This is a genomic window from Acidovorax sp. LjRoot66 (assembly GCF_964253305.1).
Classification (GTDB): domain Bacteria; phylum Pseudomonadota; class Gammaproteobacteria; order Burkholderiales; family Burkholderiaceae_C; genus Acidovorax.
The window spans coordinates 6,251,684-6,363,718 of record NZ_CAXUQU020000001.1 but is presented as its reverse complement, the minus strand read 5'-3'; the positions used below and the strand labels follow the sequence as shown (position 1 = coordinate 6,363,718).

The following is a 112,035-nucleotide window of genomic DNA, read 5'->3' as shown; positions in this document are numbered from 1 at the left end:
CCTTGCAGCGTGCAGCCGAAGGCCGTGCCCACGCCGCCTTCGATCAGCGTGCGCGAGCCGGCGGCGTCGCGCGCGGCGCGGATGCGCGCCACCTCGGCCACCACCTCGTCGGGCGTCTTGCGCAGGTTGGCCAGGCTGTGGGCATGGCTGGCCGACAGCGGCACGATCATCAGGTCGGCACCGCCCGCGATGGCGCTTTCGGCACCGCGCAGGTTGGGCACCAGCACCGAGGCGAACAGCCCCGGCAGGGTCTTGGCGAAGGCCAGCAGCTCGGCCGTGTCGGCCAGCTGCGGCAGCAGCCGGGCGGGCACGAACGAGCCCACCTCGATCTCGCGCTGGCCGGCTGCGTGGGCAGCGCGTATCCATGCGCGCTTGTGCTCGGTGGGCAGGATGGTGGCAATGCTCTGCAAGCCATCGCGCAGGCCGACTTCGCGGATGACGGCAGTGCGCGGCAGGCGCTCGCTCGTGGGGGGCATGGGTGTCTCCAGGGTGGGGCGCACTGCAATGTGGGCTCTCGGATGGAACTGTAGGCATTCCCGATGCATTGATAAAGCGGTATTCTGGAAGCAATAGCGTTCCCGTTGGGAACGGCAGGAGCAACCCATCCCATGCGCGATCTGGATCTGACCACCCTGCGGCTTTTCGTGGCCGTCTGCGAGGCGCGCAACATCGCCCGCGCTGCCCAGCTGCACCACATCGTGCCCTCGGCCATCAGCAAGCGCCTGGCGCTGCTGGAGCAGACCGTGGGCAATACGCTGATCGAGCGGCGCCGCCGCGGCGTGGTGCCCACGGGGGCCGGCGAGATCCTGCTGGAGCATGCCCGGGCCATGCTGGCAGCCGCCGACCGCGTGGGGCGCGACATGGCGGCTTACGGCAACGGCATCACGGGGCAGGTGCGCATCCTGGCCACGGTGTCGTCGATCGCGGAGTTTTTGCCCGACGACATTGCCTCTTTCCTGCAGGTGCCCGCGCACCGCGACATCCGCATCGACATCGAGGAAGCGGTCAGCAGCGAACTGGTGCGCGGCCTGCGCGAAGGGGTGGTGCCCGTGGGCGTGTGCTGGGATGCGGCGGACCTGGCCGGCCTGCAGACGCGCAGCTACCGGCGCGACCACCTGGCCATCGTCACCCCGCTGTCGCACCCGCTGGCCCGGCGCAGGCGCTGCGCGTTCGAGGACACGCTGGGCTTCGACCAGGTGGGCCTGCCCGCATCGACGGCGGTGCACACCATGCTGGCGCGGGCCGCGGCCATCATCGGGCGGCCCATCAACTACCGGGCGGTGGTCAGCACCTTCGATGCCTCGATGCGCTGCGTGCGTGCCGGCCTGGGCATTGCCGTGGTGCCGCGCGAGGTGGCCGAACCGGTGGCCGCCAGCCTGGGCATCCGCGTGCTGCCGCTCACGGACGACTGGGCCCAGCGGCGCTTCGCCATCTGCTTCAACGATGAAAAGCGGCTCTCACCGGCCGCGCGCATGCTGGTGGAACACCTGCACCAGGTGGCCCATGACGAGGCTCAGGCCGCAGGATAGAGGCCGCGCACCCGGCCGAAGAGGCGCACCAGGCCCAGCAGGGCATCGATATTCGGCGAGGGTTCGGCCACCCGCTGGCCGATCTCCTGCACCGCCGCGACGATGGCGTCGATCTCCAGCGCACGGCCTGCCTCCACGTCCTGCAGCATCGAGGTCTTGAAGGCGCCGAGCTTGCGCGTTAGGGCATGGCGCTCTTCGGGGCTTTGCGCAATCGGGCAGCCGATGCGTGCGCCGATGCGGCCGGCCTCCTCCATGGCAGCCGTGCAGAAGCCGCTCACCAGGTCGTCGTCGAGCAGGCGGTCTACCGTGGCACCGGTGATGGCCGAGACCGGGTTCATGGTCATGTTGCCCCACAGCTTGTACCAGATGTCGTAGCGCACGTCGGCCGAGTGCGTGGCCTCGAAGCCTGCGTGGTTCAGCAGGTCGGCCAGGCGCTGCACGCGCTCGCTGCGCCCGCCTGCGGGCTCGCCGATGACCAGGCCCCGGCCCATCTTGTGCTGCACCAGCCCGGGCTCGGGTGTGGAGGTGGCGGCGTGCACGACGCAGCCCACCACATGGTGCAGGGGGATTGCGCTGGCAATGCGCCCGCCCGGGTCCACGCTGGCCAGCGGCTCGTCGCCCCAGCCCGCCACGCCCTGGCAGAACCACCAGGGCACGCCGTTCATGGCAGGCAGCACCAGGGTCTCGGGCCCCAGCAGCGGCGCAATGCCCTGTGCCACGCTGGCCAGCGCCGGGCCCTTGACGGCGATGACCACCAGGTCCTGCACGCCCAGGTCGGTCGGCCGGTCCGTGGCGTGCGCTGGCGCCTGCACCAGCCCGTCTGCGGTCTGCAGGCGCCAGCCGTGGTCCTTGAGCGCGGCCAGCGTGGCGCCGCGCGCCACGGCACTCACCTGGGCATCGCCGGCCGCTGCCAGCCGGGTGCCGATGAATCCGCCGATGGCGCCCGCGCCGATGATGCAGACCTTCATGGATGTTGCCTCTGGTAGTGGATGAGACGCGCGAGTCTGCCCGGCTATCGGGCGCCACACAATCAATGATTTCTGAGGGATTGATTAGCGCCGCTGAACAGTAGTCAACCCTGGGCCATGCGTTCCAGCATCAGGTCCAGGTTCTGCACGGCCGCGCCCGAGGCTCCCTTGCCCAGGTTGTCGAACACGGCAGCAAGCAGCACCTGCCCGTGCTGCGGGTTGGCAAACATGGACAGGCGCAGCTGGTTGCTGCCGTTCAGCGCCTCGGGGTCCAGGTGCTCGGTGGATTCGGCCTCGGCCAGCCCTGTCACCTCCACATGGCGCTGGCCGGCATAGTGCTGCGCCAGGGCGTGGTGGATCTTCTCGGCGGTAGTGCCTGCGGGCAAGCTGCGCAGATGCAGGGGGATGGTCAGCACGATACCCTGGCGGAAGGCGCCATAGGCCGGCAGAAAGAAGGGCCGCGCCGACAGGCCCGCATACCGTTCGATTTCTGGCGTGTGCTTGTGCGCCAGGCGCAGGCCATAGACCTGGAAAGCCGGCGCCTGCGCGCCCGGGGCCTCGTGCTCCTGCACGCGCGCCCGCCCACCGCCGGAGTAGCCCGACACGGCGTGGATCGCCAGGGGGTGGTCGGCAGGCACCAGGCCGGCCTGCACCAGCGGCCGAAGCAGCGCGATGGCACCCGTGGGGTAGCAGCCGGGGTTGGTCACGCGTGTTGCACTGGCGATGCGTTCGGCCTGGCCGGCATCCATCTCGGGAAAGCCGTAGACCCAGCCGGCATCGGTGCGGTGGGCCGAGCTCGCGTCGATCACGCGCACAGCCGGGTTGGTGACGGAAGCGGCCGCTTCGCGCGCGGGCCCGTCGGGCAGGCACAGCACGGCAATGTCGCAGGCGTTGATGGCCTCGGCGCGGCGCGCCGGGTCCTTGCGGTCCTGCTCGGGCAGGGTCAGCAAGCGGAGGTCGGTGCGGCCCTGCAGGCGCTCATGGATCTGCAGGCCGGTGGTGCCCTGGTCGCCATCGATGAAGACAAGCGGTGTGGTGTTGCTCATGCGGGGTGCTCCTGGTGTGTGCCAAATGGGGGATGCGTGATCTTCAGCCGCTGCGTAGAATTTGAAAAGTTGAATTTCACAACCATCAGCATCAGGATTTCTGAACGACATGCGTGAACTGAACCTGGACCGATTGCGCACCCTCGTCACCATTGCCGACCTGGGATCGTTTGCCGAAGCCGCGCGCGTGCTGCACCTGGCGGCGCCCACGGTGAGCCTGCACATGGCCGACCTGGAGGCGCAGGTGGGCGCGCCGCTGCTGCTGCGCAAGCGCGGCGAGGTGCGCGCCACCGGCGTGGGCGAGGCCCTGGTCGAGCGTGCCCGGCGCCTGCTGGCCGATGCCGATGACACCCTGGCCATGGTGCAGCGCCAGGTGCAGGGCCTGGCCGGCCGCGTGCGGCTGGGGGCATCCACCGGCGCCATCGCCCACCTGCTCCCGCAGGCGCTGGAGGTGCTGGGCCAGCAGCACCCCGACATCGACGTGCAGGTGGCGGTGCTGACCTCGCACGACACCATGGCCCGCCTGGCCGGCGGCACGCTCGACGTGGGCCTGGTGGCGCTGCCCCAGCCGCCAGTGCCCGGCGTGCAGGTCGAGCCCTGGCGGCGCGACCCGGTCATGGCCTTCGTGCCGGCGCAATGGCCGGCGCCCACGCGGGCCACGCCGCACTGGCTGGCGGGCCAGCCGCTGATCCTCAACGACGAGGGCACCAGCCTCTCGCGCCTGACCGGCGAGTGGTTCGCGTTGGCCGGCGAGCAGCCCCGGGCACGCATAGAGCTCAACTACAACGATGCGATCAAGAGCCTGGTGGCCGCCGGCTATGGCGCCACGCTGCTGCCGCACGAGGCTGCGGTTGCCGCGCCGCCCGACCCGCGCATCCGCATGCTGGCCCTGCGCCCGGCGCTGTGGCGGCCCCTGGGCCTGGCGCACCGCGCCGGCGCGATGGAGAAGGCCACGCAGCATGTGCTGGACGTGCTCTGGCAGCAGCGCCAGGCGTGATCGAAAGAGGCGGGAAAGTGAAATGAAAAAAGCCCAGGCGCTGCATCTGCATCGCCTGGGCTTCCGATCCGAAACCTGGAAAGACTGCTCCAGGAAGGGCCGATCAGGCCGTTGCGTCCTTGAGCTTCTTGAGCGCGCGGGTCTTGATCTTCACGGCAGCGGGCTTGGCGGGGAACCAGCGCTCGGCACCGGTGAAAGGGTCCTTGCCGAAGCGCTTCTTCTTGGCGGGCACTTGCTGCAGGCCGATCTTCAGCACGCCAGGCAGCGTGAATTCGCCGGAGCCCTTCTTGTGCACGGAGCCCAGGATGGCGGCTTCGAGCGCTGCCAGCACGGCCTTGGTGGCCTTGGGTTCCACGCCCGACTGCTCGGCCAGGTGGGCCACCAGGGTCGTCTTGTTGAAGGCGGTCTTGATGGGCTTGAGCGCTGCAGGCGTTGCTGCGGCGGCGGGGGCAGCCTTCTTCGCTGCGGGGGCTGCGGCCTTCTTGGCAGCGGGCGCTGCCTTCTTGGCGACAGGTGCTGCGACCTTCTTGGCCACGGGCGCTGCAGCCTTCTTCGCTGCGGGTGCTGCCTTCGCGACAGCGGTGGTTTTCTTTGCAGTTGCCATGATGTTTGTTCTTCGTTTCAAAGTTGCAAGGTGCCCCCCTGCATGTGCGGGGAGGTGCGCGATTTTAGAAGCACTGCGCGCACAAGCGCTATAGGACAAGACCGCAGAACCTCAGCGGCCTTTGGATAGCGTGATTTTTACAACGGCTGCAGCGCTCCGCTGCACGCCTTCAAGCGGGCAGGAACTCCGATGGCGGGCGCCCCAGTCGCTTGCGGAACATGGTGGAAAAGGCACCGGGCTCTCGTAGCCCAGGTCCAGCGCGACGGCGGTTACGGCATCGCCGCGCGACAGGCGTGACAGCGCCGCCAGCAGGCAGGCCTGCTGGCGCCACGCGCCGAACGACATGCCGGTCTGCAGTCGAAAGAAGCGCGTGAAGCTGCGCTCGCTCTTGTGCAACTGCCGTGCCCAGGCATCGGGCGCTGCGTGGACCTGCGGGTTGTGCAGAAAGGCTGCGCACAGCGCCGCCAGCGCAGGCTCGCGCGGCATGGGCGCGAAGAAGGGCAGGGTCGGTGCGCGCTGCAACTCGTGCAGCATCAGCTGCGCCAGGGCGCCATCGCGCCCGCTCAATTCATATTGCGCCGGCAGCTCGGCCGAATCCAGCAGCAGCTGGCGCAGCAGCGGCGAGACCTGCAGCACCTCGCATTGCGAGGTGGTTCGGGGAACGGCCTGCGGCTCGATGTAGAGGCTGCAGGTGCTCACGCCCACCATACGCACGCGGTGCGGCTTGCCCGCCGGTATCCACACGCCGCTGCTGGTCGGCACGACCCAGGCGCCATCGTCCGTGCCGACTTCCATGATGCCCGTGGCGCCGTAGAGGAACTGCGCACGCCGGTGGCTGTGCGTGTCGAGCAGGGTTCCTGCGGGGTAGTCGGTGGCAATGGCCAGGACCGTGCGGTCCACGGCGTCGACGGTGTGCAGGGGCGTGTTGCGCATGCTCCGGGTGCTTTGGCTGAAATGCAAACATTATTGACCTGCCGGCGAAAGCCGGCCAGGCCACTGCAGCCTAAGCTGGCATGGTGTTTTTTTTGCAATGGAATGCGCGCATGGAGTTCTACCTTGTCCTGGCCGTGTTCGGCACCCTGGCCGGAGTCACCACCGTGCTCTTCGGCTTCGGTGGCGGCTTCGTCGTCGTGCCCGTGCTGTACCGCACGCTGGTGCACATGCACGGTTCCGAAAGCCCACTGGGCCAATCGGCCATGCAGGTGGCGGTGGCCACCTCCACCTGCGTGATGATCGTCGGCGCGGGACTGGCCACGCGGCGCCACCAGCGGGCGGGCAATGTGGATTGGGCGCAGGTGCGGCCGCTGCTGGCTTTCATCGCCGTGGGCGCGGTGGCGGGGGCGGCTGCCGCCACGGTGCTGCGCAGCGACTGGGTGCGCTGGACCTTCGTGGCCTACCTGGCGCTCACCATCCTCGACGGGCTGCTGCGCCCGGGCTTCATCCGGCCGCGTGCCGCGGTGGCGACGCCGCAGGACGGGACGCGGCCCTCGGGCCCGGTCACGGCCTTGCTGGGGTTGGCCATCGGTGCGGTGGCGTCGTTCCTCGGTGTGGGCGGCAGCGTGATGACGGTGCCGCTCATGCGCCGGCGTGGCGCGCCGATGGTGCAGGCCACGGCGGCGGCCAACCCGCTGTCGCTGCCGGTGGCACTGGCGGGCACCGCCACCTACGTGCTGCTGGCCTGGGAGCAGGCCGCCCCGCTGGGTGCCTGGCATGCGGGCTTCGTGGACCTGCGGGCCTTCGCGGTGCTGGTGGCCGGCTCCTGGCTGGGCATCCGCCTGGGCGGGCGATTCGTGGGTCGCCTGCCCGACGGGCTGCACGCCAAGGTCTACCTGGCGCTGCTCGCGGTGGTGCTGCTGGCCATGCTCATGCGCTGACGACCACGTCTGCACGCGGCGGCGTCGCGTGCAGGGCATGCACGTCGTCCTCGCGCTGGGCCAGCACCGCGCCCTGGTTGATGTAGCCCTTGTCGGTGATCTCGCCGGCCTCTGCATCGGGCGGCGTGCGCAGCACCAGTGCCCGCGTGGGGCATTGCGACGAGCCCGCGCCCGCATCGCGCCGGGCCTGCATCACGGCGCGCAGGGCCTGCTCCAGCCGTGGGGAGTCGCTTGCGCCGGCGGCCGACGGGAAGACCAGCATGCCGACCTCGTCGCGGTCATGCCCGGTGAGCACGATGTCCTGCACCAGCGGCGCCAGCTGCGAGACCAGTTCCACGCGCAGCGTGCCCACCGAGACCCAGCTGCCGGTGGACAGCTTGAAGTCCTCGGCCACGCGGCCGTTGAAGACCACGCCGCGCTCGGGCCGCTCGGCGTCGGCCAGAAAGCCCGCATCGCCGATGCGGTAGAAGCCGTCGTCGTCGAAGGCTGCCGCCGTCTCGCGCGGCGCATTGCGGTAGCCCGGGAACACCGACACGCCCTTGACCCGCATCTCCAGCTTGCCGCCATTGGGCACCATCTTGAGCGTGAGACCGGGCAGCGGCGCGCCGATGCAGCCCGCGCCCTGCAGGCGCCAGTGCGCCGTGGTGATGGCCGGGGAAGTCTCGGTCGCACCCCACGAGGTGGTGAGCCACAGCGGCCGCGCGGGCCGGGCGCGCGCGGCCACGGTTTCGAGCCGCTGCCAGGTGGAGGGCGCGAGCGCCGCCGCCGCATAGAAGGCCAGGCGCAGGCGCGAGAGCACCTCGGCAGCCAGGGCCTCGTCGGCCTCCAGGTAGGGCAGCAGCATGTCGAAGCCGCGCGGCACGTTGAAGAGCAGCGTGGGCCGCACCTCGCGCAGGTTGCGCACGGTCTTCTCGATCAGGCCGGGTGCGGGCCGCCCTTCGTCGATGTAGAGCGCGCCGCCGTGGCACAGCACCATGTTCAGGTTGTGGTTGCCGCCGAAGGTGTGGCTCCAGGGCAGCCAGTCCACCAGCACGGGTTTCTCGTGGCCGAGAAAGCGCCAGGTCTGCGCCACCATCTGCTGGTTGGCGCAGAGCATGCGGTGGGTGTTGATCACCACCTTGGGCCGCCCGGTGGAGCCCGAGGTCAGCAGGTACTTGGCGTGGTCATCGGGCGCGATCGCCTCGAAGGCCTGCGCCACGGCCGGTGTTTCCCGGGCAGCGAGCAACTGCGCAAAATCGAGGGCGCCGGGGCATTCCTGCGCATGGCGGCTGAAGACCCGCACGGCGTTGCCGGAGTAGCCCGCCAGGGCCGGCGCATAGGCGCGGGCATCCGACGCATAGACCACGCACGGCCCCAGCGCCGCCAGCATGCTATGCAGCCGCTCCGGGTCGCGCGAGCGAGCGTACGCGCTCGACAGCGAGCAGGGCGTGCGGCCGATGTGCATGGTGGCCAGCATCAGCACGGCATGGTCCACCGCGTTGTCCGAGAGGATGGCGACCGGCTGCCCCGCGGGCAGGTCCATGTCCAGCAGCGACTGGGCCACGGCACCCACGGCCTGGCGCAACTGGGCATAGGTCAGGCGGCGCCAGTCGTCGCCGCTGTCGTCGCGCTCGGCAAGCGCCAGGGCGTCGGGTGTCTCGCGTGCCCAGCGCTCCAGCCACTCGCCCACGCAGCGCGCGTAAGGGCCCAGCGGCTCGGGCGATTGCAGGGTGAAGGCGCCGTCGGCCAGGTGCGTGAGCACGGTGCGGGGTGGTGCCAGTTCGGCGGGGTCATCGACGAAATCGGGGTGCATCGTGTTGTCTCTGGTGTCGTTCTTGTGTTCAGTCCAGGTGGCCAGACGACTGCTTGGCCCGGATCAGGTCCAGCAGCAGGGCATCGCGCGTGCGCGCCAGGTCCTCGGTGCTGCGCTCGCCCAGCTCCTCGGCCACGCCCTGCGCCACCTGCTGCTTCAAGGCCTCGGTCATCGCAGGCGTGCCCAGGTCCTGCCACCAGCTCTCGATGGGGCCGCCCAGGTGGTCCAGTACATGGGCCACGCCGCCTGCGCCGCCCGAGAGGTGCAGGTTCATGAACGGGCCCATCAGCGCCCAGCGCAGGCCGGGCCCCTGGGCGATGGCGGTGTCGATGTCGGCGACCGTGGCCACGCCTTCGTTCACCAGGTGGAAGGCTTCGCGCCACAGCGCGGCCTGCAGCCGGTTGGCAATGTGGCCCTTGATCTCGCGGCGCACGTGGATGGGGCGCTTGCCGATGGCGGTGTAGAAGGCCATGGCGCGTTCGATGGTCTCGGGCGAGGTCTTTTCACCACCCCCGACCTCCACCAGCGGAATCATGTGCGGCGGGTTGAACGGGTGGCCCAGCACCACGCGCTCGGGCCGCGCGCAGGATTGCTGCATGTCCGTGACCGACAGGCCCGATGAACTCGACGCCAGGATGGCATGCGCCGGTGCAGCGGCATCGATCTGACGGAACAGCTCGGCCTTGAAGTCGATGCGCTCCGGCCCGCTCTCCTGCACGAAGTCGGCCGTGGCCACCGCGTCCTCCAGCCGGGCGTGGAAGGCCAGGCGTGCCAGGCTGGCGCCTGGCGCCAGCCCCTGGCGCTCCAGCGTGGGCCAGTGCGCGGCCACGGTCTCGCGCAGCCGATCTTCAGCACCGGGCGAGGGGTCGGTGGCGTCCACGTCCAGCCCGCGCGCCAGGAAATAGGCGGCCCAACTGGCGCCGATCACGCCCGTGGCGACCACAGCAACGCGCTTTACGCTTGAATCCATGGGGTGCGTTCCTCTCAAGACTCTGCCGTGAAGCCGATCTTTTTCACGAGCGGTCCCCAGCGTTCGAACTCGGAATGCTGGGAGGCCGCCATTTCTGCTGCGGTGGAGCCCTGGGCGATGAGCCCGACCACGGCCAGGCTGTCGATGACCGACTTTTCCTTGATGGCTGCGTTGATGGCGGCATTGGCGGCGGCCACCGCAGCAGCCGGCGTCCTGGCCGGCGCGTAGAAGCCGAACCATTCCTCCGTGGTCAGTTCAGGAAAGCCCTGTTCGGCAAAGGTCGCGACCTCGGGCGAGAACGGCGAGCGCGCCTTGCCCGAGGTGGCGATCAGCCGCAGCTTGCCCGCCTTGTGGTTGGGGATGAAGTCGCCGCTCGGGGTCACCATCGAGGCGATCTGCCCGCCCACCACGTCCGTGACCCCGGGGATGGAACCGCGGTAGGGCACGTGCTTCAAGTCCACGCCGTTGTTCAGGCCCAGCAGCGCGCCGATGAAGTGCGGCGTCGAGCCTGCGGCGGGCGAGCCGTAGTTGGCCTGGCCGGGGTTGGCCTTGGCCCAGGCCAGGAAATCCTTCACGTTCTTCACCGACGCCGGCACCAGCGGCCCCACGGCCAGGCCATGGTGCATGATGGCCGCGATGGACACCGGCACGAAGTCCTTGACCGGGTCGTAGCTGAGCTTGCTGTAGATGTGCGGGTAGATCGAGGTGCACGAGAACGGCGACAGCGTGAGCACGCTGCCGTCGGCGGCGGCACCCTTGAGCGACTCCAGCGCGATGCGCCCGCCAGCGCCGGGCTTGTTTTCCACCACCGCCGCATTGCGCGTGTAGGCCGACCCTGCGAGCTTTTCGCCCACGCGGCGGGCTACGCTGTCGCCCGAGCTGCCGGCCGGAAAGCCGTAGAAGATTTTGACCTGTTCGATGGTCTGCGCCAGCGCTGCCAGGGGCGACAGCGTGCCCAGCGCGGCTGCGGCGCCCATGTGGCCCAGGAACTGGCGGCGGGTGTTCGTCATCGTCATCATGTTGCTCATCTCTGTCTCCTCGATGGGGTGGGAAAGTCGGGGTATGGTGGAGCGGGAATCGCTGCGGTCAAGCTGGGGCAAACGCGGGGCGCGGGCCGCCCACGCGCGGCAGGCCCATCAGCGCGCGCGCTTCGGCCGGCGTGGCGGGCTCCATGTCCAGCTCGCGGATGATGCGCACGATGCGTTCGGTGAGCTGCACGTTGGTGGCCAGCTCGCCGTGGCGAAAGTACAGGTTGTCCTCCAGCCCCACGCGCGCATGCCCGCCCAGCAGCAGGGCGGCGACGTTGGCTTCGAGCTGCGAGGGGCCGATGCCGCTCACGCAGAACAGGCTGTTCTTCGGCAGCGTGTCCACCATCATCTGCAGAAAGCGCGGCGAGTAGGGCATGGCGTTCTGGAAGGCGCGGTGCACGTTCATCACCAGGTTGATGAAGTGCGGGCCCTCGTCGTCGTGCCCCTCCTCGATGAGCGTGGTGGTGTCCTGCAGGATGTGCGTGGGGCTGAACACCTCCCATTCGGGCTTGATGCCGCGCGCCTTCATGCCTGCGGCCAGCTCGCGGCCCCGGCTCAGCGGCGTGTCCATCAGGATCTCGCGGCCATCGAAGCTCAGGTTCAGTGTGGTGGCATCCAGCGTGCACATCTCGGCGCCTGCGTCCATGCCCTTGATGCGCTCCTCCCACGCAATCTCCCAGCGGCCGCCGGGCAGGGGCTTGACCATGTCGCCGTGCACGCCGCCGCCGGTGGAGTTGTTGAGGACGATATCGCAGCCCTTGGCGCGGATGCGGCTGTTGATGTCGCGGTAAACGTCGGGGTTGCAGGTGGCGCCGTCGTCGGGCCGGCGCGCATGGATGGCGACCACGCTGGCCCCGGCGTTCCAGCAGCGCTCCACGTCATCGGCGATCTCGGCGGGCTGGGTGGGCAGGTGGGGGTTCTGCGACTTGTGGGCCATGCCGCCCGTGGGGGCGATGGTGACTATGACTTTGCGCTTGCTCATCGTGGTCCTGGTGGAGAATTGCGGGGTGCTCCGCATTATTTTTTTGGGCACCTTTCCACTCAGTCATCGCGATGACATTTGAGGGCAGGGTATACGCGGGGCCAGTGTCTTCTTCCGGGAGAACCCCACTTTGTCACCCCCTGCGACACGGCCGTCCACCACCAGCCTGCTGGCCGCGTCGGCCTGGTTCCCTCTGCTCGATGCCCCGGCGCAGCAGCGCGTGCTCGACGATGTGCGCGAGGTGAATGTGCCGGCAGGCGGAGCACTGTGCCGCCGCGGCGATGTGCCCCTGCACTGGTACGGCGCCATCGAGGGGTTGCTAAAGTGGTCCGTGACCTCGCCCGATGGCCGCGCCGTGACGCTGGGCGGCCTCTCGGCCGGCAGCTGGTTTGGCGAAGGCACGCTGCTGCGCGCCCTGCCGCGCACGGCCGACATCATCGCCCTGCGCCCCAGCCGCGTAGCGCTGCTGCCGGTGGAGACCTTTGCGTGGTTGCATGCCACAGAGCGCAGCTTCGACCACTTTTTGCTGCGCCAGATCAACGAGCGCATGCACTGGTTCCTGGGCAACTTCACGGCCCACCACCTGCTCGACACCGACAGCCAGGTGGCCCGCGCGCTGGCCGGCCTGTTCCACCCGTTCCTCTACCCCGGCATGGACCGGCACCTGCAGATCTCGCAGGAGGAGATCGCCAACCTCACGGGCGTCTCGCGCCAGCGCTGCAATGCGGCCTTGAAGCGCCTGCAGGAGTCGGGCATTTTGCAGATCGAGTATGGCGGTATCACCGTGCTCGACCTGCCGGGACTCAGGCGCTACGTGGAATAGCTGCTCGTCTGCGCGATGAAGTCCGTGGCTGCGGCGATCACTGCGTCGGGCCGGTCGCGGTGCGGCGAGTGTCCGCACGCGGGCAATTCGAGCAGCTCTGTGCCCGGCACCCGGCGCGCGATGCCGCGGATCTGCTCCAGCGTGCCGTACTCGTCGTCCACGCCCTGGATGGCCAGCACGGGCGCGCGGATGGTGCCGATCTCGGCCTCGATGTTCCACTGCCGAAAGGGCGGGTGCAGCCAGATGCGGTTCCAGCCCCAGAAGGCCGAGTCCGCGTCGTCGTGGTAGCGGCCGAGCCTGGCAGGCAGGTCGGTGCTGCGGTAGGCATCCCGGGCGATCTCGATGTTGGTGATGGTCACATCCTCGACGAAGATGTGCGGCGCCATCAGCACCAGGCCGCGCACTGCTTCGGGGAAGCGCGCCGCGTAGAGCAGGGCGATCGAGCCGCCATCGCTGTGGCCCAGCAGCCAGGGCGCTTCGGTGATCCCTAGTGCTTCGAAGAATGCGGGCAGCACCTCGTGCGCCTGGCGGTGCATGAAGTCCACGTCCCAGGTCTCATCGGCCTCGCGCGGGGTCGAGCGGCCATAGGCCGGGCGCGAGAACACCAGGCCGCGCACGCCGGCGGCGGCGCACAGGCGCTCGGGGAAATCCTTCCACATCGCCACCGAGCCCAGGCCCTCGTGCAGAAAGACGATCAGCAGGGCAGCGCTGCGCTCCACGCCAATCCACTGGTGCTCGATCTGCACGGTGCGGCCACGCCAGGTGATGCTGGCGAACTGGGCGGTGCTCGCTTGCGTCACGCGCGGGCCTCCTTCTCGCGCAGGCGAAAGCGCTGGATCTTGCCCGTGGCGGTCTTGGGCAGCTCGTCGATGAACTCGATGTAGCGCGGGTACTTGTAGGCCGCCAGGCGCTCCTTCACAAAGGCCTGCAGCGCCTGCGCGTCGACGTGCTGGCCCTGCTTGAGCACCACGTAGGCCTTGGTCTTGGTCAGGCCTTCGCCGTCCTGCACGCCGATCACGGCCGATTCGAGCACGGCGGGGTGCTGCATCAGCGTGGCCTCCACCTCGAAGGGCGAGACATAGATGCCGCTGACCTTGAGCATGTCGTCGCTGCGGCCGGCATAGGTGTAGTAGCCGTCGGTGTCGCGCGTGTACTTGTCGCCGCTCTTGGTCCAGCCGCCCTGGAAGGTCTCGCGCGACTTCTCGCGGTTGGCCCAGTACATCAGCGCCGCGCTCGGGCCGCGGATGTACAGGTCGCCCACCTCGCCGTCGGGCACGGGCCGGCCGTCCTCGCCGCGCAGCTCCACCTCGTAGCCCTCCACCGGTTTGCCTGTGGTGCCATAGCGCACATCGCCCGGGCGGTTGGAGATGAAGATGTGCAGCATCTCGGTGGAGCCGATGCCGTCGATGATCTCGCAGCCGAAATGTGCCTTGAAGCGCTGGGCGATCTCGCCGGGCAGCGCTTCGCCGGCCGACGAGCACATGCGCAGGGCCACCGCCTCGCGCGCTGGCAGCGCGGGCGAGGCCAGCATGCCGGCAAAGCCCGTGGGCGCGCCGAAGAACACCGTGGGTCGGTGCTGGGTCCAGCGGCGGAAAGTGGCATCGGGCGTGGGCCGCTCGGCCATCAGCACCACGGTGGCGCCCACCGAGAGCGGGAAGGTCAGCGCATTGCCCAGGCCATAGGCGAAGTACATCTTGGCGGCCGAGAAGCAGACGTCGTCCTCCGTCAGGCCGAGCACGGGTTTGCCGTAGAGCTCGGCCGTCCACCACAGGTTGGCGTGGGTGTGCACCGTGCCCTTGGGCTTGCCGGTGGAGCCCGAGGAATAGAGCCAGAAACCCGGGTCGTCCGCGGCGGTGTTCACCGGGGCTGCGAGCGGCTTGGCCTGCGCCAGGGTGTCCTCGAAGTCCCGGGCACCTTCTGGCAGCGGCCCGGTGGGCTGGGAGACGAGCAGCGTGCGCACCTCGTGCGGCGCGCGGCCCATGGCGTCCTGCAGCACCGCCAGCAGCGCGCCCGAGACAATGGCCGCCTGCGCGCGGCTGTGGTCCAGCATATAGGCGTAGTCGTCCGCCGTGAGCAGGGTGTTCACCGCCACCGGCACCACGCCCGCGTACAGGCAGCCCAGGAAGGCCACGGGCCAGTCGCTGCTGTCGTGCATGAGCAGCAGCACGCGCTCCTCGCGCCGCACGCCGGCGCTGGCGAGGGCCGATGCCAGGCGCCGGGCGCCGTCTTCGAGCGCGCCGTAAGCCAGGCTGCCGCGGTCGTCGATGTAGGCCGTGTGCTGCGCGCGGTCCCGGTTCAGCTCGAACAGGTGCTGGGCAAAATTGAATCGTGGGGGCAGGCTCATGGTGTTGTCTCCTTGGGGCCTCTCGGGTCGGATGCGCGTTGTGTGTCGCGTCTTGTGGGGATGTCAGAGTCCCAGTGCCGCCAGCACGCCGGGGCTGGCCTGCACGGCCGTGCGCTGGTGGTAGAAATCGAGCGCGCGCAGGCCGCCCAGCTCCGCGCCGCCGCCCGCGCGGCCCGGGCCGCCGTGCTGCGACATGGGCATCACGTTGCCGTGGCCGCTGTGCGCCTGTGCCACGTCGGGCGTGACCACGTGCACGCGGCCATGGCTGGCGGCCACGGCCAGCGCGGTCTGTGCCAGTGCGGTTTCGTCGCTGCCATAGAGCGAGGTGACCAGCGAACCCTGGCCCCGGTGCGCCAGCGCGAAGGCATGCGAGCTGTCGCGGTAGGGCAGCAGCGTGGCCACGGGGCCGAAGACCTCCACCTCGTGCACCGCCTGCGCCGCATCGGCATCGCGCGCGCCCAGCAGCACCGGGCCGATGCAGGCGGCCACGGCCGGGTCGGCATCCACCAGCGTCCGGTCGCGCCCGTCGTGCAGCACCGTGGCCTGCGCCTGCAGCGCGGCCAGGCCTTCGCGCACGGCAGACAGCTGGGCCCGGCTGACCAGCGAGCCCATGCGCACGCTGTCGTTGCGCGGGTTGCCCACGCTGATGCCGGCGAGCTTGGCGCCAATGGCCTCGGCTGCAGCGTCGTACACCTCGGCCGGCACCAGGATGCGGCGGATGGCCGTGCACTTCTGGCCCGACTTCATGGTCATCTCGCGCACCACCTCGCGCACCAGCAGGTTGAAGGCCTCGCTGCCCTGGGCCTCGCCCGGCAGCAGCATGGCGCTGTTGAGGCTGTCGGCCTCGATGTTGGCGCGCACCGAACGCTGGGCCACGGCCGGGTGCGAGCGGATCACGCCGGCCGTCTCTGCCGAGCCGGTGAACGACACCACGTCGAAGGGCTGCAGCTGGTCCATGAGCCCGGCCGAGCTGCCGGCGATGACCGACAGCGCGCCCGCAGGCAGCACGCCCGCGTCCACCACGTCCTTGACCATGCGCTGGGTGAGCCAGGCCGTGGCCGTGGCGGGCTTGACGATGACCGGAACGCCCGAGAGCAGGGCCGGCGCGGCTTTTTCCCACAGCCCCCAGGACGGGAAATTGAAGGCGTTGATGAACAGCGCCACCCCGTGCGTGGGCACTGAGAGGTGCTGCGACTGGAAGGCCGGGTCCTTGCCCAGCCGGGCCGCATCGCCGTCGCGCAGGGCGCGGGCATCGCCCAGGGCGTCGCCCCATTTGGCGTACTGGCCCAGGGTGAAGATGGCGCCGTCGATGTCCACGCCCGAATCGTTCTTCACCGTGCCGGCATTGGCAGTGGCGATCTCGTAGTACGCATCGCGGTTGGCGAGCAGCACCTTGACGATGGCGGCCAGCAACGCCGCGCGTTCGCGGTAGGTCAGGGCGCGCAGGGCCGCCCCGCCTTGCTGGCGGGCAAAGGCAAAGGCCTCGGGCAGGTCGAGCCCGGTGGCGTCCACGCGCACCAGCTCGTTGCCCAGCACAGGGTCGAACAGCGGCGTGCCGTTGCCGGTGCCTGCCTGCCAGCGGCCGGCAGCGTAGTTGGAGAGAAGTTCGGTCATGGACATATGGAAGAAGATGGGCGTGCGGATTTCAGGTGCGCGTGAACTGAATTTGGCCTTCGGGCAAGAGATAGAGCACCAGTGCGCGCCCCTCGGCTACGGTGGGGCGGTGGGCGGTGCCGGGACCATAGACGCACCAACCCGCAGGCCGGCCGTCGAAGGTGGCGGCACTGTCGTTGATGGGCATGATCAGGTCGATCTCGCCGTTCGGGTGCGTGTGGTGCGGGCCGGCCAGGTCCTGCATGTCGACCACGTCCACCGAGAAGCGGTGCAGCGCGTCCTCGGCCTTGAACACTCGGCCATACTTGATACCGCCGCCCTCGCGCTCGCACAGCCAGCCTTCGGCCACGCCGGTGATGCAGGCGCTGCGCAACTGCTCGTAGGCGGGGCTGCCGGCGCCGTGCGCGGTGTTGAGCCACTGGTCCAGCGCCGCGTCAAGCGGGCGGCCATCGATCTGCGCGGTCAGGTCGGCGAGCAGGGCATGGAAGGCGTCCTTGCTGGACGAGGGGGGCGTGGGCGTCATCATGGTGGCGGGCTTTCACGGGAAGGCTGGCTGGGCAGGGCGCCTAAGCACCACTTGCCAAGGAAAATGATTGCCTTGCAGGATTGCGTGACGTGCAGTATCTTGCTTGCATCGCAACGATAGTCTTTGAAATGATCTTCGTCAAGCAATATAGTGCATATTTTGAGGGCCTGAACCAGGGCGCACAATCCCATGGAGTGAACGAGGACGCGCATGAATGAGCAAGACGACGCAGTGCTGGCCACTGCGCCCACCGACGGCAATGGCGCCACCGCGCCCGGCGGCGAGGCCCGCAACCCTTTGCTGGCGGCGCTGGGCGAGCGTGTGCGCAACCTGCGCGCGCAGCGCGGGCTCACGCGCAAGGCCGTGGCCATTGCGGCCGACGTGTCCGAGCGCCACCTGGCCAACCTGGAATACGGCACCGGCAACGCCTCCATCCTGGTGCTGCAGCAGGTGGCGGGTGCACTGCACTGCTCGCTGGCCGAGCTGGTGGGCGATGTCACGACCAGCTCGCCCGAGTGGCTGCTGATCCGCGAACTGCTCGAAAACCGCAGCGAGACCGACCTGCGCCGCGTGCGCCTGGCGCTGGGCGAGCTGCTGGGCACGGCATCGGTCGACCCGGCCCGGCACAGCCGCATTGCGTTGGTGGGCCTGCGCGGCGCGGGCAAGTCCACGCTGGGCCAGATGCTGGCCGACGACCTGGAACTGCCCTTCGTGGAGCTGAGCCGCGAGATCGAGAAGCTGGCCGGCTGCAGCGTGCGCGAGATCCACGACCTCTACGGCACCAATGCCTACCGCCGCTACGAGCGCCGCGCGCTGGAGGAAACCATCCAGATCTACAGCGAGGTGGTCATCGCCACCCCGGGCGGCATCGTGTCGGACCCGGCCACCTTCAATGAGCTGCTGGCCCACTGCACCACGGTCTGGCTGCAGGCCGCGCCCGAAGAGCACATGGGTCGCGTGGCCGCGCAGGGCGACACCCGCCCCATGGCTGCCAGCAAGGAGGCCATGGACGACCTGCGCCGCATCCTGAGCGGGCGTGCGGCCTTCTATTCGAAGGCCGACCTGTCGGTGGATACCAGTGGCAAGAGCCTGGCCCAGGCCTTTCAGGGCCTGCGGTCCGCCGCCAGGCAGTCGATGAACGCTTCCTGAGCGTCTGACCCCGCCGCTCGCGGGGCGGAGTCGCCACATCTTTCGCAACGAAAAAAAGCATTCCAGGCATTGACGCGTCCGTAAACATGCAGCATGATGCATGTCATTGAAATCAAAAGCTGCATTATTTTTCTTGTTCTGAGGTTTGCAGCCGCTACTACCGGCCCCACAGGAGACATCCATGACTGCCACCACCACCAGCGCCCCGGCGCGCGTCGACTACCGTACCGAACCGGGCCAGTACCGCCACTGGTCGCTCAGCGTCGAAGGCGCCATCGCGCGCCTGTCGCTCAACATCGCCGAAGACGGTGGCATCCGCCCCGGCTACAAGCTCAAGCTCAACAGCTATGACCTGGGCGTGGACATCGAGCTCAACGATGCGGTCAACCGCGTGCGCTTCGAGCACCCCGAAGTGCGCACCGTGGTCGTCACCAGCGGCAAGGACCGCATCTTCTGCTCGGGCGCCAACATCTTCATGCTGGGCGTCTCCAGCCACGCCTGGAAGGTGAACTTCTGCAAGTTCACCAACGAGACGCGCAATGGCCTGGAAGATTCGTCGAAGCACTCCGGCCTGAAATTTCTGGCCGCCGTCAACGGCGCCTGCGCCGGCGGCGGCTACGAGCTGGCCCTGGCGTGCGACGAGATCCTGCTGGTGGATGACCGCTCGTCGGCCGTCTCGCTGCCCGAGGTGCCGCTCTTGGGCGTGCTGCCCGGCACCGGTGGCCTGACCCGCGTCACCGACAAGCGCCATGTCCGCCACGACCTGGCCGACATCTTCTGCACCAGCGTGGAAGGCGTGCGCGGCCAGCGCGCGGTGGAATGGCGCCTGGTGGATGCCGTGGCCAAGCCCGCCCAGTTCGCCGCCGCCGTGCAGGACCGTGCGGAGCAACTCGCTGCGGGCAGCGACCGCCCGGCCGGTACCAAGGGCGTGGCCCTGAACCGGCTGGAGCGCGAGGATGGTGCCGACAGCCTGGGCTACTCGCATGTGCAGGTGCAGATCGACCGCGCCAGGCGCACCGCCACGCTCACCGTGAAGGCGCCCTCCGGCGCGCAGCCCTCCGGCGCGCAGCCCGCCGACATCGCCGCCATCGAGGCGGCCGGCACGGCCTGGTGGCCGCTGGCCCTGGCGCGCGAGCTCGACGATGCCATCCTGAACCTGCGCACCAACGAACTTGATATCGGCACCTGGCTGCTCAAGACCGAAGGCGATGCGAAGGCTGTGCTAGCGTCCGATGCGGTGATGCTGGCCCACCAGGACCACTGGCTGGTGCGCGAAACCATCGGCGCGCTGCGCCGCGCGCTGGCGCGCCTGGACGTGTCCTCGCGCACCTTGTTCGCGGTGGTGCAGGAGGGCTCCTGCTTCGCCGGCACGCTGGCCGAGCTGGCCTTTGCCGCCGACCGCACCTATATGCTGGCGCTGCCCGACGATGCCGAGCGGGCACCTCGGCTCACGCTCAACGAATTCAACTTCGGCTTCTTCCCCATGGTCAACGACCAGAGCCGGCTGCAGCGCCGCTTCTATGAAGAAGCGGCACCGCTGGACGCCGCGCGCGCCGCAGCCGGCAAGTCGCTCGACGCCGACGAGGCTCTGGCCCTGGGCCTGGTCACCGCCGCGCCCGACGACATCGACTGGGACGACGAGCTGCGCATGGCCATCGAGGAGCGCGCCGCAATGTCGCCCGACGCCCTGACCGGCCTGGAAGCCAACCTGCGCTTTGCCAGCAAGGAGAACATGGCCACGCGCATCTTCGGCCGGCTCACCGCCTGGCAGAACTGGATCTTCAACCGCCCCAACGCCGTGGGCGACAAGGGTGCGCTCAAAGTCTACGGCACCGGCGAGAAGGCCGGCTTTGATCTCAACCGCGTCTGAACCGCAGTCCGAACCATCCAAGGAGCAACGATGAGCACGATCAACTACAGCGAGAAGATCCCCAACAACGTCAACCTCGGCGAGGACCGCACCCTGCAGCGTGCGCTCGAAGGCTGGCAACCCAACTTCATCAACTGGTGGGACGACGTGGGCCCCGATGGCTCGACCAACCACGAGGTCTATCTGCGCACGGCCGTGAGCGTGGACCCGCAGGGCTGGGCCCAGTTCGGCCATGTGAAGATGCGCGACTACCGCTGGGGCATCTTTTTGAACCCGGGCGATGCCAACCGCGAGATCCACTTCGGCGACCACAAGGGCGAAAAGGCCTGGCAGGACGTGCCCGGCGAGCACCGCGCCAACCTGCGCCGCATCATCGTCACCCAGGGCGACACCGAGCCGGCCTCGGTCGAGCAGCAGCGCCACCTGGGCCTCACGGCGCCCAGCATGTACGACCTGCGCAACCTGTTCCAGATCAACGTGGAAGAGGGCCGCCACCTGTGGGCCATGGTCTATTTGCTGCACAAGCACTTCGGCCGCGATGGCCGCGAAGAGGCCGACGCCCTGCTGCAGCGCACCTCGGGCGATGAGAACAACCCGCGCATTCTGGGGGCCTTCAACGAGGCGACGCCCGACTGGCTGGCGTTCTTCATGTTCACCTACTTCACGGACCGCGACGGCAAGTTCCAGCTCTCGGCCCTGGCGGAGAGCGCGTTCGACCCGCTGGCGCGCACCACCAAGTTCATGCTGACCGAAGAGGCGCACCACATGTTCGTGGGCGAGAGCGGTGTCTCGCGCGTGCTGGCCCGCACTGCCCAGGTGATGAACGAGCTCAAGACCGACGACCCGCAGAAGGTGCGCGCCGGCGGCGCCATCGACCTCGGTACCGTGCAGCGCTACCTGAACTTCCACTACAGCGTCACCATCGACCTGTTCGGTGCCGACCAGTCCAGCAACGCCGCCATCTTCTACAGCTCCGGCCTCAAGGGCCGCTACGAGGAAGGCAAGCGCACGGATGACCACGTGCTCAAGGGCCAGACCTACAAGGTGCTGGAGGTCAAGGACGGCCAACTGGTCGAGAAGGACGTGCCCATGCTCAACGCCCTGAACGAGGTGCTGCGCGACGACTTCATCAAGGACTCGGTGGCCGGTGTGGGCCGCTGGAACAAGGTGCTCGAAAAAGCCGGCATTCCCACCCGCCTGGTGGTGCCGCACAAGGCCTTCAACCGCCAGATCGGTGCGCTCGCGGGCATCAAGATGTCGCCCGAGGGCCGGGTGGTCAACGAGATGGAATGGGCCGCCAAGAAGGACGAATGGCTGCCCAGCCCAGAAGACTTCGCCTTCGTCGCCTCGCTCATGGGCCGCGTGGTCGAGCCAGGCCAGTTCGCCGGCTGGATCGCGCCACCGGTGATGGGCATCAACCGCCAGCCGGTCGATTTCGAGTACGTGCGTTTCGGCTGATGGACAACGAAGCGCCCTCGGCGTATGAACGAGGGCAGGGATGAGGGCAGGCCCCACGAAGACCACACGCCCCATCCCAACCCCCTGGTTGGGGGTGACAAAGGAGAACCAATATGGACATGGCCGTTGAAGCCGGGGTCATCAAGCAGCACCTGATCGACCCGGAAATCTGCATCCGCTGCAATACCTGCGAGGCCACGTGCCCCGTCAACGCGATCACGCACGATGACAACAACTACGTCGTGCGTGCCGACATCTGCAATGGCTGCATGGCCTGCATATCGCCGTGCCCCACGGGTTCCATCGACAACTGGCGCACCATGCCGTTGGTGCGCGCCTATTCGATCGAGGAGCAGCTGACCTGGGAGTCGCTGCCCGCCGAGCTCACGCCTGATGAACTGGCGGCCGCCGGAGTCGATGCCGAAGCGGCGGATGCTCCCATCGCGGCAGACACCCAGGCCGCGCTGGCCACGGCCGAGCCTGGCGTGCAGCCCCAGCCGCCCTTGCACCGTGGCGCCACGGTGCCGCCGTGGTCGGCCGCGCATGCCTACACCAACCTCTACCCGCCCAAGGCGCCGACCACGGCCACCGTGGTCGGCAACTTCAACTGCACCGAGGCGGGCTTCGAGAGCGAAACGCACCATGTGGTGCTGGACTTCGGCAGCCTGCCCTTTCCGGTGCTGGAGGGGCAGTCCATCGGCATCGTGCCGCCCGGCACCGATGCCCTGGGCAAGCGCCACCATGCGCGCCAGTACTCGATTGCCAGCGCGCGCAATGGCGAGCGGCCGGGCTACAACAACCTGGCGCTGACCGTGAAGCGCGTCACCTCCGACCACGACGGCACCCCCGTGCGCGGCGTGGCCTCGAACTACGTCTGCGATCTCCAGGTGGGCGATAAGGTGGAGGTGGTGGGCCCGTTCGGCCATTCCTTCCTGATGCCCAACCACCCTAAGTCGCACGTGGTTATGATCTGTACCGGCACCGGCAGCGCCCCCATGCGCGCCATGACCGAGTGGCGCCGCCGCCTGCGCAAGAGCGGCAAGTTCGAGGGCGGCAAGCTGATGCTGTTCTTCGGCGCACGCACGCAGCAGGAGCTGCCGTACTTCGGCCCGCTGCAAAGCCTGCCCAAGGACTTCATCGACATCAATTTGGCCTTCTCGCGCACCCCGGGCCAGCCCCGGCGCTATGTGCAGGACCTGATGCGCGAGCGCGCTGCCGACCTGGCAGAACTGCTCAAGGACGGCAACAGCCACTTCTACGTCTGCGGCTTGAAGAGCATGGAAGAGGGCGTGGTGCTGGCCCTGCGCGACGTGGCGGCTGACGCGGGTCTGGACTGGGAGGCCCTGGCAGCCACCCTGGCGCGCGAAGGGCGCCTGCATCTGGAGACCTATTGAGGCCTACGTGCCTGTCAAGCTGGCCAAGCCTTCCTGCCGCACCAGTTCCTCGTACCACTGCTGGTAGCCCGCGCTGCTCGGGTGCAGGCCGTCGGCGGCATTGAGTTCGTCGGCGCGCTGCACGAAGGGGTCCTGAGCGCGCGGCTTGAGCAGGCGGATGTAGCGCACACCGCTTTCCAGCGCCACCGCCTGCGCGGTGGCATGCAGGCGCTTGGAGCGGCTGTCCATGAACCACGAGACCGGTGGTATGAAGAGGGGCGCGTGGCCCACATTACCGCAAGGCATCAGCACCACCTGCTTGCCGCGCGCCTTCGCGGTGCGGATCACCTGCTCCATGTGGGCATGCAACTCCTGCTCCGAAGTCAGCCGGATCACGTCGTTGCCACCGGCCAGCACCAGCACCAGGTCGTAGCCCGTACTGGCACGCTCCAGTTGCGCCTGCACATCCTCGAACTTGGCGCCGTTGGCGGCCAGGTTGTCGATCTGCCAGCGCGGGTGCGCCGCGCCGATGCGCCCCGCCAGGCTGTCCTCGGGGCGGGCCGCACCAGTCCCCACCGCCGTGCTGTCGCCGACCACCAGGATGCGCCGCTCGGGCTGGGACGGCTGGGCGGTGTAGGAACGCGATGCCTTGGCCAGGTCCGACGCCGTCATCAGGCGCCAGGGCGCGCAGCCCGTGAGCAGCAGGGCGCCCGCCGCCACGGCGGCAAGGGTCCACCAGCGGGGCCGCAGGCCGTGACAGGGGGGCTGGTGCGCAGTGGTCGGCGAAGGTATGGGCATAAAGAGACTTTGCAGAAGACACGGGTCGATACTGTAGAGTACGTGCCGAAACCATTCCTGGATGTCGGCTGCCTGAAGGCTTGCGCGTAGGACGCGGGGCCACGCCCGGTTGTCCTTGCCCCGTCCGCTGGGCCTGAGGGTCTTATACGGATTTGCATTTGATCGTAGAACTAGGCGGGAGCCGCAGACAGTGCTGTAGCACGGCAAGGCGAACCAACGACGTTATACGGTTGAAGGCAAATCCGTATTACTTCTTGAACACCACGGCGTCCAGGCCCATGCCCCGGATGTTCTGCGCCGCTGCGTCGGCCTCGGCCTTGGTGTCGAAGGGGCCCACGCGCACGCGGATGCGAGAGCCTTTGGCGCTTTCCAGCGGCTGGCGAAAGGCCGGCAGGCCTTCGTTGAGCAGGCGGGACTGCGTCTTGCGCGCATTGGCCTCTTCGGCGAACAGGCCCACGTTGATGTAAAAGCCCGGCGCACTGCCCACCAGGGGCGGCTCTGCGCCACTGGCGGCCGAGGCTGGCTCCGATGCTGCTGCTGCTGCTGCCGGCCTGGCCTTCGCTGCCGGTACCGGTCTGGAGGCCTTGCTGGCAGCCGTTGCTGCCACGGGAGCAGCCTGCGGAGCGGGTGCCACCGGGGCACTGGCGCGGGCCTTGGCGGCCGAAGCGGCCACTGCCGGCGCGGGCTTGCTGGCCGTGGCCGCAGGGGCTATGGCCTTGGGGGGCAAAGGCGCCGCAGCAGGTGTGGCCGCCTTCGAAGCCGCCGGGGCTGGCGCTGCGGACGCCGTCGGAGCCTTGGCCGTGCTGCTGGCCGGGCTGGCTGCCGACACCGGTGCCGGTGTCTTCGTCGGGGCCGGCGTGGGGGGGGCGGCCGCAACGCGCGGGGCGGAAGGGGGCGTTGCTGCGGCGGGGGCCGTCACCACGGCCACTGGGGCGGTGGCTTCTTCTGCCGGGGTGGGCGCTGCAGCGCGGGGGGGCGATACCGTATCCGATGCCACCGCCGAGGCTGCGGTGGATGCCGCACGCGCTACCGAAACGGCTGCCAGCCCGGACGTTGGGTTGGATGCCGGGGCTGCAGGGGGCGAGGTATTCGCGGCCGCGGTGCTGCCCTGTTCCGGCGCTGTACCGGGAGGGAAAAGCATGTAGGCCAGCACGGCCGTGGCCACCAGGACCACGTGCGCAATGATCACCCCGCTCAGCCGCTGGCGCGAGCTGGCCTGCCGCTCCAGCAAGGCGGCGGCCTCCGGCACCGTGCGCGAGACCGAAAGGGCACGGGCGATGCGCTTGCGGATCTCGGTGTGCAGCACGGCGTTGGCGAACAGGCCTGGCAGCGCGCAGCTGAACAGCGCGATGGCGGCCAGGATGCCCCACTCGACCGGCTGGGGCCAGTTGAGGAACTGCCGGCCCAGTCCGAACACCAGCAGCGCCAGGCCCTCGGCCGCGGCCACGTAGACCAGGGCCGCGCCCCAGAGCTGGCGAAACACCAGCCAGCTCAGCGTGAACAGCGCCGCTGGCCAGTTCCAGGTGGTGGTGGTGCGCCCCGCGTCGTCGAAGCGCGCAAAGACCGGCAGGTAGTGCTCGGCATTCACCGGGCCCAGGGCCACCCGGTACAGCGCGGTCATGGCGTTGTCCGAAGGGGAGTCCAGCGACATGGGTGCGATGGCGTTGGCAGGGTCCAGTGTCAGGGGCATGCCCGATTCTGGCACGGGCTGCAGGCTGCGCAAAAGGGGGAAGTGGCTACCGGAATCACCTCACGGGTGGCGATCAGGCGCCTCCGCGCACCATGGACATGACCTTGGCGGCGTCCAGGGTCGCTGCCTTTTCGCGGATCTGCGGCAGGTACTGGGTCTGCAGGTCCTTGGCCGGGCCCAGCATGCTCTGGAAGCTCGCGCGCAGCATGGCCGTGCTCATCACCCGGCCGCCCGCGTAGTAGCGTTTGGCCACCTGGCCCAGGGCGTAGGTGGTGGCGAACGAAAAGGCCATGCCCGTGGCCGCCTGGCCGATGCCGCCGATGGTGCGGCCCGCCACTTTGCCCAGCAGGCCGCCGAGCAGCTTGCGGCCGAACTGCTCAATGTACTGCGAGGCCATGCCCACACCGGCCGCGGCGATGAAGTCCTTGATGTGGCCCTGGTCCAGCTCCACGCCATGGGCCTTGCCGACGGCGTAGACCATCTTCACCTGCATGGGGATGATGGCCATCGACGCCCAGGACTGCGGCAGCAGCTCCAGCGCGCCGCACAGCAGCGCGTAGTTCAGGATGCTCTTGTCCAGTTCGGCGCCAGAGACTTCCGCCACGTTGCGCACCGGCAGTGCCGCGGCCGCTGCGGCCGCCGCGCCTGCGGCCATCGGTGCCATGCCGCGCGCGATGGGCGCTGCGCGCTCGGCCACTTCCACCAGGGCATCGGCCTGCTGCTCGAAGGCGGCGGTGTCGCCCTCGCCCAGCTGCAACCAGCCCTTGAGCTGCGCCAGGAAGGTGCGCTCGGAATCGGTCTGGCGCCCGTCCACGTCGCAGACGCAGACCGCCATTTCGTAGGCCAGCTGGCGCAGGCCCGGCTCGGCCAGCGCGGTGGCAGCGGCCTGGGCGCTGGTGCGTTGCAGCAGCACGTCCTGGTACAGGCGCGGCAAGTCGATGGCCGGTGCATCCTGCGCCAGCGATTGGGCGATGCGCCGGATCTCCTCGCGCTCGCTGTCGCCCTTGTGGCCATCGGCGAAGGCGGCGAACAGGGCGATGGTGAGGATGGCTTGTTGCTGGTCGAGTTGCATGGTGGCGTGGCTCCTGAGGAAGCCATGGGTGGCGGGACAGGTGTGCAGTGTGGCAAACAAGGGCTTTTCCATCGCGCCGGTGGGGGCTTGCGGGGTGGCCAATGGCCGTACCGCTGCAAGGGCGCGCCAATCGTCCTAGGATGTCGGCCATCCCATTTGACGTTCCGGTGACCGCATGACCACAGCCCTCAAGATCGATTTCGTCTCCGACGTTTCCTGCCCCTGGTGCATCATCGGCCTCAAGTCGCTGGAGCAGGCGGCCGAGCGCCTGAAAGGCGAAGTCGCGCTCGACCTGCACTTCCAGCCCTTCGAGCTCAACCCCCAGATGGCGCCCGAGGGCCAGGACATCGCCGAGCACCTGCACGAAAAGTACGGCGCCACGCCCGAGCAGAGCCAGAAGAACCGCGACGCCATCGCCGCGCGCGGTGCAGCGCTGGGCTTCACCTTCAACATGGCGCAGCGCAGCCGCATCTACAACACCTTCGACGCCCACCGCCTGCTGCACTGGGCCGAGAAAGAGGGCGACAAGCAGCCCGCCCTGAAAAACGCCTTGTTCAAGGCCTACTTCACCGATGGCCAGAGCCCGGGCGACCACGAGGTGCTGGCCCGCGTGGCCGCCGGGGTGGGCCTGGACGAAGCCGAAGCCCGTGCCATCCTGGCGTCGGACCGGTTTGCCGACGAGGTGCGCGAGCGCGAGCAGTTCTACCTGCAGCAGGGCATCCACTCGGTGCCGGCCATCATCATCAACGACCGCCACCTGATCTCGGGCGGCCAGCCGCCCGAAGTCTTCGAGCAAGCGCTGCGGCAGATCGCATCTGGCAAAGCATGAATGACAAAGGGCGCCGCAGCGCCCTTTCTTTCTTATTTATTCACTTCAACGGGATCGGCATCGCCCGGTCCACCGGCACGGCCGTCACGCTGTTCTGCGGCGAGCCGTCCACCAGCTTTTCTGAGTAGGTCAGGTAGACCAGCGTGTTGCGCGCCGGGTCCACCATGCGCACCACGCGCAGGCGCTTGAACAGGATGGACAGGCGCTCGCTGAACACCTCTTCCTGCTTGCGCAACGGCGCGGGGAAGCTCACCGGCCCTGTCTGGCGGCAGGCGATCGAGGCTTCCGAGCGGTCCTCGGCCAGGCCCAGCGATCCCTTGATGCCGCCCGTGCGGGCGCGCGAAACGTAGCAGGTCACGCCCGCCACGGCCGGGTCGTCGTAGGCCTCGACGATGATGTCGTGGTCGCGGCCCAGCAGCTTGAAGGCCGTGTCCACTGTGCCGATCTTGTCGGGCGCCGCCATGGCGGCGCCTGCCAGCAGCGTGAGGGTGGCCAGGGCCGCCATGCGCAGGGTCGTGCGCATCATGCCGTGGCCCCGGCGTCGGCGCAGCGCTTGGCCAGGTGGGCCAGGGCTTCTTCGACCTGGTCGACCAGCACCAGGCACAGATCGCCGGGCTGCAGGCGCGAAAGGGCCGTGTCGATGGCGATGAACTCGCCGCGGATCTCTTCCACATGCGTGGTGCGTGCCGCGCCGGCCAGGCCCTCGCGCAACAGGGCCATCACTTCGCCATCGCCCCGGCCGCGCTGGGCGGCGTCCTGGTACAGGATCACGTCATCGAAGGCGGCGCCCAGGATCACGGTCTGCTCGCGGATGTCCTCGTCGCGCCGGTCGCCGGCACCGCTGATGACCACGCTGCGGCGCTTGCCGGGCAGGGCGTCCACGGCGGCCACCAGGGCGCGCATGGCGTCGGGGTTGTGGCCGTAGTCGGCGATCACCGTGGCGCCGTTGTGGTCCATGATGTTGAAGCGGCCCGGCGCGTTGTCGCTGTCGTTGACGAAGCCCGACAGGCCGCGGCGGATGGTCTGCCATGGCAGGCCGGCGCCCCAGGCGGCGGCCACCGAGGCCATCACGTTCTCCACCTGGAAGCCGATGCGGCCGTTGCGCGTGATGGGCACGTCGCGCAGGTGGATGGTTTCGCGCCACGAGCCTTCGGAGGCCACGATGGAGTCGCCGTCCACGTACACAGTGCGGTTGCCCTGGGCGCGGTGCGTGGCCATTACGGGGTGGTGGCGGTCGGCCGCGAAGAAGATGATCTTGCCCGGGCAGGCCGGTGCCATGGCCGCCACGATGGGGTCGGCGGCATTGAGCACGCCATAGCCGTCGGTGGCCACGTTCTGCACGATCACGCGCTTGAGCACGGCCAGGTCTTCCACCGTGGTGATGTAGTTCAGCCCCAGGTGGTCGCCCGCGCCGATGTTGGTAACCACGGCCACCTGGCAGCGGTCAAAGCCCAGGCCCTCGCGCAGGATGCCGCCGCGTGCGGTCTCGAACACGGCCGCATCCACCTCGGGGTGCAGCAGCACGTTGCGCGCGCTCTTGGGGCCGCTGCAGTCGCCGCTGTCGATCTGGCGGCCGTTGACGTACACGCCGTCGGTGTTGGTCATGCCCACGCGCAGGCCCTGGGCCGTGAACAGGTGGGAGATCAGGCGCGCCGTGGTGGTCTTGCCGTTGGTGCCCGTGACGGCCACTGTCGGGATGCGGCCATCGTCGCCATGGGCGTACAGGCGGTCCACCATGGCCTGGCCCACATTGCGCGGCTTGCCGTACGAGGGCGCCAGGTGCATGCGCAGGCCGGGCGCGGCGTTCACTTCCACGAAGCCGCCGCCTTGCTCTTCCAGCGGGCGCAGCACGGTCTCGGCGACCATGTCCACGCCGCAGATGTGCAGGCCGACCATCTGGGCGGCGGCAATCGCGCGCGCCGCCACCTCGGGGTGCACGTCGTCTGTCACGTCGGTGGCGGTGCCGCCGGTGGACAGGTTGGCGTTGTTGCGCAGGATCACGCGCTGGCCCTTGGGCGGCACGGAATCGGGCGTCAGGTCCTGGGCCGCCAGGCGCGCCACGGCGATCTCGTCCAGGCGGATCTTGGTCAGCGAGGTGGCATGGCCTTCGCCACGGCGCGGGTCGAGGTTGACCTGCTCGACCAGCTCACGCACGGTGTGCTGGCCATCGCCCAGTACCTGGGGCGGCTCGCGGCGCGCGGCAGCGACGAGCTGGTCGCCCACCACCAGCAGGCGAAAGTCGTGGCCCGGCAGAAAGCGCTCGACCATCACCGTGCCGTACTCGGCCGCATTGCGGTAGGCCGCGTCGAGCTGGGCACGGTCGGTGATGTTCACCGTCACACCCTTGCCCTGGTTGCCGTCCTGCGGCTTGACCACCACCGGCAGGCCCACCTTCAGGGCCACTTCCCAGGCCTCGTCCAGGCTTTCCACGGGCTTGCCCAGGGGCACGGGCACGCCGGCCGCATGCAGCAGGCGCTTGGTCAGGTCTTTGTCCTGGCCGATGGATTCGGCCACGGCGCTGGTGGAGTCGATCTCGGCGGCCTGGATGCGGCGCTGCTTGGAACCCCAGCCGAACTGCACCAGGCTGCCGCGTGTGAGACGCCGGTAGGGAATGCCGCGTGCGACGGCGGCGTCCACGATGGAGCCGGTACTCGGGCCCAGGCGCTCGTCTTCGTCGAGCTCGCGCAGGGCGGCCACGGTCTTGTCGGCATCGAACGTGCCCTGGCCCAGTGCGGCCTGGATCAGTTTCTGCGCGTCCTCGAAGGCCTGGCGGCCCACGGCCTCCTCGCTGTACTCCACCACCACCTGGTAGACACCGGCATCGGTGGTGGCCGTGGTGCGCGCAAAGGTCACGGGGCAGCCAGCCTGGGCCTGCAGGGCCAGCGCCGCGATCTGCAGCACGTGGGCCAACGAGATGTCGCCATCGCCGCCCTCGGGGTGCAATGCACCGATGGCGGGGAAGAGGGCGCGCAGTCGCGCTTCGAACCCGTCCATCCGGCGGATGGCGCGCTCGCTCTCGTCGCAGGCCACCACGGCCTCGATGGCCATATGGCGGCTCCAGAGGTTGGGGCCACGCAGGGCCCGGGTGCGGGATACATCCATGGAAATTCTCTTTCTCAGTGTCCGTCGGGGCGGGCGGGCCCCGGTGTCATCGCGGTGTTCGGTGGTGAAGTCAGCTGCGCAGACCGGGTGGCGGCGGCAGGTCTGGCTCGAAGGTCTTGATGCCGGCGCCGATCAGGTCGGGGGCGATGTCCAGGGCCCAGGCGGCGCCCACGGCAGCCAGCAGGGCTTCGGTATCGGGCACTACGCCGTTGCGGCCGAAGGTCAGCTCGGCCAGGGTGCCCAGCACATGCTCGGCGCTGCCGGTGGCCAGCACCACGCGGCCGTTCTTCACCACTACGGCGCGGCCGTTGTCCTTGGCGCGGTGCTCGGTGATCGCGGGCAGCGCGTGGTCCTGCGCATACAGCACTACGTCGCCGTCGCACAGACGGGCCATGTCCACCACCTGGGCCTCGGCGGCGTTGAGCACGGCGGCACCGTCGGCGAGCACCACGTCCACCTGGGTGCGCAGCACCTTGGTCATCTGGTCCTGCTCGTGCACGTCGAACTCGGCCAGGGTGGCCACGCCGTCCATGTCGGTGACCACGCCCACCTTGCAGCGGTCGTAGGCCAGGCCGTCGCGCAGGATGGTGCGCGCGTCGTTCTCGATCACGGCAGCCTGCACCATCTGGTTCATCAGCAGGCGGTGGGCGGCCTCCCAGTGGGCGCTGTCGGTGGTGTCCACGTGGCGGCGGTCCAGGAACAGGCCGTCGCGGCAGGCCACGCCGGTGTGGCGGCCGCCCAGGTGCAGCAGCCAGGCCACGAGGCGGGCGATGGTGGCGGTGTTGCGCGTACCGGCCACGCCCACCACGGGGATGCGGCCGGCCGTTCCTTCGGCATGGTCCTCGGCCGGGAACAGGTGCTCCACGATGGCCTGGCCCACGGGGCGGGGGGCGCCCACGGCGGGTTTGAGGTGCATCAGCAGGCCGGGGCCGGCGTTCACTTCGACGATGGCGCCACCCTGCGCGTGCAGCGGCTTGGAGATGTCGAGCGCCACCATGTCGATGCCCGCGATATCCAGGCCCACCACCTTGGCGGCGAGCTGGGCGATGTAGGCGACCTCGGGGTGTACGTCGTCGGTGCAGTCCACGGCCACGTTGCCATTGCGTTGCACCACGATGGTCCGGCCCGCAGCAGGCACGGAGCCCGCGTCCAGGTCCTGGCGCTTGAGTTCCAGCTGCACCTTGGTGTCGGTGGCCAGGTCGATGATCTCGAGCGGGTACTCCTCCTCGTAGCCGCGGCGCGGGTCGGAGTTGAGCTGGGTGTCGATCAGCTCCTTGACCGTGGAGCGGCCGTTGCCGGTGATGCTGACCACCTCGCCGCGCGCGGCGGCCACCACCTTGCCACCCACCACCAGCAGGCGGTGCTCGTCGCCGGGGATGAAGCTTTCGACCATCACGTCGCTGCCCTCGGGGTAGGCCACGTGGTAGGCCGCCTCGATGTCTGCCTGCTTGCTCAGGTCCAGCGTCACGCCGCGGCCATGGTTGCCGTCCGAGGGCTTGACCACGACGGGCAGGCCGATGTCCTGCGCCGCTTCCCAGGCTTCTGCGGGGCTGTTGACCACCTGGCCATCGGGGATGGGCACGCCGCAGGCCTTGAGCAGGCCCTTGGTCAGGTCCTTGTCGCTGGCGATGCCTTCGGCGATGGCGCTGGTGAATTCGGTCTCCGCCGTCCAGATGCGGCGCTGGCTGGCGCCGTAGCCCAGCTGCACCAGGTTGCCGTCGTTCAGGCGGATGTGAGGGATGCTGCGGTCGGTGGCGGCCGTGACGATGCAGGCCGTGCTGGGGCCCAGGTACTGGTCGTCCACCTCGGTGCGCACGCGCGCCACGGCGGCAGCCACGTCGAAGGGCTCGTCGTTGATGGCCGACATCAGCAGCCGGTGGCCCTGGGCCAGTGCGATGCGCGCCACCTGCTCGTCACGCGCCCGGAACACCATGCGGTACACGCCGCGCTGCGAGGTGCTGCGCGTCTGGCCAAAGCCCGTGGGCATGCCGGCCAGGTTGAGCAGCTCGATCACGATGTGTTCCAGCACGTGGCCGCACCAGGTGCCTTCCTGCAGGCGCTGCAGGAAGCCGCCGCGCTCGCCCACGCCGCAGTGGTGCTCGATGAGGGCCGGCAGCCAGGCCGTCAGGCGGTCGTTCAGGCCGGGCAGGGTGTGGGAGGGGTGGTCTTCCAGCACGTCCAGGTCCAGCCAGACCTCCAGCACGGGCCGGTAGGTCCAGATATTGGGTCCACGCAGGTAGTTGATGCGAAGCAGTTGGATGTCGTTGAATTTCGCCATGGATTGCAGCGGGTAGGGGGTTCCGGCCTTTCGGGGCTGTGCGGGGGAGGACAACGAGAATATGGGGGAACATTGTGCTCCACTCGGATGGCAGCAGCGGCTGTCAGCCAAGGGGCAGTCGCAGACGTTACAGGTGGATGCCTTGGCGTCCTTGCGTGCAGTATCGGGGAGAATTCGCGCTGTGGCGCAATCGGTGACCGCTGGCTGCCAGGGGCGCAAATACCAATCCAACATGCAACATCACCATTCTGTGGACGCCTCCGGTGTCTTTTCCGGCCCCCAGGGGGCCGATCTGCGGGCCATGCTCGCTTCCCAAGAGAACGTGCTGGCCACGTTACAGGTTGACCTGAGTGCCGAATTGCGCTTCGCCACGGGCTGGGTGGTGGTGACTTCCGAGCGCCTGCTGGCCTGCGATCCCGGGACCAGCGCCTGGCGGGCCTGGACGCGCGCCCCGGGCCTGGCGCTGCGCATGCACGACCACGGGGGCATCGGCGCCCTGGAATTGCACGATGCCGATGCGCGCCTGGCGCTGTGGCGCTTCACGCTGGGCCAGCATGCCCAGGCGCTGCGCCTGGTGCAGCGCTTCGAGCAGGCCGCAGGCTCCGGCGAAGCGGACGAGGCCAGTTGTCCCCAGTGCCACGCGCCACTGCCCCCGGATACCGAAGAGTGCCCCGCCTGCGCACGCGCCCAGCCGCCGCAGACCTCCACCTGGGTGCTGCTGCGCCTGTGGCGTTTTGCCCGGCCCTACCGCAAGCAACTGGCAGCGGGCTTTTGCCTGACACTGGCCTCCACGGCGGCCACACTGGTGCCGCCCTACCTCACCATTCCGCTGATGGACGACATCCTGATCCCGTTCCAGAACGGGCAGAAGATCGAGCCCAGCCTGGTGCTGCTGTACCTGAGCGGGCTTCTGGCGTCGGCCCTGGCCGCCTGGGGCCTCTCCTGGGCGCGCACCTACATCCTGGCGCTGGTGTCCGAGCGCATCGGCGCCGACTTGCGCACCACCACCTATGAGCACCTGCTGCGCCTGTCGCTCGACTATTTCGGCGGCAAGCGCACCGGCGACCTGATGGCGCGCATCGGCTCGGAGACGGACCGCATCAACGTGTTCCTTTCGTTGCACGCCCTGGATTTCGTGACCGACGTGCTCATGATCATGATGACGGCGGCCATCCTGTTCTCCATCAACCCCTGGCTGGCGCTGGTCACCCTGGTGCCGCTGCCCTTCATCGCCTGGATGATCCACACCGTGCGCGACCGCCTGCGCACCGGTTTCGAGAAGATCGACCGCGTCTGGTCCGAGGTGACCAACGTGCTGGCCGACACCATCCCCGGCATCCGCGTGGTCAAGGCCTTCGCCCAGGAAAAGCGCGAGGCCCAGCGCTTTCGCGATGCCAACCAGCACAACCTGGAGGTCAACGACAAGCTCAACAAGACCTGGTCGCTGTTCACTCCCACGGTGTCGCTGCTCACCGAGATCGGCCTGCTTGTGGTCTGGGGCTTCGGCATCTGGCTGGTCTCGCGCAACCAGATCACGGTGGGGGTGCTCACCGCCTTCATCGCCTACATCGGGCGCTTCTACAGCCGGCTCGACTCCATGAGTCGCATCGTCTCGGTCACGCAGAAGGCGGCAGCCGGTGCCAAGCGCATTTTCGACATCCTGGACCACGTGAGCAACGTGCCCGACCCGGCCCAGCCGGTCAAGGTGGACAAGGTGCAGGGCGCCATCGCCATGCGCAACGTGGGTTTCCGCTACGGCAGCCGCTCGGTCATCAAGGGGTTGGAGTTGGACATCCGCCCCGGCGAGATGATCGGCCTGGTGGGCCACAGCGGCTCGGGCAAGAGCACCCTGGTGAACCTGATCAGCCGCTTCTACGACGTGAGCGACGGCTCCATCCAGGTCGATGGCGTGGACATCCGCCGCTTTGCCGTGGCCGACTACCGTCGCCACATCGGCCTGGTGCTGCAGGAGCCCTTCCTGTTCTTCGGCACCATTGCCGAGAACATCGCCTACGGCAAGCCCGAGGCCACGCGCGAGGAGATCGTGGCGGCCGCCCGCGCAGCCCACGCGCACGAATTCATCCTGCGGCTGCCCCATGGCTACGACTCGCTGGTGGGCGAGCGCGGCCAGGGCCTGTCGGGCGGCGAGCGCCAGCGCATCAGCATTGCGCGCGCGCTGCTGATCGATCCGCGCATCCTGATCCTGGACGAAGCCACCTCGGCCGTGGACACCGAGACCGAGAAGGAAATCCAGAAAGCCCTGGACAACCTGGTGCAGGGCCGTACCACCATCGCCATCGCCCACCGCCTGTCCACCCTGCGCAAGGCCGACCGCCTGGTGGTGATGGACCGCGGCGAGGTGGTGGAAGTGGGGCCGCACGACGAACTCATGGAAAAACAGGGCGCCTACTGGCGGCTGTACGAGGCCCAGGCCCGCCGCGCCGAGGAGGACGCCCAGGCTGCCGGCGTGATCATCGACAGCAGCCTGCTGCACCCGGCCCACCCGGCGGGCAGTGCCTGAGCACGCCGCTCGGCCCCACCGATGGATGACATTGCCATGAACGACCTGATGACTACATTCCCGCCCGCCTCGCTGCAACTGCACCGCAACGCCCACGGGCGCCTGGTGCTCACCCTGCCCGACGGCACGCTGCACGAAGGCGTGGTGCCGGTGCGGGCCTTTCCCATCGCGGCCCCTGCCGAAGGCCTGTCGCTGGTGGGCAGCGATGGCCATGAACTGGTGTGGCTGGACCGCTTCGACCAGTTGCCTGCGGCAGTACGCACCCTGGTGGAGGAGGAGCTCGCGGTGCGTGAGTTTGTGCCCACTATCGAAAAAATAGTCGCCGTATCGAGTTTTTCGACCCCAAGCACCTGGGATGTGGAGACCGACCGGGGTTCTGCGCGCCTGGTGCTCAAGGCCGAGGAAGATATCCGCCGGCTCGGCGGGCGCACCCGCCTGCTCATCGCTGCAGGCGAGGGTGTGCAATTCAAGGTGCCCGACACTGCGCTGCTCGACCGCCAGTCTCGCCGCTTCCTCGAACGTTTCCTCTGAGCCCGCGCCGCACCAGCCCGCCGCCTGCGCCCTGCAGGCGGCGGGCTTTCTTTTGCCTTCAATCGACTTAAAATGTAGGGGTAAACCCTTGTTTTTGGGCTTAAAGGCAAAAAAGACCTCAATTTCCCCTTTTGTTTGCCGTTATGAATGTACGAAGAGCCCGGAAGTGCCTCTGTTCGTTCCTTTCACAACCTGGGGCCATGCCATGCAAATGCCACCTGTCGATCGATCGCCGACCTGGCGTCCTGCGGGCGCCGATTTGTATTCCACCGGCGCCTCGGGGGCGCCGCCGATACGTCCTGTCAATGCGCCGCTGCCCGTCGAGTCCATGGACCGGCTCGGGGAAGGGGCCATCGTGCGCGAGCCCGACAAGCCGTCGGCGCCCGAGGCGCCGAACCGCGACTGGACCGAAGTGAAGAAGAAGGACACGGTGGAAGAGCCGCCCGAACCGCCGCCGGAGCCCATCTACAAGCAACTGCTGGAATTCATCCAGTCCATGTGGCGTGCCAGCGGCAGCGCCGTGGAAATGGCGCAGGACATCAACAAGGTGACCCTGCAGGAGCGCCTGGCCCAGCAGGTCAAGAACGAACCGCTGACCTACTCGGACCCCAAGGTCAAGCGCACGGCAGGGCTGTGAACCGGGTGGCAGGCTGAGGCGTAGCGACTGCGCCAGGGGTCATTGGGTATTTTTGCTACCGAAACGGTAGCGGTTGGGTCAGGGAGCGCTGGCTGCAGGAGCGGGAGCAGCGGGTGCCTGTTGTTTGGCGCGGTCCCGTTCGGCGCGGTACTTGGCCGCAAAAGCGCGCACTTCCTCGTACGAAACAAAACCATCGCGGTCGGTATCGGCCTCATCGAAGGCATTGGACAGGCGCGGGAACAGTTTCACTTCGGTCCGGCTGAGCTTGCCGTCGCCGTTGAAATCCAGCATCTTGAACTCGCGGATGGCCTTGGCTTCGCCCTTGGACAGTCCTTCGGTGTCGGCAGGTGGCGGCGCCACCGGTGCCTGGGCCAGGGCCATACTGCTGCCCAGCAAGGCGGCTGCGCCCCATGCCAATAGGTTCATCTTCATGCGTTCTATTCTCTGTTCCTGTTGCGGGACCATGGTCGCACAGATGCGGGCGCACGGTGTTCATTGCAACCGGTCAGAGGCCTTCTTTCCCGGCAAGTTGCACACCATTGCACAACTTTGCATGCCGCTGGGGGCAGGCCCTTCAGTCCGCCAGCAGCGTGACGGGGTTGGACACCCCGCTGTTCACATGCCCCGCCGGCACATGCAGCGAGGCCGAGGTGACGTGACCGGTCTGGTCGTCGAAGAAGAAGTCCGGCTCGAACTCGCGCAAAAACTCCCCCTTGGGCAGGCCACCGAGGAACATGGCCTCGTCCACCGCGATGTCCCAGTCCATCAGCGTGCGGATGGCGCGCTCGTGCGCAGGGGCGCTGCGCGCAGTGACCAGTGCGGTGCGGATGCGCATGCCCGTGCCGCCCGCATGCTGCAGCCGGTGCAGGGCGGCCAGCAGGGGCTTGAACGGGCCATCGGGCAGGGGCTGCGCCGCCTTGTCGCTCTCGTGCCGCTGGAAGGCAGCCAGCCCTTCGGCCTGGTAGACGCGCTCGGCTTCGTCCGAGAACAGCACGGCATCGCCGTCGAAGGCGATGCGCACTTCGTTCGGGTTGGAGTCGCCGGCCCGCACGGATTCGGTCAGTACCCGCGCTGCCGGGTAGCCCAGGTGCAGCGCCTGGCGCACGTCCGCCTCGTTGGCCGAAAGGAACAGGTGCGCGCCCAGCGGGCGCAGGTAGCGAAACGGGTCGCGCCCCTGGGTGAACACCCCACGCTGCACCATGGGCAGCCCGTGGGCCAGGCAGGAGCGGAACACGCGCATGCCGCTCACCGGGTCATTGCGCGAGAGCAGCACGACCTCCACCCGCTGGTGCTCGGTGGTGTTGAAGGCCAGCAGCTTGCGCACCAGCGAAAAAGCCACCCCGGGCGCCGCCGGAATGTCGATGCGCTGGCGCTGCATCTCCACGTAGGCGTGGTCGTCCGTGTCGTCGAAGAGGCGGTTCTCTTCCTCGAAATTGAACAGCGCCCGCGAGGAGATCGCGACCACCAGCTTGTCGTCCAGGGTTACAGCCATCGCGTCTATCTCGGGTTCAGGTTTTGCCGCCGGGCCGCCCCAAGGCAAAACGCGGCACCCTCGGGGGGCTGGGAGCGACACGCAGTGCGCGACCGTGGGGGCCACATCATTTGACGAACTGGTTGAGCTGGATGATGGGCAGCATGACCGCCAGCACGATGGCCATCACCACCAGGCCCATGGCCACGATCAGCAGGGGTTCGAGGATGGTCGCCAGCTGCATGGCGCGGCGCTGCACCTCCACCGACAGCTGGGTGGCGGCGCGCTGCAGCATCAGCGGCAGCTGGCCCGTCTGTTCGCCCAGGCGCGCAAACATCGAAAGCAGGCCCGGAAAGCGCTTCTTCTGCGCCAGGGCCGATGCCAGCGGCGCACCCTCGCGCACCAGCACCAGGGCGTCGAGCGCGTCGGCGCGCAGGGCGCGGTTGTTGAGGGTTTCGGCTGCGGCCTGCAGGGCGCGCAGGATGGGCACGCCGGCACTGGCGAGCATGGCCAGCGTGCTGGCAAAGCGTGCCGCGTTGTAGCCGCGTGCCAGCTTGCCCACCAGGGGCAGGTTGAGCCAGGCGGCGTCGAAGCGCTCGCGCACGCTCTCCGATTTCAGCGACCAGCGCAGGCCCAGCGCGCCAACGACCAGCACGCCGAACAGGGCCAGCCCATAGTTGCGCACCAGGGCGCTGATGCCCAGCATGAGGGTGGTGATGAAGGGCAGGGCACGCTTGGAGCCCGCGAACACGCTGGCCACCTGGGGCACCACATAGCCCAGGAGGAACATCACGATGGCGATCGCCACCAGGGTGACGATGGCCGGGTACAGTGCGGCGCCTATCAGCTTGGCCTTGAGGGCCTGGCGGTCTTCGAGGTCGTCGGCCAGGCGTTCGAGCACCAGGCCCAGGTTGCCGCTGTGCTCGCCGGCACCGATCACGGCGCAGTAGATGTCCGAGAACTCGCGCCGGTGCTGGCCCAGCGCACGGGCAAAGGTGGAGCCGGCGTTCACCTCGGCGCGCAGGGCCGCCACCAGATGGCGCTGCCGTTCGTCGTCGGCCTCGTCCGAGAGGGCGCTCAGGGCGCGTTCCAGCGGCAAGCCCGAGCTCACCAGCCCGGCGATCTGGCGTGTCCAGATGGCCAGCCCGGTGGCGTTGAACACCGGGCGCGTGAACAGGCTGCGGTTCCAGCCGACGGCGGAGCCATCGAGCCGTTGCCCGGTCTGCACCAGTTCCACCGCGATCGGCACCAGGGCCTGGGCGCGCAGCTGCCCGCGGGCGGCTTTGGCGGTGTCGGCCTCCATCAGGCCTTTGCGGGTCTGGCCCTGGGCGTCCAGGGCTTCAAAGGAAAAAGCGGGCATGCAGGTGGGGGTGGGCGGTAGCGACGTGCACAAATGCACCGTCATCAGCCCACGATGGTAGCGGCAACGGACCGTCCTGGCCGTGACGCTACGCTCCCACCGGTTACAAGTCGGGTCTCAGGCGGGCACCGCCGTACCCAGTGACGCATGGGCTTGCGCCGCAATCTCCAGCGAACGCAGCCGCAGGGCCGGGTCGTACACGTCGCTCACCAGCATCAGCTCATTGGCACCGGTCTCGCGCACCAGGTCGGCCAGGCCGGCCTGCACCGTCTCGGGCCCGCCGATCACCGCCGCCGCCAGGAAGTCGCCGATGGCGGCGCGCTCCTGGGGCTGCAGGCGTGCCGCGAAGTGCTCCACGGGCGGCAGCAGCAGGCGCCGGTCGCCGGTGAGGATGCCCAGCACGCGCTGGTAGGTGCTGCTGGCCAGGAACTCAGCTTCTTCGTCGGTCGGCGCGGCGATCAGCGGCACGCCGATGGCCAGGTAGGGCTTGGGCCAAGCGGCCGAGGGGCGGTACAGATTGCGGTACAGGTCAATGGCCTGGTGCAGCAGGCGCGGCGCGAAGTGCGAGGCAAAGGCATAGGGCAGGCCGCGCTCGGCAGCCAGCTGCGCCGAGAACAGGCTCGATCCCAGCAGCCAGATGGGCACATTCGTGCCGGCCCCGGGCGTCGCCACCAGGCGCTGGCCGGGTTCGGCCGGGCCGAGCAGGCGCTGCAGCTCGGCCACGTCCTGCGGAAAGTCGTCGGCCGTTTCCACGCGGCTGCGGCGCAGGGCGCGCATGGTCGCCGGGTCGGTGCCGGGCGCGCGGCCCAGGCCCAGGTCGATGCGACCGGGGTAGAGCTCGGCCAGGGTGCCGAAGGCCTCGGCCACCACCAGTGGCGCATGGTTGGGCAGCATCACGCCGCCCGAACCCACGCGGATGCGCGAGGTGCCACCCGCGATATGCCCCACCAGCACGGCCGTGGCCGAGCTGGCGATACCGGCCATGTTGTGGTGCTCGGCCAGCCAGTAGCGGGCGAAACCGAGCTTTTCAGCATGCTGCGCGGTGCGCAGGGCGATCTGCAGGGCCTCGGCCACGGTGCCGCCGTCGCGAACGGCCACCAGGTCCAGCATGGACAGGGCGGTGCGGGGAAAAACAGGTTCAGTCATGCGCGCATTGTGGTCCGGTCCGGCCGGGGGCGCTTGTGCCCGGGCCAAGAGCCGAGGCTGGCAGCAGGGCCGCAGTGCACACGCCGGCAGGGATATGCCATTTTTTGGTAGCCAAAACACAAAACGCTACACAAAATGTTTCAAATGGGTGTGGCAGCTCTGGTACCAGAGGCCCCGCCTGCATACCAACACGGGGTTGCACATGGGTTTTTTCAGCCGACTGTTCAAGATGCGGGAGCAAGACCCGACCAGTCCCGACACGACCTGGGCCATGGAAGACAACGGCAGCGAACTCGTGCTGGATGCCGAGTACGCCACCATGCTCATGACCGAGATCGATATCGACGCGGCCATCGCCAGCCATGAAGGCTGGCGCCTGCAGCTGCAGGACATGGTCAATGGCCGCTCCAACGAGGTCATGCGCCCCGAGCGCATCTGCCAGGACGACCGCTGCGACCTGGGCCGCTGGCTCAACGGCACCGGCCGGGTGCGGCTGGGCCACTACCCGGCCTTCGGCATGCTGGTGGCGCGGCACAAGTATTTCCACCAGCAGGCGGCTGCCGTGGTCATGCTGTTCCAGGCGGGCGAGCAGCAGCAGTCGGTGCAATTGCTCAACAGCAGCTGCCGCCATGCGTCCAACCAGGTGCTGCTATTGCTCAAGGAGCTCAAGCGGGGTGTGGGGCGGTAAATGCCTCAGGCAGGTTGTCGCATAACGGACTTTCACTCCGTCGATTGCTGGTGGCGGCGTCCGAAATGGACGCACACGTAGACCAGCGCCACCGTGGAACTGGCTTTGCCAGGCCACTGGTGGCGTCCCCCTCAGGGGAAAGGCGCGAAGCGACTCAGGGGGGGTCAGTAACTCCTGCCGCCCTTGTACATGGCGTGCTGGCGCCGCTGCAGCGTGCCTGCTTCTCCCAGGCGGGCCATGGCGGCGCCTGCGTGGGCGTGGGTGATGGCCATGCCCAGGCCGTCGGCGGCGTCGGTGCCGGGCAGGCCGGGTAGGCTCAGCAGGCGGCGCACCATCTCCTGCACCTGGCTCTTGGCGGCGCGGCCATGGCCGACCACGGCTTTCTTCATCTGCAGCGCGGTGTACTCGGCCACGGGCAGGTTGCTGGCCACCAGGGCGGTGATGCAGGCGCCGCGCGCCTGGCCCAGCAGCAGGGTGGACTGGGGGTTCACATTGACGAATACGATTTCGACCGATGAGGTGTCCGGCTGGTAACGCGCCACCACCTCGGTGATGCCGTCGAACAGGATCTTCAGGCGCCCGGGCAGGTCGCCCAGGGCCAGCGTGGTGGTGCGGATGGTGCCGCTGGCCACGTAGCTCAGCTGGTGGCCATCCATGTCCACCACGCCGAAGCCGGTGGTCTGCAGGCCGGGGTCGATGCCCAGGATCCTCATAGCCCGAAGTACCAGCGCACCGAGTGGAAGAACACCGGGGCTGCAAAGCACAGCGCGTCCACCCGGTCGAGCAGCCCGCCTGCGCCAGTGACCGACATGCCCTGCATGCCCCAACTGGTGATGCCGCGGTCGCGCTTGAGCGCCTTCATCACCAGGTGCCCGAGGCTGCCGGCCACGCAGGCCAGCAGGGCCATGCCCAGTGCCTGGCCGGGCTTGAAGGGGGTGATGAAGGTGAGCAGGCCGCCCACCAGGCCACCCACGGCCACGCCGGCGAGCCAGCTCACCCACTGAAAGCTCTGGCTCACCTGCGGTGCCACGGGCTTGTGCGGAAAGCGCCGGCCCAGCAGGTGCTGCACCACCATGCAGGTCTGCACCACGAACACCAGGAAGAACACCAGGAAGGCACCCTTGTCCTTGTAGCCCGGAAAGTCGAGCAGCAACAACGCCGGCACATGGCTCATACCGTACACACATACCATGATGCCCCACTGCAGCTTGGCATTGCGCTCCAGGAAGCGCTGCGGGTCGTTGGCCAGTGCGCTCACCACGGGCAGCGCCAGGAACACGTAGACCGGGATGAACACCGTGAACAGGTCGAAGTGCCGGCTGCCCACGATCCAGAACTGCAGCGGCAGCACCACGAAGAAGGCCAGCACCAGGCTGCGGTGGTCGCCCCGGCGCGTGGGCGAGAGCGTAATGAACTCGCGCAGCGCAAAAAAGCCGACGATGGCGAACAGCACGGTGGCCACGGCATCGCCCAGCGCCCAGCCGATCCAGAACACGGTCGCCATGGCCCACGAGGTCTTGAGCAGGCCCCAAAAGCGCTTGGCTTCGAGCGCATCGGCTTCGGCCTGGGGGTCGTCGCTGGACTGCTCGCGCAGCATGCGCACGTAGGCCCAGATGGTGACGATGGACAGCAGGCCGAACACCACGAGGAACAAGGCACCGATCTGCTGGGTGGCCGTCAGGTTGCGAAGGAAGGCGTTCATCTCACACTTCCCTCAATGCGATAACCGCACGGCGTGCGCGGTCGAGAAAAGGGCGGCGTTCCTCGTCGGGCTCCAACTGGATCGGGGCCCCGAAGGTCACCGAGCACAGGATGGGCACGGGCACCACTTCACCCTTGGGCATCACGCGCTGCACGTTGTTGATCCAGGCCGGCACCAGTACCACCTGCGGGAACATCTGGGCCAGCTTGAACAGGCCCGACTTGAAGGGCTGGGGCTCTTCGCCATGGCCCCGCGTGCCCTCGGGAAAGATCACGATGGAGTCACCGCTCTCCAGCGCCTTCACCAGAGGCGCCAGCGGATCGCCCTCGGGCAATGCCGCGCGCAAGGCCTCAGGCGTGGGGGGCTTGGGCGGCGCCTCGGGCGCCGGGTCGGGCCCGCCGGCAGAGGCCGTTTCCGACTCGGGCAGGGCCACGCCGGCAACTACGGGCTCCACAGGGGCCGGGCGTGCCGGCGTGGCCTGCCGGTCCACGTACACGGCGTTGAACACGGCGGTGGTGATCCACTGGCGAAACGGCGTCTTGGTCCAGTAGTCCTTGGCGGCGATGGGGCGGGTGATGCTGCGCAGTTCCTCGGGCAGGGCCGCCCAGATCAGCACCATGTCGGCATGGCTCTGGTGGTTGGCGAAGTAGATGCGCTGCTCCGCCTTCGGGGGGCAACCATACCAGCGGGCCTGGGAGCCGGTCAGGAACCGCACTATTCCCAGAAGGAGGAGACTCATCAACTTGGCAAGCATGGCGCGGATGATACGGGCGAACCCGCGTGACCTTGCTGAGCAGCGCAGGAGGCACCTGCCCTGGGGTGCGGGGGGCTGCCGGCGGGCGCATGGGGGCGCGCGTTCCCGCGCATACTGTCTGGCTTTTGCGCCGCCCCATGAAAAAGCCCCAAGTCTTCACCGTTCACGACATCGCCCGCATGGCCGGTGTGTCCGCCATGACGGTGTCGCGTGCGCTGAACACCCCGGAGCGGGTTGCGCCCGCCACCTTGCTCAAGGTGCGCGAAGTGGTCAGCCAGACCGGCTTCGTCCCCAACGGCATGGCCGGTGGCCTGCGCTCCTCGCGCGCCCGGCTGGTGGCCGCGGTGCTGCCCACGCTGACGGGGCCGGTGTTCCAGGAAACCGTGCGCTCGCTGAACCAGGCGCTGGACGAACGCGGCTACCAATTGATGATCGGCCAGAGTGGCTACGACGCCTCGCGCGAGGACGCGCTGCTCGACGCCATCATCCGGCGCCGGCCCGATGGCATCGTGCTGACCGGCATCATGCATTCGGTGGAAGGCCGGCGCCAGTTGCTGGCCGCCGGCATCCCGGTGGTCGAAACCTGGGACCTGACACCCACCCCCATCGACATGCTGGTGGGTTTCTCCCACGAAGGCATTGGCGAGGCCGTCTGCCATTTCCTGCACCAGCGCGGCTACCGGCAGCCCTTGCTGCTCGGCGCCAACGATGACCGGGCGCGCCTGCGCATGGGCGGGTTTCGGCGCGCGGCCCGGGCACTGGGCCTGGCGGCCGAGGTGCCTGCGGTGCTGGTGCCAGCACCCACCACCCTGGGGTCGGGGCGCAGCGGGCTGGTGGCAGCGCTGGCCGACCACCCCGACACCGATGCGGTGTTCTGCAGCTCCGACATGCTGGCCCTGGGGGTGCTGATCGAAGCCCAGGCGCGCGGCCTGTCGGTACCGGGGCAACTGGCCGTCGTGGGCCTGGGCGACCTGGAGTTCGCCGCCAGCCTGCAGCCGGCCCTGACCACGGTGCGCATCGATGGCACGCGCATCGGCCGCACCGCCGCCCAGTTCATCGACGACCGCGCGGAGGGCCGCACGGTCGATCAGCCCATCGTCGACATCGGCTTCGAGATCGTCTCGCGCGCGAGCGCATGATGCCCTGGCGCATCCCTGCGCCACCCTGTGTGCACACGGCCAGAAGCGGTGCGGGAGGCGCACAGACAGCGCCTGGCTGTGGCAATAAAACACCAGAGTTGCGCGCTGTTCTTGAAAACACCGGCGCTCGCCCGTAGCATTCGCCCTCTTTCAAAAATCCTCACCTTCGAGACCGACATGCCCCGCATCCCCCGTTCCTGCTGAACGACACGCCACACGAAGCCCGCGGCCTCAAGCCCCGGGTCATGCCATTCGTGTGGGCATGCGGGCAAGCCAGCCAGTTCCCTGGTCGCACACCGTGCGCCCGGCCCCTGAACTGCCTGCCTTGAGCCAGCCACCCATGGTCACCTGCTGACCTTCTGCGTCGTCTTCGGCCCCTGTCCCAGGCCTTGCTTGCTGCCTGGTTCCCTGCCTGCCGGAGACTTCCATGACGCACACCTTTCTGCACAACCGCGAACTCGCAAAATACCCCCGTACGCCCCATCTGCAGGGCTCCCGCTACCAGCCAGGCGACAAGGGCGACCCCGTTCCCTATGCCGAGCTGCTGGGCAAGACCATCGTGGTGGAGGAAAAGCTCGACGCCGCCAACGCTGGCCTGAGCTTCGACGCCGCGGGCCAGTTGCTGCTGCAGTCGCGCGGCCACTACCTCGACGTGGACCGCCTGGGCGGCCGCGAGCGCCAATTCAACCTGTTCAAGCAATGGGCCCGGGCGCACGAGGGCCGGCTGCTCGACGTGCTGGAAGACCGTTACGTGCTGTACGGCGAGTTCATGCACGCCAAGCACTCGGTCTACTACGACGCGCTGCCGCACCTGTTCTGCGAGTTCGACATCCGGGACCGCCGCACCGGTGACTTTCTCGACACACCCGCCCGGCATGCCCTGCTGGCCGGCGTGCCCGTAGTCTCGGTGCCGGTGCTCTACGCCGGCCTTGCGCCGCCGCGCATGCAGGCGCTGCAGGCACTGCTGGCGCCATCGCTGGCGCGCACGGGGCAGTGGCGTGCCGCGTTCGAGGACGAGGTGGCGCGCCAGGGGCTCGACCTGGCCCTGTGCTGGCAGCAGACGGATCGGTCCGAGCTGGCCGAGGGCCTGTACATCAAGGTGGAGGAGGGCGGCCGGACCGTGGGGCGCTTCAAGCTCGTGCGGCCGGACTTCATCCAGACCATCCTGGATTCGCAGTCGCACCACAGCGAGCGCCCGGTCATCCCCAACCGCCTGCGTTCGGGCGTGGACCTGTTCGGTCCCGAGGTCGACAAGCGCTGGCCCTTGGCTGGCGACGGCCGCCTCTGAGCGCAACAACCCCCACGGCGAGCCCACCCGCCCAGGAGAATGCAATGACGATATTTCAATGGAAAGACGTGCAGGGCCTGGTCCCTGCCGCGGGCGGCGCGCCTGATCTGGGCGCCTGCCTGGAGGCCTTCCCGCAACTGCGGCTGGCCGCCACGACGCCGCAGGACCCCGTGTTCCACGCAGAAGGCGATGTATGGACCCACACCGCCATGGTGCTGCGCGCGCTGCTTGACAGTGCCAATTACGCCGCGCTGGAGCGTGCCGACCAGGAGGTCGTGTTCCTCGCCGCGCTGCTGCACGACGTGGCCAAGTGCAGCACCACGGTGGTGGACGAGGCCACGGGCCGCATATCGCAGCCCGGCCACTCGCGCAAAGGCGCCATCGACACGCGCATCGCGCTGTGGCACGCCGGTGCGCCGCTGGCCGTGCGCGAGGCCATCTGCCGGCTGATCGCCGTGCATCAGGTGCCGTTCTTCGCGCTGGAGACCTCGCGCAAGGGCACATCGCCAGAGTTCACCGTGCGCCAGCTGTCCTGGCAGGTGGACCTGCACCTGCTGGCCCTGCTGGCCGAGGCGGACATGCGCGGCCGCGTCTGCCCCGACCCGCAGCGCACGCTCGATGCCATTGAGCTGTTCCGCGAACTCGCGCGCGAGGAAGCCTGTTACGGCCAGCCGCGTGCCTTTGCCGATGCGCACACCGCGCTCAGCTACTTTCGCGGGGCGAACGTGCACCCGGACTATGCGCTGCACCAGGAGCCCGGCTCACGGGTGGTGGTGATGTCGGGCTTGCCCGCCTCGGGCAAGGACACCTGGGTTGCCACCCACCACCCCCGGCTGCCGGTGGTTTCGTTCGACGATGCGCGTGCTCAGCTGGGCCTGCGCCATGGCAAGAACGAGGGCATGGTGGCCCACCACGCGGTGGAACAGGCCAAGGCCCTGCTGCGGGCGCACGAACCCTTCGTTTGGAACGCCACCCACCTGTCGGACCAGATGCGCGCCAAGACCCTGGACCTGTGCCTGGCCTACCACGCCGAGGTGGAGATCATGTATCTGGAGCAGCCGCGTGCAGAGCTGCTGGCCCGCAACCAGCGGCGCGACACCTCGCTGTCCAACAAGCGGCTGCTGGAGATGCTGCTGCGCTGGGAGGTGCCGCTGCCTACCGAGGCGCACCGGGTGAGCTACGTCCAGAGGCGATAGACCCAGAAGGCCTCGTCGCGGCGGATGCCGTCGTACAGCGCCTGCGGCGCATAGCCGGTGATGCGCCGCGTGACGCGGCACAGGTGCGACTGGTCCGAAAAGCCGGCGCCCGCAGCCACCTCGGCCCAGCGCACCGGGGATTCGGCCGTGTCTGCGGCAATGGTGTCGAAGAATGCCTGCTCGGCCTTGCCGAAGCCGCGCAGCTCGCGCAGCGGCAGCCCGGCCCAGCGCTTGATGCGCCGCTCCAGCTGGCGCAGGCTGCGGCCGGGCGCCGAATGCGCCGCGCGCTGCGCCAGGTGCGTGGCCCAGTCGCCATAGCGCTGCGTGGCTGTGGCGGGGCCAGGCCTGCAGGCCTGCCAGCGCGGCAGCAGAAACTGCTCCAGGCATTCCATGCGGGCCGCGTCGTCGGGCTGGTGCTGCACCGCCTCGCACATGGCCAGCCAGTCGCGCGGCAGCAGCTTGGCGGCATCCACCGTGCGGTCGGTCAGGTGCTCGGGCGCCAGGCCGGTGAGCAGGTGCAGCGCATCGGGCATGAACATCACCATCATGGCGTGCGTGGGTTCGGCGCACCAGCTGGTCGAGGGCCGGGTCTGCGGGCCTGCCAGCACCCAGCGCCCTGCGAAGGGCTCGCGCGGGCTGTCCAGGCCCGGCATGCAGCCGGGCCGCTCGGGGATCAGGCATTCGCTGCGGCCCGTGAACCACCAGCTCAGGCTGCACAGCGGCGTCGCGGGAAAGCGGTTGATGCGTTCTTCATCGCTGAGCGCATGGCCCAGCGTGCTGCGCACGATGGTGCCGCGCACGCAGGCCGACAGGCCGGCATGCGGTAGCCACAGCTGGCCCGAGGGAATGAGCCCATCGGGGTGCCGGGCAGAAAGGGGTGCCTGAATGGCCATGGAGCCCGAGTGTAGGGGAGAGACGATGTCGCAATCGTTCAATACGCCGGTGGCGGGACGCACCACCATGCCGGCATGAACACAACCCTTTCCGACGACCTTGCGCATGCCGCAGCCCCACCCGCCCTGCAGGCATCAGGCCCATCGCCGCGTTGGTGGGGGTTGCCACTGCTGCGTGCCATGCGGGCCGACTACCTGGGCTTCGTCACCCGGCTGCAGCGCGAGCATGGCGATCTCACGCGCATGCGGCTGGTCAACGAGGATGCCTGGGATCTCATGTCCCCCGAACTCGTGCGCGAGGCCCTGGTCACCCATGCCGAGCACCTGGTGCGCTGGGAGCGCGGCATCGAGGTGTTCGAGCAGGTCTTCGGCCAGAGCGTGCTGGTGACCGAGCTCGCCACCTGGCAGCGCCAGCGGCGCATGCTGATGCCGGCCTTCGCGCCCAAGCGGGTGGCAGGCTATGCGCAGTTGATGACCGGTGCCGCGCAGGCCGCGCTGGACGCTGCCGTACCGGCAGGCCAGGCCGGGGCCCTGGTCAGCATGGAGGGGCTGTGGACCGGGGTGGCCATGGACGTGATCCTGCGCACCCTGTTCGGCGAGTCGGCCAAGGAAGACGCACGCGATGCTGCCTGGGCCACCCAGACGCTGTCGGCCGCTGCGTTCTCGGAGATGTTCATGCCCTTCACCCTGCCCGACTGGCTGCCCCTGCCCGGCAAGGCGGCCAAGCGTCGGGCGCTGCGCCTGCTGCGGGGGCTGGTGCAGCGCCACATCGACCAGCGGCACGCCCAGCAAGGGCTGGCGTCCACGGTGGACCGCAGCGACCTGCTGCAGATGCTGCTGGCCCTGCGCGACGAGTCCACGGGCGAGGCCCTTTCGCACCAGGAGGTGTTCGACCAGTGCATGGTCAGCTTCCAGGCCGGACACGAGACCAGCGCCACCGCCCTCTTGTGGTGGAGCCGGCTGATGGCCGAACATCCCGAGGCGGCACAACGCGCCCAGGCCGAAGTGGACGCGGTGCTGCAGGGCCATGTGCCAGGCCCGGAGCACATCGCGCAGTTGCCCTGGCTGGCAGCCACCCTGAAGGAGGCCATGCGCCTGTACCCGCCCGTCGCTGCGGTGATGAGCCGGCGCACCACGGCCCCCATCACTCTGGGCGGTGTGGCCGTGCCTCAGGGGGCGATCCTGCGCATCACGCCCTGGGTGCTGCACCGGGACGGGCGTTGGTTCGCGCAGCCCGAGCACTTCCTGCCCGAGCGCTTTCTGGAGGGCGCACCCGAGATACCCCGGGGGGCGTGGATTCCCTTCGGCCTGGGGCCGCGCGTTTGCATCGGCCAGCACTTCGCGATGCTGGAGATGGTGCTGCTGGCGGCGATGCTGCTGCAGCGCTATACCCTGCGGGTACCGGAGGCGGCGCCGCCCCTGCAGCCCCGGCTGCATGTGACCCTGCGGCCGCAGCACCCGGTGCAGCTGCTGCTCAGTCGGCGCGCCTGAGGTTGTATTGGATTCTCAGGGCAATTCGGCGCTGTTCATCCGCGCCAGGATGGTGCGCGTGCGCCCTGCCAAGTAGGCCGATCCCGGCGTCTTTTCGAAGCGCTTGGGGGCCGGCAGCATCACGGCCAGGCGGGCCGCCTCGCCGGGGGCGAGGCGGTTGGCGCTCTTGCGAAAGTAGTGCTGGGCGGCGGCCTCGGCGCCGAAGACGCCTTCGCCCCATTCCACGCTGTTGAGGTAGATCTCCAGGATGCGCTCCTTGCTCAGCAACTGCTCCAACAGCAGCGTGAGCACGAACTCCTGCACCTTGCGCAGCAGGGTGCGCTCGCCCGAGAGCAGCAGGTTTTTGGCCAGTTGCTGGGTGATGGTGGAGCCGCCGCGAATCTTGGGCGCGCGCTGGGGCTTTTCCGGGGCCCGGTTCTGGGCCTTGGCGGCCTGGGCTTCTGCCTTGGCATTGCGCTCCCAGGCTTTCTCGATGGCGGCCCAGTCCACGCCGTCGTGGTTGGCGAAGCCGTCGTCCTCCGAGGCGATCACGGCGCGCTTCAAGTGGTCCGATATCTCGCCGTAGGGCATCCATTGCTGGCGCCAGCGTACCTGGCCGCTGCTGGCCAGTTGTGTCCAGGCCTCGGAGCGCTGGAAGCTGGTGGATTCGGGGTTGACCACCACCATGGCGGCAATGCGCAGCACGAAGAACAGCTGCAGCGCCAGGCCGGCGAACACCACCAGGCCCAGCCAGCGCAGCACGGCTTTCATGTGCGGGTTCTTTTTCTTGCCAGGTTCAGTGCCGGGGCTGCAGCGCCAGTTGCGTCTGCAGCTCGGCCAGCACCTGGGCCGAGGGCGGGCGCACGCCGCGCCAGAACGCGAAGGCCTCGGCCGCCTGCTCCACCAGCATGCCCAGGCCGTCGCGCGGCACCGCCCCATGGGCGGCAGCCCAGTCCAGGAACTCCTGGGCCGCAGGGCCGTACATCATGTCGTAGGCCAGGCCGCCGGGGCGCAGCACGCTGGCCGACACGGGCACGGCGTCACCCGCCAGGCTGCTGGCTGTGGCGTTGATCACCACGTCGAAGTCGCCGGCCACGGCATCCAGCGTGCTGGCCGCCAGTTGTGCGCCGAGCTCTTTGGCCAGGGCCTGGTGCGACTGCACCAGCGCCTGGGCCTTGGCCAGGGTGCGGTTGGAAATGGCGATGTGGCGCGCACCGGCCTGCAGCAGCGGGCCGAGCACGCCGGCAGCCGCGCCACCGGCACCCACCAGCAGCACATCGCGGCCCTGCAGGGCCACGCCGGCATTGCGCGTGATGTCGGCCACCAGGCCCAGGCCATCGGTGTTGTCGGCGTGGATGCTGCCGTCTGGGCGAAACGCCAGGGTATTGGCCGCACCGGCCAGTTGCACGCGCTCGCTGCAATGCGTGGCCAGCAGCGGTGCTTCGATTTTGAACGGCACGGTGACGTTGCAGCCTCGCCCGCCCTGGGCTGCGAACGCGCGCACACCCTCGGCAAAGCCGTCCAGCGCCACCAGGCGGCGCTCATACGCCAAGTGCTCGCCGGTCAGTTCGGCAAAGCGGGCGTGGATGGCCGGCGAACGGCTGTGCGCCACCGGGTTGCCCATCACGCAATACAGGTCGACGGTGGCTTGGCTCATCTCGAAGGGGGTTCAGCGGACGGTGGTTTCCAGCGTCTGGTCGCGGGTGAAGCGAAAGCGCGCCACCATGGCGATCTGGTCGGCCTTGGCGCGCATTTCCTGGTTGAAGGTGCCGAACGGGCCTGCAGCGCGGGCGATGGCTTCGGCCCGGCGGTCCAGCGTGGCATTGCCCGAACCCTGCACGATCTCGGTCTCGAGCACCCGGCCGTCGTGGTTCACGGTGACGATCATCGTCAGCTCGCCATAGAGCTTCTTGCCGGCCTGCTCGGGGAAGTTCTCGGTGCCCTTGTCCTCGACCTTGCGGCGCAGCGCGTCGTAGTAGATCGCATAGGCCTCTTCGCGCGTGGCCGGGCTGATGTAGCGCTTCTTGGGGCGCGAGTTCTCTTCGTTGATGCGCTTTTCGATCTCGGCCAGCAGCTTGACCAACTGGCGGCGCTTTTCGTCCTGCGACGACTGCTCGGCGCTCTGGCTGGGCTTGCGCGGATCGGGGGGCGGCATGCTGGCCAGCTGCTTGCGCAGTTGCGTGAGCAACTGGGTCTGCTGCTCCTGCATCGCGTCCATCTTGCGCTGGGCTTCTTCGAAATCGTCGCCCATGGCCGTCAGGGCCGAGTACGGCAGGGGGCTGGTGGCCCGGCCTTTTTCCGCATCGCCGCCGCCTGCCAGGTTGGACTGGGCGATGGCCTGGGCCTTCTCGGGGCGCTCGTTGGACTTGGCATTGACCAGGATGACTTCGAGCGGTGTGTCCTGGAACACGCGGTTGAAGCCCTCCGGGTCGATGAAGCGCACGGTGATGAGCGCCGCATGCACGGCGATCGATACGCCGAGCGCAAGCTGCAGCGTGCTGAAGGTGCGGAAGAAGGCAGGCAATTTCACGGCGTCAGATTATCAGCGCTGGCGGGCGCTTCGGCTTCGTTCATGTCCACGGCAATGGCGATCGGGCCGGCCACGGTCTCGTCGTCCTCCTCCGCCGCCTCGTCGGCACCGGCTTCGGGTTCGTCGCTGTCCAGGCGCTCCAGCACCGTGCCATGGATGTCCAGCGTGATTTCGTCGATCTCGCCGAGCTTCACCAATAGGCGTGCGCCGCGCGGCAGGTTCTGGGCACCCAGCACCGGGAACACCAGCGGGATATCGTCGGCCCGCACCAGGAAGCTGCCGCCCGGGCCTTCCTTGAAGACGGTGGCGGTCAGCTCCGTCAGCCCGTTCTGCTGCACGTACTTGAGCGTCCAGAAGCGCTCCATGCCGGCCTGGTAGCCGTTGTAGGCGCTGTAGGCGCCGTCGAAGCTGCTGATGATGGAGAACAGGTCGGCGTCCTTGGGCTTGAACGGTGCGGCCAGCGCCGCCGTCTTGCCGTGGCGCGCGCAGGCAATGATCTGCCACTGGTTCACGAGGTCGGTGTAGCGGCGCAGCGGCGAGGTGGCCCAGGAATAGCTTTTCACGCCGATGCCCGCATGCGGCAAGGCCTTGGTGCCCATGCGCACCTTCACGCCCGGCGCCATGCTGGCTTGGCTGCGGTAGATGCCGGGCACACCCAGCTCGGCCATCCAGCTGCCCCAGGTGCTGTTGGCCACGATGGCGGCCTCGGCCACGATCAGGTCCAGCGGCGCCCCGCGCTGGCGCGTGGTGATCTGCACCGTCTCCGAGCCGTTGGGCTCGCCGCGGTCGTTGCCCACCAGGCGGAAGTTGTAGTCCGGCCGGTTGAAGTTCTCGGGTTTGCCGCGCACCACCTCGCGCTGCGCTTTGAGGCTCTTGGCCAGGCGGAACAGGAAGGACAGTTGCTCGCGCAGCTCCGATACGCGCGCTGGCGTGCCCTCGACCTGCACGGCGGGGTCGGTCAGCCAGGCCTCGGTCACGATGTGGTCGAGCTGGTCGTGGCGCAGGTTGGCCAGCACCGGCACCCGCTCCAGGCGGGTTTCGGTGGAGAGGATCTCCAGCGTGGTCTCGTTGACGGTGACGTACAGCGACACGGCGGGGTTGGCCCGGCCTTCGTCCAGCGTGTAGATCTGCACCACCTCGTCGGGCAGCATGGTGATCTTGTAGCCCGGCATGTACACGGTGGACAGGCGCGCGCGCCCCAATTGGTCGATGGCACTGCCCGGCTGCACGGCCAGGCCGGGCGCGGCGATGTGGATGCCCAGCACCACGGTGCCCGTGCCCAGGCCTTGTACTGACAGCGCATCGTCGATTTCCGTGGTCTGCGAATCGTCGATGGAATAGGCCTGCACGCTGGCCAGCGGCAGGTCGTCCGGCGGCTGGGGGGCGGTCAGTGCCGGGAAGCCCGTGCCCTTGGGGAAGTTCTCGAACAAAAAGCGCTTCCAGTGGAACTGGTAGGCCGAGTCGATGGCGCCGGCCTTTTGCAGCAGGTCCAGGGGCGCGGTGTGCGTGGCGCGGCTGGCGTCGACCACGGCCTTGTACTCAGGCGCGTTCTTGTCCGGCTTGAACAAGATCTTGTAGAGCTGGTCGCGGATGGGCTGCGGGCATTCGCCCCGGCCCAGGGCTGCGGCCCATTCGTCGATCTGCGCCAGCACGGCCTTTTTCTTCTCGATGGCGGCCAGCGCCTGCTGCAGGATCTCGGCCGGTGCCTTCTTGAAACGGCCCTTGCCCGCGCGGCGAAAGTAATGCGGTGCCTCGTACAGGCGGAACAGCGCGCCGGCCTGCTGGACCAGGGTGGCGTTCTCGGAGAAATAGTCGCGCGCCAGGTCGGCAAAGCCGAAATCGTCCTCGGGCGCGAACTCCCAGGCCAGGTCCAGCTCGATGGTCTCGGCCACGGCCTGCGCCTGGGCCACCAGCTCGGATGGGGCGGGTTTTTCGAACTTCAACAGAACGTTGGCGGCCTTGACCTTGACCCGCTTGCCCGAATCGAGCTCGACTTGGGCCGAGCTCTCGGCTTCGGACAGGATACGGCCGGCCATGAACTTGCCGGCTTCTTCAAACAATGCATGCATGGGCGGCATTCTCCCATGGGGCGCTCCCCGTCTCTGGCGAGACGGGTCAGGATCCTGCCGGGCCCATGCAATCCAGGGGGGTGGCAATGGCCGGGATGTTCGTGGCGTTCGTCCCCTGCGCGGTCATCTTGTTCGGCACCTTGGCCTTGCCGCAGACCCAGGCAATGGGCACCTGCGGGAAATCCGGCACGATGGCCGGCCGCAGGGTCAGGATCTTGCCTGCGATGGCCTTGTTGGCCTTGTTGCCGTAGACGATGTTCACCGCCCCGCCGGCCACGGTGACCTTGGCCACGTTGGTGCTGACGATGCGGTCCTCGGGCGGCAGGCCGGCGGCGGCATTGTCGGTCGGCATGGTTTTCTTGAGCGCGTAGTGCACGGCCACCGCCTGCTTGACGAACTCGACCATGGCCTGGCCCTCCTTCACCTGGGTGCGCAGCATCCGGTCCTGGTACGAGGGCAGGGCCATCAAGGCCAGTACGGCCACGACAGCGACGACCATCATCATCTCGATCATCGTGAAGCCCTGCGGGCGATACAGGGAACAGGAGTGCTGCGGGTGGTTCATGGCGGTGGTGCAAGACCCGGTCAGGGGACGATGGGCGGGATGGGTGCAAATATAAGGGCTTGTGGGCGCTGCCGGGGTGGGGAGGGCCGGTGCCGCCGGGAACGGCCTGGCCTGCATGGCCGGATCGCCGCAGCGCGGGGGCTCTATGATTCGCGGCTTCCCTTTCCCTGCGCAACCCGCTTCCCCCGTCTTCCTGATGCTGATCGATGCCATTGCCGCACCGCTGACTTTGCTGGCAGTGGCCCTGCCCTTCCTGTTTTCCGTCACCACCCCGCCGTCCACCAATGTCTGGCCGCTGCTGGCCTCGTGGTCCTGCGCCACGCTGCTGGCGGCGCTGGCATGGCAGCGGGCGCTGCGCTCGCGCCGCCATCCGGGCCTGTGCGACGGCGGCGCCACGGCGGCGAACCAACTGGCGCTGGGGCTGCTGCTGGCTGCGGTCGTGGGGGGCATGATCTGCCTGGTGCAGTATTTCGGGGGCGATGTGGGCATGGCGCCCTGGATCAACGCCTCCACCCCGGGCCAGGCGGTGGGCAACCTGCGCCAGCGCAACCAGCAGGCCTCTCTGGTGGCACTGGGCGTGTGGGCGCTGGTGTGGCTGGTGGCGCAGTGGCATGCGCGCAGCCAGGAAGGACGGGTGCGGGCCGCGCCAGACTGGCTGATGGGGGTGGGCATCGGCTGGGCCCTGCCCATCTTGGCACTGGCCAGCGCCGCCACGGTCTCGCGTACCGGGGCCGTGCAGTGGCTGATCATCGTGGCCCTGCTCCTGTGGTGGCGTCGCTCGACCGGCCGGCTGGCACTGGGGGTGGCACTGGGCGGGATGGCGCTGTATATCGCGGGGGCATGGCTGCTGCCCGTGCTGCTGCACGCCTGGAGCGGGGTGCAGGCCGAGGACCTGTTCAACCGCTTCTCGGGCAATAGCCACCAATGCACCAGCCGGCGTGTGCTCTGGTCCAACGTGCTCACCCTGATCGCGCAGAAGCCCTGGACAGGCTGGGGCTGGAACGAACTCGACTACGCGCACTACATCACCCTGTTCCCAGGCGAGCGCTTCTGTGTGCTGCTGGACAATGCCCACAACCTGCCCCTGCACCTGGCCGTTGAGCTGGGGCTGCCGGCCGCCGTGCTGCTGTGCGGCGCTGCGCTGGCCTTCATCGTGAAGGCACGGCCCTGGAGCGAGACGGATCCGCTGCGCCAACTGGCCTGGGGCATCCTGGCCATCATCGGCGCGCACAGCATGCTGGAGTTTCCGCTGTGGTACGGGCCCTTCCAGCTGGCGGCCTTGCTGGCGCTGGTGCTGCTGTGGCCGCGCCGCCGCCCGGCCGAGCCCCCTTCGCCGGCAGTGCTGGGCGCCACGGCCATGGTTCTGGTGGCGGGTGCCCTGCTGATCGCCTGGGTGGCGCACGACTACCATCGCATCAGCCAGCTCTACAAGGTGCCTGAGCGGCGCGACCCGGCCTACCGTGACATGACCCCGGCGACCACGGCCCCCACGCTGCTGTTCTCGGACCAGGTGGATTTCGCCCGGCTGCCGGCCATGGCCCTCACCCCGGCCACGGCCCAGGAGGTGTACGCGCTCTCGGGCGAACTGCTGCACTACTCGCCCGAGCCCCGCGTCATCGAGAAGCGCATCGAAAGCGCGCTCATGCTCGGCCGGGACGACGAGGCGGCCTACCACCTGCGCCGCTACCGCATCGCCTACCCCAAGGACCATGCGCGCTGGCTGAACAAGGAGACGCCGGCCTCGCGCGCGTCGAATTCAAAGCCGCAGGAATGAGTCCACCAGAGGCAGGTGCACCTCGAAACCGCTGAGCGCGTGGTCGCCGCCGTCGAGCAGTTGCAATTGCGCCGCCGGGTAGCGTGCCACCATTTCGCGCCAGTCCAGCACCTCGTCGCCCTTGGCGATGATGGCCAGCTCGGGGCCCGCGGGTGGTTTTCCGCGCACATCCAGCGCCTGCAGCTCGCCGATGTACCCGGGCAAAAAGAAGAAGCGCTCGGCCGGGTCGTGCCAACTGGTCTGCTCGCCGATGTAACGGGCAAGGTCGCGCGCCGGGTCCACGGCGGGGTTGAGCATCACGCTCGGGCAGGAGAGTTGTTGCGCCACCCAACTGGCATAGAAACCGCCCAGTGACGAGCCGACCACCGCACTGGAAGCCCGGGGCCAATGGGCCACTGTCTGCTCCACCAGGTCCATGGCCTGGCGGGGCGAGGGCGGCAGTTGCGGGCACCAGAAATGCACGCCGGGGTGCTGGGTCGCCACATGGGTGGCCATCTGCCGCGCCTTGGCCGATTGCGGGGAGGAGCGGAAACCGTGCAGATAGAGAAGGTGGGTGGTGCGGTTCATGGATGGAGGCAACCGAAACGTGTGTAACAAGCGCTCAGGGCAGGGGAATCACTGCGTTGGGACCCCTTGCACGGGCATAAGATGTTGCAAAGTGTATGCCGCAGCCTGCGATACCGCGCCCCGCCCTGATTCTCCCGACCATGACCGATTTTGCGCCGCTTTCCCCCGCCCGCCGTTCCGCCTGGGTGGTCGGCGACCGGGTGCCGCCGCCCCAGGGGCGGTTCGAGCTGCAGCAGGTGCTGGTGGCCAACGGGCAATTCACCCAGTGGCGGGCGCTGGACCGGCGCGGGCAGCGCCCGGTCACCATCCGGCAGTGGGCGGTGGCGCCGCCACAAGCGGCGGCCGCATTCGAGCGCTGGCTTGAGGCGGCCGAACGGGCCACCCACCTGAACCATGCCTTCATCGTGCCCGTGCTGGAGGCCGACGTCCTCGCGCGCCAGCCCCACATCGTGCACGAACAGATGCCGGGCCCTACGCTGGCCGAGCACCTGGCACGCCAGGGCCGCTGCACACCGCACGATGCCGTCGCGCTGGTGGTGGACCTGCTCGATGCGCTGGAGGCCGCACATGGGGCGGGTGTGGTGCACGGCCGGGTGGATCTGGACCATGTCGCCATGGACCCACAGCGCCACGCCCGGCTGCTGGGCCTTGGCTGGCATGCCCCGGCGTTGGCTGCCGGGGAGGCATCGGCCAGCGCGGCAGACGACGTGCGCTCGGCCGCCCGGGTGCTGGTGCATCTGCTCACCGGCAGCCCCTGGGTGGGCGCTGCCGAGGCAGGGCGCGCCCTGCCCGCGGTGCTGATCGACGCCCTGGACGAGGGCTTGCGCACCCTGCTGCAGCGCGCCCTGGGCCTGGATGGCGCCGCGCCGTTCGCGGGTGCCACAGAATTGCGCGATGCCCTGCGCGCCTGGGCGGCGCCCGCCAGCGCGCCCACGGCGGCCAGCAATGCCACGCTCGACTTTCTGCTGCGGCGCATGCGCCACAAGAGCGATTTTCCGGCCCTGTCCGATTCGGTGACGCGCATCCAGCGCGTGGCGCATTCCGAGGACGACAGCATCAGCGACCTCACGCACGAGATCCTCAAGGACGTGGCGCTGACCCACAAGCTGCTGCGCCTGGTCAACAGCGTGCACTACGCCCATGCGGGGCGGGGCACCATCAGCACGGTATCGCGCGCCGTGAGCCTGGTGGGCTTCAATGCCGTGCGCAACATGGCCATGAGCCTGGTGCTGCTCGACCACATGCAGGACAAGGCCCATGCCGAGCAGATGCGCGAGGAATTCCTGCGCTCCATGATGGCCGGCTCGGTGGCGGCCGAGCTGTGTGGCCCCGGGCAGGGGGCCGAGGAGGCCTTCATCGGCGCCATGTTCCAGAACCTGGGGCGCATGCTGTGCAGCTTCTACTTCCCGGAGGAGGCGCAGGAGGTGCGCCGCATCCTGGCCGGCGGCCGGCTCGACGGCGGGGAGGAAGCCGCCGCCGTGCAGGTGCTGGGCCTGGGTTTCGAGGACCTGGGCACCGGGGTGGCGCGCGTCTGGGGCCTGCCCGAGAGCCTGCAGCGCTGCATGCGCAAGCCCCTGGGCTCGCCCGCCCAGCGCCCGCCCGAGCAGGGCGTGGAGCGCCTGCGCTGGGTGGCGCTGGCGGCCAACGAGGTGGCCGACATCCTGCTGCACAGCGACCCCGCTCGGCTCGAAGAGCGCATGCAGGGTGTGGGCACGCGCTACAGCCGCACCCTGGCCCTGTCTCCTGCCGCGATTGCCGAGGCCACCTTGCGCGCGCGCCACAAGCTGGTGTCGCTGGCCGAAACCCTGGAGCTGCGCGTGCCACCGGGCACGCCCGCCGCCCGCCTGCTCCAGCTGCCGCCCCCGGCGGATGGCGACGCGGCCGTGCCGGAGGATGCCCTGGCGCCCCATGAACTCGGCGTCGGCGAGCTGCAGCCCCTTCCCGCCGTGCTGGCCTCGCAGGCCGGCGGGGCGGTGTCGGTGGCCCAGGTCAACGAACTGCTGTCCGCCGGCGTGCAGGACGTGACCAATGCCATGGTGGACACCTTTGCGCTCAACGACGTGTTGCGCATGATCCTGGAGACCATGTTCCGTGCGCTGGGTTTTCGGCGCATGGTGTTCTGCCTGCGCGACGCCCGTACCGAAGTGTTGGTGGGTCGGTTTGGCCTGGGCGAGGGCAGCGATGCCGCAGTGCGCGCGATGCGGGTGCCGCTCAAGGTGCCGGGCGACCTGTTCGCTGCCGTCTGCCTGCGCGCTGCGGACACGCTGATCAACGATGCCACCGACCCGCGCATCCACGCGCGCCTGCCCGAGTGGTACCGCACGGGGCTCAACGCGCCCTCCTTCCTGCTGCTGCCCCTGCAATTGAAGGGCCAGACCTTCGCGCTGATCTATGCCGACCAGTCGGTGGCGGGTGGCATCGTGGTGGACGACAAGGCCCTGGGGCTGCTGCGTACCCTGCGCAACCAGGCCGTGATGGCCTTTCGCCAGGCAGGTTGAGCTGCCATGGGCGGCCTGGCCCCTGGCCGGCACCCGATAATCGGGGGATGGCCGCCGTTTTTGAAAAGCCCTCCCTTGCCCAGCGCTTCACGCCCCTGTTCCGTGGGTTCGATCTGCCGTTGGTGCTGATCATCATGCTGCTCGCGGGTGCGGGCCTGCTGGCCATGTATTCCTCGGGCTACGACCATGGAACCCGGTTCATGGACCATGGGCGCAACATGCTCATCGCCAGCGCCATCCTGTTCATGGTGGCCCAGGTGCCGCCCCAGAAGATCATGGTGTTTGCCGTGCCGCTCTACGCGGCGGGGGTGGCGCTGCTGATCGCGGTGGCGCTGTTCGGCATCACCAAGAAGGGCGCGCAGCGCTGGGTGAATCTGGGCATCGTCATCCAGCCCAGCGAAATCCTCAAGATCGCCATGCCGCTGATGCTGGCCTGGTGGTTCCAGAAACGCGAAGGAACCTTGCGGCCGCTGGACTTTGCGGCAGCGGGGCTGCTGCTGGCCATTCCCGTGGGGCTGATCATGAAGCAGCCCGACCTGGGCACCTCGCTGCTGGTGCTGGCCGCAGGGCTGTCGGTGATCTTCTTTGCCGGCCTGCCCTGGAAACTGGTGCTGCCGCCGGTACTGATCGGCGGTGCAGGCATCGCCGTCCTGGTGCTGCTGGGCGACCAGCTGTGTGCCGACGGGGTGCGCTGGGTGGTGCTGCACGACTACCAGCAGCAGCGCATCTGCACCCTGCTGGACCCCACGCGAGACCCGCTGGGCAAGGGCTTTCACATCATCCAGGGCATGATCGCCATCGGCTCGGGCGGCGTATTCGGCAAGGGCTTCATGGCCGGCACGCAGACCCACCTGGAGTTCATTCCCGAGCGCACCACCGACTTCATCTTTGCCGCCTTCTCCGAGGAGTTTGGCCTGGCGGGCAACCTCTTCATCATCACCTGCTTCCTGCTGCTGGTCTGGCGCGGGCTGGCCATTGCCATGGGCGCCACCAGCCTGTTCGGGCGCCTGATGGCGGGGGCCGTGTCCATGATCTTCTTCACCTACGCCTTCGTGAACATGGGCATGGTCAGCGGCATCCTGCCGGTGGTGGGCGTGCCGCTGCCCTTCATCAGCTATGGCGGCACGGCCATGGTCACGCTGGGGCTGGCACTGGGCATTCTGATGTCGGTGGCGCGCTCGCAGCGCGCGGACCCCAAGGACGCACCGCCCGCCATGCAGGCATAGCGCGGGGACGGGAGCGGGGGCTTGCGCCATTGCCACGGCGGGCGCTTGGGGTTACAAGGGGCTCTACTGTTTCGACAACCCCACGGAGGTGCTCCCATGGCGTCCAAGTTCGAGCTCAAGAAGTCCAGGAACGACAAGTTCGTCTTCAACCTGCTGGCTTCCAATGGCCAAGTCATCCTCACGAGCGAGTTGTACGAATCCCGGGCCAGCGCTCTGAACGGCATCGAATCGGTGCGCAAGAATGCGGCCGACGATGGCCGCTACGGCCGCCTGTGCGCCAAGGACGGCTCGCCGTACTTCACCCTCAAGGCCGGCAACGGCCAGGTCATCGGCCAGAGCCAGCGCTACTCGGGCGAAAAAGCGCGCGAAGCGGGGATCGAATCGGTGAAGGCCCATGCCCCCGATGCCGTGGCCGACGACCAGAGCGCCTGACCCCACCCGCTGCCTTGCAGGGATGGTCGGTGCCCCTGCGCCGCACGGGGCCTGCCCACGCGCCTAAAATGGCTGCATGACCTTCAGCTCCTCTACTGCCGCGCCCCAGCGTGCGTCCACCACCCAGCGCATCGACGTTGCCCGGCAACTGCTTCTGGCACCCTTTGGCCTGGATGAAAGCCATCTGGCGCGCGCGCTGGCCGAGATCCGCACGCACCAGGTGGACGATGCGGACCTGTACTTCCAGTACACGCGCAGCGAAGGCTGGAGCCTGGAGGAAGGCATCGTCAAGACCGGTTCCTTCAGCATCGACCAGGGCGTGGGCGTGCGTGCCGTGAGCGGCGAGAAGACGGCGTTTGCCTATTCCGACGATATTTCCGAGGCCTCGCTGCTCGACGCCGCGCGCACCGTGCGCACCATCGGTGCGGCATCGCAGGCCGGCCGGGTGAAGGTGGCGTCGCAGAAGATCGCCACCAGCCGCAGCCTTTACCCTGGCGTGGACCCGATCGCCACGCTTGACAGCACGGCCAAGGTGGCCCTGCTTGAGCGCCTGGAAAAGCGCGCCCGAGCCAAGGACCCGCGCGTGGCCCAGGTCATGGCCGGCCTGGCCAGCGAATACGACGTGGTGCTGGTGGCGCGTGCCGACGGCACCCTGGCCGCCGACGTGCGCCCGCTGGTGCGCCTGTCGGTCACGGTGATCGCCGAGCAGAATGGCCGCCGCGAAATGGGCTCGGCCGGCGGCGGTGGCCGCTTCGGCCTGGCCTATTTCGACGACGAGCAGATGGGCCAGTATGTGGACGAGGCCGTGAACGCGGCCCTGGTCAACCTCGAATCGCGCCCGGCCCCGGCGGGTGAGATGACCGTGGTGCTGGGCTCGGGCTGGCCCGGCATCCTGCTGCACGAGGCCATCGGCCACGGGCTGGAGGGTGACTTCAACCGCAAGGGCTCCTCCGCCTTCAGCGGCCGGATCGGCCAGCGCGTGGCGGCCAAGGGCGTCACGGTGCTGGACGACGGCACCATTGCCGACCGCCGCGGTTCGCTCAACGTGGACGACGAGGGCAATGCCAGCCAGCGCAACGTGCTGATCGAGGACGGCATCCTCAAGGGCTACATCCAGGACTCGCTCAACGCGCGCCTGATGGGCGTGGCGCCCACCGGCAACGGCCGGCGCGAGAGCTATGCCCATATCCCCATGCCACGCATGACCAACACCTACATGCTGGGCGGCGACAAGGAGCCGGCCGAGGTCATCGCCAGCATCAAGAAGGGGCTGTATGCCTCCAACTTCGGCGGCGGCCAGGTGGACATCACCTCGGGCAAGTTCGTGTTCTCGGCCAGCGAAGCCTACTGGGTCGAGAACGGCAAGATCCAGTACCCCGTCAAGGGCGCGACCATCATCGGCAGCGGCCCAGAATCGCTCAAGAAGGTGACCATGATCGGCAACGACATGCGCCTCGATAGCGGCGTGGGCACCTGCGGCAAAGAGGGCCAGAGCGTGCCCGTGGGCGTGGGCCAGCCCACGCTGCGCATCGAAGGTCTGACGGTCGGCGGCACGGCCTGATCGGACCTGCCGCCCAGGGTGGCAGGTCCGGGCAGGGCATGCAGTGTTGCGTGCCCACGCCATCGGTGCCACCCATTGCCCGCAATTGGCCGGTCTTCACCCGCCAAATGGCATGCCTGGGGCTTGCACTTAGCCGCGCAGGGCCTGCGCGGCGCACAATCTCTCCATGCCTGCCACGCGCCCCAGTCTGCAGCACACACTCCAGTCGTTTGGCGACATCAGCCGGTTTCTGCGCGAGAGCGTGGCCGACGAGGATTCGCGCCAGTTGCGCGACAGCCTGAGTGGCCTGTCCAACCACATCGACGAGGCGGTGCGCACGCGCCGCACCAGCACCGATACGGCGGCCATCACGCGCCGGGTGGTGAGCCTGTCGCACTGTGCGCGCGAGCACCAGCTGTTTCTCACCGGCCTGGGCTCGGCCTGGCATGCGCTCTACGAGTTCGGCGCCTACCAGCGCGCCCTGCGCGAGCTGCGCAATGCCGTCACCGCCTGGCAGCAGGCGCTGGAGCAGCGCAATACCCGCGAAAGTGCCTGCTTCGACCAATTCGAGCTGCTCGCCTGGCGCACGCTGGGCGAGGCCTTGCTGCTGGTGGACATGTATGAGCACCAGAGCGAGCCGGTGAGCGAGCTGCCCGGCGACGAGCCGCCACCGCGCTCGGCATTGCAGCGTGCGGCCGCCTGGCTACGGCGCTGGAGAAGTTGATCTCCGGCTGGATATTTCAGCCCCTCTCGTCGTCCCGGATCGCCCGGCAGGCCGCTGTGGCGTTGCATCTTCGCAACGCACAGGGGTTGCTGCAATGCGGCAAGACTGTGCTACATTGAATCCCATGCAAGTTCGCAGCGCGTTTTATTTTTGGTTTTTTATCTCAGTCCCCGGCGGATGAGAGGCGAACGCGCAAGCACACACAACCTCCCCATACCAACCGCCGACGCTGCAAAGCCCGGCGGTTTTTGTTTTTCTGCCCTCCCCCATTTCCATCCATCCAGCCCACGAGGAAGACAACATGACGGCCCACACCAACCCCACCAGCGATTCCTGGTACCGCAGCGTCGAGAAAACCAGCCAGACCGACGACGAACGTATCAAGGACATCACCGTGTTGCCTCCTCCAGAGCATCTGATCCGCTTTTTCCCCATCAGCGGTACGCCGGTGGAAACGCTGATCACCCAGACCCGCAAGAACATCCAGAACATCATGGCCGGCGAGGACGACCGCCTGCTGGTGATCATCGGCCCCTGCTCCATCCACGACCCGGCCGCCGCGATCGAATACGCGCGCCGCCTCAAGGCGGTCCGCGAGCAGTACAAGGACACGCTGGAGATCGTGATGCGCGTGTACTTCGAAAAGCCCCGCACCACCGTGGGCTGGAAGGGGCTGATCAACGACCCCTACCTCGACGAGACCTACCGCATCGACGAAGGCCTGCGCATCGCACGCCAGTTGCTGATCGACATCAACCGCCTGGGCGTGCCGGCGGGCAGCGAGTTCCTGGACGTGATCTCGCCCCAGTACATCGGCGACCTGATCTCCTGGGGCGCCATTGGCGCACGCACCACCGAAAGCCAGGTGCACCGCGAGCTGGCCTCGGGCCTATCGGCGCCCATCGGCTTCAAGAACGGCACGGACGGCAACATCCGCATCGCCACCGACGCCATCCAGTCCGCCAGCCGCGGCCACCACTTCCTGTCGGTGCACAAGAACGGCCAGGTCGCCATCGTCAACACCAACGGCAACAAGGACTGCCACGTCATCCTGCGCGGCGGCAAGGCACCCAACTACGACGCCGAGAGCGTGGCCGCCGCCTGCAAGGACCTGGAAGCCGCCAAGCTGCCCGCCACCCTGATGGTGGACTGCAGCCATGCCAACAGCAGCAAGCAGCACCAAAAGCAGATGGACGTGGCACGCGACGTGGCCGGTCAGATCGCCGGCGGCTCGCGCAGCGTCTTCGGTCTGATGATCGAGAGCCATCTCACGGCCGGCGCCCAGAAGTTCACGCCCGGCAAGGACGACGCTGCTGCGCTGACCTACGGCCTGAGCATCACCGACGCCTGCCTGGGCTGGGATGATTCGCTGCAATCGCTGGCCGACCTTTCGGCCGCAGTGCAAGCCCGCCGCGCTGCCTGAGCAACTGCCTGCGTGTAAGCTTCTGACCATTGAGGGCCCTGTCCGCTGACCGAGTGCAGCGGTAGGGCCTGCCACCCCCGCTTACAGAAAGGCATCCCCATGCACAGCGAAGTCTCCGTCCGCCTGGCGGGCAACCAGGAATTCCGCTTCGACCTCGCCAACGCGGAACCCATGACCCATGAGGAAGGGCGTCGCTGGCTGGACGACCAGTTCACCAGCCTCGATTGCGAACCCCTGCGCGCCAGCGGCAAGGTGCTGCTGGCCGACAAGGTGCTCACGGTGGCGCAGGCCGCCGGCAGTCCGCTGATGGGCGACGTGCAGTGGTCGCGCGACTTTGCGCGTGCCGCCAGTGCGGCCCTCGCCAGGCCCGTGGTGCGGGTGGACGTGCCCGCCATGGCCGTGACCTTCTGATTCCTATTTCGCCAGCGCCAGCAGCAGGCGCGTGTGCACACCGCCAAAACCGCCATTGCTCATGCACACGATGTGGTCCCCGGGCCGCGCTGCGGCGCTGACCTGGGCCACCAGCGTGTCGATGTCGGGCGCGGTCTGCGCGCGCTGACCGGGGCCTACGCCCAGGGGTGACAGCGCTTCGGCGGCGTCCCAGTCCAGTCCCGCCGTGTGGCAGAAGGCCAGGTCGGCGGACGCCAGCGCCCAGGGCAGCTGGCTCTTCATGGCGCCGAGCTTCATGGTGTTGCTGCGCGGCTCGAACACCGCCAGGATGCGTGCCGTGGGGCCCAGGCTGCGGCGCAGGCCATCGAGCGTGGTGCGCAGCGCGGTCGGGTGGTGGGCGAAATCGTCGTACACCGCGATGCCGTTCACCGTGCCGCGCAATTCCATGCGGCGCTTGACGTTCTGGAACTGGCCTAGTGCGCGCGCCGCCTGTTCGGGCGCCACGCCTACATGGTGGGCTGCGGCGATGGCGGCCAGGGCATTGAGCTGGTTGTGTACGCCCGTGAGCGACCACTCCACCCGCGCCACGGTGCGGCCCTGCTGCACCACGTCGAAGGCCTGGGGCTCGCCCACGGCAGAGAAATCACCCACGGCCGTGCCGAAGCTGCTCACGCTGCTCCAGCAGCCGGCGTGCAGCACGCGCGCCAGGCTTTCTTCAAACCCGTTGACCACTACACGGCCCGAGGGCGGCACGGTGCGCACCAGATGGTGGAACTGGCGCTCGATGGCGGCCAGGTCGTCGAAGATATCGGCGTGGTCGAACTCCAGGTTGTTCAGCACGGCCGTGCGTGGGCGGTAGTGCACGAACTTGCTGCGCTTGTCGAAGAAGGCCGTGTCGTACTCGTCGGCCTCGATCACGAACAGGGGGCTCGCGCCCAGCGCCCCGTCACCGGCATGGGGCCGCGCGGCCGCGCCCAGCCGCGCCGACACGCCGAAGTTCAGCGGCACGCCGCCGATCAAAAAGCCGGGTTGCTGGCCCGCGCTTTCCAGGATCCACGCCAGCATCGAGGTGGTGGTGGTCTTGCCGTGCGTGCCGGCCACGGCCAGCACATGGCGACCCTGCAGCACATGCTCGGCCAGCCACTGGGGGCCGCTGGTGTAGGGCAGGCCGGCGTCCAGGATGGCTTCCATCAATGGGAATTTGGGTGTTCCATCGGCCAGCCGCACTCGGCTGACCACGTTGCCGACCACGAACATGTCGGGCTTCAGGGCCAGTTGCTCCGGTCCAAAGCCTTCGATCAGCTCGATCCCCAGGGCGCGCAACTGGTCGCTCATGGGCGGGTAGACACCCGCGTCGCAGCCTGTGACCCGGTGGCCCGCCTCGCGGGCCAGGGCCGCAAGGCCGCCCATGAAGGTGCCGCAGATGCCCAGTATGTGTATATGCATGGGCGACGATTCTACTTTTCAAACCCAGGGGCCCACGCCACAAGGTTGGCCTGCCTGGGGAGCTATGAAATTGATAGTCCTTCGCGCGCCATGGCCCTGTGGGCGGCTGTGTTGTGGGGGCATGCGGGCCGCCCCGACGGCGCGTTCGCGCCACAATGGAGCCTCCACTGCCTGGTTTGCGCCATGAACACACCTCTGAGTGCCGAAATCGCCAATACCACCGCCCGCATCGTCGTCGAGGAAGGGATGGAGTGGGGCCCCGCCAAGCGCCGTGCGCTGCGCGAAATGGGCCTGCCCGCCCGCACGGCGCTGCCCGGCAACGACCAGGTGGAGGAGGCCGTGCGCGAGTACATCGCCCTGTTCTGCGCCGACACCCAGCCGCGCGAACTGCGCGCACTGCGCCAACTGGCCCTGGTCTGGATGGAGCGCATGGCGGCCTTTCGTCCCCATCTGGGCGGTGCCGTTTGGCACGGCACGGCCACCCGCCTGTCCGACATTTACCTGCAGTTGTTCTGCGATGATTCCAAATCTGCCGAAATTGCACTCATCGACCACCATGTGGACTACGAGCCGCGCACGGTGTCCGGTTTCCATGGCGAGTCGGTCGAGGCCCTGAGCCTGGGCAGCAAATCGCCTGAACTGGGCGAGATGATCGGAGTCCATCTGCTGATCTACGACCTCGATGACCTGCGTGGTGCCCTGCGGCCCGATGCCAAGGGGCGCTCGCCCCGCGGTGACATCACGGCTGTGCGCCGCCTGCTCCAAGATACGGAAACCCCTGCTCCATGACGACCCCCGCTCCCGAGATTTTGCCTGCCACGTCCCCTGGCACCCTCTCCGATCCCGCCCGCCGCCGCTGGCTGTACGCGGGTGTCGCCGGCGCAGCCGCCGTGGGGGGGGCGGGGGTCGCGTGGTGGAAATTCCAGCCCCACGCCATGGAAAGCGGGGCGGAGAAGGCCTTGTGGGCGCTGGAGTTCGAAACGCCGGACGGGGCCACCTTGCCGCTGCAGCGTTTTTTGGGCAAACCGCTGCTCATCAACTTCTGGGCGACCTGGTGCGCCCCTTGTGTTGAAGAGCTGCCCATGCTCAATGCCTTTTACCGCGAACAGGCGCCCAAAGGCTGGCAGGTGGTGGCCCTGGCCATCGATCAGCCGTCATCTGTACGCAAATTTCTCACCAAGCTGCCGCTGGAATTCCCGGTCGGGCTGGCCGGCATGCAGGGTACCGACCTGGGGCGCTCGCTCGGAAACCTCACTGGAGGCCTGCCTTTCACGGTGGTCTTGGGCGGGGAGGGCCGGGTGCTGCACCGTAAAATGGGCCAGGTCACGGCGCAGGATCTGCAGCAGTGGGCGGCCCTGCGCTAGGCGGGGCGGTCCTTTGGCGCCGTTTATTCCCGGCCTGAATGGCCTTTTGACGCTCTGGCGTTCATCAAAATTGTGGCCCAAAGACGGGCATAGGCCGAATTTGGAGTAAATTCGCGCCCTGTTCAGTTTTTAGCCGTTGGAGCTTTCATGGATCTGCGAAAACTCAAAACCCTCATCGATCTCGTGTCCGAGTCGAATGTGTCCGAACTCGAAATCACGGAGGCCGAGGGCAAGGTCCGTATCGTCAAGAGCGGCGGTGCCGTGGTGCAGCAGTATGTACCAGCGCCCATGCAGCAGCAGGCGCCTGCCCAGGCCGCTGCCGCCCCCGTGGCCGAGCTGCCCGCACCCACCCCTGCCGCGCCCGCAGGCCATGTGGTCAAGTCGCCCATGGTCGGCACCTTCTACCGCTCGTCCAGCCCCGGTGCCAAGGCCTTTGTCGAAGTCGGCAGCCAGGTCAAGGAAGGCGAGACCATCTGCATCATCGAAGCCATGAAGATCCTCAATGAGATCGAGGCCGACAAATCGGGCACGGTCACCCGCATCCTGGGCGAAAACGGCCAGGCCGTGGAATACGGGCAACCGCTGTTCGTGATCGAATAAGGCGCGCATGTTCAAGAAGATCCTTGTTGCCAACCGCGGCGGTCTTGCTGCAGGCAAGGCGAAGCAAATTGCGTTGGCACGCGCCAGCGTGCGGGCGATGAGCCGCGAGACAGCCTATGTTTAAAAAGATCCTTGTAGCCAACCGCGGCGAAATCGCCCTGAGAATTCAACGCGCCTGCCATGAGCTGGGCGTGAAGGCCGTGATGGTCTACTCCGAGGCCGACCGCGACGCCAAGTACGTCAAGCTGGCCGAAGAGGCGGTGTGCATCGGCCCCGCGCCCTCGTCGCTGTCCTACCTCAACATGCCGGCCATCATCTCGGCCGCCGAAGTGACCGACGCCGAGGCCATCCACCCCGGCTACGGCTTCCTGTCCGAGAACGCCGATTTTGCCGAGCGCGTGGAAAAGAGCGGCTTCCAGTTCATCGGTCCCACGCCCGAGTCGATCCGCATCATGGGCGACAAGGTGTCGGCCAAGCAGACGATGATCCGTGCCGGCGTGCCCTGCGTGCCCGGCTCCGAAGGCGAGCTGCCCGATGACCCGGTGCAGATCCGCCGCATTGCCAAGGCCGTGGGCTACCCGGTGATCATCAAGGCCGCAGGCGGCGGCGGTGGCCGCGGCATGCGCGTGGTGCACACCGAGGCTGCCCTGGTCAATGCCGTGCAGATGACCAAGGCCGAGGCCGGCGCTGCGTTCGGCAATCCGGCGGTGTACATGGAGAAGTTCCTCCAGAACCCGCGCCACATCGAGATCCAGATCCTGGCGGACAAGCACCGCAATGCGGTCTACCTGGGCGAGCGCGACTGCTCCATGCAGCGGCGCCACCAGAAGGTGATCGAAGAGGCGCCGGCCCCCGGCATCCCCCGCAAGCTGATCGAGAAGATCGGCGAGCGCTGTGTGGCCGCCTGCAAGAAGATCGGCTACCGCGGTGCGGGCACCTTCGAGTTCCTCTACGAAAACGGCGAGTTCTACTTCATCGAGATGAACACCCGCGTGCAGGTCGAGCATCCGGTGACCGAGTGGATCACGGGCGTGGACATCGTGCGCACGCAGATCATGGTGGCGGCGGGCGAGAAGCTGCCCTTCACCCAGCGCCAGATCGAGATCCGGGGCCACGCCATCGAGTGCCGCATCAACGCGGAAGACGCCTACAAGTTCACCCCTTCGCCAGGGCGCATCACCACCTGGCACCCACCGGGCGGGCCGGGCGTGCGCGTGGACTCGCATGCCTACACCAACTACTTCGTGCCGCCGAACTACGACTCTATGATCGGCAAGATCATCGTGCACGGCGATACGCGCGAACAGGCGCTGGCGCGCATGCGCACAGCGCTGTCTGAGACGGTGATCGAAGGCATCAACACCAACGTGCCCCTGCACCGCGAGCTGATGGTGGACGCCAAGTTCATGGCTGGCGGCACCAACATCCATTACCTGGAAGAGTGGCTGTCCCAGCACAAGCGCTGAGCCAGCACCGGTGGTTGTTCAATATGCTGGCCCCTGGCAACGGGGGCCGGCATTTCATTTTTTCTGAGAGGCCTGCGCCCATGTTCGAGCTGATGCTGATGTGCCCCGAAGACCGGATCGAGCCGGTCAGTGATGCGCTGGACGCGCTGGATGCGCTGAGCGTCTCGGTGGAAGACGCCGATGCGCAGACCGATGCCGAGCAGGCCCTGTTCGGTGAGCCTGGCATGCCGCCACCCAAGGACGGCTGGCAGCGCAGCCGCGTCGTGGCCTTGTTCCCGACCCGCGAGGCCGCCAGTGAAGCGCAGCAGCTGCTGTCGGTGCAGGACTTCTTCGAGGGTTGCCAGGTGCTGGGTATGGCCGAGTTGGCCGACCAGGACTGGGTGCGGCTCACGCAATCGCAGTTCACCCCCGTGGACATCACCCCCGATTTCTGGATCGTGCCCACCTGGCACGAGTTGCCCGCCGAGGCCGTGCGCAGCATCCGGCTGGACCCAGGCCTGGCCTTCGGCACCGGCACCCACCCCACCACGCGCATGTGCCTGCGCTGGATCGCCCGCCAGGGCGCCACCGGCGAAGGCGCCGCTGCCTTCGGCCGCGTGCTCGACTACGGCTGCGGCTCGGGCATCCTGGCCATTGGCACCGCCAAATTCGGTGCCACCGACATCGATGCGGTGGACATCGACACGGCGGCGGTCGAATCGACGGTATTGAACGCCCAGGCCAACGGTGTGCAGCTGCGTGCCGGCCTGCCCGACAAGGCCAGCGGCCAGTACCAGACCGTGCTGGCCAACATCCTGGCCACGCCACTGCGCGTGCTCGCGCCCCTGCTGTGCAACCATGTGGCGCCTGGGGGGCACCTGGTCCTGGCGGGCATCCTGGCGCGCCAGGCCGAGGAGCTCAAGGAGGCCTACGCACCCTGGGTGAAGCTGGAAGTGGCGGACACCGAGGACGGTTGGATCCTCATGACCGCATCGCGTTGAAGCATGGCGCGGTGCGGCTTGCGCCGCACCCTACAATCGACCGCAGATGAGCCAGATCACACGCTGCCCGGCCTGCGCGACCCAATTTAAGGTGGTCGCCGACCAGCTGCGCATTTCCGAGGGCTGGGTGCGCTGCGGGCAGTGCAAGGAGGTGTTCGACGCGGCCGCGCACCTGGTGGCCGCACCGCCCCCGCCGATGCTGCCCGACGTCTCGCTGACCGATACCCGCCCACCACCGGTGGTGGTTGCACGGCAGCCCGAAGCGCGCGGTGCCTGGGGGGTGTTCGACCCGCCGGCGAGCCAGGCGGCGGGCCGCGTGTCCCAGCCTGCCGCGCCTGCTGCGGCGGCGGGTCCCGGCGGCACGGCTGGCCAGGTGTTCGATATTCCCGCACCCACTGTTCCAGCGTTCCTCTCGGCTGCGCGCGCGCCTTCCACTGCGCTCAGTGCCGATGATCTGAGCCTGGAGCCCTTGCAGACCTTTGGCTGGCGGGCGCCGTCCGTACCGCCATTGGTGCCACCCCGGTCGGCACCCGTTGCGCCCCCTGCTGCGGCCATACCCCCGCCAGCGGCATTCGTACCCCCACCGCCACGCGAGGAGAGCCGTGTGATGCCCGGGCTGGCCGCGTCGCTGCTGGCCGACCTGGCCCCGGTGGCCAGTCCGGCCTTGCCCAGGGGGATGGATCCGGCTGCCGAGGGCATGGCCGTGCCTGCCGGCTACGAGCTGCCGGTGGCGGAATTTTCCGACTCCCTGCCCGATGGCGAAGATGACGACAATGGGCCCGACACGGAGATCATGTCCTTGCCCGAGGATCGGGCGGGTGATGACGCCGCCTACCCCGCCCTCGATCTGCCCACCCCGGCGGCCAGGCGCGCAGCGCTGCCAGCGCACGATGAGGACGACGACCACGATGATGGCGTGCCGCTGTTCGGCCCCGCTGCGGCAGCGCCTCAGCCCATGCTGCCGGTGGCCGCCCCCGAGTCTGCGCCCCGGCGCACGCCCGTGGCATCGCCGTCACCCTCCAGCGGGTTTTCCGAATCCATCACGCCTTTTCCCGATCCGGATTTCGAGCTGATGCCCGATCCGGTCTTTCCGGCATCGGCACCCGCGCTCCCCCGATCTGAGCCCGCCGGTGCTGCGCGTGGGCGCTCGGCGGCGACCGCCCTGGATGCCGATGAGGACGATCTGCCCGCCGGCCACCCCGATGCCGAGGAGGTGAGCTTCGTGCGGGCTGCGCGGCGCAAGGCCTTCTGGCGCCGGCCACTGGTGCGCTCGCTGCTGGCGTTGGTGCTGATGCTGCTGCTCGGGGTGCTGGCCGTGCAGGTTGCCGTGCAGGAGCGCAACCGCATCGCCGCGATGGACAGCAGGGCGCGCCCCTGGCTGCAGCAACTGTGCACGCACCTGGGCTGTACGCTGGCCCCCCAGCGCCAGATTGCCGATGTGGTGATCGACAGCTCGTCCTTCAACAAGGCGCGTGGCGATGGCTACCTGCTGTCGCTCACCGTCAAGAGCCGCGCCACGATACCGCTGGAAATGCCGGCGGTGGAGCTGACCCTCACCGATGCCCAGGACCAGCCCGTCCTGCGGCGCGTGCTGCTGCCGGCCGATCTCGCGGCGCCCGTCGAACTGCCTGCGCGCGGCGAGTGGAGCACCTCGGTCTCGGTGGTGGTGACCACGGGCGCCTCGCGGGTGTCGGGCTACCGGTTACTGACCTTCTACCCCTGATCCCGCTGGATCCGGGGGCTTTCCTTTCCAACCCTTTACCTATTTCTACCTATGGCTGCCCTCATCTGTGGTTCCCTGGCGTTCGACACCATCATGACCTTCGAGGGCCGCTTTGCCGAGCAGATCCTGCCCGAGCAACTGCACATCCTCAACGTGTCGTTCCTCGTGCCCTCGCTGCGCCGCGACTTTGGTGGCTGCGCCGGCAACATCGCCTACAGCCTGAAGCTGCTGGGTGGCGAGCCCCTGCCCATGGCCATGCTGGGCAGTGATGCTGCGGACTACCTGCAGCGCCTGGACACCCTGGGCATCAGCCGCCGCTTCGTGGGCCAGGTGGAGGATGTGCACACCGCCCAGGCCATGATCATGACCGACCGTGACAACAACCAGATCACGGCCTTCCATCCGGGCGCCATGATGCAGGCGCATGCGATTCGCATCGAATCCGGCGATGGCATCCGCCTGGCCATCATCGCGCCCGATGGCCGCGACGCCATGATCGAGCATGCTGCGCAACTGGTGGCGGCCGGTGTTCCCTTTGTCTTCGACCCAGGCCAGGGCCTGCCCATGTTCAATGGCGCCGAGCTGTCGCGCTTCATCGAGCAGGCGACCTGGGTCACGGTCAACGACTACGAGGGCAAGATGCTCAGCGAACGCACGGGCTGGAGCCTGGCCGAGATCTCGCAGCGTGTGGACGGCCTGGTGGTGACGCTGGGTGGCGAGGGCTGCGAAGTCTGGGTCAAGGGCGAGAAGACGCTGGTGCCTGCCGTGGTGCCTGCCGCCGTCGTGGACCCTACGGGCTGCGGCGATGCCTGGCGTGGTGCGCTGCTCTTCGGTCTGGAGCGTGGCTGGCCGCTGGTGCAATGCGCCGAGCTGGGCAACCGTGTCGGGGCGCTGAAGATCGCGCAGCGCGGCCCGCAAAGCTACACGCTGGACTTTCAGCCCGCATGAATTGAGCCTGGCGCCGTGGTGCCTGCTCCACCCGGGGCAGCGCACGGCGCGGGAGCGCTGGCCAGCGCTTGGCGTCCGGGCATAAAAAAACCCGGTGCCTAAGCACCGGGTTGAGCGCAAAGCGCGTAAGGCAAAGACTTACGGCTTGGTGCCCGTGGGGAAGGGCCATGCTGCCTGAGGGTTCAGCGTGGTCTGCGCTGCGGGAGCGGCTGCGGCTGCAGCTGGCGCAGGGGCTGGGGCCTTGGCCGCTTTCTTGGCAGGAGCTGCCTTCTTGGCGGGCGCAGGGGCGGCGGCCTTCTTCGCTGCTACGGCCTTCTTGGCAGGAGCGGCAGCCTTCTTGCTGGGCGCAGCTGCCTTCTTGGCAGGAGCGGCAGCCTTCTTGGCGGGTGCAGCTGCCTTCTTGGCAGGAGCGGCCTTCTTGGCAGGAGCGGCCTTCTTGGCTGGTGCAGCCGCCTTCTTGGCAGGAGCGGCCTTCTTGGCTGGTGCGGCCGCCTTCTTGGCAGGAGCGGCCTTCTTGGCTGGTGCTGCTGCCTTCTTGGCGGGAGCGGCCTTCTTGGCTGGTGCTGCTGCCTTCTTGGCAGGAGCGGCCTTCTTGGCTGGTGCTGCTGCCTTCTTGGCAGGAGCGGCCTTCTTGGCTGGTGCTGCTGCCTTCTTGGCGGGAGCGGCCTTCTTGGCTGGTGCTGCTGCCTTCTTGGCAGGAGCGGCCTTCTTGGCCGCTGGCTTTGCAGCTACAGCCTTCTTCGCGGGAGCTGCCTTCTTTGCAGCGGGTTTTTTCGCAGTTGCCATCATGTTCTCCTTGAGTCAATTTGCAAAGAGCACTTCGTGTCTACAGTGGACATGAAGCGATCCATGGAGATGGGGTTGACCCCATCTCCATGAACACGGGAACGCCCTGCACGGCAACGCGCTTGGGCGTTGTCCGTGCAGGGCGTGGTGTGGGGATCCATGGCGTGCGTGCACCTGCGAGGCTAGTCCCAGGACAATGCGCCACCCGACTGGTACTCGATGACGCGCGTCTCGAAGAAGTTGCGTTCCTTCTTCAGGTCGATCATCTCGCTCATCCAGGGGAAGGGATTTTCTTCGTTGGGGAACAGCGTCTCCAGGCCGATCTGGGTGGCGCGGCGGTTGGCGATGTAGCGCAGGTAGCCCTTGAACATCGAGGCGTTCATGCCCAGCACGCCACGCGGCATGGTGTCTTCGGCGTAGCGGTATTCGAGCTCCACGGCCTGCATGAACAGGGCCTTGATCTCGGCCTTGAACTCTGCCGTCCACAGGTGCGGGTTCTCCAGCTTGAGCTGGTTGATCAGGTCGATGCCGAAGTTGCAGTGCATCGACTCGTCGCGCAGGATGTACTGGTACTGCTCGGCAGCGCCGGTCATCTTGTTCTGGCGACCCAGCGCCAGGATCTGCGTGAAGCCGACGTAGAAGAACAGGCCTTCCATCAGGCAGGCAAACACGATCAGCGACTTGAGCAGCGTCTGGTCGGTCTCGAAGGTGCCGGTGTGGAAGTTGGGGTCCATGATCGCTTCGATGAAGGGGATCAGGAACTGGTCCTTGTCGCGGATCGAGGGCACTTCCAGGTAGGCGTTGAAGATCTCGCCTTCATCCAGGCCGAGCGACTCCACGATGTACTGGTAGGCGTGCGTGTGGATCGCTTCCTCGAACGCCTGGCGCAGCAGGAACTGGCGGCACTCGGGCGCGGTGATGTGGCGGTAGGTGCCCAGCACGATGTTGTTGGCGGCCAGCGAGTCGGCGGTCACGAAGAAGCCGAGGTTGCGCTTGATGATGCGGCGCTCGTCTTCAGTCAGGCCGTTCGGGTCCTTCCACAACGCGATGTCGCGCGTCATGTTCACCTCTTGCGGCATCCAGTGGTTGGCGCAGGTGGCGAGGTACTTTTCCCAAGCCCACTTGTACTTGAACGGCACCAGTTGGTTGACGTCGGTCTGGCCGTTGATGATGCGCTTGTCGGCAGCGTTCACGCGGCGGTGCGCGGGGGCTGCGGCAGGGGCGGCTTGCGGTGCTGCGGATGCCGTCATCGACGCATGCACTTCCTGCAGGGAGGGGGTCTGGAAAGACAGAGGCGGCTGTTCCGCCGGGTGGCTTTTGTGCAGTCCACCGTCCAGTTGATTTTGCGATGAGGGCTTGACTTCTTCGTCCCAGGACAACATAGATTTTCCAGTGTTCGGATTATGAAAGCAGTGCTGCAAAAAGGAAAGCACTGCAGCGTTGCGCAGCAACGTTTTGTTGCTTCACAGCACCGAAGCGGCGTGCATGGGTCTGCATGCGCGCCGCTTCATGGGACCTTACTGGCAGGCCTCGCAGGTTGGATCATCGATGGCGCAGAACTTGACGTCGGTGGCGGGCAGCGCAGCGGCCTGCGCGGCAGCGGCTGCAGCGGCCACTTCCATCGCACTGGGTTTGGCGGATGCGGCCTGTGCAGAGCCTGCATCGCTGCCCGACGACACGGAATTGAGCTGGCGCGTGTTCACGGTGCTCATCTCCACGTGCGTGGCGCTTTGCGTGCGCAGGTAGTAGGTGGTCTTCAGGCCGCGCAGCCAGGCCAGCTTGTAGGTGTCGTCGAGCTTCTTGCCCGATGCGCCAGCCATGTAGATGTTCAGGCTCTGCGCCTGGTCGATCCACTTCTGGCGGCGCGATGCGGCCTCCACCAGCCATTGCGAGTCGACTTCGAAGGCCGTGGAGTACAGGGCCTTGATGTCTGCCGGCACGCGGTCGATGGGGTGCAGCGATCCCTTGAAGTGCTTGAGGTCCATGATCATCACGTCGTCCCACAGGCCCAGGCGCTTGAGGTCGCGCACCAGGCCGCCGTTGATCACGGTGAACTCGCCCGACAGGTTGGACTTGACCGACAGATTGCCGAACGAAGGCTCGATCGATGCGTCCACGCCGATGATGTTGGAGATGGTGGCCGTGGGGGCGATGGCGACACAGTTGGAGTTGCGCATGCCGTCCTGAACGATCTTCTTGCGCAGGGCATCCCAGTCCAGCGTGGCCGAACGGTCCACTTCAACGTAGCCGCCGCGTGCCGTGGCCAGCATGTCCAGCGTGTCCAGGGGCAGGATGCCCTGGTCCCACAGCGAGCCCTTGTAGCTCTCGTACTGGCCGCGTTCGCGGGCCAGCTCGGTCGAGGCCCAGTAGGCGTAGTAGCAGATGGCTTCCATCGACCGGTCGGCAAATTCCACGGCCGCTTGCGAGGCGTAGGGAATGCGCAGCTCGTACAGGCTGTCCTGGAAGGCCATCAGGCCCAGGCCCACGGGGCGGTGGCGCAGGTTGGAGTCGCGGGCCTTGGTGACCGCGTAGTAGTTGATGTCGATCACGTTGTCCAGCATGCGCATGGCCACGGTGATGGTCTTGCGCAGCTTGGCGTGGTCGATCTGGCCGTCCTTCAAGTGCTGCAGCAGGTTCACGGAGCCCAGGTTGCAGACTGCGGTCTCGGTGTCGCTGGTGTTCAGCGTGATCTCGGTGCACAGATTGGACGAATGCACCACGCCGGCATGCTGCTGGGGCGAGCGCACGTTGCAGGCATCCTTGAAGGTGATCCAGGGATGGCCGGTCTCGAACAGCATGGTCAGCATCTTGCGCCACATGTCGGTGGCCTGCACCGTCTTGGAGGGCTTGATCTCGCCGCGCGCGGCCTTCTGTTCGTAGGCCACGTAGGCCTTCTCGAAGGCGGTGCCGAACAGGTCGTGCAGGTCGGGCACGTCGGAGGGCGAGAACAGGGTCCAGGTGCCCTTTTCCATCACGCGGCGCATGAACAGGTCGGGGATCCAGTTGGCCGTGTTCATGTCGTGCGTGCGGCGGCGGTCATCGCCGGTGTTCTTGCGCAGCTCCAGGAACTCTTCGATGTCCAGGTGCCAGGTTTCCAGGTAGGTGCAGACGGCGCCCTTGCGCTTGCCGCCCTGGTTCACGGCCACGGCCGTGTCGTTGACCACCTTGAGGAAGGGCACCACGCCCTGCGATTCACCGTTCGTGCCCTTGATGTGCGAGCCCAGGGCGCGCACGCGGGTCCAGTCGTTGCCCAGGCCGCCGGCAAACTTGGACAGCAGGGCATTTTCCTTGATGGAGTCGTAGATGCCTTCCAAGTGGTCGGGCACCGTGGTCAGGTAGCACGAGGACAGCTGCGAGCGCAGCGTGCCGCTGTTGAACAGCGTGGGCGTGCTGGACATGAAGTCGAAGCTCGAGAGGATCTCGTAGAACTCGATGGCGCGGGCTTCGCGGTCGGCTTCATTGAGCGACAGGCCCATGGCCACGCGCATGAAGAAGCACTGGGGCAGCTCGATGCGGGTCTTGCGCACGTGCAGGAAGTAGCGGTCGTACAGGGTCTGCAGGCCCAGGTAATCGAACTGCAGGTCGCGGTCGGCGTTGAGGGCGGCGCCCAGGCGGGCCAGGTCGAACGTCAGCAGGCGCGGGTCCAGCAGTTCGTTGTCCACACCCTTCTGGATGAACTGCGGGAAGTAGTCCACGTAGCTCTGGCCCATGTCGTCCTGGGTGACTTCACGGCCCAGCACTTCGCGCACGATGGTATGCAGCAAGAGGCGTGCGGTGGCGTAGGTGTAGTCGGGGTCCTTCTCGATCAGCGTGCGGGCTGCCAGGATGGACGCTTTGTAGACCTCGTCCATGGGGACGCCGTCGTACAGGTTGCGCATGGTCTCGGCCACGATGGGCTGGGCCGAGATGTCCGCGCCCAGGTTCACGCAGGCCGACTCGATCAGGCCACGCAGGCGCACCAGGTCCAGCACCACGCGCTTGTCGCCGTCCAGCACGTGCAGTGCGGGGGCGGGCGCGGCAGCCGTTTCCTGTTCGACGTGGCGGGCACGCTCCTGGGTGCGGCTTTCGCGGTACAGCACGTAGGCGCGGGCGACCTCGTGGTGGCCGCCGCGCATCAGCACCAGTTCCACCTGGTCCTGCACGTCTTCAATATGGAAGGTGCCGCCGCCAGGACGCGAGCGCGCCAGGGCGCGGGCGACGTTCTGGGTCAGCGAGTCCACCACTTCGCGCACGCTGGCCGATGCTGCACCCTGGGTGCCATGTACGGCCAGAAACGCCTTCATCATCGCCACGGCAATCTTCTGCGGCTCGAACGGGACCACGGCGCCATTGCGGCGCATGATCTGGTAATGGGAGTACGTGTTCGCTCCCTCTGGTGCAGCAGAAGATGCCTCGGGCGCATCCTGGGATGCGGGGCGGGTGGTGGATGAAGGCGTGTTCAAAGCAGCGTGCATGGATGTCCTCTTTTTGGGTGCTGTCTGGAATGTGCAGGCGGGTGGCAGTGCCGCCGCGAGGGAGAAGTGGTGCGCCAGTTTCTGGCCTGTCGCACACTATATATGGTGTGTCAGTTGCGTTCAATACGCTACCGGTAGTGTACCGCCGCCAGGGATGCCAAATTCCGAAACAGCATGTTTCCCCCACGCCGCATCGGCCTATCGGGCCTGCCGTGCGCGCGCCTTGTGTCCGATGGATGGCTGTGAAAACCACGCAGTGGCGCGTGATGCGGCCCGGTTTTGCATGGCAGACCGCGTGCAGATTGAAGCGGCCGTTTTGTGCATGCGCAGCAAAAAATATTTTTGCTGCAGCGGTGATGTGATGTGCTGCTGCGACATCCGCTGCGGGTGCTGCAGCCTGCGCGCACCGGCCCGGTGCGCGGGGTCAGGCGCTGGGGGGGGAGGCCGGCTGCGTGTCGACCGGAAAGCACTCCGGTGGCCAGCCCAGCGACTGCTGCAGTCCCGGCCAGTCGAAGCCTGCACCCGGGTCGTGCTTGCGCCCTGGGGCAATGTGCTCGTGGCCGGCCAGGTGGGCGATGGGATAGCGCCGCGCGATGTCATGGCACAGCCAAGCCAGCGTGGCGTACTGGGGGGTCTCGAAGCGCTCGCCCTCCAGGCCTTCGAGCTCGATGCCGATGGAGTCGTCGTTGCATTGCGCGCGGCCCCGGTAGGCCGAGGGCCCCGCATGCCAGGCGCGCTGGTCGCAGTCCACGAACTGCCAGAGCATTCCGGTGCGATCGATGAAGAAGTGCGCGGACACCTGAAGACCGCGGATGCCTTGGTAATAAGGGTGCGCGTCCCAGTCGAGTGTGTTGGTGAACAGCTGGCGCACGGCCGGGCCCCCGTACTCGCCCGGTGGCAGGCTGATGGAGTGCACCACGATCAGGTCGATCTGCGCGGCGGGCGGGCGCGGACCGAAGTTGGGCGAGGGGTGGCGCACGGCCAACCGGTGCCAGCCCTGGTCCCAGGGGGAACCATCGGCGTCCGGCCCCTCAGCCGATGTCGTCATGGGCATCCTGGTCATTGGGCACGGCGATGTTCAGGCGGGCAATGCGGTAGCGGATCTGGCGCAGGCTGATGCCTAGGCGTGCCGCCGTGGCCGTGCGGTTGAACCCCGCCTCGCGCAGTGCGCGCACCAGGATGTCGCGCTCCTGCTGGTCCAGCCAGGCCTGCAGGTCGCTGGGCAGGGGCGTGCTGGCGCCTGGCATGGGGGAGCCGGGCGCCCCGCCCAGGGCCGGGCGGGGTGACGATGCGTCATCCGCCTGCAGCGTGTCCGGCACGGCGACGGGGTTGAAAGCCGCAGCGTCTGAAGCCTGCGCGGGGGCCGGGCTTGCGCTGCCCGCGGCGACCGGAAAGCCCCCTGCAGGCGGTGCCACGCCGTCCACGTGCAGCTCGTCCCCCTCGCTCAGGGCCACGGCGCGGTGCAGCAGGTTTTCGAGTTCGCGCACGTTGCCGGTGAGCGGGTGGGCGGCAATCGCCTGTATGGCGTGCTCGGTGAGGGCCGGCACGGGCATGCCCGACTCCTGCGCGATGCGCGCGAGCAGGGCCCGGCACAGGGCGGGCAGGTCCTCGCGCCGCTCGCGCAGCGGCGGGATCACGACCTCGATCACGTTGAGGCGGTAGTACAGATCCTGGCGGAAGCGGCCGGTCTGCACGTCGGCCGCCAGGTCGCGGTGCGTGGCGCTGACGATGCGCACATCCACCGTCTCTTCCTGCGTTGAGCCCAGGGCGCGTACGCTGCGTTCCTGGATGGCGCGCAGCAGCTTCGACTGCATGGCCAGCGGCAGGTCGCCGATCTCGTCGAGGAACAAGGTGCCCCCACGCGCCGCCTGGAAGTAGCCGTCCCGGTCCTGGCTGGCGCCGGTGTAGGAGCCCTTGCGCGCGCCGAAGAACTCGGCCTCGAGCAGGTTTTCGGGGATGGCACCGCAATTCACGGCCACCCAGGGGCCGTCCGCGCGCTGGCTGCTGGCATGCAGCGCCTGGGCGACGAGCTCCTTGCCGGTGCCCGACTCGCCGTGGATCAGCACCGGCGCCATGCCACGCGCCACCTTGGCCACGCGCTGCTTGACGTTGCGCATGGCGGCTGACTCGCCCACCAGCCGGTCCAGCGCCGACGAAGAGGCCTGCGCATCGACCGTGCCGCTCTGGCGGCCGCCCGGGGTGCGCGCCGCGCGCGGTGCGGGCACACCGCCCGTGCCCTGGATGGCCGAGGCCACGACCGAGCGGAACTGTTTCAGGTCCACCGGCTTGGTCAGGTAGTCGAAGGCGCCGGAGCGCAGCGCTTCCACGGCGTTTTCGGCTGAGCCATAGGCCGTCATGACCACGCAGCGCTCCTTGCGCTGCTGGTCGCGCAGATCCTGCAGCAGCTCCATGCCGAATCCGTCGGGCAGGCGCATGTCGGTGATCACGGCGTCGAAGCGGTGGGCCTTGAGCTGCTCGCGCGCCTCCTGCACGCTGGCGGCAGTCTCCACGCGGTAGCCCTCGCGCAGCAGCGTGAGCTCGTAGAGCGTGCGCAGGTCGGGCTCGTCGTCCACGACAAGGATGGAGGCAGCAGGGGCGTTCATGGAGCTTTAGACAACAATCGTGTCGAACAGGGAGGCGGGCTCGGCGGGCCGGGTGGTGCGCCGAAAGCCTACCGTAAAAGCATTGCCACCGGTATCGCCGCGCTGGGTCAGGCGCACCACGCGCTGGTAGCCGATGGAGGCGCCGTGGCGCTGGCACAGCTCGCGGCAGATGTACAGGCCCAGGCCGCTGGAGCGGCTTTCGGAAGAGAAGAAGGGCTCGAACAGGTGGCGCTCCACGGACTTGTCCATGGGGGCGCCATCGCTCCAGACCTGCAGGCTGACCTGGCCCGTGATGGTGGTCCGCGTGGCGATGCACAGCGAATCCGGCTCCGGGCCCATGTAGCGCAGCGCATTGTCCAGCAGGTTCACCAGCACGCGGCGCAGGTGTTCGGTGTCGAATTCCACCTGCGCATCGCCGGCGCTCAGCGCGACCAGGCCGCGCCGTTTGTCCGTCTCCTGCCCCTGCCAGTCGCTCCAGATCTGGGCCACGGCGCTGTCCAGGTGCAGGGTGGAGGCCGGCGACTGGCTGATCTGGTGCTGCACGCGGGCAATGTCCAGCACCTCCTCGGCAATGCGTGCCAGGCGGTCGGCGTTCTGCTGCACCATGTGCGCCAGGCGCTTCTGGCCAGGGTCCGTCAGGTCTTCTTCCAGCAGGGCATTGGCCTGGACGATGGCTGCCAGGGGGTTGCGGATCTCGTGCGCCACGGCGGCCGACATGCGGCCCATCGCGGCCAGCTTCTCGGTGCGCAGGCGCGCCTGCATCTCGCGCAGGTCGTGCAGGAACATCACACACAGCCGCTCGCTGCCGGCCTCGCGGGCCGGTGTGCGCGAGGAGGTCAGCCAGGTGCGCACATGCAGCCCGGTGGGGCTCTCGCCGGGGTGCAGCAGGTCCGCATCGGCGGTCTGGGGTTGCTCTTGGCGAAAGGTGCGGCGTGCCAGCTTCACCAGCGGATCCCATGCGGCCGCATGCGTCAGCGAAAAGGGCAGCGGCGGCAGGGGCGGCTGCCCGAGCAACTGCAGCGCGGCCGGGTTGGCCGTGCGCACGACATCGTTCTCGTCCACCACGAGGACCCCATCCGTGAGGTTCTGGATCACCAGGGCGCTCACCTGCGTCTGCACGCGCGCCGTCATCTGGCTTTGCTGGGCCACTTCCTGCTCGCGCGCCAGGCGCGTGGCAAGCTGGTGCACCAGGTAGGAGACGATGAAGTAGCCCGTCCCGGTGAGTGCGCTCTGCAGGTAGCGCTGCGGGTCGTCGACACCGGAGCGCGAGCCCAGCCACGCCAGGCCCAGCAGCAGCAGGGTGACACCCGCCGTGGTGCCCAGCGCCAGCGTGAGCGTGCCCAGCACCGCCGCCATCAGGATCGGCAGGCCGAAGAGCGGGGTGTAATTCAGGGCGCCCGAGTGCAGCAGTTGCAGGGCGCAGACCACCGCCAGGTCGACGCCGATGGACGGCAGCCAGTGCACGCCTGTGCCCGGCGATGGCGGCCGGTGGCGCGCCAGGATGCGCATCAGGAGGGTGGCAACGAGGTAGGCCACCGAGACCGACAGTGCGGCGGGGTCCAGCACCTGATTGACCGCCTGCCCGAGCGTCTGCAGCAGCACCAGGGCGATGGCGACCATCACCCGGGCGGTCAGGAAGCCTTTCCACAGGCGCAGGAACGGTGCGTCCACCGTCACCAGCAAGTTGTTGCCCGACACGTTGTCCGCCATGGTCGGCTCAGGGCTTGCCAAGGCGCTGGTGCTCCAGGCTGCAGTAGGCAAGGTTGCCCTGGATCTGCGCGTCGGCACGCGGCACATGCACGCCGCAGTGCGCGCAGGCCAGCATGTCCTGGGGCAGCGCCGGGGGGCGGGCCTTGCCGGGCTGGGGGGGCTTGGGCGCGGCGCGGTTGCTGCGCCAGATGCCGATGGCCACCACCAGCACCACCAGCAATACAAGGTACTTCATGCGCTGCGGCCCAGGATGACTTCGAGCACGAAGCGCGAGCCCACATAGGCCAGCAACAGCAGCCCCGCACCGGCATAGAGCACGCCCACGGCGGTGCGGCCGCGCCAGCCAAAGCGTGCACGGCCCAGCAACAGCGTGGCAAACGTGATCCAGGCCATCAGCGAGAAAATCGCCTTGTGGTCCCAGCGCCAGGCGCGGCCGTAGAGCGCGTCGCCAAAAAGCCAGCCGGCCAGCAGCGTGGCCGTGAGCAGCACGAAGCCGGCGGTCACGAAGCGGAAGGTCAGGCGCTCCAGCGTGAGCAGCGGAATGCCGCTGTGCGGGTCTTCGGCCTGGCGGATGTGGCGCTCGGCCCGCGTCATCAGCCAGGCATGCACCACCGCCGCGCCGAACAGGCCGTAGCAGGCAATGCCCAGGGCCAGGTGCAGCGGCAGCCAGGCCGAGGCCGACACGTGCAGTGGCTGGCCCGGGAACACCATGGCGAGCACGATGGCCGCCGCGCCCAGCGCTGCCAGCACCCAGCGCGCCTGCATCTGCGGAAACAGCTGCTTTTCGACCGCGTACACCGTAAGCACCAGCCAGGCCGTCATCGACAGCGCCGGCGCGAAGCCGAAGCGTGGCGCCTCGCTCCACAGCCCCAGCACCAGCGTGGCGCCATGCAGCAACCATGCGACCAGCAGGGCGTTGCGCATGCCCGCAGCCCCCAGGCGCGACGCTGCGGCAGCCGGCATGGCATAGGCTGCCGCTGCGGCAAGCGCGAGCAGCCAACCCATGGGAGAAGCACTGGGTAAAATCATGCCTCAGAGTTTAGTAGCCTTTCGCCCTATCGCCAGTGCCCCTTGGCGCGCACGCGGCTTGCCCGCGCGCAATACCGGAACAATTCCTATGGCCTCCGCCCTTACCGACAAACTCACGCGCCTCGTCAAGGAGATGCGCGGCCAGGCCCGCATCACCGAATCCAACGTGCAGGACATGCTGCGCGAGGTGCGCATGGCCCTGCTCGAAGCCGACGTGGCCCTGCCCGTCGTGCGTGATTTCATTGCCCGCGTCAAGGAAAAGGCCCTGGGCCAGGAAGTGCTGGGCTCGCTCAAGCCGGGCCAGACGCTGGTGAGCATCGTCAACCGCGAACTCGCTGCCACCATGGGCGAGGGCATTTCCGACATCAACCTGGCCGCCCAGCCACCCGCCGTGATCCTGATGGCCGGCCTGCAGGGCGCGGGCAAGACCACCACCACGGCCAAGCTGGCCAAGCACCTGATCGAAAAGCGCAAGAAGAAGGTGCTTACCGTCTCGGGCGACGTCTACCGCCCCGCTGCCATCGAGCAGCTCAAGACGGTGACCAAGCAGGCCGGCGCCGAGTGGTTCCCGAGCACTCCCGACCAGAAGCCGCTCGATATCGGCCTGGCCGCGCTCGATTACGCCAAGAAGCACTACTTCGACGTGCTGCTGGTCGACACGGCCGGCCGCCTGGCCATCGACGAAGTGCTGATGAAGGAAATCAAGGACCTGCACGCCGCGCTGAACCCGGTCGAAACCCTGTTCGTGGTCGATGCCATGCAGGGCCAGGATGCGATCAACACGGCCAAGGCCTTCAAGGAGGCGCTGCCGCTCACCGGCATCGTGCTGACCAAGCTCGACGGCGACTCGCGCGGCGGTGCCGCGCTGTCGGTGCGCCAGATCACCGGCGCGCCGATCAAGTTCGCCGGCGTCTCCGAAAAGCTCGACGGCCTGGAGGTCTTCGACGCCGAGCGCCATGCCGGCCGCATTCTGGGCATGGGCGACATCGTGGCCCTGGTGGAGCAGGTCACGGCCGGCGTGGACATCGAGGCCGCGCAAAAGCTCGCCGCCAAGGTCAAGAGCGGCGACGGCTTCGATCTGAACGACTTCCTCTCGCAGCTGCAGCAGATGAAGCAGATGGGCGGGCTGTCCAGCCTGATGGACAAGCTGCCGGCCCAGTTCACCGCCAAGGCCGGCGCCGTGGACATGGACAAGGCCGAGAAGGACATCAAGCGCAAGGAAGGCATCATCCAGAGCATGACCCCGCTGGAGCGCCGCAAGCCCGAGCTCATCAAGGCCACGCGCAAGAAGCGCATCGCGGGCGGCGCGGGCGTGCATGTCCAGGAGGTGAACCGCCTGCTCAAGGAATTCGAGCAGATGCAGGACATGATGAAGAAGATGAAGGGCGGCGGCCTGATGAAGATGATGAAGAAAATGGGTGGCATGAAAGGCCTGGGCGGCGGTGGCATGCCCAAGATGCCGTTCTGAGCCGGGCCTTCGATCACCCACAGCCCTGAATGAGCGCAGGCCGCGCTCTTCAGGGCTTTTTCAATGACGGTGGCGGCAATGGCCAGGGCAGCCAGTGCCAGGGGTGGTCCCGGTTGGCCACCCATTGCGCCACGTCGTCTTCGGTGAACGCCACTCCGAGGCTGTCGGCGCGCGAATGGGCCACCCATTGGCGGCGGCCGCGCGCGCAGGCGGTGCCGAAATCCTGCCAGCCCTGAAAGCAGTCGGCCGCGCGCTGCGCGTTGTGGTGCAGGATATGCCACTGCGTGGCCTCGTCCAGCCAACCCAGCAGCGCGGCCGTGCGCGTCGCAAAGGCCACGCGGGCGCAGGCCAGCGCCATGGCATCGCGCGGGACATCGTCGGGGCGCAGGGCGTCCAGGCCCATGCGGAACCAGCCCTCGCGCAACTGACCGGGCAGGACCTTGCGGACCTGATCGTCCGCCATGTCGCTGCGCAGGCCCAGCAGGTGCAGCAGGGCCGGGCGCAGCGATTGCTGCAGCGGCTCGGACAGCACGGGCATGCGCGCATCGGCAAAGCCGCCCTGGATGCGCGCGAAAGCCATGGGGTCGGCCAGGGCCAGGGTCCAGCTCCAGTGCGCGTCCAGCACGTACTGCCGGCGCAGGCGCGGGCGCCCGTACCAGCGCAGAAACGGCCCCAGCACCCACAGCAGCAACCGCCAGGCCAGCCATGCCAGAAGGCAGAACCCCAGCGCGAACACCAGCCAGGCGATCATGGCGTGCGCTCCGTGCCGTTCGGCGCTGCAGCAGTCAGCGCTGCCGCCACGGAAGCGGCCAGGGGCAGGCCCTGCAGCAGCGCCGGATCGCGCGCGGCCACCAGCCACTGCACCAGCACCGAGGGCGCGGGCAGCTCGCGCACCAGCGCCGGGCGGCTCTGGATGAGGCGCAGCTGGTCGGCCTCCAGCGCCACGTCGCGCACGGCGCACCAGCCCTGGGAGGTGTGCACGATGCCCATCTGCAGCGCGTCGGGCGGTGCATCCCCGCAGGTGCCGAGCTGGTTGAGCAGCGCCAGCACCTCGCCCTGGTAGCGCCCGATGGGCGGGCGGTTCTGTTTGCCCTTGATCTGGTCGATGGCCAGGCGGCCACCTTCGCGCACATGCGCGCTGATGGTGATGTGCGGCAGGTTTCCCGCCGTGCGGTAGGAGAACAGGCGCAGCCGGCCCCCTTCGCAGGCGCTGGCGTAGTGCTCGCCGTAGCCGCCACCGAGGCTGCGGCGGTTGGCGAACTGGCCCAGGCAGTGGCGCATCATCTGGCTCTCGTAGGCCATCTCAGCGCGCAGGTGCGTGCTGTCCGGCCGCAATTCGACGAAATGCCCCTGCTCTCCCTGCCACACCGGGGCCACCGCGTCGGGCGCGTGCTCGCGCCAGCCGGCTGCGGCCTTGGCCTCGTAGGCTGCATGCTCCTCGTCCCACTGCGCCAGCGCCTGCGGGGCCGTCACACGCTGCAGCTTGCCCTGCAGTGCGGTCCCTTCGCGCGACATCAGGAACTCCACCAGCCGCGACTCCAGCGCCAGCACGGCCTCGGCCTCGGGATCGACCCACCACAGCGCCGTGGTGGGAGCAGCCGTGTGCCGTGGCGAGGCCTCCACCAGACGGGCCAGTGCCCAAGGCGGTACGGCTGCCGGTTTGAGCAGGGCCTGCGCCTGCTCGCGCTGCGTGACGGCCTGCACCACAGGGGTGCTCGCCTGCAGGTTGCCTACCACATGGCGGTAGAAGTGGTTGGCCAGCCAGGCGCGCACCTCCTCGGGGTCGTTGCGCGCGCGGCTGCGGCGCTCGATGGCGCTGCGGATGGCCGGCGCGTTGACCACGTCGCGCGCACCGTACATGCTGCGTGCCGGCGAAGCCCCCACGGCCACTACCAGACCTTCCACCAAGGGTTCTTCGCGCGCATGGCCTTTTTGCAGCGGTCCATGTTCTCGCGCGCGTACCCGGCCTGCTCCTGATCGTCCGGTTCGCCGGGGCGCACCCTCTTGAGCGACTCCTGGTACAACGCCATGGCCCGCTCATGCTGGCCGGCGTACTCCAGCACGTTGCCTGCCACGCGCCGCATGCCGGGCAGGGAGCTGGCCAGGGTGCGGGGCATGGCCTGCTCCAGCCGCGCCAGCGCGTCGGCGGGCTGCGACCAGGCCAGGTCGCGCAGCATCACCAGCAGCGTGGAGAGGTAGTCCTCTTCGTTCTCGGCCTGGTCCTCCTGGTCCAGGCCGGCCCACCATTCGTCCAGGCGCTGCAGCCAGATGGCGATCTCGTTGTCGCGGTCCAGCCCGTACAGCGCGTGGCATACGCCCTTGAAGTATTCCGTGGGGTCGTGGCGTCCGTAGCCGTGGTCCAGCGCGTAGTGCCACAACCTGTCGGCGGCGGCAATGAACTCGGGTTTGCGCTCGGCCGCCTCGTAGCAGGACATGAGCCCGTTGTGGTGCTCGGCAAAGGGGCTGGTGGCCAGGCCCTTGTGGTGCAGGTCGATGGCCTTGTCGTAGTCCTTGAGTGCCCAGCGGTAGTAGATGCCCAGGTTGTTGCACAGCATGGAATAGACGTGCACATCGGCATCGCGGAACCAGCCTTCGCCCGTGGCGAAGAAGCCATCGAAGTGCACCACGGCCGCCTCGTAGTAGCGCGCCTTGAGTGTGTCCACGTCGCGCTCGGGCCAGTCGCCATCGTCGATGCCGCAGGCCTCCTGGAAGCTGAAATCGAGCCACACGCCGATGTTGTAGCACCAGCCCGCCGCCGGTGAGGCGGGGAAGGGCCGCTGCAGCGCCTTGGCGATGCCGTGCACCTTGGCGCTGCAGACCCACAGCGCCTGCAGCACGTCGGGTGCGGCCATGAAGGGCTCGCGGGCGGCGGACTCCAGCAGGGGCAGGGCGCCTGCGTGGTCACCGTCTTCAAACCGCTTAAGGCCCTGCTGCGCGGCGATGGCCGGGTGGGCGGGGTCCATCTTGCAGGCCTCCTGCAGGTGGTGCTGCGCAAAGGCCTGCGGTTCCTGCGGGTGGGCGGCCCACTCGGTGCCATCGATGGTGGCCGCAGACGCCAGGGCCAGGTGCCAGTAGATGTCCAATGGTCGGCCCGCCGTGCCGTGCTCTGCCAGCTGGGCCAGCGCCACCCTGCAGGCATGCCCGGCGGAGGTGGGGCGCTCGCTGCTGATGCACTCGTACGCCAGCCGGGCTGCCGCATCCAGGCGGCCGGCCTGCACCAGCCAGTCGAGCACCAGGGCGCTGAAGCTGTCGTCCTGGTCGTCGGTCAGGCCGAATCGGCCCTGCAGACCCTGGGCGATGGCGGCATCGAGTTGACCCTGCCGGTGCAGCGCCTTGGCATGCAGGCGTGCACGGCGCACCGAGACGTCGCGCTGCCGGGGGCGCGACAGGTCGGCCGGCATGCGCTGCGGAACCTGCTGCGCGATGGTGTCGATGCTGGACGGGTCCAGCACCACCAGCCGCTCGCCCAGCTTGAGCCAGTCGTTGTGGTCCACATCCTGTCCGTCCGCTGCATGGCGCAGGTGGTCCATGGCCTGCTGTACCAGTTGCTGCGCCTGCGCGGCATCGCCTTCGGCCGCCCAGGCTTCGGCCATGCGCGTGGCCAGCACGGCATCGTCCCAGGCGCGAAAGGCCGCCCGCCCCGGCTGCACCACCTGCAGCGCGTGGCGCGCCTGCACGCTGCGGCGCCACACGCCGTAGTGCTGGCTGCGTTCGGCCTGGCCGGCAAGGTGCTCCCAGGCATCGTCCGACTGGTGCTGCAGGAGCGGCTGTGCCAGCAACTGGGCCATGCCTTCGAGGGCCTGGTGCAGCAGTGGCACCTGGTCCGGCAGGGAGCGCAAGGCCTGGGTACGCGAAAAACCGGTACCGACCTGTGCGTCGTGCCGCTCGGCGGGTGGCAGGTCCTGCAGCAGTGCAGCGGCATGGGTGTCGATGGCCTGCAGCGCCATGGCGGGCTGGCCCGCCTGCATCCAGAGGGAATGGATGCGGTACAGCACCTCCAGCGAGGCCGGCTGCAGCACCTGCTGGCCCAGCATCCGCGCCAGCGCCTCGGTGCGCTGCGCCTGTGCGGCCGCGCCCTCCTGCTGCGGGGTCTCTTCCTCCTCATCCTCCTCGCCTTCGACCAGCGCTTCGGCCTGGTCCAGGTAGGCGTCCAGCAGCGGGCCGGACAGGGGCGTGGCTTGGGGGGCGGCAGTGCGGTCAGTCAGCATGGCGTATCGGGGGTGTCAAAGGCAGAGGGGCGCGCCGGGCAGTGCGCAGCGCAAGGATCGTGGCGGGTCCTCAGGGCGCCAGCAGCCAGTCCTTCAGGGGCTGGCCGGCCCAGGCCTTGGCCTCTTCGCCAACGAAGGCCTGCGGCTTGGAGGCCGGCAGTTTGCGGCGCTTTTCCTGTGCGGCGATGGCTTTTTTCGCTTCGCCCATCCAGTCGGTCACCGACAGGCCCTCGGCGCCGGCCTGGCCGAACAGGGCTTCGGCGAAGGGCGTGTGGTTGCCCTCGTACTGGCACTTGAACGAGGTGCTGCGCACATCGGTCGCGGTCAGCACCACGCGGTTCGGTGCCTTCAGGGGCTCGATGAACGAGCCGCTGTAGCACGCCGACAGCACCACCAGCGTGGGCACCTTGCCCAGGGGCGCCAGGGCGTCGCTCAGGATCCTGGGCGTGATGGGTTGCTGGTTCTTGCCGCCCACGTTGACGCTGAGCAGTCCGGGGTTGGCGTGGGTGGAGATCAGCAGCAGCACGCGGTCACGCGGGCGCGCCACCTCGGCCATCTTGGCCATCACCAGCGCGAAATTCTCGGCCGTGGCCTGGGGCCAGTCGGCGCTCTGGTCCTTGGCCGGGTTGGCCAGCTTGAGCATCAGGGCATTGGGGTCGATCCCGCTGACCAGCTTTTCGGCCAGCAGCACGTCGTTGCGGAAGGCCTTGGACTGCGAGTGCATTGCAAAGCCGGCAAAGATGATGCGGCCTGGCGGTTCGGCAGGCGGCTGGGGTTCGGGGGCTGCCTGGGGTGCAGGCGCCGACGGCTCTGCCACCTGGACGGGGGGCGCAGCGCAGCCTGCGGCCGCGAGGGCCAGTGCCAGGGCGCTGGCGTGGAAGAAGCGCCGCGTGGCGGCGTGGGGGGCAAGAGGCGATGGCATCGATGGTGTTTCCACAGAAGGGCAAGAATCGGGGCAACCGGAGCGCGGCGCGCAGGCGGTTGCGAAGCGTGCGTATCGTAAGGGAGTGCCGTGGCGAGTCCAGCGCCTGTTTGGGTGAGTGGCGCAGCCGGGGTTGCGTTGTCGCCCATCGCCAGCAGGGATTGGATGCTATTGAATGAGTAGCAAACGACAAAAAGCCGGTGCATGCACCGGCTTCGTGTTTGTGTGGCAAATGTCACGCTTTCATCATGCGGCCCGCAGCGCCGGCCGTGCCAGGCGGCTGGCATGCAGCCAGGCGCGGCGCAGCACGGGGGGCGACCACGACTCCTCGGGGATCAGCAGCAGGCGCTGCGCACGCATCGCCTTGCCCAGAGCGATCTGGCTGGTCAGCACTGCCAGTGGAATGGCCAGCGCCAGCGGCAGGCCCACGGGCATCAGCCACAGCAGGGCGCTGCCGTCGACGAAGGCCACGCCCAGGGCCAAGAGGGCGATCACGGCGGTCATCGGGGCGAGCTGGCGCGTGGCCTGGCCCCAGGGCACGGCATTGGCTTCGCGGGGTGGCGACTTCCATTGCAGTTCCAGGCCGGTGATGGCCAGCAGCACGAACAGCGAGTGGGCCAGCATGCGCACGGGCGCCTGCAAAATGGCCAGCACGCTCTCGACCACGGCGCTCTTGACGAGGCTCCAGCCACCACCGTACTGCGACTGCTCCTTGCGCATGAACACGGCGGTCACGCCCAGGATGCGCGGCAGGAACAGCATGGACACCGTCCAGCCCCACAGGCCCAGCAACTCGGCTGGCAGGATGTGCCAGTTGGCCACCACCGGGGCACCCGACAGCCACAGGGCCGTGCCCAGCGTCAGGAAGGCCAGCCACAGCGGTGCCGACAGGTAGGCCATGGCGCCGGTCACGAACATCGAGCGGTGCACGGCATGGATGCCGGGCTCGGCCATCAGGCGGGCGTTCTGCAGATTGCCCTGGCACCAGCGGCGGTCACGCTGCAGCTCGGCCAGCAGGTCCGGAGGTTGCTGCTCATAGCTGCCGATCAGGTCGGACACCAGCCACACGTGGTAGCCGGCGCGGCGCATCAGCGCGGCCTCGACGAAGTCGTGCGACATGATGCCGCCCGACAGGCCGCCCTTGCCTGCGATGGGGGCCAGCGCGCAGTGCTGCATGAACGGCTCCATGCGGATGATGGCGTTGTGGCCCCAGTAGTGCGACTCGCCCAGTTGCCAGTACTGCATGCCCAGGGTGAACAGGCGCCCGGTGACGCGCGAGGCGAACTGCTGCGCGCGGGCGTGCAGCGTGACGTGGCCGATGGCCTGCGTCGCGGTCTGGATGATGCCGGCGCTGGGGTTGGCTTCCATCAGCTTGGCCATCGAGACGATGCAGTCGCCGCTCATCACGCTGTCGGCATCGAGCACCACCATGTAGCGGTAGTCCTTGCCCCAGCGGCGGCAGAAGTCGGCCACGTTGCCGGCCTTGCGGTGGCTGCGGCGCGTGCGCAGGCGGTAGTACACCTGCACCTGGGGCTGCTGGCCATGCTCGGCCAGGGCGCTGCGCAGGTCTTCCCAGGCGGCATGCTCGGCCTTGGCGATGTCCTTGTCGTAGCTGTCGGACAGCACGAACACGTCGAAGGTGGCGCCGTGGCCCGTGGCCGCGACCGATTCGCAGGTGGCGCGCAGGCCGGCGAACACCGTGGCCACATCCTCGTTGCAGATCGGCATGATGATGGCCGTGCGCGCCTCGGGCGAGAGCGGGTGCGATGCCACGCTCTTGGCCGACAGTGCATGGCGATCGCCGCGCAGCATGACCCAGAAACCCATCATCCCGGTCATGAAGCCGGTAACCACCCAGGCCGACAGCAGCGCGAACAGCGCCATCTGACCATAGCCCAGCCAGGCGTTGTCGTAGTCGGGCTGCACACCCGCGAACAAGGTGGTGGCCAGCGTGGTGCTGAGCACCGTGAGCAGCGCAAAGGTCCAGCGGCGGCGCTGGGCGGCGCCCTGCCAGGCCTCGTGTTGCATGCCGGCCGGGGTGGCCGGTGGAGCGCTGCCGGGGCGGCCGGTCAGGCGCAGCAGCAGCGCGGTGCCGATGCTGTTCCAGAAGCCGCGCCAGGGCAGCGGCGCCATGGAGCCGCGGTGGAGCGGCGGCGCGGTGACGGAGTTGGGGTGGCGCTCCTCGCGCAGCGTGCTGCGCTGCGTGCGAGGGGCACCACGGTCTTCAGAGGCGAGGGGCTCTGACGGGCTTACTCGGGAAGAATGATGTGCGTCCATGTTTCGCTCACAGCGTGGTTGTCGTGTTGAAGGAAAGCGCGCAGCTCGATCGGGCGATCGGCCTGCTGGCGCTGTACGCGCACGGTCATGCGCCACTGACCGGTGGCAGGGTTGCGGTAGGCCGCGTTTTCGAGAACCTTGCCGTTGGCGTCGGCGGTGACCACGGCCTTCACGGCCGCATCGGTGGGCAGGGCGGCCAGCGCCGGGCCGGTGAAATCGACCACGTACTGCACCTGCTGGCGCAGCTCCTGCGCGCTTTGCTGGGTAAAGCCCATGCCGCGACGAGACTGCGTGACCCAGCTGCCCGGCGGGCGCTGCTGTTCATCGCCCTGCCAGCCGAGCTCGTACGAGAACTCCAGCGGCGTGCCCGGGGCGGGCAGCTTGGCCGGCACCCAGTAGGCGACGATGTTGTCGTGCGTTTCGTCGGGCGTGTTGTTCTGCACCAGCTCCACCCGGCCCGGGCCCCAGTCGTGCAAGGGGCGCACCCAGGCGCTGGGGCGGCGCTCGTAGCGGGCTTCCACGTCCTCGTAGCTGGCCCACTGGCGGTCGCGCTGCATCAGGCCGAAGCCCTTGGGGTTGGTGGTGGTGAACGAGGTCACCAGCGTGCTGCCCGGGTTCTGCAGCGGGCGCCACAGCCATTCGCCTTCGCCCGTGGCGACCATCAGGCCGTCGGAGTCGTGCACCTCGGGGCGAAAGTCCTGCTTGCGCGGCTGGTTTTCGCCAAAGAAAAACATGCTGGTCAGCGGCGCCACCCCCAGCGTGCCCATGGGCTTGGCGGCGTTGCCGCGCACGAAGACCCGGGCGCGCACGGTGGTCAGCGTCTGCGGCCCGGGCGTGATGTCGAAGCGGTAGGCACCGGTGGCGCGGGGCGAGTCGAGCAGCGCGAATACCGTGACCTGCTTGCCTTGGGGCTCGGGCTTGACCAGCCAGAAGTCGGTGAAGCGCGGAAACTCCTCGCCCGTGCCGCCCACGGTGTCTATCGCCAGGCCGCGCGCCGACAGGCCGTACTGCTGGCCCGCACCGAGTGCGCGGAAATAGCTCGCGCCCTGGAACACGGCCAGCTCGTCCTTGTACTCGGGCGAATTGAGGTGGTTGTGCAGGCGAAAGCCCGCAAAACCGAGGTCACCCCAGGCCTGGGGCTGCACGGTGTTCTTGCCGTAGTCGAAGTCGGCGCGGCTGTAGCTGATATCGCGCGTGCCCGAGGGCGTCACTTCATGGATGCGCACCGGCTGGGTCTGGTACAGGCCCAGGTGGAAGAACATGGCCTCGAAGGGCAGCTTCTCGGCGCGCCACAGGGCACGCTCGGGCTTGTAGCGGATGTCACGCACCTGGTCGTAATTGAGCTGGGCCAGGTCTGCGGGCAGCTTGTCGCTGGCAGCAACGAAAGGCTTGTCGGCGCGCTCACGCGCCAGCTTCGTCAGGCTCTCGAAATCGAACGCCTGTGCCTGCGCCACGCTGGCCGCCAGCAGGGCAGACAGCGCCAGCGTGGCTGCAGCGCTGCGGCGCAAGCTGCGTGAAAAAGAAGGAAAGACAGCATCCATGCCGGCATATAGGGCAAACCCTGTGCCAGCTCAAAAAAACGCTTGTATATCAACAGCTTAGGAGCTGGTTGGCCTGTAAGCAGATGTGCAATGCAGCAAAACGGCCTCAAAAGGCCGGTTTTTGTCGCCGGATGGCGACACGGGGATGGCTGTGCATCGCCAATCCCTTTGAAATCAAGGACTTACTCCTGTCGCTCATCGGCGACGTCATCGCCCAGGCCCTCGTCCGGGCTGGCGTCGCTCTTGAAATGGCCGGGGGTCAACGCATGCTTTTGCAGCAGCCGGTAGAACTCCGTGCGGTTGCGCTGGGCCAGGCGCGCGGCGTCGGCCACGTTGCCATCGGTCATCTTGAGCAGGCCCACCAGGTACTCGCGCTCGAAGCGCTGGCGCGCGTCGGCAAAGCTCAGCACCGGGGCCGAGGGGATGCGCAGCGCGCGCTGCACCAGGGTCAGCGGCACCAGCGGCGTGGTGGACAGTGCACACACCTGCTCGACCACGTTGAACAGCTGGCGCACATTGCCGGGCCAGGCCGCCGTGGTCAGGGCCTTGAGCGCCTCGGGTGCGAAGCCCGACAGGCGCTTGTCGTACTTGCGCGCCAGCCGGTCCAGGAAGTGGTTGGCCAGCAGGGCGATGTCCTCGCGCCGCTCGGCCAGCGTGGGCAGCGCCAGCGTCACCACGTTGAGGCGGTAGTACAGGTCCTCGCGGAACTGGGCCGTGGCCATGGCCGCCTCCAGGTCGCGGTGGGTGGCCGAGATGATGCGCACGTCGATGGGCGTGGACTGGCTCGACCCCACGGGCCGCACGGCCCGCTCCTGCAGCACGCGCAGCAGCTTGACCTGCAGGGCCGGCGGCATGTCGCCGATCTCGTCAAGGAGCAGGGTGCCGCCCTCGGCCGCCTGGAACAGGCCCTTGTGGTTGCTGGTGGCGTCGGTGAAGGCGCCCTTGACGTGGCCGAACAGCTCGGACTCCAGCAGCGCCTCGGGGATGGCGCCGCAGTTGACTGCCACGAAGGGCTTGGCCGCGCGCGGGCTGGCCCGGTGGATGGCCTGGGCCAGCAGTTCCTTGCCGGCGCCGCTGTCGCCCAGCAGCAGCACGCTGGCGTCCGACTGGGCCACCATGTAGGCCTCGGCCAGCAGCTCGGTCATGCGGTTGGAGCGGCTCACGATCTCGGCGCGCCAGGCCTCGTTGGCATGGGCCTGGGCCACGACCGGGGCGCTCAGCGCCAGGGCCTCCCCAATCTTCTCGAGCAGGTCCTTGCCGTCGTAGGGCTTGGTCAGGTAGGTGAACACGCCGCGCGAAGTGGCCTCCACTGCGTCGGGGATGGTGCCGTGCGCGGTCAGCAGGATCACGGGCAGCGAGGGGTGGCGCTCGCGCACCTCGTCGAACAGGGCCAGCCCATCCTTGCCCGGCAGCCGCACGTCGCTGAGCACCAGCTGGGGACGCGCCATTTCGAGTTGGGCCAGTGCCGCTTCGGCAGAGCCCACGGCAATCACCTCGTAGTCCGCAGCCTTCAGGCGCAGCGAGAGCAGGCGCAGCATGTCGGCATCGTCATCGACGACCAGGATGCGTTGTCGGCCGCTGGCGGGTTTGCTGGTGGGCGGCATGGTTTCAGCGGACCTCGCTGGCTGCGGGGGCGGGTGGCCGGGCGGTCATGCTGCGCTCGATGGCACGCACGGCCTCCAACCGCTCGTTGAGCTGGTCGTTGCGGCGCTGGGCATCGCGCAATTGCTGTGCCTGCCGCTCCAGTTGCTCTTCCAGCCGGCGCTGCTGCAGCAGCCGTGCTTCCAGCAGGCGCGCCAGGGGTTGCAGGGGCTGCGTGGCGGTGTCGTTGTGGCCCAGCAGGCGCTGCACCTGCGCCAGGGCGCGGGCCGTGTCCACGGGCTGGCGGGTCTGGGCCAGGGCCAGCGCCAGGTGCAGGGGGCTGGCGGCCAGCGTGTCCTCGGCCTCGCCCAGGCGGGCGATTTCACGGGCCAGCTCGGCAGGCGGCATGCGCTGCACGCGGTCGGCATAGGCCAGCGCCTGGGTGAGCTGGGCAGACTCGGGCGCAGGCGCGCTGGCCTGCGGCGCGGTTTCCCGGGGGGGCTCGGCGGGGGGCGGTGCCACGGGCAGAGGGGCTGGCACCACCACCGCCACGGGGGCAGGCGGCGTGCCTGCAGGCGGGGGGCTGATGCAAGCGGCCAGCAGCGCTGTGGGCGCCAGTACCAGTGCGCCGATGTGGCGGCGCGCAGCACGGGTGGATGACAGGCTAGGAGGCATGGGGCAATTCGATGCGAAAAAAGGAATGGTCGCCATCTTCCACCAGTTCCACCCGGCCGCCATGGGCGCCGATGTATTCCTGAACGATGGACAGGCCTACCCCGGTGCCGCGCACGGCATCTTCGGGCTGGCGGGCGCCGCGGTAGAAGGGCTCGAAGACATGGGGCCGGTCGGCGGGGGCCACGCCAGGGCCCTGGTCGATGACGTCGATGCGCACCCGGCCCGGCACCCGGGACACTGCCAGGCGCACCGTACCCTGCTTGGGCGAGAAGCGGATGGCATTGGACAGCAGGTTGCCGATGGCCGAGGCGATCTTGTCGCCGTCGATGGCCAGCGACACGGGCGAGCCCTGCACCACCACGCGCAGGCCGCGGGCCTGCCACTGCAGGCGCTGGGATTCGACCTGCGCCTCCAGCAGCGCGATCAGGTCGGTGTCGCGCCGGTGCAGCTGCCGGGCCTCGAAGGCGGCGGCGTTGAAGCGCAGCAGCGCCTCGATCTCGTTTTGCAGCACGATCGTGTTGTGGTGCAGGATCTGCGCCACCTCCTGCTGCTCGGCATTGAGCTCGCCCGTCACGCCGTCCTGCAGCAGGGCCACGCCCTCGCGCATGGAGGCCAGCGGGGTCTTGAGCTCGTGCGATACGTGGCGCAAAAAGCGCGCCTTGTCCGAGTCGAGTTCCAGCAGGCGCAGGCGCAGCCATTCGAGCTGCAGGCCCACGCGGCGCACGTCGGCCGGGCCATTGATCTGGATGGGCTGCTCCAGGTCGTTCTCGCCCAAGAGGCGGATGGCGCCTTCGAGCCGCTTGAACGGCCGCGCCAGCCAGATGCCGAAGGACAGCGCCAGCACCAGCGCCAGCACGATCACACCCACCACCTGGTGCGTGACCTCGCGGCGGCTGGCGTCGACCTTGGCCTGCAGGGCGCTGTTGCGCTCGGCGTTGAGCTCCTGCACCGATTGCACGATGGCGTTGTGCAGCGTGTCGAGCGAGGCGAACTCCTCCGCTGCGGCGCGCTCGTTCTCCAGCGATACGGCGGCCGGTGCTGCCATCAGCGACTGCACCGTGGCCAGGTGGGCGCGCCACTGGGCCACGTGCCTGGCCGGCAGGCCGCCGTCCTGCAACTGCTGCAGGGTCTGCTGGGCGTCGCGCGCCATGTCGTCAAAGCCCCGGCGCAACTGCGCGTCGCCCAGCACCAGGGATTGCCGTGCCGCCCGCTCCATGGTCTGGCCGCGCTGGCCCAGGGCCTGCGCAGCGGCGCTCAGGCGCGTGGCCTGCACGGCGCCCTCGCGGCTTTGCACCATGAGCTGCTCCAGCGAGTACAGGGCCCCCAGCGAGCTGGCGCCCAGCAGGCCGGCGATCAGCAAAAAGGCCAGCAGCAGCAGCTGCTGGAACGACAGGCCATGCAGGCGGTTCCTGCCCGGTTCATTCACGCGTGAAGCGCTTGATTCGGCCATGGAGAGTGGGATGGGCCGCAGCTCAGGCCGTGGCTGTTTCTTGCACCACGACTTCGCCGCGCAAGGTGTAGGCCTTGGCCTCGGTGATGGTCACGTCCACCATCTGGCCGACCAGGCGCGGTTGGCCCACGAAGTTGACCACGCGGTTGCACTCGGTGCGGCCCATGAGCTCGGTGGCGTCGCGCTTGGAGGCGCCTTCCACCAGGATGCGCTGCACCGAGCCCACGCGGCTTTCGCTGATGGACTTGATGTTGGCGTTGATCACCGACTGCAGGTGCTGCAGGCGGCGCAGCTTCACCTCGTGCGGCGTGTCGTCGTGCAGGCCGGCGGCGGGTGTGCCGGGGCGCGGGCTGAAGATGAAGCTGAAGCTGTTGTCGAAGTGGATGTCGTCGATCAGCTTCATCATCTTGCCGAAGTCTTCCTCGGTCTCGCCGGGGAAGCCGACGATGAAGTCGCTGCTCATCGCCAGGTCGGGGCGGATGGCGCGCAGCTTGCGCACCGTGCTCTTGTATTCCATGGCCGTGTAGCCGCGCTTCATGGCCATCAAAATGCGGTCGCTGCCGTGCTGCACCGGCAGGTGCAGGTGGTTGGCCAGCTTGGGGATGCTGGCGTAGGCCGCGATCAGGCGCGGCGTGAATTCATTGGGGTGGCTGGTGGTGTAGCGGATGCGCTCGATGCCGGGGATCTCGGACACATACTCCAGCAGCAGCGCGAAGTCGGCGATCTCGGCCGTGCCGCCCATCTTGCCCAGGTAGGCGTTCACGTTCTGGCCCAGCAGGGTGATCTCTTTCACGCCCTGGTCGGCCAGGCCCGCCACTTCCACCAGCACGTCGTCGAACGGGCGGCTGACCTCTTCACCGCGCGTGTAGGGCACCACGCAGTAGCTGCAGTACTTGCTGCAGCCTTCCATGATGGAGACGAAGGCGCTGGCGCCCTCGACCCGTGCCGGCGGCAGGTGGTCGAACTTCTCGATCTCGGGAAAGCTGATGTCCACCTGCGGGCGGTCCAGCCGCTCGCGCTGGTTCAGCAGCTCGGGCAGGCGGTGCAGGGTCTGGGGGCCGAACACCACATCGACGTAGGGCGCGCGCTTGATGATCTCGGCGCCTTCCTGGCTGGCCACACAGCCGCCCACGCCGATCTTCACGCCGCGCGCCTTCAGGTGCTTGATGCGGCCCAGGTCGCTGAACACCTTCTCCTGTGCCTTCTCGCGCACCGAGCAGGTGTTGAACAGGATCAGGTCGGCCTCGTCCACGTTCTGCGTGGGCTCGTAGCCCTGTGCGGCGTGCAGCACGTCGGCCATCTTGTCCGAGTCGTACTCGTTCATCTGGCAGCCGAAGGTTTTGATGAAGACTTTTTTGGCCATGGCAGTCAATTCTCGTGTCCGAATGGGGATGCGGCGGCACGCGTGGGGCGGCCGCTCTGGGTGGGGTAGTGGGCGCGTGCGTGGCCCACCGGGACCGGGCTTACTTCTTGACCGGGTCCGAGTCGGTGCGGAAGTTGAACTGGATCGTGTCCCCAGGACCTTTGCGTGGCTGGGCCGCCTCGCCCTGGGTCAGGATCCAGGCGGACAGCAGCATGCCCGTGCTGTTCTCGATCAGGTAGTTGACCTTGAAGGTCTGGCCCTGCACGGTGTGCAGCATCACCAGCGTGTTCTGCGGGGTGAACAGGCGCATGCCCGGCGCCATGCGGATGGCGTTGCCATTGAGCTTGGCCTCGGATCCGGCCAGCACGGTCAGGTTGCCGCGCAGCGAGGCATCGGGGAAGTTGCGCATCTCGCCCATGCCGCCGGGCACCTGCTGGGCCTGGACCGGGGCGGCGGCGCACAGCAGCGCGGCGAGGCCGGCGGCCAGGGCGCGCAGCTGGGATCGGCCTTTGCGGGCTGGGGAGGTCAGGGCAGGGGTGCAGCGGTTCATGGTGTGTATCCAGAGGCTGTGAAGCAAGGTGGGGAAGGCGATTTTACCGGCCGGTGCACTGGCAAAGGCCTTTTGGAACAAGCCCTTACCGTGCACACCATGCGCCGAAACAACGCCGGCCCAAGAAAAAACCCGCAGCGCCAGGGCGCAGCGGGTTTTTGGATGTGGTGGTGGTAGGTGGACTTGAACCACCGACATCAGCATTATGAATGCTGCGCTCTAACCAACTGAGCTATACCACCGCAGACCTAAATTATAGAACAAAAATTATTGGTGTGTAAAGTTCGCGGCGCGTTTGTTCACGAAAGCGTCCATGCCTTCCTTCTGGTCCTGGGTGGAGAACAGGGCGTGGAACAGGCGGCGCTCGAACATCACGCCGTCCGACAGGCTGCCTTCGAAGGCGCGGTTCACCGACTCCTTGGCGGCCATCACGGCGACTTGCGAGAAGCCCGCGATGACGAGGGCAGCGCCCAGGGCTTCGTCGGCCAGCTTGTCGTAGGGCACGACGCGGCTCACCAGCCCGGCGCGCTCGGCTTCGGTGGCGTCCATCATGCGGCCCGTGAGGGCCATGTCCATGGCCTTGGCCTTGCCCACCGCGCGCGGCAGGCGCTGCGTGCCACCGGCGCCGGGGATCACGCCGAGCTTGATCTCGGGCTGGCCGAACTTGGCGTTGTCGGCGGCGATGATGAAGTCGCACATCATCGCCAGCTCGCAGCCGCCGCCCAGGGCAAAGCCGCTCACCGCGGCGATCACGGGCTTGCGGATGGAGCGGATGGTCTCCCAGTTGCGCGTGATGTAGTCGCCCTTGTAGGTGTCGGCAAAGCTGTACTTGGCCATGGCGCCGATGTCGGCGCCCGCAGCGAACGCGCGCTCGCTGCCGGTGACGATGACGCAGCCGATCTTCTCGTCGGCATCGAAGGCCTTGAGGGCCTGGCCCAGCTCGTCCATCAACTGGTCGTTGAGGGCGTTGAGCTGCTTGGGGCGGTTGAGCGTGACGATGCCGACCTTCTCGGCTTCGGTGCGCACTTCAATGGTTTCGTAGGCCATGGAATCGAATCTCCTGTGGTTGTTGGTGTGTTGCTCGGTCTCTGCCGGATGACTATACCCAAGCCCCAAGCCGTGGACACTGCCTACGCGAGCCAGCGGCCCACGGCGGCACTGTTGGTCACCCCCAGGCTGATGGTGTCGGGCGGGGCGCCCTTGCGGTCGGCGGCATCGGGCGGCAAGGTCAGCGGCAGCTGCAGCAGCCGGCCATCGCGCGCCACCACGGCCACCAGCTTGTGCTCGCTGCCCGCATAGAAGGCCACATCGTCGAGCTTCTGCACGCGCCAGCCCTGCCCATCCACCAGCACGCCCAGCCACTCGTCGCCGGCGGCAAGCCCGGCCTTTTCGGCGGCACCACCGCGCAGCACGGTCTTGACCTGCACGCTGTGGTTTTCTGCCACGCGCATGCCCAGGCGCTGCGCCAATTGTGGGCGCTCGGCCTTGAGCAGCACCCCGTGGGCCGCCAGCAGTTCGGCCAGCGGCAGCTCGGCGGTGCTGTGCACCCAGGCGTCGATCTCGCTGTCGAACGAACGGTGCCCCAGTTTCTGCAGCACCGCGCGCAGGTCGGCCTCCGCCATCGGGCCGCCTTTGCAGTGTTTCCACAGCGCTCGCATCACCTCGTCCAGCGTGGTCTTGCCGTCGCGGCGCAGGGCCAGGTCCAGGCACAGGCCCACCAGCGAGCCCTTGGTGTAGTAGCTCACCGTGCCGTTGGCAGTGTTCTCGTCCTGGCGGTAGTACTTGACCCAGGCATCGAAGCTGGCCTGGGCCACCGTCTGCACCTGGCGCCCGGGGGTCTGCAGCACCTGGTTGACGGTCTTGGTGATCAGCTTGAGGTAAGTGGCGTCGTCGATCAGGCCGGCGCGGCGCAGCAGCAGGTCGTCGTAGTAGCTGGTGAAGCCTTCGAAGAACCACAGCAACGGGGTGTAGTTCTCGCGGTCGTAGTCGTAGCGGGTGAGCTCGGCCGGGCGCAGGCGCTTGACGTTCCAGGTATGGAAATACTCGTGGCTGATCAGGCCCAGCAGCGTGGTGTAGCCGTCGCCTGCGCGCGCTTCGCCCTGGCGTGGCAGGTCGCGCCGCCCGCAGATCAGTGCGGTGGAGTTGATGTGCTCCAGCCCGCCGTAGCTGTCGCCCACGGCGTTGAGCATGAACAGGTAGCTCTTGAACGGGGCCTTGCCCTTGTCGCCGTGCCAGAAGGCCATGGCCGTCTCGCAGATCTTCTGCGTATCGGCCAGCAGGCGCTTGCCATCGAACGAGGGAGCGGCGCCCGCGACGACGAAACGGTGTGCAACGCCACCGGCCGTGAAACGCCCGCTCCAGAAGGTGCCCATCTCCACCGGGCAGTCCACCAGCTCGTCGTAGTGCGCGGCGGCATAGGTGCCGAAGCCCGCCTTGTCGGTGGCGCGCGCCGCCAGCCCCGTGGCAACGGACCAGTGCGCGGTGGCGGCGGTGCTGGCCACCTCCAGCGTGTGCGCGCCGTCTTCCTGGCCGTGCACGCGCAGGCACAGGCTGGTGCCGTTGAAGAAGCCGCGCGCGGCATCCAGCCAGGCGGTGCGCACCGAGTTGTCGTAAGCGCAGACCTGGTAGGTCAGCACCAGGGCATGGCCGGGGCGGCACTCCACCTGCCAGCGGTTCTTTTCCAACTGGGCCAGCGGCACGCTGCGCCGGCCCTGGCGGGCCTGCAGCTGCTGCAGGTTCTTGGAAAATTCGCGCACTAGGTAGCTGCCCGGTATCCAGACCGGCAGCGACAGCTCCTGCAGCTCGGCCGGTGCTGCCACCGTAAGGGTGACTGAGAACAGGTGGGCGTTGAGGTCGGCCGGTTCGACGCGGTAGTGAACGGGGGCGGGGTGGGTGTCGTCGGTGCGCTGGGTGGCCATGGGCGGTGCTTTGCGTGGCGTGGGGCCTGGCACCTCGGGGCACCGGACCCGCGGATGTCTGTCAGTTCGTGGTGGGCGTGTCGGCGGCGGCTTCTGCCAACCGCTTTTCCACGTCCTGCGCGCCAATGGCGCCCGGCACGCGGATGCCATCGGCAAAGATCAAAGTCGGGGTGCCGGTGATCTTGTGCTTCTTGCCGAACGCCAGGTTGCGCTGCAGCGCATTGGTGTCGCAGCTCGCGGCCGCAGGGGGCTTGTCGCGCACCATCATGTCCTGCCAGGCGGCGACCTTGTCCTTGGAGCACCAGATGTTGCGCGATTTTTCGGCCGAGTCGGGGCTCAGGATGGGGTACAGGAACAGGTACACCGTCACGTTGTCCACCTTCTGCATGTCGCGCTCGAAGCGCTTGCAGTAGCCGCAGTTGGGGTCCTCGAACACTGCGACCTTGCGCTTGCCGTCGCCACGAACGATGGTGAAGGCGTCCTTGATCGGCAGGGCCGAGAAGTCCACGGCCGTGATTTTGGCGATGCGGTCTTCCGTCAGGTTGCGGCGTGCCTTGGTGTCGATCAGCTCGCCCTGGATCAGGTAGTTGCCCTTGGCATCGGTGTAGAACACGTCGGTGCCGATGCGCACCTCGTACAGCCCCTGCATGGCCGTGGGGCTGATCTCGTCGATCTGCTTCATCTGCGGAATGCGCTCGGCCAGGGCCTTGCGGATGGCCGCTTCCTGGGCCATGGCCGACAGGCCCAGCAAGGCCAGCGCGGTGCCTGCCAGCACGGTGGAAATCAGTTTCATGGTGTTCTTGCTCGCTTCAATTGGGTCTGGCGGGGCTGCACATGGGCGCAGCCCCTGGTTGCCGGTAAGTGGGTCAGTGGATGCCCATGGCCTGGCGGGCCACGAAATTCTTGATCGGTCCGCTGCGCTCGAAGCCCTTCATGCCCCAGTTGCGCAGCGCCTGCCAGGGCCCGTCCTGGCGGGCGAACAGCTGCTGCAGCCCGTCGGTGGCCAGCCCCATGGGCAGCAGCGCGGCCTTGCGTTCCCTTTCATAGCGGCGCAGGAGCTTGGTGTCGGCCACGCTGCGCCAGTAGTCCCGCCCGTGCAGCAGCCCGGCCAGTGCCTGGGCATCGGCCAGCCCCAGGTTCAGCCCCTGGCCCGCCAGCGGGTGCACGTTGTGCGCCGCATCGCCGGCCAGCACAAAGCTGCGCTGCTGCTTGCCCTTGGGCGCCAGGGCACCGCACCAGCGGTCGGCCCGGGCCTGCTGCAGCGGCCAGGAGGCGCGCTCGCCCGCCAGTTGCAGGCTGCCCAGCGTCCGCTGGCTCGCCGCTTCCAGCCGCTCTGTGAATTCTTCGGGGGCCAGCGCCAGCAAACCTGGCACCTGCTCCTTCTGAACAGACCACACGACCGCCACGGAGTTCCCTTCGGGCCCGCCCAGGGGCAAAAAGGCCAGGATGCCGTCGGGCAAAAACCACTGGCGCGCCACCTGGCCGTGCGGCAGCTCGCAGGTCAGGCGCGTGGCAATGGCGTGCTGTTCATAGGGGGTGACCTCGAATTCCACCCCAAACTCGGCGCGTGTCTGGCTGGCGCGGCCTTCGCAGACCACGGTCAGCGCGGCCTCCACCGGCTCGCTGAGCGTCTCGACCTGGGGCTGGTAGCGCACGGCCTCGGCCAGGCGGGTCTCCAGGGCCGGCACGTCCACGATCCAGGCCAGGGCGTCCACCCCCTGGGCCTGTGCATCGAAGCGCACGGCGCCGCCCTGGTCACCCGCCACCTGCATGCTCGTGACCGCCGTGGCATGTGTTGCGTCGGGCCAACTGCGCAGGCCCTCCAGCAGGGTGCGCGAAGCACTGTTCAGGGCGTAGGCCCGCACGTCCGAGGTGGCACCTGCTGCGGGGGCCGGGCTGGCCACCAGGGCCACCCGCAGCCGCTCGCGCGCCAGCAGCAGGGCCAGGGTGCGGCCCACGATGCCCGCGCCGCGAATACAGATATCAAAGGTTTGCGCCATGCGGCCCATTGTAGGAGCGGCTCCGTTGCCTGCAGGGGCAGTGCAGAATTGGGGCCTTTCCCTGTCCGTTCTTTTCCAGGAGCGCCGCCGCGTGAGCTTCAGCACCGAATCCGACCTGTCGGGCACCATCGCCCGTCTGTTTGTCTACCCCATCAAGTCCTGCGCCGGCATCGAGGTGCGCGAGGCCCTGCTCACCGAGACCGGCCTGGACCTGGACCGCGCCTGGATGGTGGTCGACCCCGAGGGTCAGTTCATCACCCAGCGCGAGCTGCCGCGCATGGCGCTGATCCGCCCCCAGCTCAAGACCGAGGAAATGGTACTGCGCGCCCCCGGCATGCTGGCCCTGCATGTGGGCATCGACGTGGTCGAGGAGCCCATGACCGTGACGGTATGGCGCGACACCGTGCCCGCCTGGGACATGGGCGCCGTGGCAGCCCAGTGGTTCACCGACTTCCTGGGCACCCCCTGCCGCCTGGTGCGCTTCGACCCCGAAGTGAAACGCCTGTCGAGCATGGACTGGACCGGTGGCGTGGAGGCGCCGAACCAGTTCGCCGATGGCTTTCCGGTGCTGGTGGCCAGCGAGGCGTCGATGGACCGCCTCAACGAGCGTCTGGCTGCTGCCGGCCACGCACCCGTGGGCATCGAGCGCTTTCGCCCCAACGTGGTGCTCGCCGGGGTGGAGGCGCACGACGAAGACCGCGTGGACCAGATCCGCATCGACGCCGAGGGCGGCGAGCTGCAGCTCGTGCCCGTCAAGCCCTGCGCGCGCTGCCCCATCCCCGACATCGACCCGGCCACGGCCGAGAGCACGCCAGCGGTGGGCGACACCCTGCGCGCCTACCGCCAGGACAAGCGCCTGGATGGCGCCATCACCTTTGGCATGAATGCCATCGTGCGCCAGGGTGCGGGCCAGGTGCTGCGCGTGGGCCAGCGCGTGGCGGCCGATCTGCGCTTCGATTGAGGGCTTGTCCGGGGTGCTGCGGGTAGGGTGCGCGGCAGCCCCGTAAAATCGGGGTTTGTCTCCCGAATTCCAGAAAGCCCTGCCATGAGCCTCCAATGCGGCATCGTGGGCCTGCCCAACGTCGGCAAGTCCACCCTCTTCAACGCGCTGACCAAGGCCGGCATCGCCGCCGAGAACTACCCGTTCTGCACCATCGAACCCAATGTGGGCGTGGTCGAGGTGCCCGATCCGCGCCTGGCCCAGCTGGCCCAGATCATTTCGCCCGAGCGCATCGTGCCGGCCATCGTCGAGTTCGTGGACATCGCTGGCCTGGTGGCGGGTGCCAGCCAGGGCGAAGGCCTCGGTAACCAGTTCCTGGCCCACATCCGCGAGACCGATGCCATCGTCAATGTGGTGCGCTGCTTCGAGGATGACAACGTCATCCACGTGGCCGGCCGCGTCGACCCGATCTCGGACATCGAAGTCATCCAGACCGAGCTGTGCCTGGCCGACATGGGCACCGTGGACAAGGCCCTGAACCGCTACAGCAAGGCCGCCAAGTCGGGCAACGACAAGGACGCCGCCAAGCTGGTGACGCTGCTCACGCGCATCCAGGCCGCGCTCAACGAAGGCAAGCCCGCCCGCTCGGTCGAGATCACCAAGGAGGAGCAGCCCCTGCTCAAGTCCCTGTGCCTGATCACGGCCAAGCCCGCGATGTTCGTGGGCAATGTGAGCGAGGACGGCTTCGAGAACAACCCCTTCCTCGATCGCCTCAAGGAATACGCCGCCAGCCAGAACGCCCCCGTGGTCGCCATCTGCGCCAAGATGGAAGCCGAAATGGCCGAGATGGGCGACGAGGACCGCGACATGTTCCTGGCCGAGATGGGCCAGACCGAGCCCGGCCTGGCCCGGCTGATCCGCGGCGCCTTCAAGCTGCTGGGCCTGCAGACCTACTTCACCGCCGGCGTGAAGGAAGTGCGCGCCTGGACCATCCACATCGGCGACACGGCGCCCCAGGCGGCCGGCGTGATCCACGGCGACTTTGAGCGCGGCTTCATCCGCGCGCAGACCATCGCCTTCGACGACTACATCGCCCTCAAGGGCGAGCAGGGTGCCAAGGATGCGGGCAAGATGCGCGCCGAAGGCAAGGAATATGTCGTCAAGGACGGCGACGTGCTGAACTTCCTGTTCACCCCTACGTAGTGTTCCATTGACACTCACCCCAACGCTTTCCTATGCTATGGACATGGGGTTAGGCGCTGTGAGTGAAGACTGAGACCTGTCTTCTGTTAGTTTGACCGCCCCTCTAGGAGCGGCTTTGTGACTAATGCAGATAGACGGAAGTTTTCGGTCACCCACCAGAGTGGTGACCTAGGTGGCAGCACTTTGGTGGGGAAAGCTATTAAGTCCAGTGTAGATGATGACGCCTCCCAGGGTGGCGTTGCTCGTCTCGACTACATCGAATACTCAAAATTTAGAGCATCTCTGAACCAATCCGGCGCCTTCGCGTGGTCTGAGGTTCCACTGAAAAATTCCGTGAAGCTTCCTCAGATTTTTTGGGGTGTTGGGCGAGGATGGGATGAGGCGAATGTTTGGGCGTTAGAGCGTACCCTTGCTGGGTCCACAAACGTGGATACGGTAAAGCGCAACTTCAAGCATCTTCTAACCTATGCTCGTTTCCTTGAGGCTACTTCGGAAGACTGGCGTCACTTCCCAGTGAGTAAGGAAGATCAGCCGCTACGAAAATTTCGAGCATTTCTCATTGAACAGCGTGACTGCGGAGAAATAAAGTCTAGTACTGCTGCGAATTGTATTGGCGCAATCATTCAGTTCTACCGCTACGTACAATTGAAGGGGCTAATTGATTCTAGCAAGCCACTTTGGGAGGACAGAATTGCGATTGTAAATCGACATGATTCAACAGGTTTTAAAAGAACGATTCTGAGATTGGCTTCCGAGTTAAGCATTCCGAATCGATCTCTGATCGGTGATGTTTTAGAGGATGGACTTTTGCCTATCGACTGCGAGCAAATGTCGCAGCTTTTGAGATATACCTCTGAAAATGAAACCATCGATTTTCACTATATGCTCAGTTGCGGATTTTTCACTGGTGCAAGAATCGGCAGTATCGTTTCTTTTACAGTTGACTCTATTCGGAACGCTCGTGAAGACCCTCTCGCGCCCGGCCTCTTCCGAATTGCGGTTGGCCCGGGCACAGGAATTTCAACCAAATTTTCAGTAAGTGGAGAAATATTTATTCCTTCGGCTTTGCTTATAGACTTACAAGCATACGCTCGATCCACACACCGCCTGCTAAGGGAGGCAAAGGCTGGAGCAAATCACAAAAATCTACTTTTTTTAAGTCGAAGCGGAAAACCATATTCAGTTGCTACAGTAAACACCGTAAATTTTGAATGCAGAAAAAGTGCCTCAGCTGCGGGATTAAAAAGTCTATCGCAATTTACTTTTCATCAATCCAGAGCAACTTTCGGCACTTGGTTCATGAGCCTCTTGCTTGAATCAGGTTCTAAGACGGATGCACTACGAATAGTTCGTGATGCTATGCTCCATCGCAGTGAGAGCACTACGCTAGGGTATATTTCTTTCCTTGAAAATTCAAAATCCAAGATTTACGCTGCAAGTGCATTTAATGCTGCTTTCACTGGGATAAAAATTCCAATCAAACCTAATGAAATTAGAGAATGATTGCTCCCAAGTTGAACTTTCCTTCTGCTGTCTTCGGCGCGAACGAAACCCACTGGAGTTTGGATGCACTACTCTATAAAGGTGGGGCTGCATCGGATGTGCGTGGAGTGCGAATTGCCATCGAATCTAGCGCTCTTGGTGAGATGCTACCCGAGAGGTTGCCATTAGTTGTGAAGATTCATAAAGTGATTAATGGGGGACTGGTAGAGGGGGGGAGCCGCGATACTGCCGGGCGCGCAATTGAATTAGTTCGAATGTTTGCTGCATTCTGTGATGAATCTAATAGGAAATTCACGTTAGAGGAGTCGGTAAAAAACTATGCTGCTTGGACAACATGGCTTTTTCAACGAACGAAGCTACCAAAAAATGGAAGAGGGATTAGTGGTGAAGCTCCTATCAGCGCAAGCTCTGGCTATGGGTATGCGGCATTTGTAGGCACCATTTTAGATCGTGTATTGGAGCACCCTTCTCGCCTCATTGAGACAACATCGCTAGCGCGACCGGTTTCTAGGAAGTCGGCCATCGGAATTGTTGCAGAGAAGCAAAATTTGGGCGATACCTTTGCCATGGGAAGTTTTCTTCAAGACTTATGTGATGGTATCGATCTGGGGATGGTGTACTCCACTGCGAGAAATATTCCAATTATTCTGCGATCTGGGAAGACGTTTGTCTGTAAAGACCGTTCGCCCTTAGACAAATCCAAAACTTTGCGCGAGAACTTCGTCGAGGGCGTTCGTTACTCAATAGTTAATCTGCGTGTGGAAGCGGAATTGCTAATGTTCATTGGTCAAACTGGTATAAATCTCGAGCAAGCACTGAACGCAAAGCTGGTTAATTTTTTCTATATTGGTTATCTCGATGGCTACCAAGTAAAAGAATTTAAACGAAGGCGAGGAGGCCCGGTGCTATTTGAAATCTTCAAAGAGTACAAGCTTCATTTTGAACGCTATTTGCAATGGCGTGTAAAGATATTTCCGGAGTCACCATATTTATTTCCATTTATATCTAAGCCTGGTGTGAGGCGAAGGCGTACGTTTCGCAACGAACGAGTGAAACTGGCATGCGCACAAATGGGGCTGGCCTATATCCCACCCCGTCAGCTAAGGAACACCCGGGTGAATTGGCTACTGCGGCATTCGTCCGATTTAGATCAAACAGCCGCGATGGCTCAGCACACTCGTAAGACCCTGGTTCGCATATACCATCGACCTAGCCTTCAGCGTGCATTAGCAGAATGCACTCGTTTTTGGACGAAGTTCGATCCTCACCAAAATCGAACACTTTCTGTTGCTCCTGGAGTTTGTAGCGGTTCGCCAAAGGTGCTTGAGAAAATTCCGCACAATGCACCAACTCCCGATTGCAGAAAAACGTCAGGTTGTTTGTGGTGCGAAAATCATCGCGACGTTGACAGTTTCGACTATGTTTGGGCGTTGACTTCCTTCATGCATCTTAAAGCAATGGAATTGAGCAAGTCTGGGCCTCCATTAGAAAACGGGGTGGGAGCTCCTCCGGCAAAAATTGCCATTGATAGAATGCTGGAAAAAATTGATTGGTTTGAAAAATCCAGCGAAAAGAGGCGCGCATGGGTTCAAGAGGCGCGCGAACTTATGAGCGATGAGTCATTTCATCCAAATTTTTCAACTGTTATCTCCGACATCAAAAAATGAGTAATTTTGCAGCACAGCTTTCTTTTAAGTTGGCAAGTATGGCTAAAGGCGGTGCGCATACATTTTTTTCCCCTCCAACTTGGCCTCCTCCAGCAGATTGGGTAGTTAGTTTAGATGACCAAGGAAATCCGCTGTCGCTGTGGAATGATGAGAATTGGGATTTTTCCCCCTGGGCAGGGAAAAGTTTCAAAATATTCTTTTTAAAGACACATGGATCGCGAAATATAGGCAAGCTAGATCCGCGAAATGAACTTGTCCTAAGATTGGCAACAACATATTTAATATGGGGTCCGCGGGGAACACGCAGTTGGGATTCTCTTCGAAATGTATTTAATATATTTAGGCGTTTAGTTGTGTTCTGCGACCAAAAGGAGATATTGGCGGCCGAGCTATTTCGTTTCCCTGCACTAATTGAGGATTTGAATAAGCTGTACAAAACTGAGCAAGAGCGCAAGACCTTGCTTTTGACCCTTCATCGAATGTTGCGCGCTGCAGACGAGCTTGGATTTACTATATTAGATGAATTTTCATTATCGCTGCTCGCAAAAAGCTTTAAAGAAATTGCGTCTCACGACACGGTGCAAACTGCGTATATTCCTCCTCGAATATGGAATCATCAACTCGTTCGGTTGCGCGAATGTCTGGATGACTTTATCGAAAGATCCCAAGCATATGAAGAATGTTACAACTTCTGTCTCGACGCATATGCACATAATTTTGGTGATCTGAAGAGCGTCTTCGCGAGCACGAACAACACTAATACGGGATTGCTTCCTTTTAGCAACAAGCATGTCAAAGAGTCGAAGAATGGCATGGTTTATCATGGAAGCTTCGAAGATGTAGCAAAAAAATTTGAGATCTATGAGGTGCTAGAGAAGTGGGTCGCTCCAAGTAATGGAGTACTTACAATAAAGTCTCTATCAACATATGCAAAACTAGTCCAGTTTGCTGCTATATGCTATATCTGCAATTTTACGCTTCAACGTAAAGAAGAGGTTGCTGATCTTAGACTCGATTGCCTTTTATGGGATGAAGATCCCATTCTAGGCAAAGTTGCAATTATTCGAGGAGAGACGACAAAAACTGACCCAGACAGCGACGCTAGGTGGCCGGCAAGTCCCAGTGTTGACACTGCAGTGCAAGCAGCTAAGATACTAAATCGTATTAGAATGCGATGTGTTTTGGAGCTGCGTAGTCAAAGTCTCGTCAATTTCAATATTGATACTACCACCATCCTCCAATATAGCGTTGAACCCTGGAGCGGGAGACGTGATGCGGAACAGTATGGCCGCGTTACCACATTGACATATGCGAATATGTTAAAGATTTTTCCGAAGCTACTCGATGACGATGTGATTCGAATACGTGACGAAGATATTACTATTGCAAAGATGTTCACTCCAAATATTC

General features: G+C 67.3%; 94 protein-coding genes, 1 tRNA gene and 1 pseudogene (2 of these 96 only partly in view). 38 read left to right on the top strand and 58 right to left on the bottom strand.

What is annotated here, in order from left to right; translation table 11 throughout:
* Positions 1 to 476, bottom strand: the beginning of a protein-coding gene (locus ACSQ3Y_RS29770) for a hydroxymethylglutaryl-CoA lyase (protein WP_436179777.1). It extends 478 nt beyond the left edge of the window; the window shows 476 of its 954 coding nt (coding positions 1-476); it begins with the start codon at positions 474 to 476; its stop codon lies off the left edge, out of view.
* A gap of 132 nt (positions 477 to 608) precedes the next feature.
* Between ACSQ3Y_RS29770 and ACSQ3Y_RS29765 the strand changes: the two genes are divergently transcribed.
* Positions 609 to 1,529, top strand: coding sequence for a LysR family transcriptional regulator (locus ACSQ3Y_RS29765; protein ID WP_436179776.1), 921 nt, complete (start codon positions 609 to 611; stop codon positions 1,527 to 1,529).
* Here ACSQ3Y_RS29765 and ACSQ3Y_RS29760 read toward each other — a convergent pair.
* Positions 1,514 to 2,497 (bottom strand): 2-dehydropantoate 2-reductase, encoded by a 984-nt coding sequence (locus tag ACSQ3Y_RS29760; protein WP_436179775.1) that lies wholly within the window; start codon positions 2,495 to 2,497, stop codon positions 1,514 to 1,516. The two genes, ACSQ3Y_RS29765 and ACSQ3Y_RS29760, sit on opposite strands and share 16 nt — an antisense overlap.
* Before the next feature lie 104 nt (positions 2,498 to 2,601).
* The gene (argC, locus tag ACSQ3Y_RS29755) at positions 2,602 to 3,543 is read right to left on the bottom strand and encodes an N-acetyl-gamma-glutamyl-phosphate reductase (protein ID WP_057201661.1); all 942 of its coding nucleotides are present in this window, start codon (positions 3,541 to 3,543) and stop codon (positions 2,602 to 2,604) included.
* Positions 3,544 to 3,652: 109 nt separating this feature from the next.
* Between argC and ACSQ3Y_RS29750 the strand changes: the two genes are divergently transcribed.
* Positions 3,653 to 4,540 carry a LysR family transcriptional regulator gene (locus ACSQ3Y_RS29750; protein WP_436179774.1) on the top strand — a complete coding sequence of 296 codons (888 nt, stop codon included), beginning with the start codon at positions 3,653 to 3,655 and terminating at the stop codon, positions 4,538 to 4,540.
* Positions 4,541 to 4,643: 103 nt separating this feature from the next.
* On the opposite strand, the gene ACSQ3Y_RS29745 is transcribed toward ACSQ3Y_RS29750, so the two are convergent.
* A complete protein-coding gene (locus tag ACSQ3Y_RS29745) occupies positions 4,644 to 5,144 on the bottom strand; it encodes an HU family DNA-binding protein (protein WP_057269070.1) in 501 nt (166 codons plus the stop codon).
* A 169-nt stretch (positions 5,145 to 5,313) separates the two neighbouring features.
* Positions 5,314 to 6,077: pseudogene (locus tag ACSQ3Y_RS29740) on the bottom strand (AraC family transcriptional regulator).
* Positions 6,078 to 6,187: 110 nt separating this feature from the next.
* On the opposite strand from ACSQ3Y_RS29740, the gene ACSQ3Y_RS29735 reads away from it, so the two are divergent.
* Entirely contained in the window at positions 6,188 to 7,018 is an 831-nt protein-coding gene (locus ACSQ3Y_RS29735; protein ID WP_436179773.1) for a sulfite exporter TauE/SafE family protein, read from the top strand.
* Here ACSQ3Y_RS29735 and ACSQ3Y_RS29730 read toward each other — a convergent pair.
* The 4 genes from ACSQ3Y_RS29730 to ACSQ3Y_RS29715 form a co-directional block, all read right to left on the bottom strand.
* Positions 7,008 to 8,810 (bottom strand): feruloyl-CoA synthase, encoded by a 1,803-nt coding sequence (locus tag ACSQ3Y_RS29730; RefSeq protein ID WP_436179772.1) that lies wholly within the window; start codon positions 8,808 to 8,810, stop codon positions 7,008 to 7,010. The genes ACSQ3Y_RS29735 and ACSQ3Y_RS29730 overlap by 11 nt on opposite strands.
* Positions 8,811 to 8,838: 28 nt before the next feature.
* Positions 8,839 to 9,780, bottom strand: coding sequence for a 3-hydroxyacyl-CoA dehydrogenase NAD-binding domain-containing protein (locus ACSQ3Y_RS29725; protein WP_057201667.1), 942 nt, complete (start codon positions 9,778 to 9,780; stop codon positions 8,839 to 8,841).
* Between the two features lie 14 nt (positions 9,781 to 9,794).
* Positions 9,795 to 10,790, bottom strand: a complete 996-nt coding sequence (locus ACSQ3Y_RS29720; RefSeq protein WP_428003777.1) for a Bug family tripartite tricarboxylate transporter substrate binding protein — start codon at positions 10,788 to 10,790, stop codon at positions 9,795 to 9,797.
* A gap of 76 nt (positions 10,791 to 10,866) precedes the next feature.
* Positions 10,867 to 11,790 (bottom strand): 3-keto-5-aminohexanoate cleavage protein, encoded by a 924-nt coding sequence (locus ACSQ3Y_RS29715; RefSeq protein WP_436179771.1) that lies wholly within the window; start codon positions 11,788 to 11,790, stop codon positions 10,867 to 10,869.
* A gap of 130 nt (positions 11,791 to 11,920) precedes the next feature.
* Here ACSQ3Y_RS29715 and ACSQ3Y_RS29710 point away from each other — a divergent pair, with 130 nt between their 5' ends.
* Positions 11,921 to 12,613, top strand: a complete 693-nt coding sequence (locus tag ACSQ3Y_RS29710; RefSeq protein ID WP_436179770.1) for a Crp/Fnr family transcriptional regulator — start codon at positions 11,921 to 11,923, stop codon at positions 12,611 to 12,613.
* Here ACSQ3Y_RS29710 and ACSQ3Y_RS29705 read toward each other — a convergent pair.
* The 4 genes from ACSQ3Y_RS29705 to ACSQ3Y_RS29690 form a co-directional block, all read right to left on the bottom strand.
* Positions 12,601 to 13,413, bottom strand: coding sequence for an alpha/beta fold hydrolase (locus ACSQ3Y_RS29705; RefSeq protein ID WP_436179769.1), 813 nt, complete (start codon positions 13,411 to 13,413; stop codon positions 12,601 to 12,603). The two genes, ACSQ3Y_RS29710 and ACSQ3Y_RS29705, sit on opposite strands and share 13 nt — an antisense overlap.
* Positions 13,410 to 14,957 carry a benzoate-CoA ligase family protein gene (locus ACSQ3Y_RS29700; RefSeq protein ID WP_436179768.1) on the bottom strand — a complete coding sequence of 516 codons (1,548 nt, stop codon included), beginning with the start codon at positions 14,955 to 14,957 and terminating at the stop codon, positions 13,410 to 13,412. The genes ACSQ3Y_RS29705 and ACSQ3Y_RS29700 overlap by 4 nt, the downstream gene beginning before the upstream one ends.
* Before the next feature lie 63 nt (positions 14,958 to 15,020).
* Positions 15,021 to 16,571, bottom strand: coding sequence for a 3,4-dehydroadipyl-CoA semialdehyde dehydrogenase (locus tag ACSQ3Y_RS29695; RefSeq protein WP_436179767.1), 1,551 nt, complete (start codon positions 16,569 to 16,571; stop codon positions 15,021 to 15,023).
* Positions 16,572 to 16,602: 31 nt separating this feature from the next.
* Positions 16,603 to 17,097 (bottom strand): 4-hydroxylaminobenzoate lyase, encoded by a 495-nt coding sequence (locus ACSQ3Y_RS29690; RefSeq protein WP_436179766.1) that lies wholly within the window; start codon positions 17,095 to 17,097, stop codon positions 16,603 to 16,605.
* Positions 17,098 to 17,307: 210 nt separating this feature from the next.
* On the opposite strand from ACSQ3Y_RS29690, the gene ACSQ3Y_RS29685 reads away from it, so the two are divergent.
* The 4 genes from ACSQ3Y_RS29685 (at position 17,308) to boxA (ending at position 22,968) form a co-directional block, all read left to right on the top strand.
* The gene (locus tag ACSQ3Y_RS29685; RefSeq protein WP_436179765.1) at positions 17,308 to 18,246 is read left to right on the top strand and encodes a helix-turn-helix transcriptional regulator; all 939 of its coding nucleotides are present in this window, start codon (positions 17,308 to 17,310) and stop codon (positions 18,244 to 18,246) included.
* Positions 18,247 to 18,427: 181 nt separating this feature from the next.
* Complete coding sequence (gene boxC, locus ACSQ3Y_RS29680) at positions 18,428 to 20,116, top strand: 2,3-epoxybenzoyl-CoA dihydrolase (RefSeq protein ID WP_436179764.1); 1,689 nt, start codon at positions 18,428 to 18,430, stop codon at positions 20,114 to 20,116.
* Between the two features lie 30 nt (positions 20,117 to 20,146).
* Positions 20,147 to 21,574: a benzoyl-CoA 2,3-epoxidase subunit BoxB gene (gene boxB, locus ACSQ3Y_RS29675; RefSeq protein ID WP_436179763.1), complete on the top strand. Its 1,428-nt coding sequence runs from the start codon at positions 20,147 to 20,149 to the stop codon at positions 21,572 to 21,574.
* 113 nt (positions 21,575 to 21,687) lie between these two features.
* Complete coding sequence (gene boxA / locus ACSQ3Y_RS29670; protein WP_057201677.1) at positions 21,688 to 22,968, top strand: benzoyl-CoA 2,3-epoxidase subunit BoxA; 1,281 nt, start codon at positions 21,688 to 21,690, stop codon at positions 22,966 to 22,968.
* Positions 22,969 to 22,971: 3 nt separating this feature from the next.
* Here the strand turns inward: boxA and ACSQ3Y_RS29665 are convergent, their stop codons facing one another.
* The 3 genes from ACSQ3Y_RS29665 to ACSQ3Y_RS29655 all read right to left on the bottom strand — a co-directional run bounded on the left by ACSQ3Y_RS29665 (position 22,972) and on the right by ACSQ3Y_RS29655 (position 26,507).
* Positions 22,972 to 23,745, bottom strand: coding sequence for an SGNH/GDSL hydrolase family protein (locus ACSQ3Y_RS29665; RefSeq protein WP_057269057.1), 774 nt, complete (start codon positions 23,743 to 23,745; stop codon positions 22,972 to 22,974).
* Between the two features lie 247 nt (positions 23,746 to 23,992).
* Positions 23,993 to 25,435, bottom strand: a complete 1,443-nt coding sequence (locus ACSQ3Y_RS29660; protein WP_436179762.1) for an SPOR domain-containing protein — start codon at positions 25,433 to 25,435, stop codon at positions 23,993 to 23,995.
* A 73-nt stretch (positions 25,436 to 25,508) separates the two neighbouring features.
* Positions 25,509 to 26,507, bottom strand: a complete 999-nt coding sequence (locus ACSQ3Y_RS29655; protein ID WP_436179761.1) for a YcjF family protein — start codon at positions 26,505 to 26,507, stop codon at positions 25,509 to 25,511.
* Between the two features lie 175 nt (positions 26,508 to 26,682).
* On the opposite strand from ACSQ3Y_RS29655, the gene ACSQ3Y_RS29650 reads away from it, so the two are divergent.
* Positions 26,683 to 27,336 carry a DsbA family oxidoreductase gene (locus ACSQ3Y_RS29650; RefSeq protein ID WP_436179760.1) on the top strand — a complete coding sequence of 218 codons (654 nt, stop codon included), beginning with the start codon at positions 26,683 to 26,685 and terminating at the stop codon, positions 27,334 to 27,336.
* A gap of 40 nt (positions 27,337 to 27,376) precedes the next feature.
* Here the strand turns inward: ACSQ3Y_RS29650 and ACSQ3Y_RS29645 are convergent, their stop codons facing one another.
* The 3 genes from ACSQ3Y_RS29645 to ACSQ3Y_RS29635 form a co-directional block, all read right to left on the bottom strand.
* On the bottom strand, positions 27,377 to 27,859 hold the full coding sequence (locus ACSQ3Y_RS29645) for a CreA family protein (RefSeq protein WP_436180188.1): 483 nt from the start codon (positions 27,857 to 27,859) through the stop codon (positions 27,377 to 27,379).
* Positions 27,859 to 30,438 carry a cyanophycin synthetase gene (gene cphA / locus ACSQ3Y_RS29640; protein WP_436179759.1) on the bottom strand — a complete coding sequence of 860 codons (2,580 nt, stop codon included), beginning with the start codon at positions 30,436 to 30,438 and terminating at the stop codon, positions 27,859 to 27,861. The genes ACSQ3Y_RS29645 and cphA overlap by 1 nt, the downstream gene beginning before the upstream one ends.
* A 70-nt stretch (positions 30,439 to 30,508) precedes the next feature.
* A complete protein-coding gene (locus ACSQ3Y_RS29635; protein WP_057269054.1) occupies positions 30,509 to 32,716 on the bottom strand; it encodes a cyanophycin synthetase in 2,208 nt (735 codons plus the stop codon).
* Positions 32,717 to 32,948: 232 nt separating this feature from the next.
* Here ACSQ3Y_RS29635 and ACSQ3Y_RS29630 point away from each other — a divergent pair, with 232 nt between their 5' ends.
* From ACSQ3Y_RS29630 to ACSQ3Y_RS29620, 3 genes are all read left to right on the top strand, one after another.
* A complete protein-coding gene (locus tag ACSQ3Y_RS29630) occupies positions 32,949 to 35,237 on the top strand; it encodes an ABC transporter ATP-binding protein (RefSeq protein WP_057202462.1) in 2,289 nt (762 codons plus the stop codon).
* Between the two features lie 36 nt (positions 35,238 to 35,273).
* Positions 35,274 to 35,768 (top strand): DUF1854 domain-containing protein, encoded by a 495-nt coding sequence (locus tag ACSQ3Y_RS29625; RefSeq protein ID WP_057202464.1) that lies wholly within the window; start codon positions 35,274 to 35,276, stop codon positions 35,766 to 35,768.
* A gap of 205 nt (positions 35,769 to 35,973) precedes the next feature.
* Complete coding sequence (locus ACSQ3Y_RS29620; RefSeq protein WP_057269053.1) at positions 35,974 to 36,405, top strand: hypothetical protein; 432 nt, start codon at positions 35,974 to 35,976, stop codon at positions 36,403 to 36,405.
* A 78-nt stretch (positions 36,406 to 36,483) separates the two neighbouring features.
* Here ACSQ3Y_RS29620 and ACSQ3Y_RS29615 read toward each other — a convergent pair whose 3' ends face one another.
* The 4 genes from ACSQ3Y_RS29615 to ACSQ3Y_RS29600 all read right to left on the bottom strand — a co-directional run bounded on the left by ACSQ3Y_RS29615 (position 36,484) and on the right by ACSQ3Y_RS29600 (position 40,382).
* The gene (locus tag ACSQ3Y_RS29615) at positions 36,484 to 36,837 is read right to left on the bottom strand and encodes an EF-hand domain-containing protein (protein ID WP_057269052.1); all 354 of its coding nucleotides are present in this window, start codon (positions 36,835 to 36,837) and stop codon (positions 36,484 to 36,486) included.
* 142 nt (positions 36,838 to 36,979) lie between these two features.
* Positions 36,980 to 37,897 carry a 5'-nucleotidase gene (locus tag ACSQ3Y_RS29610; RefSeq protein ID WP_057201685.1) on the bottom strand — a complete coding sequence of 306 codons (918 nt, stop codon included), beginning with the start codon at positions 37,895 to 37,897 and terminating at the stop codon, positions 36,980 to 36,982.
* 106 nt (positions 37,898 to 38,003) lie between these two features.
* Positions 38,004 to 39,236, bottom strand: a complete 1,233-nt coding sequence (gene gspF / locus ACSQ3Y_RS29605; protein WP_057202466.1) for a type II secretion system inner membrane protein GspF — start codon at positions 39,234 to 39,236, stop codon at positions 38,004 to 38,006.
* A 117-nt stretch (positions 39,237 to 39,353) separates the two neighbouring features.
* Positions 39,354 to 40,382 carry an LLM class flavin-dependent oxidoreductase gene (locus ACSQ3Y_RS29600; protein ID WP_057269051.1) on the bottom strand — a complete coding sequence of 343 codons (1,029 nt, stop codon included), beginning with the start codon at positions 40,380 to 40,382 and terminating at the stop codon, positions 39,354 to 39,356.
* A 202-nt stretch (positions 40,383 to 40,584) separates the two neighbouring features.
* On the opposite strand from ACSQ3Y_RS29600, the gene ACSQ3Y_RS29595 reads away from it, so the two are divergent.
* Positions 40,585 to 41,070 (top strand): CZB domain-containing protein, encoded by a 486-nt coding sequence (locus ACSQ3Y_RS29595; protein ID WP_436179758.1) that lies wholly within the window; start codon positions 40,585 to 40,587, stop codon positions 41,068 to 41,070.
* Positions 41,071 to 41,234: 164 nt separating this feature from the next.
* Here the strand turns inward: ACSQ3Y_RS29595 and ruvC are convergent, their stop codons facing one another.
* From ruvC to ACSQ3Y_RS29580, 3 genes are read right to left on the bottom strand one after another with little or no spacing between them, the layout of a single operon-like run.
* A complete protein-coding gene (gene ruvC / locus ACSQ3Y_RS29590) occupies positions 41,235 to 41,783 on the bottom strand; it encodes a crossover junction endodeoxyribonuclease RuvC (RefSeq protein ID WP_057201688.1) in 549 nt (182 codons plus the stop codon).
* Positions 41,780 to 42,772: a phosphatidate cytidylyltransferase gene (locus tag ACSQ3Y_RS29585; RefSeq protein WP_057201689.1), complete on the bottom strand. Its 993-nt coding sequence runs from the start codon at positions 42,770 to 42,772 to the stop codon at positions 41,780 to 41,782. Before ACSQ3Y_RS29585 ends, ruvC begins: the two co-directional genes overlap by 4 nt.
* Before the next feature lies 1 nt (position 42,773).
* Entirely contained in the window at positions 42,774 to 43,526 is a 753-nt protein-coding gene (locus ACSQ3Y_RS29580; RefSeq protein ID WP_057201690.1) for a lysophospholipid acyltransferase family protein, read from the bottom strand.
* Positions 43,527 to 43,663: 137 nt separating this feature from the next.
* Here ACSQ3Y_RS29580 and ACSQ3Y_RS29575 point away from each other — a divergent pair, with 137 nt between their 5' ends.
* The 3 genes from ACSQ3Y_RS29575 (at position 43,664) to ACSQ3Y_RS29565 (ending at position 47,149) form a co-directional block, all read left to right on the top strand.
* Positions 43,664 to 44,665 (top strand): LacI family DNA-binding transcriptional regulator, encoded by a 1,002-nt coding sequence (locus ACSQ3Y_RS29575; protein WP_436179757.1) that lies wholly within the window; start codon positions 43,664 to 43,666, stop codon positions 44,663 to 44,665.
* 427 nt (positions 44,666 to 45,092) lie between these two features.
* Positions 45,093 to 45,953: an RNA ligase family protein gene (locus ACSQ3Y_RS29570; RefSeq protein WP_436179756.1), complete on the top strand. Its 861-nt coding sequence runs from the start codon at positions 45,093 to 45,095 to the stop codon at positions 45,951 to 45,953.
* 44 nt (positions 45,954 to 45,997) lie between these two features.
* Positions 45,998 to 47,149: an AAA family ATPase gene (locus tag ACSQ3Y_RS29565; protein ID WP_436179755.1), complete on the top strand. Its 1,152-nt coding sequence runs from the start codon at positions 45,998 to 46,000 to the stop codon at positions 47,147 to 47,149.
* Here the strand turns inward: ACSQ3Y_RS29565 and ACSQ3Y_RS29560 are convergent.
* Positions 47,131 to 48,042, bottom strand: coding sequence for an AraC family transcriptional regulator (locus tag ACSQ3Y_RS29560; protein WP_436179754.1), 912 nt, complete (start codon positions 48,040 to 48,042; stop codon positions 47,131 to 47,133). The two genes, ACSQ3Y_RS29565 and ACSQ3Y_RS29560, sit on opposite strands and share 19 nt — an antisense overlap.
* 75 nt (positions 48,043 to 48,117) lie before the next feature.
* Here ACSQ3Y_RS29560 and ACSQ3Y_RS29555 point away from each other — a divergent pair, with 75 nt between their 5' ends.
* Positions 48,118 to 49,533, top strand: coding sequence for a cytochrome P450 (locus tag ACSQ3Y_RS29555; RefSeq protein ID WP_436179753.1), 1,416 nt, complete (start codon positions 48,118 to 48,120; stop codon positions 49,531 to 49,533).
* A 15-nt stretch (positions 49,534 to 49,548) separates the two neighbouring features.
* Here the strand turns inward: ACSQ3Y_RS29555 and mtgA are convergent, their stop codons facing one another.
* The 5 genes from mtgA to ACSQ3Y_RS29530 are packed head-to-tail and all read right to left on the bottom strand — an operon-like array spanning position 49,549 to position 54,676.
* Positions 49,549 to 50,283, bottom strand: coding sequence for a monofunctional biosynthetic peptidoglycan transglycosylase (gene mtgA / locus ACSQ3Y_RS29550; protein WP_436179752.1), 735 nt, complete (start codon positions 50,281 to 50,283; stop codon positions 49,549 to 49,551).
* Positions 50,284 to 50,308: 25 nt separating this feature from the next.
* Complete coding sequence (gene aroE, locus ACSQ3Y_RS29545) at positions 50,309 to 51,169, bottom strand: shikimate dehydrogenase (RefSeq protein ID WP_436179751.1); 861 nt, start codon at positions 51,167 to 51,169, stop codon at positions 50,309 to 50,311.
* Between the two features lie 12 nt (positions 51,170 to 51,181).
* Entirely contained in the window at positions 51,182 to 52,042 is an 861-nt protein-coding gene (locus ACSQ3Y_RS29540) for an energy transducer TonB (RefSeq protein ID WP_436179750.1), read from the bottom strand.
* Complete coding sequence (locus ACSQ3Y_RS29535) at positions 52,039 to 54,111, bottom strand: ribonuclease catalytic domain-containing protein (protein ID WP_057269187.1); 2,073 nt, start codon at positions 54,109 to 54,111, stop codon at positions 52,039 to 52,041. Before ACSQ3Y_RS29535 ends, ACSQ3Y_RS29540 begins: the two co-directional genes overlap by 4 nt.
* Before the next feature lie 46 nt (positions 54,112 to 54,157).
* Positions 54,158 to 54,676 carry a pilin gene (locus ACSQ3Y_RS29530; protein WP_436179749.1) on the bottom strand — a complete coding sequence of 173 codons (519 nt, stop codon included), beginning with the start codon at positions 54,674 to 54,676 and terminating at the stop codon, positions 54,158 to 54,160.
* A 196-nt stretch (positions 54,677 to 54,872) separates the two neighbouring features.
* Here ACSQ3Y_RS29530 and ACSQ3Y_RS29525 point away from each other — a divergent pair, with 196 nt between their 5' ends.
* The gene (locus ACSQ3Y_RS29525) at positions 54,873 to 56,450 is read left to right on the top strand and encodes a PglL family O-oligosaccharyltransferase (RefSeq protein ID WP_436179748.1); all 1,578 of its coding nucleotides are present in this window, start codon (positions 54,873 to 54,875) and stop codon (positions 56,448 to 56,450) included.
* Here ACSQ3Y_RS29525 and ACSQ3Y_RS29520 read toward each other — a convergent pair.
* On the bottom strand, positions 56,433 to 57,017 hold the full coding sequence (locus tag ACSQ3Y_RS29520; protein ID WP_436179747.1) for a YqiA/YcfP family alpha/beta fold hydrolase: 585 nt from the start codon (positions 57,015 to 57,017) through the stop codon (positions 56,433 to 56,435). The two genes, ACSQ3Y_RS29525 and ACSQ3Y_RS29520, sit on opposite strands and share 18 nt — an antisense overlap.
* A gap of 140 nt (positions 57,018 to 57,157) precedes the next feature.
* Between ACSQ3Y_RS29520 and ACSQ3Y_RS29515 the strand changes: the two genes are divergently transcribed.
* From ACSQ3Y_RS29515 to ACSQ3Y_RS29485, 7 genes are all read left to right on the top strand, one after another.
* Positions 57,158 to 59,515, top strand: a complete 2,358-nt coding sequence (locus ACSQ3Y_RS29515) for an HDOD domain-containing protein (protein WP_436179746.1) — start codon at positions 57,158 to 57,160, stop codon at positions 59,513 to 59,515.
* A 47-nt stretch (positions 59,516 to 59,562) separates the two neighbouring features.
* Positions 59,563 to 60,741, top strand: coding sequence for a rod shape-determining protein RodA (rodA, locus tag ACSQ3Y_RS29510; protein ID WP_057201701.1), 1,179 nt, complete (start codon positions 59,563 to 59,565; stop codon positions 60,739 to 60,741).
* 96 nt (positions 60,742 to 60,837) lie between these two features.
* Positions 60,838 to 61,173 carry a YegP family protein gene (locus ACSQ3Y_RS29505; protein ID WP_007854175.1) on the top strand — a complete coding sequence of 112 codons (336 nt, stop codon included), beginning with the start codon at positions 60,838 to 60,840 and terminating at the stop codon, positions 61,171 to 61,173.
* Between the two features lie 76 nt (positions 61,174 to 61,249).
* Positions 61,250 to 62,734: a metalloprotease TldD gene (gene tldD, locus ACSQ3Y_RS29500; protein ID WP_057201702.1), complete on the top strand. Its 1,485-nt coding sequence runs from the start codon at positions 61,250 to 61,252 to the stop codon at positions 62,732 to 62,734.
* 166 nt (positions 62,735 to 62,900) lie between these two features.
* The gene (locus ACSQ3Y_RS29495; RefSeq protein WP_057201703.1) at positions 62,901 to 63,437 is read left to right on the top strand and encodes a hypothetical protein; all 537 of its coding nucleotides are present in this window, start codon (positions 62,901 to 62,903) and stop codon (positions 63,435 to 63,437) included.
* Positions 63,438 to 63,738: 301 nt separating this feature from the next.
* The gene (locus tag ACSQ3Y_RS29490; RefSeq protein WP_057201704.1) at positions 63,739 to 64,860 is read left to right on the top strand and encodes a 3-deoxy-7-phosphoheptulonate synthase; all 1,122 of its coding nucleotides are present in this window, start codon (positions 63,739 to 63,741) and stop codon (positions 64,858 to 64,860) included.
* A gap of 99 nt (positions 64,861 to 64,959) precedes the next feature.
* Positions 64,960 to 65,271: a hypothetical protein gene (locus tag ACSQ3Y_RS29485; protein WP_057201705.1), complete on the top strand. Its 312-nt coding sequence runs from the start codon at positions 64,960 to 64,962 to the stop codon at positions 65,269 to 65,271.
* Between the two features lie 3 nt (positions 65,272 to 65,274).
* Here the strand turns inward: ACSQ3Y_RS29485 and mpl are convergent, their stop codons facing one another.
* Positions 65,275 to 66,696 (bottom strand): UDP-N-acetylmuramate:L-alanyl-gamma-D-glutamyl-meso-diaminopimelate ligase, encoded by a 1,422-nt coding sequence (gene mpl, locus ACSQ3Y_RS29480; protein WP_436179745.1) that lies wholly within the window; start codon positions 66,694 to 66,696, stop codon positions 65,275 to 65,277.
* A gap of 183 nt (positions 66,697 to 66,879) precedes the next feature.
* Between mpl and ACSQ3Y_RS29475 the strand changes: the two genes are divergently transcribed.
* The 7 genes from ACSQ3Y_RS29475 (at position 66,880) to ACSQ3Y_RS29445 (ending at position 73,777) form a co-directional block, all read left to right on the top strand.
* On the top strand, positions 66,880 to 67,485 hold the full coding sequence (locus ACSQ3Y_RS29475) for a hypothetical protein (RefSeq protein WP_057201707.1): 606 nt from the start codon (positions 66,880 to 66,882) through the stop codon (positions 67,483 to 67,485).
* Positions 67,482 to 68,060 (top strand): TlpA family protein disulfide reductase, encoded by a 579-nt coding sequence (locus tag ACSQ3Y_RS29470; RefSeq protein WP_436179744.1) that lies wholly within the window; start codon positions 67,482 to 67,484, stop codon positions 68,058 to 68,060. The genes ACSQ3Y_RS29475 and ACSQ3Y_RS29470 overlap by 4 nt, the downstream gene beginning before the upstream one ends.
* 147 nt (positions 68,061 to 68,207) lie before the next feature.
* Positions 68,208 to 68,660, top strand: coding sequence for an acetyl-CoA carboxylase biotin carboxyl carrier protein (accB, locus tag ACSQ3Y_RS29465; protein ID WP_057201709.1), 453 nt, complete (start codon positions 68,208 to 68,210; stop codon positions 68,658 to 68,660).
* A 116-nt stretch (positions 68,661 to 68,776) separates the two neighbouring features.
* Positions 68,777 to 70,126 (top strand): acetyl-CoA carboxylase biotin carboxylase subunit, encoded by a 1,350-nt coding sequence (gene accC, locus ACSQ3Y_RS29460; RefSeq protein WP_057201710.1) that lies wholly within the window; start codon positions 68,777 to 68,779, stop codon positions 70,124 to 70,126.
* Positions 70,127 to 70,206: 80 nt separating this feature from the next.
* On the top strand, positions 70,207 to 71,106 hold the full coding sequence (gene prmA, locus ACSQ3Y_RS29455) for a 50S ribosomal protein L11 methyltransferase (protein WP_436179743.1): 900 nt from the start codon (positions 70,207 to 70,209) through the stop codon (positions 71,104 to 71,106).
* A gap of 46 nt (positions 71,107 to 71,152) precedes the next feature.
* A complete protein-coding gene (locus ACSQ3Y_RS29450) occupies positions 71,153 to 72,829 on the top strand; it encodes a DUF3426 domain-containing protein (protein ID WP_436179742.1) in 1,677 nt (558 codons plus the stop codon).
* Between the two features lie 51 nt (positions 72,830 to 72,880).
* Positions 72,881 to 73,777 (top strand): carbohydrate kinase family protein, encoded by an 897-nt coding sequence (locus ACSQ3Y_RS29445; RefSeq protein ID WP_436179741.1) that lies wholly within the window; start codon positions 72,881 to 72,883, stop codon positions 73,775 to 73,777.
* Between the two features lie 138 nt (positions 73,778 to 73,915).
* Here the strand turns inward: ACSQ3Y_RS29445 and ACSQ3Y_RS29440 are convergent, their stop codons facing one another.
* The 8 genes from ACSQ3Y_RS29440 to ACSQ3Y_RS29405 form a co-directional block, all read right to left on the bottom strand.
* A complete protein-coding gene (locus ACSQ3Y_RS29440; protein WP_436179740.1) occupies positions 73,916 to 74,563 on the bottom strand; it encodes a histone in 648 nt (215 codons plus the stop codon).
* Between the two features lie 182 nt (positions 74,564 to 74,745).
* The gene (locus ACSQ3Y_RS29435; protein ID WP_436179739.1) at positions 74,746 to 75,945 is read right to left on the bottom strand and encodes a ribonucleotide-diphosphate reductase subunit beta; all 1,200 of its coding nucleotides are present in this window, start codon (positions 75,943 to 75,945) and stop codon (positions 74,746 to 74,748) included.
* 135 nt (positions 75,946 to 76,080) lie between these two features.
* Complete coding sequence (locus ACSQ3Y_RS29430; RefSeq protein ID WP_436179738.1) at positions 76,081 to 79,017, bottom strand: ribonucleoside-diphosphate reductase subunit alpha; 2,937 nt, start codon at positions 79,015 to 79,017, stop codon at positions 76,081 to 76,083.
* 424 nt (positions 79,018 to 79,441) lie between these two features.
* Positions 79,442 to 80,071 carry a 1,6-anhydro-N-acetylmuramyl-L-alanine amidase AmpD gene (ampD, locus tag ACSQ3Y_RS29425; RefSeq protein ID WP_436179737.1) on the bottom strand — a complete coding sequence of 210 codons (630 nt, stop codon included), beginning with the start codon at positions 80,069 to 80,071 and terminating at the stop codon, positions 79,442 to 79,444.
* Complete coding sequence (locus ACSQ3Y_RS29420; RefSeq protein WP_436179736.1) at positions 80,049 to 81,620, bottom strand: sigma-54-dependent transcriptional regulator; 1,572 nt, start codon at positions 81,618 to 81,620, stop codon at positions 80,049 to 80,051. Before ACSQ3Y_RS29420 ends, ampD begins: the two co-directional genes overlap by 23 nt.
* Before the next feature lie 6 nt (positions 81,621 to 81,626).
* Positions 81,627 to 83,330 (bottom strand): ATP-binding protein, encoded by a 1,704-nt coding sequence (locus ACSQ3Y_RS29415; protein ID WP_436179735.1) that lies wholly within the window; start codon positions 83,328 to 83,330, stop codon positions 81,627 to 81,629.
* Positions 83,331 to 83,337: 7 nt separating this feature from the next.
* Positions 83,338 to 83,565: a PP0621 family protein gene (locus ACSQ3Y_RS29410; protein ID WP_428003521.1), complete on the bottom strand. Its 228-nt coding sequence runs from the start codon at positions 83,563 to 83,565 to the stop codon at positions 83,338 to 83,340.
* Positions 83,562 to 84,359: a cytochrome C assembly family protein gene (locus ACSQ3Y_RS29405; protein ID WP_428003522.1), complete on the bottom strand. Its 798-nt coding sequence runs from the start codon at positions 84,357 to 84,359 to the stop codon at positions 83,562 to 83,564. The genes ACSQ3Y_RS29410 and ACSQ3Y_RS29405 overlap by 4 nt, the downstream gene beginning before the upstream one ends.
* Positions 84,360 to 84,447: 88 nt before the next feature.
* Between ACSQ3Y_RS29405 and ffh the strand changes: the two genes are divergently transcribed.
* Positions 84,448 to 85,827 carry a signal recognition particle protein gene (gene ffh, locus ACSQ3Y_RS29400; RefSeq protein ID WP_057201719.1) on the top strand — a complete coding sequence of 460 codons (1,380 nt, stop codon included), beginning with the start codon at positions 84,448 to 84,450 and terminating at the stop codon, positions 85,825 to 85,827.
* 49 nt (positions 85,828 to 85,876) lie between these two features.
* Here ffh and ACSQ3Y_RS29395 read toward each other — a convergent pair whose 3' ends face one another.
* The 16 genes from ACSQ3Y_RS29395 to ACSQ3Y_RS29320 form a co-directional block, all read right to left on the bottom strand.
* Complete coding sequence (locus tag ACSQ3Y_RS29395) at positions 85,877 to 86,578, bottom strand: DUF1266 domain-containing protein (protein ID WP_436179734.1); 702 nt, start codon at positions 86,576 to 86,578, stop codon at positions 85,877 to 85,879.
* The gene (locus ACSQ3Y_RS29390) at positions 86,575 to 87,732 is read right to left on the bottom strand and encodes a hypothetical protein (RefSeq protein WP_436179733.1); all 1,158 of its coding nucleotides are present in this window, start codon (positions 87,730 to 87,732) and stop codon (positions 86,575 to 86,577) included. The genes ACSQ3Y_RS29395 and ACSQ3Y_RS29390 overlap by 4 nt, the downstream gene beginning before the upstream one ends.
* Positions 87,717 to 90,035: a hypothetical protein gene (locus ACSQ3Y_RS29385; protein ID WP_436179732.1), complete on the bottom strand. Its 2,319-nt coding sequence runs from the start codon at positions 90,033 to 90,035 to the stop codon at positions 87,717 to 87,719. Before ACSQ3Y_RS29385 ends, ACSQ3Y_RS29390 begins: the two co-directional genes overlap by 16 nt.
* Positions 90,036 to 90,105: 70 nt before the next feature.
* Complete coding sequence (locus tag ACSQ3Y_RS29380; RefSeq protein WP_057269033.1) at positions 90,106 to 90,957, bottom strand: C13 family peptidase; 852 nt, start codon at positions 90,955 to 90,957, stop codon at positions 90,106 to 90,108.
* A 246-nt stretch (positions 90,958 to 91,203) separates the two neighbouring features.
* Entirely contained in the window at positions 91,204 to 93,234 is a 2,031-nt protein-coding gene (gene mdoH / locus ACSQ3Y_RS29375; protein WP_436179731.1) for a glucans biosynthesis glucosyltransferase MdoH, read from the bottom strand.
* Positions 93,207 to 94,775 (bottom strand): glucan biosynthesis protein G, encoded by a 1,569-nt coding sequence (locus ACSQ3Y_RS29370; RefSeq protein WP_436179730.1) that lies wholly within the window; start codon positions 94,773 to 94,775, stop codon positions 93,207 to 93,209. The genes mdoH and ACSQ3Y_RS29370 overlap by 28 nt, the downstream gene beginning before the upstream one ends.
* A gap of 182 nt (positions 94,776 to 94,957) precedes the next feature.
* A complete protein-coding gene (locus ACSQ3Y_RS29365) occupies positions 94,958 to 96,379 on the bottom strand; it encodes a sigma 54-interacting transcriptional regulator (RefSeq protein ID WP_057201724.1) in 1,422 nt (473 codons plus the stop codon).
* 4 nt (positions 96,380 to 96,383) lie between these two features.
* A complete protein-coding gene (locus tag ACSQ3Y_RS29360; protein WP_436179729.1) occupies positions 96,384 to 97,031 on the bottom strand; it encodes a hypothetical protein in 648 nt (215 codons plus the stop codon).
* Positions 97,021 to 98,481, bottom strand: a complete 1,461-nt coding sequence (locus ACSQ3Y_RS29355; RefSeq protein WP_436179728.1) for a sensor histidine kinase — start codon at positions 98,479 to 98,481, stop codon at positions 97,021 to 97,023. Before ACSQ3Y_RS29355 ends, ACSQ3Y_RS29360 begins: the two co-directional genes overlap by 11 nt.
* Before the next feature lie 22 nt (positions 98,482 to 98,503).
* Positions 98,504 to 99,844: a tRNA (N6-isopentenyl adenosine(37)-C2)-methylthiotransferase MiaB gene (miaB, locus tag ACSQ3Y_RS29350; protein ID WP_436179727.1), complete on the bottom strand. Its 1,341-nt coding sequence runs from the start codon at positions 99,842 to 99,844 to the stop codon at positions 98,504 to 98,506.
* 100 nt (positions 99,845 to 99,944) lie between these two features.
* A complete protein-coding gene (locus ACSQ3Y_RS29345; protein ID WP_436179726.1) occupies positions 99,945 to 100,394 on the bottom strand; it encodes a hypothetical protein in 450 nt (149 codons plus the stop codon).
* Between the two features lie 165 nt (positions 100,395 to 100,559).
* Positions 100,560 to 100,636, bottom strand: a tRNA-Met gene (locus ACSQ3Y_RS29340).
* Positions 100,637 to 100,661: 25 nt separating this feature from the next.
* Positions 100,662 to 101,441 (bottom strand): enoyl-CoA hydratase, encoded by a 780-nt coding sequence (locus ACSQ3Y_RS29335; protein ID WP_436179725.1) that lies wholly within the window; start codon positions 101,439 to 101,441, stop codon positions 100,662 to 100,664.
* Between the two features lie 83 nt (positions 101,442 to 101,524).
* Positions 101,525 to 103,312: a M61 family metallopeptidase gene (locus tag ACSQ3Y_RS29330; protein ID WP_436179724.1), complete on the bottom strand. Its 1,788-nt coding sequence runs from the start codon at positions 103,310 to 103,312 to the stop codon at positions 101,525 to 101,527.
* Positions 103,313 to 103,373: 61 nt separating this feature from the next.
* Entirely contained in the window at positions 103,374 to 104,105 is a 732-nt protein-coding gene (locus ACSQ3Y_RS29325) for a DsbC family protein (RefSeq protein ID WP_436179723.1), read from the bottom strand.
* Positions 104,106 to 104,178: 73 nt separating this feature from the next.
* Positions 104,179 to 105,312, bottom strand: coding sequence for an FAD-dependent monooxygenase (locus tag ACSQ3Y_RS29320; RefSeq protein WP_436179722.1), 1,134 nt, complete (start codon positions 105,310 to 105,312; stop codon positions 104,179 to 104,181).
* Positions 105,313 to 105,403: 91 nt separating this feature from the next.
* Between ACSQ3Y_RS29320 and ACSQ3Y_RS29315 the strand changes: the two genes are divergently transcribed.
* The 5 genes from ACSQ3Y_RS29315 to ACSQ3Y_RS29295 form a co-directional block, all read left to right on the top strand.
* Positions 105,404 to 106,273, top strand: a complete 870-nt coding sequence (locus ACSQ3Y_RS29315; RefSeq protein ID WP_436179721.1) for an MOSC domain-containing protein — start codon at positions 105,404 to 105,406, stop codon at positions 106,271 to 106,273.
* 84 nt (positions 106,274 to 106,357) lie between these two features.
* Positions 106,358 to 107,455 carry a redox-regulated ATPase YchF gene (ychF, locus tag ACSQ3Y_RS29310; protein ID WP_436179720.1) on the top strand — a complete coding sequence of 366 codons (1,098 nt, stop codon included), beginning with the start codon at positions 106,358 to 106,360 and terminating at the stop codon, positions 107,453 to 107,455.
* Between the two features lie 117 nt (positions 107,456 to 107,572).
* Positions 107,573 to 108,958, top strand: a complete 1,386-nt coding sequence (locus tag ACSQ3Y_RS29305; RefSeq protein ID WP_436179719.1) for a tyrosine-type recombinase/integrase — start codon at positions 107,573 to 107,575, stop codon at positions 108,956 to 108,958.
* Entirely contained in the window at positions 108,955 to 110,625 is a 1,671-nt protein-coding gene (locus ACSQ3Y_RS29300) for a site-specific integrase (protein ID WP_436179718.1), read from the top strand. Before ACSQ3Y_RS29305 ends, ACSQ3Y_RS29300 begins: the two co-directional genes overlap by 4 nt.
* Positions 110,622 to 112,035 carry the 5' portion of a hypothetical protein gene (locus tag ACSQ3Y_RS29295; protein WP_436179717.1) on the top strand. The gene runs 650 nt beyond the window's last position, so the window shows 1,414 of its 2,064 coding nt (coding positions 1-1,414); the start codon lies at positions 110,622 to 110,624; its stop codon lies off the right edge, out of view. The genes ACSQ3Y_RS29300 and ACSQ3Y_RS29295 overlap by 4 nt, the downstream gene beginning before the upstream one ends.

Bases quoted from the DNA above. Each gene is read 5' to 3' on its own strand.
- prmA (WP_436179743.1), top strand. From the start codon at position 70,207: ATGTTCGAGCTGATGCTGATGTGCCCCGAAGACCGGATCGAGCCGGTC.
- ACSQ3Y_RS29580 (WP_057201690.1), bottom strand. From the start codon at position 43,526: ATGCTTGCCAAGTTGATGAGTCTCCTCCTTCTGGGAATAGTGCGGTTC.
- ACSQ3Y_RS29700 (WP_436179768.1), bottom strand. From the start codon at position 14,957: ATGAGCCTGCCCCCACGATTCAATTTTGCCCAGCACCTGTTCGAGCTG.
- ACSQ3Y_RS29565 (WP_436179755.1), top strand. From the start codon at position 45,998: ATGACGATATTTCAATGGAAAGACGTGCAGGGCCTGGTCCCTGCCGCG.
- ACSQ3Y_RS29615 (WP_057269052.1), bottom strand. From the start codon at position 36,837: ATGAAGATGAACCTATTGGCATGGGGCGCAGCCGCCTTGCTGGGCAGC.
- ACSQ3Y_RS29385 (WP_436179732.1), bottom strand. From the start codon at position 90,035: ATGCTGACTGACCGCACTGCCGCCCCCCAAGCCACGCCCCTGTCCGGC.
- ACSQ3Y_RS29370 (WP_436179730.1), bottom strand. From the start codon at position 94,775: ATGGATGCTGTCTTTCCTTCTTTTTCACGCAGCTTGCGCCGCAGCGCT.
- ACSQ3Y_RS29625 (WP_057202464.1), top strand. From the start codon at position 35,274: ATGAACGACCTGATGACTACATTCCCGCCCGCCTCGCTGCAACTGCAC.
- ACSQ3Y_RS29560 (WP_436179754.1), bottom strand. From the start codon at position 48,042: ATGGCCATTCAGGCACCCCTTTCTGCCCGGCACCCCGATGGGCTCATT.
- ACSQ3Y_RS29360 (WP_436179729.1), bottom strand. From the start codon at position 97,031: ATGCCTCCTAGCCTGTCATCCACCCGTGCTGCGCGCCGCCACATCGGC.
- ACSQ3Y_RS29635 (WP_057269054.1), bottom strand. From the start codon at position 32,716: ATGGCGAAATTCAACGACATCCAACTGCTTCGCATCAACTACCTGCGT.
- ACSQ3Y_RS29750 (WP_436179774.1), top strand. From the start codon at position 3,653: ATGCGTGAACTGAACCTGGACCGATTGCGCACCCTCGTCACCATTGCC.
- ACSQ3Y_RS29760 (WP_436179775.1), bottom strand. From the start codon at position 2,497: ATGAAGGTCTGCATCATCGGCGCGGGCGCCATCGGCGGATTCATCGGC.
- mtgA (WP_436179752.1), bottom strand. From the start codon at position 50,283: ATGAAAGCCGTGCTGCGCTGGCTGGGCCTGGTGGTGTTCGCCGGCCTG.
- boxB (WP_436179763.1), top strand. From the start codon at position 20,147: ATGAGCACGATCAACTACAGCGAGAAGATCCCCAACAACGTCAACCTC.
- ACSQ3Y_RS29300 (WP_436179718.1), top strand. From the start codon at position 108,955: ATGATTGCTCCCAAGTTGAACTTTCCTTCTGCTGTCTTCGGCGCGAAC.
- ACSQ3Y_RS29630 (WP_057202462.1), top strand. From the start codon at position 32,949: ATGCAACATCACCATTCTGTGGACGCCTCCGGTGTCTTTTCCGGCCCC.
- ACSQ3Y_RS29725 (WP_057201667.1), bottom strand. From the start codon at position 9,780: ATGGATTCAAGCGTAAAGCGCGTTGCTGTGGTCGCCACGGGCGTGATC.
- ACSQ3Y_RS29380 (WP_057269033.1), bottom strand. From the start codon at position 90,957: ATGCCATCGCCTCTTGCCCCCCACGCCGCCACGCGGCGCTTCTTCCAC.
- ACSQ3Y_RS29655 (WP_436179761.1), bottom strand. From the start codon at position 26,507: ATGCAACTCGACCAGCAACAAGCCATCCTCACCATCGCCCTGTTCGCC.
- ACSQ3Y_RS29600 (WP_057269051.1), bottom strand. From the start codon at position 40,382: ATGACTGAACCTGTTTTTCCCCGCACCGCCCTGTCCATGCTGGACCTG.
- ACSQ3Y_RS29505 (WP_007854175.1), top strand. From the start codon at position 60,838: ATGGCGTCCAAGTTCGAGCTCAAGAAGTCCAGGAACGACAAGTTCGTC.
- ACSQ3Y_RS29515 (WP_436179746.1), top strand. From the start codon at position 57,158: ATGACCGATTTTGCGCCGCTTTCCCCCGCCCGCCGTTCCGCCTGGGTG.
- ACSQ3Y_RS29620 (WP_057269053.1), top strand. From the start codon at position 35,974: ATGCAAATGCCACCTGTCGATCGATCGCCGACCTGGCGTCCTGCGGGC.
- ACSQ3Y_RS29355 (WP_436179728.1), bottom strand. From the start codon at position 98,481: ATGGCCGAATCAAGCGCTTCACGCGTGAATGAACCGGGCAGGAACCGC.
- ACSQ3Y_RS29665 (WP_057269057.1), bottom strand. From the start codon at position 23,745: ATGCCCATACCTTCGCCGACCACTGCGCACCAGCCCCCCTGTCACGGC.
- ACSQ3Y_RS29730 (WP_436179772.1), bottom strand. From the start codon at position 8,810: ATGCACCCCGATTTCGTCGATGACCCCGCCGAACTGGCACCACCCCGC.
- miaB (WP_436179727.1), bottom strand. From the start codon at position 99,844: ATGGCCAAAAAAGTCTTCATCAAAACCTTCGGCTGCCAGATGAACGAG.
- ACSQ3Y_RS29440 (WP_436179740.1), bottom strand. From the start codon at position 74,563: ATGGCAACTGCGAAAAAACCCGCTGCAAAGAAGGCAGCTCCCGCGAAG.
- ychF (WP_436179720.1), top strand. From the start codon at position 106,358: ATGAGCCTCCAATGCGGCATCGTGGGCCTGCCCAACGTCGGCAAGTCC.
- ACSQ3Y_RS29645 (WP_436180188.1), bottom strand. From the start codon at position 27,859: ATGCGCACGACCCTGCGCATGGCGGCCCTGGCCACCCTCACGCTGCTG.
- ACSQ3Y_RS29450 (WP_436179742.1), top strand. From the start codon at position 71,153: ATGAGCCAGATCACACGCTGCCCGGCCTGCGCGACCCAATTTAAGGTG.
- boxA (WP_057201677.1), top strand. From the start codon at position 21,688: ATGGACATGGCCGTTGAAGCCGGGGTCATCAAGCAGCACCTGATCGAC.
- ACSQ3Y_RS29365 (WP_057201724.1), bottom strand. From the start codon at position 96,379: ATGCCGCCCACCAGCAAACCCGCCAGCGGCCGACAACGCATCCTGGTC.
- gspF (WP_057202466.1), bottom strand. From the start codon at position 39,236: ATGCCCGCTTTTTCCTTTGAAGCCCTGGACGCCCAGGGCCAGACCCGC.
- ACSQ3Y_RS29530 (WP_436179749.1), bottom strand. From the start codon at position 54,676: ATGAACCACCCGCAGCACTCCTGTTCCCTGTATCGCCCGCAGGGCTTC.
- ACSQ3Y_RS29570 (WP_436179756.1), top strand. From the start codon at position 45,093: ATGACGCACACCTTTCTGCACAACCGCGAACTCGCAAAATACCCCCGT.
- ACSQ3Y_RS29735 (WP_436179773.1), top strand. From the start codon at position 6,188: ATGGAGTTCTACCTTGTCCTGGCCGTGTTCGGCACCCTGGCCGGAGTC.
- ACSQ3Y_RS29420 (WP_436179736.1), bottom strand. From the start codon at position 81,620: ATGAACGCCCCTGCTGCCTCCATCCTTGTCGTGGACGACGAGCCCGAC.
- ACSQ3Y_RS29585 (WP_057201689.1), bottom strand. From the start codon at position 42,772: ATGAACGCCTTCCTTCGCAACCTGACGGCCACCCAGCAGATCGGTGCC.
- ACSQ3Y_RS29610 (WP_057201685.1), bottom strand. From the start codon at position 37,897: ATGGCTGTAACCCTGGACGACAAGCTGGTGGTCGCGATCTCCTCGCGG.
- ACSQ3Y_RS29535 (WP_057269187.1), bottom strand. From the start codon at position 54,111: ATGCATGCATTGTTTGAAGAAGCCGGCAAGTTCATGGCCGGCCGTATC.
- ACSQ3Y_RS29715 (WP_436179771.1), bottom strand. From the start codon at position 11,790: ATGAGCAAGCGCAAAGTCATAGTCACCATCGCCCCCACGGGCGGCATG.
- ACSQ3Y_RS29595 (WP_436179758.1), top strand. From the start codon at position 40,585: ATGGGTTTTTTCAGCCGACTGTTCAAGATGCGGGAGCAAGACCCGACC.
- rodA (WP_057201701.1), top strand. From the start codon at position 59,563: ATGGCCGCCGTTTTTGAAAAGCCCTCCCTTGCCCAGCGCTTCACGCCC.
- ACSQ3Y_RS29410 (WP_428003521.1), bottom strand. From the start codon at position 83,565: ATGAAGTACCTTGTATTGCTGGTGGTGCTGGTGGTGGCCATCGGCATC.
- mpl (WP_436179745.1), bottom strand. From the start codon at position 66,696: ATGCATATACACATACTGGGCATCTGCGGCACCTTCATGGGCGGCCTT.
- ACSQ3Y_RS29720 (WP_428003777.1), bottom strand. From the start codon at position 10,790: ATGACGAACACCCGCCGCCAGTTCCTGGGCCACATGGGCGCCGCAGCC.
- ACSQ3Y_RS29520 (WP_436179747.1), bottom strand. From the start codon at position 57,017: ATGAACCGCACCACCCACCTTCTCTATCTGCACGGTTTCCGCTCCTCC.
- ACSQ3Y_RS29765 (WP_436179776.1), top strand. From the start codon at position 609: ATGCGCGATCTGGATCTGACCACCCTGCGGCTTTTCGTGGCCGTCTGC.
- ACSQ3Y_RS29685 (WP_436179765.1), top strand. From the start codon at position 17,308: ATGAATGAGCAAGACGACGCAGTGCTGGCCACTGCGCCCACCGACGGC.
- ACSQ3Y_RS29745 (WP_057269070.1), bottom strand. From the start codon at position 5,144: ATGGCAACTGCAAAGAAAACCACCGCTGTCGCGAAGGCAGCACCCGCA.
- boxC (WP_436179764.1), top strand. From the start codon at position 18,428: ATGACTGCCACCACCACCAGCGCCCCGGCGCGCGTCGACTACCGTACC.
- ACSQ3Y_RS29405 (WP_428003522.1), bottom strand. From the start codon at position 84,359: ATGATTTTACCCAGTGCTTCTCCCATGGGTTGGCTGCTCGCGCTTGCC.
- aroE (WP_436179751.1), bottom strand. From the start codon at position 51,169: ATGAGCCAAGCCACCGTCGACCTGTATTGCGTGATGGGCAACCCGGTG.
- ACSQ3Y_RS29345 (WP_436179726.1), bottom strand. From the start codon at position 100,394: ATGAACCGCTGCACCCCTGCCCTGACCTCCCCAGCCCGCAAAGGCCGA.
- ACSQ3Y_RS29575 (WP_436179757.1), top strand. From the start codon at position 43,664: ATGAAAAAGCCCCAAGTCTTCACCGTTCACGACATCGCCCGCATGGCC.
- ACSQ3Y_RS29660 (WP_436179762.1), bottom strand. From the start codon at position 25,435: ATGCCCCTGACACTGGACCCTGCCAACGCCATCGCACCCATGTCGCTG.
- ACSQ3Y_RS29435 (WP_436179739.1), bottom strand. From the start codon at position 75,945: ATGTTGTCCTGGGACGAAGAAGTCAAGCCCTCATCGCAAAATCAACTG.
- ACSQ3Y_RS29495 (WP_057201703.1), top strand. From the start codon at position 62,901: ATGCCTGCCACGCGCCCCAGTCTGCAGCACACACTCCAGTCGTTTGGC.
- ACSQ3Y_RS29445 (WP_436179741.1), top strand. From the start codon at position 72,881: ATGGCTGCCCTCATCTGTGGTTCCCTGGCGTTCGACACCATCATGACC.
- accC (WP_057201710.1), top strand. From the start codon at position 68,777: ATGTTTAAAAAGATCCTTGTAGCCAACCGCGGCGAAATCGCCCTGAGA.
- ACSQ3Y_RS29555 (WP_436179753.1), top strand. From the start codon at position 48,118: ATGAACACAACCCTTTCCGACGACCTTGCGCATGCCGCAGCCCCACCC.
- ACSQ3Y_RS29395 (WP_436179734.1), bottom strand. From the start codon at position 86,578: ATGATCGCCTGGCTGGTGTTCGCGCTGGGGTTCTGCCTTCTGGCATGG.
- ACSQ3Y_RS29690 (WP_436179766.1), bottom strand. From the start codon at position 17,097: ATGATGACGCCCACGCCCCCCTCGTCCAGCAAGGACGCCTTCCATGCC.
- ampD (WP_436179737.1), bottom strand. From the start codon at position 80,071: ATGCCCATGACGACATCGGCTGAGGGGCCGGACGCCGATGGTTCCCCC.
- ACSQ3Y_RS29335 (WP_436179725.1), bottom strand. From the start codon at position 101,441: ATGGCCTACGAAACCATTGAAGTGCGCACCGAAGCCGAGAAGGTCGGC.
- accB (WP_057201709.1), top strand. From the start codon at position 68,208: ATGGATCTGCGAAAACTCAAAACCCTCATCGATCTCGTGTCCGAGTCG.
- cphA (WP_436179759.1), bottom strand. From the start codon at position 30,438: ATGGATGTATCCCGCACCCGGGCCCTGCGTGGCCCCAACCTCTGGAGC.
- tldD (WP_057201702.1), top strand. From the start codon at position 61,250: ATGACCTTCAGCTCCTCTACTGCCGCGCCCCAGCGTGCGTCCACCACC.
- ACSQ3Y_RS29325 (WP_436179723.1), bottom strand. From the start codon at position 104,105: ATGAAACTGATTTCCACCGTGCTGGCAGGCACCGCGCTGGCCTTGCTG.
- ACSQ3Y_RS29320 (WP_436179722.1), bottom strand. From the start codon at position 105,312: ATGGCGCAAACCTTTGATATCTGTATTCGCGGCGCGGGCATCGTGGGC.
- argC (WP_057201661.1), bottom strand. From the start codon at position 3,543: ATGAGCAACACCACACCGCTTGTCTTCATCGATGGCGACCAGGGCACC.
- ACSQ3Y_RS29470 (WP_436179744.1), top strand. From the start codon at position 67,482: ATGACGACCCCCGCTCCCGAGATTTTGCCTGCCACGTCCCCTGGCACC.
- ACSQ3Y_RS29525 (WP_436179748.1), top strand. From the start codon at position 54,873: ATGCTGATCGATGCCATTGCCGCACCGCTGACTTTGCTGGCAGTGGCC.
- ACSQ3Y_RS29490 (WP_057201704.1), top strand. From the start codon at position 63,739: ATGACGGCCCACACCAACCCCACCAGCGATTCCTGGTACCGCAGCGTC.
- ruvC (WP_057201688.1), bottom strand. From the start codon at position 41,783: ATGAGGATCCTGGGCATCGACCCCGGCCTGCAGACCACCGGCTTCGGC.
- ACSQ3Y_RS29650 (WP_436179760.1), top strand. From the start codon at position 26,683: ATGACCACAGCCCTCAAGATCGATTTCGTCTCCGACGTTTCCTGCCCC.
- ACSQ3Y_RS29485 (WP_057201705.1), top strand. From the start codon at position 64,960: ATGCACAGCGAAGTCTCCGTCCGCCTGGCGGGCAACCAGGAATTCCGC.
- ACSQ3Y_RS29695 (WP_436179767.1), bottom strand. From the start codon at position 16,571: ATGACCGAACTTCTCTCCAACTACGCTGCCGGCCGCTGGCAGGCAGGC.
- ACSQ3Y_RS29330 (WP_436179724.1), bottom strand. From the start codon at position 103,312: ATGGCCACCCAGCGCACCGACGACACCCACCCCGCCCCCGTTCACTAC.
- ACSQ3Y_RS29415 (WP_436179735.1), bottom strand. From the start codon at position 83,330: ATGGCGGACAACGTGTCGGGCAACAACTTGCTGGTGACGGTGGACGCA.
- ACSQ3Y_RS29475 (WP_057201707.1), top strand. From the start codon at position 66,880: ATGAACACACCTCTGAGTGCCGAAATCGCCAATACCACCGCCCGCATC.
- ACSQ3Y_RS29430 (WP_436179738.1), bottom strand. From the start codon at position 79,017: ATGCACGCTGCTTTGAACACGCCTTCATCCACCACCCGCCCCGCATCC.
- ffh (WP_057201719.1), top strand. From the start codon at position 84,448: ATGGCCTCCGCCCTTACCGACAAACTCACGCGCCTCGTCAAGGAGATG.
- mdoH (WP_436179731.1), bottom strand. From the start codon at position 93,234: ATGGACGCACATCATTCTTCCCGAGTAAGCCCGTCAGAGCCCCTCGCC.